We start from the raw sequence: 103,321 nt of genomic DNA, 5'->3' as shown, positions 1-103,321 counted from the left end.
TATTACTTAAATCTAAACATTTATGTCCAGTTTTAAGCTGTATGATTTTTTGGGACACTTACAAATAATAATTAAACAAATTAAAATCTCGAATAGAGACAACCCCAACAATAATAAATTTATCATATCATTTATCTAGAATTAATTTTAAAAAAACCGCAATATCAAATACTTAATTTTTCAATCAGATCATAGGTCGAATCCTGTTTCATAAAAAAATGGAATTCTTTTGCTACAAGTGTTTTGTCTGAATTATTGCGGAACATAATCGTACTTGAACCAGTATCTTTGATTTCAAAATAATTGGTATTTATCACACCTTTCACTCTTGCCTTTCCATTTTGAGCGATTTTTTTAGAATCGATCTCAAGTTCTGTACAGTCACAGCTAGAGGCCAAAGATAAAATCTCCAATAGTTTAGATCTATTATTCTGAATTTCGAACCCAAAATAAATGAGCGAATCTTTAGTTTGAGTTTCAACCTTTTTATCGATTACCAATACAGGGGCTGCATTAGAAAATATACAGGACTTTGAAAAGATTATTAAAGTGATACACAAAAATAATATATTGTACTTTTTCATCGTATTTTAATTTAAAAGTTTACGGATCACATCTTCAACTGATTCAATATCTCCCCTATATATAATTTTATCGTCTTTATCTATAAGTAAGGTGGTTGGAAAAACTTTAACCCCCAACTCCTTATAGGCGAGGCTATCTTTAAGAATCACTGTATTGAAAGTATATCCTATTTCAGGTAATTTCTTAAGTATATCTAGACGGTTTTCATTTTTAAAAGGGACATTAACGGCAAAAAAGTCTACTCTTCCGGAATATTTATCATTAAGTTTTTGCAAAACAGGAAACTTTTCAAAACAGGCCACACATCCGCTATTCCAAAAGTCAAGTATCAAAATCCTACCATTACCGTTTAAGATCTTTTCATTCTTTTTATTCGTTAACACCCGAATATCATTTACAATCTCCGCTTTTTTTAGTTGTTTTGAAAAATTACCATAATCTACATAATTGAACCAGTATGGGTAAAGTGTTAGGGAAGCAATTGAAACCGCAAGTAAATAAATAGATAAAATTATATATCTGAATACTGTCTTCTTCTCGCTATAACTCAGAAAGGCAACTACCAATGAAATTATATAGAAGAGCATTTCCGGAAATGTTATCAGACTGGAAGAAAAATTGGTGATTCTCAAAGGTACGTTTAGAATCAATATCCCAAAAACAGTGGCTAAAAAAACCTTGGTTTTATCCAAGGTTTTTTGAGTCTGCATACAGATATAATAAAAAAGATAATATATCGCACATCCGATAATTGTACTACTTTCTATTCCCAAAAGATATCTGATCAAACCTAAGAGAAACAGCAGCAAAAAGGAAATAGTTGCTATGATAAAAAATTTCTTCATCATATTATCAAGAGTTAATTGGGTTCGCAACGTCCATTGCAGGTCTCAGCAAATGCCACTCCACAAAATCTAATGGTTTTACATGATACACTTTTACAATATTCATTGGCATTCCATACACCACCACACAAAGTTGCAACAGAATTTGAAGTTTTACAATTACACGAGACACCACCACCTCCTGACTCAGAAGCACTGACGCATGGACCGCCCGGATAAGCTCTTAGATAGCCGGAAGCACAGAAACACCCCGCGGTGCAAGGAGTAATTGGAGGAGTCGGATTATCCAATGTACCTTCTGATCCACAAATTGAGTATTCTTCATTTACATCACAAGATGTTGAAGCTTTTGAACCCGACACCGCTTTTGTTTTTACATTTATAGGAGCGAACATTTTCTTTATTTCGCTTGGACTATGATATGAAGCAAAAATCATTTTGATTTCATTAAAAGTAAAATTTGCATTTGCTTTTACAAGCCATTTTGGAAGAAATGTTCCCACAAAATAATCTTTTTTATCAGAGGAGGTATAAATTTCCGGCGACAGGTTTTCAAGGAGTTCGTTTGCAAGATTTACTTGAATCTTATTCAGATTCAGTAAGGAAATGGTTTGACTGATCTTATTATAAACATAAGAGTACTTTTCGTTGTTACTGATGAGGTCTCCAAAGGAAATCGCATTGAATGTAATATTACCGGATGCAAGCAATTGCTTTACCGCAGGTGTTATTTCCACCTTTTGAGTATCCATACTATGGTTGCCTCCGTGATCTTTAGAACATGAAAAGAAGAGGAGAATAAATAACACTTTAAAAAGTATCAAACAGTTTAACTTTTTCACAATAATCATAATTTAGATATAAAACACTTATATAAAACAACTTGCGACTTTGTCATACATAACTAAAATTGGGATAATTACTCTGCTGTTCTTGAGATAAATTTTAGGTCAATCGTAAACCCATTATTCTTCCAATACTCCTAAATTAAAAGATTAATGTATTCGAAAATTGTGAAAATTATTAAAAAACATATTAAAAATCATCTTTTTTATACTTTTTCTTCAAGACTGTTAGAAATTTAAACTGAATTGATCGAAACTAAGGAAACAATTAATCTAGGGATTTATAATAATACCTGATGTGATATTTCAATTTTACTCTTGTTATAAAATGAAATAAACAATGAAATAATAATGAAATTTAAATTGATACTGTTATCTGACTTACTCTTTCTCCCAAAACTCAGGGAGGTAGCCTTACCTGTTTTTCAGACAAATTAAAAATGTTAAATTGCTATCCTTACCACCGACTTTATTAAAAGCAATTCTTAATTAATAATAAATCATGCAGAAAACGATTAAAATATCATCCAAAGCTTTCGAAGATAAAACAAAAATAGAGTTGGCGATTTGCCATAGGTCATTTACCAAACGCCTCTTCTGTGATTGATCACCCATCTGTACATTCCCAAAATATTGAACTTGCCCATGGAGTCAAAACCACCCCATTTTTTCACATCGTTGGAAAATTTCACATTGCGGTACAACTCGTCCCAGCTCTACCCTTGCCTCACCAGGTCAAGAACCTGCTTATGCAGAATGACCATATATTCCTTTTCCGCCTTGATATCGGCAAGAGTTGCAGGTGTATAATGCCCCCACATCAATATATTTTTATTTCAGCATTCAAAAGCAGATCGCAGCCTGAGCCAATGCGGGATCTATTATATCGCACCTTATTTGTTAATCAGACAAGTTCGCGGTGAAGGGCTGGTAATGTACCATTGGTGTGGCGATAATGATTCCCCATTAATTGCACCAGCGTCTTTTCAAAGGGAGCAGCCGGAACATTAAAAACATCCGGAAGGATATCCTTATTTTTATATTGTTCCAGGTCTACACACGCTGCACCTTTTAGGATATTCTGGGCTATTTTCAAATCAAAAGTGAACATAGCCAATAGCAGAAACTTTGCTAAAGATATTTACTCATACACTGATTTTCTTGTGATCACGAAAATTCAATGGAACCTTTATTATCAGATTAAACTACTATAAATGAGAAGCTAATAGTGAGTTATCAAAATTGATTTTCCAACCTGTCTTCAAAACTAGTTTCCCTTGATCCGATATCAGTTGGTATACTGATTATTTTGGGCATCCTGAATCTGATAACGAGAGCTGAAACAATGGTCAAGCTGCCGATAATAAAGATGGCATATTCTATTCCCATCAAGTCAGCAACCACACCAGAAATTACAGCCCCAAAAGCATACTCCATATCCCTCCATAACCTGAAAGTTCCTATACTTTCAGCACGCTGTACCGGCGATGTTGCCGCTGCAATCGTCGAAAGAAATGTGGGATAAACCAAAGCTGTACCCAAACCTAATAATCCGGAAAGAACTAAAAGTGCATAAAACTGACTGGTAAACGGAATAATAAGGATGGCTACTCCCTGAAGGAGCATACCCCAAAACAGCATTGCTTTTTTTGAATAATGGTCGGACATTTTCCCGGTAAACAATTGACCGATCCCCCAAACTGTTGGATAAGCTGCTGTAATAATCCCTATATTTTCGGTATTAAAATGAAGCGATAGCAAAGCTATCGGCAATAACCCCCAGATCATACCATCATTCAGGTTATTAACCAGCCCCGCTTGAGTCACCGAACTTAATGTTTTGTTTTTAAAAGTAGTTTCGACAAAAACATTGTTCAGCTTTTTTGTATATGATGTTACCTTTTCCTTCTGAACAAAGATATTGGTATCTTTTACCCAGATCAAGGAAAGAAGAAGGCCTACAATAGAGATGAAAATTCCGATGTAGAACGGATAATGCATAACTCCATACTGGTGTGCTACATATCCCGTGAAAAATGCCACCAACCCAACAGCAAAATATCCCGCAAATTCATTTAAGCCCATCGCCAGTCCACGGTTTTTTTCGCCGACCAAATCTATCTTCATAATCACGGCGCTGCTCCAGGTTAATCCCTGACTGATTCCCAACAAAACATTGGCAAATAATACCCAATTCCAGTCGGTTGCGTTAATCAGGATTAGCGGGACTGGTATGGCTATAAGCCATCCCAGCAGCAATAATTTCTTTCTCCCAAATTTATTGGCCAGCTTACCGGTATAATAATTAGCAATAGCCTTTGTAATTCCGAATGCTGCAATAAAAGAAAGAATGGCTGCCTTCGATTCAATACCAAATTTTACTTCGGCAAACCGGGGGAAAATACTACGCTCCATACCAATCATGCCACCCACAAAGGCATTTACAATGATCAGAATGACAAATTGTTTCCAGTTTTCCTTTAATCCCTGTTGGATGTTATTTTTCACTACCTTGCCCATACCTCTTCCTTTTCTAATTTCTTTATCTTTCTTTAAAATTTCTCTGGATTTACTACCTGGCTCACGTTTTTAAAGGAACCGCCATTGATGACGTTATTCAGTCCGCCCTGTTCCAAGATATGTTTTGCCTGGCGACTTCGGTTACCGCTTCTACAAAACACGACTATGGCCTTCTTGCTCCTGAATTTTGACAGTTGATTTGGCATTCCGCTGAGGGGAATATTTACAGCCCCTTTTACACTTCCCATTGAAAATTCACCGGGTGTACGTACATCGACTAGAAAAGCTCCGTTTCGGATTGCTTCTTTTAGAGGACCGTTATCGGCCGGTCCAAATATATTTTTGAATAACTTAAACATTGTATAATTATTTTTTGATGATGGAATTGAAATTATTTAAGCATTTTCTCTGGCATACGAATTGGGTCCTAGGGACATGCGTCTGTGCAATGGCACTGAAACCGCCTTCCACTTCTGTAAAATTCCGATACCCTCTTGCCTGTAAAATACTGGCGGCAATTACACTTCGATACCCACCGGCACAATGCAGATAGAAATGCTCCTTGGGATCGATATCCCTCACCCAGTCATTGATATAGGCCAAAGGTTTGCTATAAGCGTCTTGCACATGTTCAGAAGCATATTCGGATTCTTTACGGACATCAATCACTTTGATTTTGTCGGCTTTCGCTTCCAGCTCAAACTGCTGAGCCGTGATACGGTTTACAGTATCGATTTCTTTTCCTGCTTTTATCCAGCTTTCCAATCCACCTTCCAAATGTCCCAATACATTGTCAAATCCAACACGGCTTAAACGGGTGACCGCTTCCTCTTCATTGGTCGGATCCGTCACCAATAAAATCGGTTGTGTTACATCAACGATCATGGAACCTACCCACGGAGCAAAATCACCATTTAACCCAATATTAATAGATTGCGGAATAAACCCCTTAGCAAATTCCCCGTTATTACGTGTATCCAAAATCAATGCGCCCGAAGCTTCGGCGATGATCTCAAACTCTTCCGCCGAAAGAGCTTTCATACCTTGTTTCAGCACATCATCAAAACTGTCATAGCCTTTTTTATTCATAGATACGTTCATTCCAAAATAAGCAGGCGGTGGAAGCAGTCCATCTGTAACCACCTTGGTAAAGGATTCCTTATCGGGTTGGTTAAGTGCGTAATTTACTTTCTTTTGGTTCCCAAGCGTATCTACCGTTTCTTTCATCATATTCTTACCACAGGCGGAGCCCGCTCCGTGAGCCGGATACACCGTGATGTCATCAGCTAAGGGTAGAATCTTTGTATAAAGACTATCGTATAGCATTCCAGCTAATTGATCCTGTGTCAGGTTTGTTGATTTTTGAGCCAAATCTGGTCTTCCTACATCACCCAGAAAAAGGGTATCTCCGCTAAATAGGGCCGTTTCTTTTCCGTTTTCGTCAATCAGTAGGTACGATGTGCTTTCCAGAGTATGTCCCGGTGTATGCAGTACTTTTATTCTTGCTTTTCCAATCTCGAAAATCTGGTTGTCTTCGGCAATAATCGCCTCAAATTCTGTATTTGCTGTAGGTCCGAAAACAATCCGAGCATGGGTCTTCCGGCTCAGGTCAACATGTCAACTTACAAAATCGGCATGAAAGTGTGTTTCAAAAATATATTTCAATTGTACACCATCTTTCTTCAGCCTTTCTACATAGGGCTGTGTTTCACGCAATGGGTCAATAATTGCTGCCTGACCGTTAGAAGTGATGTAATAAGCACCTTGTGCCAAACACCCGGTATAAATCTGTTCTACTGTCATTGTCTTATAATTTAATTGTTTATGATATTGCAAATTTCCTATTTTCATTTTACTTGAACGGTCACTTATGTTACACAAGCGACTTTTATTAAAGGATCGTTTCTTTAACGATAATATAAATGCCCACCGCTAATACAAAGCAACCGAATGCGGGCTTGCGTTTCTTGCCGTCAATTTTCGACGCTAGGGAACCTCCGTTTACGATTCGCGTTCAAGAATCTAGTATAAGACAGTTACCTGTTACAATTTCCTTGCATTGCATAATGTCGTTTTTTCACTAAAATGAAAGCAATTTTTATTAAATTTGAATGTATACGTTAACAATAATGTTAAGCCAACCGGAAATATTACAACATTTGGAATCTCTTCATCAGTTGAATGATGATGAACGTCTCGAATTGTCGAAAATATGCAAGCCGTTGTTTCTTCCAAAAAAGACAAAACTTGTGAAAACGGACGATCGTTTTGATGCTGTTTTTGTACTCACGACAGGTCTGTTACGTTGGTATTTCTACTCGGATGATGGAACCGAAAATAATGTTTTTTTTTCTTCGGAAGCAGATCATGCCGTTATTGTCGGGATTCCCGAATATTACGCGGATCAAAAGGAAACAAAATATACCATCGAAGCTACGGTAGACACCCAGTTACTGCTGTTTCCAAAAGACCGATTTGAAGAGTTAGCCTTTCTGCACAAAGGGATTTTCCAGTTCTATATCAAATCATTAAAAATTATCATTGATACATTACGTATACGTACCGAACAATTGTGCAGTGACTCCCCGAGTGCCCGCTATGAAGTTTTCCTGGAAAACCGTTCGTACGTCACCAGAAACACAAATCGTAAGCATATCGCTAATTTCTTGGGAATTACACCAAATTCTTTATCCCGATTAACAGCCCGTATACAAAAAAAACGCCCACCAAAAAACTAACTTAAGAATACTTTTTTAGCCTGTATTCGTTCTAATTTTGCTTCGTCAAAAAAGCTGTGAAACAGCCATTTGCACAGATAGTATGATTTAAAACGAAAACAAAATGAACAAATTTATTGTAAGAATAGGAGTCTTAAGCTTATTCGCACTTTTAGAAGTTAATGCAGCACATGCCCAATCTCAGGACGCAGAAAAGGTTGGCCTGTACATGACCCAAGAAATGTCATTTTTAAATATGACAGCAACGCAAGCCGAACAGGTCTATCAAATAAACCTTCAGGCGGCCAATGCTGTAGAAAACTTACGCCAAAACAGTAACGCTCAACAAATAGGCGATACTGAGAACATGGAAAGTTTTACAGATATCCTAAAACAAAGGAACCTAGCTGTACAGGAAATTCTATCACCGGTACAATTTCAACTCTTTAAGGAAAACAAAATAATAAGAGCAGCTACTTTTAGAACTATTGTCATGGCTAAAATGTTGGATTTAGCCCAAGATCAGCTCGATCCGATTTTTGAAATCAATCAAACAGTAGTAAAAAATGTAAGAAAGGACTTAGACTTATACTTTTCTACGGATAATAATAGAGGTAAAAAAAATGCACAACGTAGACTGCATAAAGCGCTAAAGAAAACGGACAAAGCATTTGAGAAAGTCTTAAGTCCGCAACAAACCGCGATTTACCATGAAAATGTTGATCTTTTGCGAAATGTACTTCGCGAAGAATATGGAACTAAAGACTCGTTTTAAATCATGTTTTCATGATGCTCGGCTTTATCTTAATTGATATTGCCGAGATTTTTATCACCAAATTTATTTTATCATGCAAAAATTATTCGCAACAATATACTTATTGCTGTTGTGCAGCGTTTCGCATGCCGCTACAGGCGGTACCGAAGACAGGATCGCAGATGTCGCATCATGGCTGATCATATTCATCTTACCGATCGCAGGAATATTTCTATTTTGGAAAGTGCACATTTATCCTGAAAAAGTAGCGGAGAAAAAAAATCATCCACAGCTGAATGCCATAAAAAGCATGTGTTTACTTTCATTGATATTCGGCGGCCTTCTCTGGCCAGTCGCTTTGATATGGGCAAACTACGACTACAAAAAAGATAAAACACCTGCTCCAGATTTAAGTGAATCAGACTCGTCCTCAGATGAAGAAAGCTTGGCTATCGAGGAAAAGAAATAAATTCTATAAGAAATACAGAATCATCTAGAACAAAAAATTATGTTAGAATTACTAATAGGAATATATGCTGGTATTTGCTGGCTGCTCATCAAAAAACTAAAACTAATCCCTTGGAATTTCAATACGCAGGTTGTTGTATACTCCTTACCTATTTTTGGGTCTATTGCGCTGATATTGAGCCTCAACTATTTTTGTCCCATTACATCGGATGTAAAGGTAGGAAACCGCAGTGTCGATATTACAACCCAAACCTTAGGGAAAGTGAAAAAGGTATATGTAAAAACAAATCAGGAGGTAAAAAAAGGAGACACACTGTTTACCATAGATCCGGTGCCATACGAGCAAGAGATAAAATCCTTAGAAGCGCAACTTAGCAATATGAAATCTACCGTTTCCTCCTATACTTCGGATATCGATGCTTCACGCAAAAATATACTGAGTTTACAATCTCAGCTTGATCTGAGCAATAAAAGAATAAAGCAATATCAGGAACTCGTCGCTGCTGGTGCTGCCAATAGGTTTGACCTGGAACAAGCCCTCGCCACTTCGCAGGATCTGCAATCGCGAATTAGCGCTGCTCAAGCTCAAAAATCATCATTTGAAGCCAAATATCATTCGACACATAATGGCGAAAATGCGTCTATTGCGGAACTGAGAGCTAAATTGGATCAGGCAAAATGGAATCTTTCCCAAACAGTAGTTTTAGCGCCTACCGATGGTCTGATTCCGAATGTACAGCTGAATGAAGGAGCCATGATGGCGCCGTTCAAATCTGCTTTCGTACTGATCCAGAAACAACAATCTATTATCGCCTTCTTCTCTCAAAATGAGTTGGAAACGGTAAAAAGTGGAAATGAGGTCGAGCTTGCTTTAAAAACAGCTCCGGGGAAAGTGGTCAAAGCCAAATTGGAATATGTGGTTGATGCAACCAGTCAGGGTATCATGAACAATGCCGGTGGAATGCTTGGTGGTAATGCCACAACATCAGGAATTCCGGAGACAGCGCGACTAGTGCCCGAAACGGATGGAAAGCTTATTGCAAAATTTGTATTGGACGAAAACGAGCAATCCTTAACTGTCGGTGCAAGAGGAACGGCTGTCATTTATTCCGACCACATCAAACCCTTGCATCTTATCCGGAAAGTAATGGTGCGTGTGAGCAGTAAAATCAATTACTTAATTCCAAAACTGCATTAATATGATAAAGAAAATAAGTGTGGGCGCCCTGCTCCTACTCAACTTGACTTCATGTATCGGGTACAAAAATGCAACACCTAAGAAGATTGAAGAATTAAAAAATACAAGCGCGATTAAGGCGAATGTTGAAATATCTGATAAATGGATTCAGGAACAAGGTAAGCACCAACCTGCTTTTTCCTACGCGTGGATGGAGGAACTACTCACTCCAGAGTTGGAAGAGTTAGTCAAAGAGGGGCTTACCCATAATGCGGATATTATCATCTCCAAAGAAAAACTGAATCAAGTTGAATTAGCCATGGATATCGCCGGAAGTAGCCTTTATCCAAGTGTTAATGCATTAGCAAATACAGGTAACAACCTTGTTAGTGGAAGCCACATGGGCAAGTTGCAATTAAAAGCCAACTGGGAACTTGATCTTTGGGGAAAAAACAAATCTGCGGAAATGGCGAGTGTAAGCGAATACTTTTCAGCGACGTATCAACAAAAAATGTTGGAACAGTCCATTGCCGCGATGATTGCTAAAGCATATTACCTAAATATTGCAGGCCAGTACCAAGAGCAAAAAATCAACGAGTATATTACGAAAACGGAAGACTTAAAAAGGATTTTAACTGTTCAAAATAAAGTCGGAACAGCAAACGCACTTGATTTGTCCAATATTGAAAGCGAGTCCATTCTCTTGAACTCCTACCTAGAGAAAATTAAAAATGCGAATTCGCAATCAAGAAGAAGTTTGGAAATGCTTTGTGGAAAATATCCCGAGGGTTTGATAAAAGTTAGTGCGAAATTTTCGGCTTTACAGCTGGATATCCCGACAAATTTTCCACTCAGTGTTTTGGAAAAGAGAGCTGATATTATGGCCAAGCAATTTCAAATAGAATCCAGCTTCTATGAGATTCAGGAAGCAAAAGCCGCACGGCTACCTGCTATTAACATCGGTGCTGGTTTTGGGGCTGCTGGTACCAATGTTGATGGAATAAGCAATCTATTTTCCAATCCATTGATAAAAGTGGGTGCTGGCTTAACAACGCCAATTTTCAACGGGGGGAAACTAAAAAAGAATGTTGAAGTAAAAACTTCACAACAAAAACAAGCCGTTGAAGAATATGCAAAATCAGTCCTATTGGCTTTCAACGAGGTGGAATCTGCTTTGGCAAATTTAGGTTCAATTGAGAAGCAAGAGGTTTTCCAGCAACAGGCAATTTCCTCGTTGGAAAAAAATATAGATTTAACAAAAAAACAGATTAATGTCGGTAGCAGCAATAGTTTCATCCTGCTTCAAAAACAAAGAGATCTTGTAAAAAGGGAAATGAACAATATCGATCTCCATCTCCAACAGCGCATTGAAAGGATCAACCTTTATATGGCCCTGGGAGCAAATGGTCTTGCCCATTTTTAAATAACTCAAGTTCTAACAGAAAAGCTAATCAAAAGATTAGCTTTTCTGTTTCCTCTCATTCCACGGATTTTATCATAATCGTTATTCTTCAATCGTATTGATATCCAGCTGCCCATAATTTCACAAATTATTCTGTGTATATTAACAAATAACAACTATCTTCATGTAAAAGCTACCCATAATCTGTACCTCGTCACAGAACTGGCGATGCTGAGATTAAAAATTAAGCTACATTAAATTGAAAGTGAGCACCTTTGCTTACAGGGGGTCACGACGTGTTACGTTAACGAGTAATTCACGTTGATGTAACTAATTTTAATGAGAACAAAAAGATGAAAAAAACTGTATTAACCATTACCTTAAATCCTTCGGTAGATAAAAGTACCAAGGTTCAAAACATTGTTCCCGAAAAGAAATTGCGCTGTGATACTCCAAAGTATGAAGCCGGTGGCGGTGGAATTAATGTTAGTCGTGCACTCAAACGCCTTGGCATGTCTTCAAATACACTTTTTACCTCTGGCGGAAAAACAGGCTATATGTTGGAGGTACTTTTAAAGCAGGAAGAACTCGATATTATACCAATCCCTATAGGATGTGAAACAAGGGAGAACTTTATGGCTGTAGATACGACCAATAACCAGCAATACCGATTTGGATTTCCAGGTGAAGCCTTTACAGCCGAAGAAAAGGAAAACATCCTGGCTATTGTTGACCAATTAAATCCGGTACCCGACTTTGTGGTCATCAGCGGCAGTCTCCCAGGCGATGTCTCAGCGGACTTTATCGGATTACTTATCAATAAATATAAAGCTATAGGGAGTAAAGTGATCGTAGATACTTCGGGGGATGCACTTAAAGTTGCGCTGGAAGAAGGGGTATATCTACTGAAACCAAATGCGGGTGAATTAGCCGCTCTTGTCGGAAAAGAGGAACTATCTAGTACGGATCTGGATTATGCCGCACGGCAAATAATTACGCAGGGCCAAGCTGTCCTCGTTGTCGTCTCTCTGGGCGCACGGGGAGCGGTACTGTACACCGCAGCCGAAAAAATTCAGATGGTTCCACCGCTTGTGAAAATACGTAGTACAGTAGGTGCTGGAGACAGTATGGTAGCGGGTATGGTATCCATTCTGGCTCTAGAAGGCACAATCGAAGAAGTACTTCGCATGGGAATAGCTTGCGGATCGGCAACCACCATGGCCGAGGGAACTGCCCTCTTTCAAAAGAAAGATGTGGACAGACTATATGACGAGGTCAGAAAGCTATAAGCACATGGATTCGAAATGCATGGCTTAATTCTTAGAATACCTGCTCAACTGCAACAATCCGGTATTGGGCAATGCGTTATGAGCCAAGCCTTAAGGAGCTTTTTAACCCAACTTTATTGTATTTATGCATATCAAAAAAATTCAGAACCACAATCTTTTCGCTTATAGAAGATTACGCCGGGCAATCGGCTATCTCGGTATCTTTCTACCTATTATCCTGGTTTTGCTATCCCTTTTTAAGTTTTTCGGCACCAGCATTCAACCATCTATCAGCCATTACTATTTTTCAAATCTACGGGAGATTTTTACGGGTGTTTTATGTGCTGTTGGCCTATTTCTAATCTGCTATAAGGGCAATGGAAATAAAGTCATCTGGAAAAATGATAATCTGCTTACTAATCTCGCCGGGTTTATGGCAATCGGAGTTGCATTTATACCAACGGATCCAATTGGCTCCAGTTGTACACAATGTACGTTGGTTTCTATTGGTTTAAAAGAACTGCATTCTGGATTTGCGGCCGTACTTTTTCTCACGTTTGCCTTTCTTTCCATCCATGTATTTACCATTGGTCAGGAACAAAACAAAGAGATTCCTATTAGTGTGATAAATGAAAATAACATTTACCGATTTTGTGGCTATGGTATTATCGTTTGTATCGCTTTGATCCCGTTTAAGCTCTTTGAATATGCGACCTTTGTATTTGAAGCAATAGCGCTTTTCTTATTTGGCAGTTCCTGGCTTATTAAAGGCCGCGCTTTGGGAGATAAAGGATCTATTGGCAGAAAACTGTACCGTGAACAGAATGTAACGGACACTGAAGAAATGTGGTCAGAATAGGAAGATCTAGGATTTCGGATGATCTATGGGGTTAACCTGCTTTTCCTCGGTTGTCAGTGGGGCTGGCGGAATCTCCGTCACATTGCGTTCGATCTCCTGGGTCTCCACATGTACAGCAAATTGAGCCGGTTCTATCGGAATTCCCATTACCGTTGCGTATTCTCTTGTATAGATTGCTCCAAAATATAAAATTGCAGCGGTATAATACACCCAGAGCAAGATTAGGACAAACGATCCTGCAGCACCATATGTGTCTTGGGTCGCTGAGTGTTCCAGATATATTCCGATGAGATAACGACCAAAAACAAATAAAATCGCTGTAAATAAGGCGCCTGCACGTACAGTGCGCCACTGAATATTGACATCAGGCAGCACTTTAAAGATAACGCTGAAAAGGATGAAAATAATGCCAAATGACAGTGCAAAATTGATCCCGTTAACCAACATCACTGTCATGTCAGGAAAATAGCGTTGTAACTGCCCAGTTAGTGCCAGAATTATACCGTTAATGATTAGGGTGACGACCAGTAAAAAACCTAATCCAATGACTAAAGAAGAAGATAGCAGGCGATCCTGTATTATCTTTAACCAGCCTTTTTTTGGCTTGGCGCGGACATGCCATATCTTATTGATCGAATTTTGGATATCCCCAAAGACTGTTGTCGCCCCTAAGATCAATGTAATACTACTGACGAGTAAGGCCATATTTGATTTACCAGATAATTCTAGATTTTGAATAACCTCCTGAATTTGTTTGGCGGCACTATTCCCCACTAGCCCGCGTAGTTCCATAAAGACCTTCCCTTCAATGGCATCTTCCCCATAAAATATACCCGCCAATGCAATGATCAATACCAATATGGGGCCAATCGAAAAAACAGTATAGTAAGATAGTGAAGCACTGTATTTCATTGAATCTTCGTTCAAAAACCCCGCAACTGAGCTCTTCAAAATTCGCCAGTAAGTCTTTATACTATTTCGACTCTTGGTTCTAATATCCATAATAATCATTCTTTGTTCGTATGAATAAACCACTTACGAACGGAGAATGTTTTGGATTTGCAAACAAACAGATGCCCCACTGGCGCTGGCCAATTATTCATGCGAATAATCCCGAATGGTACCTTGGAGAATTAATTGATTCGGGCGAGCAACTTTCAAGCTGAAATCCATATCTGAAGCAATCGCCTTCGACATTAAAATCGGAGTGATCTTTAAAGCATCCGGCCAATCCGCAAGATGAATTGCAATATGTGAAAGACTATTGGTTTTCGTGTATTTCGTCGGCAACTTATCTATCGTTGAAGCCGTTGACAGAATATTGAATTGACCATCATTTTTCTGGAACCACTGATAAAATAACTTATTGGGAAGAAATTTAGATAAATGCTCATCCCCACGAATACCAAATTGAACATTTGGAACTTTACTTTCATAGGCTGTTTTTTCCTCAACTGTTTCGAAATCATCATTAACGGCAAAATTGATAATGGTATCTGTCTGAACAACCTTATTTTTTAAAATTTCGACATCAACATAATCACCCTTCGCATGGGCGATAATCGAATCTGCTGAAACCGGAAAATCAATAAGCATATCTCTTAAGGCTGTCTTTAACCTTTCGTTTGGAAAATTGATCCAACCTTTGCTGATGTAATCTTCGTTTACCAACTCGCGGACAAGATATTCCTGCGGAAAATTCCAGGTATCGGATTGGAGTTCACCAGCGATCTCAATACGGCTACCTTTCAATTCAAATTCGATAAAATTTTTGGAAGAAATATCGCTATAACGCAATGATTTGCGGGTTAACTCGCTCGGATGATTGATAAAACGCTCAATAGAGACTCGCTCTGTATCCGACTGGATCAACTGAATCATTTCATCTTTCTTTTTATCAAGATTAAAACCCAGGCCAACCAACACGGTATTACCCTTCCAAACAAATGCAATTTTATTTGTATCCTGATAAGCATAATTTACTCCAGGAGCAGTATTACTTTCAATAGAATCAACTTCCAACCCCTCTTTTAAGAATGTCAGAAATTGTTTCTCATCTTTCAAATCAAAAAAAGCATAAAAGTTTCTCGCTGAATCTTCCAGTGAAAAAAGAAATACATTGGCCTTGATATCTATTCCATTATCCCTTAATTTACTCAATTTGTTGGCAAAGTCCTGCCCTCTTTTTGGCGCTGTTTGCCATTTATTGAAGAATTGGTTCAATAGGATATCGTCAAGGGAGATGGTTAATAATGCCTTACTCTTTTTATGGACTTCGGAATTATACGATTGCTGCTGTCGAATGATATAAATTCCCCACCCTACGATCGCCAATCCTACCAGGAGGCCTAAAGTCCAAATTATTCCTTTTTTAATCATGATCAGTTACATCAATTGGGTTGTCTATTTTAGATTGTTCCTCCGGCACGATACCATCGAGCAATTGGTTGATCACAAACTGTAAGCCGCTGTTTGCATTTGCAGGTAACTCAAGTTGCAGATCAGTTTCCAGTCTATCGCCAACAATTCCTTTCGAACTCAAACTAAAATTACCATAATTATTCAATTCTGCCAGTGTAGTACGCCAGCTATTGTCCAATACAAGATTCAGATCTTTTGTCAGCGCGGGTATTTTCTTTGTCTGGAACGCCGCAGAAAATTTACTTCCTTTCATTAGCTTAGCAAAAGACTTGTTGGGCCTGACCGTGTATTTATCCATGTATAAAATTTTATTTAACTCCAGGCTATCGTTGCTGATCATCACCAGATCTTCCCTGAACATCAGATATAAAGGAAAATCTTTGCCATTGCCTTGTTTGATTTTATAGATCCCCCCCGCAAAGCTTGCGTCGGATTTTGATACTGCAACATCCAGTGCCTTTTTGATCATCCTTTGATCTTCGGATGTAAACATCCAGATAAAAGACACGACCTTCTCTTCCTTGGTTTTATTGACTTCCTTTACGTCATAATTATCGTCATAGTCGTAATCAACATAGTCGATCTTCAGATTAGTGATTCCATTGATAACAACCAAGTTATCGCCAGGCATAATTTTGGCAACAGCTTTTTCATCCAGCGCAATTTCAAGACCGAGCGCCATAAGTTCAAGCACCTCATTCTCTTTTCCAAAATATTTTTTCAGGTTTTTAGAAACAAATGCGGGCATTTCTTTTAGGTAGGCTTCAGTATTTATATTTACATTAAAATAGCCCAGTGTTTCCTCCGTTAGATACTTTGCAAACTTTGGGTTTGGCTTCCTTGCATATAATTGCTTGGTCAGTTTCACCAGGTCTTTGCCTAGGGTTACACTCGTTTTAAGCGTAATCTTATTTCTCTGTTGTGTCAGGTCGAAGAACATGTCCTTATAATCATTTTCCAACGAGAAACTACTTGTATGATAATACGCATCTGCCATGGAACGTAGGGAACGAAGTCCGTCATAAAGGCCTTCGACTTTGGGTAGCCATACGCGCGCAATATCTACATTCTTTAGAAAACGGGCTTGCTCGCCCACAGGTATATTTGGATAGTTACCGCTCAATAGCTGTTCCTGCTCGTGCAGCAACCATTTTTCCAATAACATATTCTTAATGGAATCGTTACGTCGATTCACTTTCTCAAAAGCAACATCAAGAGAATCGTAGTTAATATGATCCTTATAAACACTAGTATCGGTTGCTGTCGCACTTGCATAGACGTCCAAAGGCTCCTGCTCCTCCTGCTGCACTTCAGTTTTTAATGAGTCAAAGTCAAACGCCTCCCACTCCATCGTTGTGGAATCCATTAGCACAGAATCCGTACAATTAGCAACGGCCTCTGCCTCATCTGCAGCCTCAGTTGCAGCCCCGCTCGCGGCAGCTACAGCTTCCGCAGCATAGTCTATATTTTCGATTCCATATAATGCGGCAATGGAATCTTTCTCAAAATAGGCTGTGCCAACTTCACCTTTTAATAATCTGAATTCCTTTGTATTCCAGGCAAGCAATTGTCCATCTGCTGTTTTGAACCGCTTATAACCATTTATGGCAGGAAGTGGAGTACCCTGCATATGCAGCAATTTTTCAAAGCGACTGACAGTGTTGATCGGAACAATCATCTCTCCATATAGCAAGCTGTCCCGATCATTTCTGTAGTATATCGCCATTCCCTTCGAATCCACTCCCATCTGCTGGAAATCCATTTGCAGGTCGCTACTTTTCCTTTCGAAATATTTAAAAAAACCGAGCCGATCCAACATCTTATTCAATGTAGAAGCTTCTGCGTACTCAACAACCTTCGCCAGATTGATAGCCGCTATCGTATTTGATCCTTCGGGGATTTTAGTATCGAAAACCTGTGCGTGCACCGAACCACCACCCAAGGACAGCATAACACCAAAACAAAGGGGTAGCATTTTTTTTCCGGTACAGCGAAAAAAATTAGCTGACATAGCCATATACATTTGATTCTTTCTCTTATTCATCTATAGCATCAAAAGTATCAAATACAATAGGGTATTCTCATCCCTGAATTCAGGTAATTCGTGGATTTCATCTATAACTCGCGTATCAGACCATATTCTATGGCAGATTTGACAGCCGCGGTCACACTCTTTGTCTGAAATTTTTCCATTAAATTTTTCCGATGACTCTCCACCGTATGGGAACTAATAAACAGGCTATCAGCGATCTGATTGGTCGTCATACCTTTAGCTACAAAGGTCAGGATCTCCTTTTCACGACGTGTAAGTTTAGGAACTTGCTTAAGTCCTGCGTCTGTCTTCTTGTTGAGTATCGCCTGAGTTTTCGTACAGATATACCGTTTACCAACCAGCACATCGGCTATGGCTGCAATAATCTCAGCGCCGGTGGCATTTTTTTGAAGATAGGCATCTGCCCCTTCACTCAGAATGCTATTGATCACAGCCAGTTCGTTATGCACACTAAAAGCTACTATTCTCATTTCCGGATATGCTTCTTTTAATCCTTTGACCAAATCTATACCATTTGCATCAGGAAGATTGATATCCAGTAACAATACATGCGGTGCATCAGCAACAATATTCTTAAATAAGTCCTCAGCACTCGCATACATGCCCACAACCTCAAAATCCTCGTGAGCATTGATAATATTTTTTAAGCCCTCCAACAACAGAGGATGATCATCCGTAATCGCTATCTTTATCATCTGACATTATAATTAAACAACGGGCATTTCAATTTCTATGGTAGTACCTTCGCCAAGGACAGATATAACCTTCATATCACCATGGAGAAAAGAAAGCCTCGACTGTATATTGTGCATACCCGCTGAATGTTGTAAATCTATTTTTTCGGTATCAAATCCCTTGCCATCATCTTCGATCGTGATATGTAAACGCTCCTTATGCGCGGAAAGTTGTATAAAAATATTACTTGCGGCAGCATGCTTCAACGCATTGTTCACCAGTTCCTGAATGATCCTGTACAGGGAAATCTGATGTTCTACACTTAATTTCGCTTCAAATTGAATGAATTCACACTCTACCTGGCAATTCGATTGGCTCATCCGGGCCACATAGTCCTTTAACGCTACCTCTAGACCATATTTGACAATTAAATCCGGCATCAGGTTGTGTGCAAGTCGACGCAGTTCGTCTACTGCATCATCCAACAGTTCGATACTCCGTGTAATGCCATTCTTAACAGAAGACTGCTCACTACTGCCTTCCGCAATCGATGATAGACCGAGTTTTGTACTCGACAACAATCCGCCTAGCCCATCGTGTAAATCCCTAGCCAGACGGGTCCGCTCCTTCTCTTCCCCTGCCAACATCGCCGTCAGGTTTTTAATCGCGTGTTGCTGGTTATTTTTTTCGATTTCAAGTCCATGCAGGTGCTCCTTTTGCTTTAGTGTCTTAGAACGTTGCCAGTAGGCGTAAAACAATAAGATAACAGCTATTAAACAACTAATAAATAACCAGATATAGATCGAATTCATACGTGATTTAAAGGCAATATCTTGCTTGGAAACATCAAGCTCCTGCAATCGTTGCTCATTCTCCAAGCGGCTTAATTGCAAGTCCTGTTCCTTTTTGTCACGCTCAAGCTGAAGCACTTTCAACTGTTGGGTACGGTTTAGTTCGTTCAATTTGAGATTTTCAACCAATTGATTCTGCCGGTCATTTAGCGCTTTCATCAATTTGATCTGCTGTTCCTTTTTCTCTCCCTCTAAACGAAGACGCATTAATTTCTGGTTTTGTAGCTCCCGTTCATATTTGATTTCAAGTTGTTTGGTTTTATCCAATTTATCCGAGTTGAATGCCTCTTCGAAAACATTGATATAGCTTTTTTGGTATTGAAATGCCTCTTCGTATTTTCCTTCTTCAACACTGACTTCAGCCAATCTACTATACAAACTTAGTCCCATCTGATAATCGTAATGGGGTTCACGTTGCAGGTTGTAGAGTGCTTGTTGAAGGTATTTTTTCCCCTGATCGCGATGACCACTTTTAAAAGCTTCGTCAGCCAATACACCATAGGCAGGAATAGAAATGGCATATTGTCCCGTTTCCTGTGCAATTTCTAAGGCTTGTTGGGCAAATGAAACCGCTTTTTTCGCTCCGTTTTCCGGATAAAACTCATGGTACAAGTTGGCAAGATTCACCGAAACATAGGCCATATCCGTTGGGTTAACAAGATCTTTTTTATTCGTTTGGGCTATTCGATATGCCGCAAGATAATGATCTTCGGCTTTCTTCAAAAGTAGCTGATCAGTTCGGTTTGACCGATATTCTTCCTCAAACAGATAACCGGCTTGCATATAGGCATCAAATAAACTCGCTATGTTTCGGCCAGCTTTAGCTGTCTCCAATAACAGGCTTGTATATTTTTCCTGAAATTCATAGTTGCGTTGGTTGGCGTAGATGGAAGTCAATTCTTTATATATAGCCAGTTTACGTGCAATATTTGCATCCGTCTGGGGTGCCTTTTCTAAAAAAGAAATCGCCTTGTGAAACTGTCCAACCGCCTGATCCTCCTTATTCTGTCTTGTCATAATCCAGCCATCACAATAATGAACATAGCCCTTGGTACCATTATCGTTGACTAAGGGTAAAACGGATTTTGCATGCTCAAGATAAAAACGTGATTTTTCAAAAAGATGATCGTTATAGCTATTCATTGCTGCGATACAGTTTAAATAGGCATAGTACTGCTTATCCGGATAATTTTTAGCCAATTGGATATTATCATTGAGCAACTGGCTCGCTAAAGCTTTCTCATTGTTAAAATACAATGCCTGGGCATATTTTCCGGTCAGTACAAAACGCTCCTTACTTCCTAAGGGAAGATTATAGTATGATTTCTGTAGCTCCTGCAACTGTTCCTGAGCATATAGCTGAAAACAAGAGAATAGAAAAACTAAGCATATAAAAAAGGTTTTTGAAAAAATGCGAATACACCTCATAAAGTCTATTAATTCCCATTAGTGGATCAGTCAAAACTAGATAAATTTACCCTTATAAACAATTATAATTAGCGGCAAAATACCCTCGGACTCGGTTACGATGCTGAATTGGTCGCGATTCAATACCAACAACTTTCCAAATACAATACCTTTCCGGCAAAGTAAAAGGCAAAAAGTGTAGCTTTGTATGAAAGCGTCATTTGATCAGCAAATAGTCTATAAAGATGAAATACATATACTTGTTTCTTGCTATTGCAGCAGAAATTTTCGCCACAACTTTCCTGAAAAAATCTGAAGGTTTTACCCTATGGAAGCCTACCCTTATCTGCATCATTGGCTACGTTATTGCGTTTTATTTCCTGAGCATAACATTGAAATATCTTCCTGTCGGAATATCCTATGCAATCTGGTCTGGAGTTGGCATTGTTGCCATTACTTTGATAGGCATGATTTTGTTTAAACAGACTCCGGATACAGCAGCAGTGATCGGAATGATATTGATTGTCGCTGGAGTTATTATTATCAATGTCTTTTCAAAAATGGGTGCACATTAGCTGATCTAAAAACTAAATGTGTATTTTTGCATCTTACATAAACAAAAGGATACGTGTCGTTAGAGAAACTAAAACTAAGCAAAAGATTGACTGCTACAATGACCGAGCTCGGTTATTTGGCTCCAAAAGAGATTCAGAGTAGATGTATTTCCAGAATTCTTGGTGGACAGGATGTGATTGCGATCGCTCCTGAAGGGGCTGGCAAAACCACAACTTATGTGTTATCGACCTTGATGAAATTGAAATTTACGGACGATGAAGCACCTAAGTTTTTAATATTGGCTCCGAATGAAGAACGCATCGATGAGATTGTTGAAAAATTTCACCAACTAAGCAAAAATAGAGATCTTCGTATCATCGGATTACGAGCCGGCGGTAGTATGGAAGAAGAAATAGAAGAATTAGTTGCTGGAAAGGACATTGTCGTTGCAACGCCAAACCGTGCACGTGCCATCTATCTCAAATTAGCACTCAATCTAAACCGTATCCAAACCTTGATTATTGATGATGCCGAAGAGATCATCAAACAGGGAATGCAAACCCCTGTACGAGAACTAGCTGAAAGTTGTGGCAAGGTCCAACACCTTGTCTTCAGCACCGTTGAGCATCAGAAACTGTATGACATGATTGATACCCATCTCAATGAAGATTATGCATTGGTCGAGGTCGACGAACTGGAAAACGAAGCCATTGATACATTGGATCTTTTGCGCTATCAGCTTCCCAATTTTACCACAAAAATCAATCTGCTAAATTATCTGCTACAGGATAAAGAGGTTTTCCAAAAAGTGATTGTTTTTGTAAATTCAAAACTTACGGCACAAAAGCTGGCTACGAGTTTATTTAAACAGACCAAAGAAGAAATCGCCATTCTAAATCCGCTGTTTTACGATGATTTTGGCTACGAAACGACAGCAGATTTTATCGAAAATGAGCAAACCCGCGTACTAATCATTGCCCGAGAAAACTCCGATGCTGTTGATATCGTAAATATTCCCTTTATTTTCCAATTTGAACTGCCGAATGAGAAAGAAGAGTTTTTGAGCTATATCATCAAAAATGACGATAATGAGGAAACAATCGTCTTAACATTTTCCACCGACCTGGAACTCCCAATGGTCAGAAAAATAGAACAGGCTGTGGGTAAAAGAATGGATCTATTGGATTTACCTGAAGATCTTCAGATCTACAATCCTATAAATGATAAAAAGAAAAAGTCTATCAAGGAAGAACAGCAGGAAGATGGTTCCCGTGGAGGGGCATTTCATCAAAAAAAGGAAAGTAATGCCAAAACTTTTAATTATGGTGGCGGCGAAAAAGCAAAAATGAAGATGAAATTGAAAAAGAAATAAATAAAATGGGAAGTCCACAGACCTTCCCATTTTTATTTCAACACCCTTTTTAATAGGTTAATATAAGCATTTGCAATATGTTCCATTCCTTGATCATTGGGATGGGCATAATCTACTGTTGAGTTGAGGTCCAGTCCTAAGTCTTCGCTAGACAGCATAAAAATCTGCTTATGGCCCAGTGACTTTAATTTCTCGTAAGTTGCCTTCAACATCTTGCTGCTTTGGAGATATTCTTTATTTTTGTCTTCGTTAAATACCGTACTGATATTTCCGGAACTATGCTGCGTTAATATAACAGGTGTTGTCGGATGTTCTTTTCGTAAAAATGTAACGGCATGGACCAGCAGGGAATCCAATTGTTTTTCACTGAGAGACTTAGTTATTGCAAGATTAGGAATACAGTCCAAAATATAACAAGCCACGTCCACCTGATTCATCAGCGTTAAAATAGGCTGCTCGAGACGACCATTACCTGAAAAACATAAATTCATCATTTCGTTATTAACAGCCCTCCCGACTTGGCTTGTCCAAGCAAGGCCTGGACGACTGGTACACGCCCCCTGTCCAATGGAAGTGCCGTACACCACAACAGGTTTCAAAGTAGCTGTATGGGTATAGGTTAACTTAGCATCCTTCGGAAGGCCAATCTTCAACCATTTAACCGTATTATAAAGAGGTAGATACAAACGATATTTGAAGTTATTATTCTCCCCTATATTCCGCCACGTATAAGAAATCGTGTCTGAAAAATCATAATTACCATAAGCCCATTTCCAGACTTTATTCGTTGAGTCATAAGCATAAAGATCAAGACCGCTCACACCTGTAGTGGGCATATGGGGCATATTTAATCCACCGGCCACCTGATATTGAACTGTGATTTCTGGGGCTGAGGTTTGAAAATCAATGTAAAGTCCAGCAGAATTTTTACCGAGCTCCCAGACGGGTTTACGGACCTGATTTTTGAGCTCATCCGGAAGTCGACTAAATCCTGTAAGCTGCTGATTATCGACACGGCCTTCGATATGCTTATCGTCAAGAGGCGAAAACCAGGTATAATTTTGCTGTGCTTTAATAATCGATGAAAATGAGAACAGCATAAGCACCAGAAAAGAAACTTTTGAAAACATGGAATAATTTAGATTTTGAATTGATTAAAAAAGGAGCCGATTGGCTCCTTTCTATTGCGATTTATTGATTATACTATAAAATAGCTTGTCTAACACGTACTAATTTTTCCATCAGGCCTTCAAGCAAATCCAGATGTAGCATATTTGCACCATCTGATTTTGCGTTTGCCGGATCAGGATGGGTTTCGATAAATAAACCATCAGCCCCCACAGCAATCGCAGCTTTGGCAATTGTCTCTATTAGTGCAGGTTTTCCTCCAGTTACCCCTGACGTTTGATTCGGCTGTTGAAGTGAATGTGTACAATCCATCACTGTAGGTACATTAAAAGAACGCATTTCAGGAATTCCCCTATAATCAACGATCAGGTCCTGATAACCGAACGTATTCCCACGATCTGTTAAAAATACCTTTTCGTTACCAGACTCCACAATCTTATCAACAGCAAACTTCATGGATCCGGCACTTAAAAATTGTCCTTTTTTTACATTGACGACTTTATTGGTTTTTGCTGCCGCGACCAATAAATCCGTTTGTCTACATAAAAATGCTGGAATCTGAAGAACATCGACATAAGCCGCAGCCATATCTGCCTCATGACTTTCATGGATATCCGTTACCGTAGGAACACCAAAGGTCTTCCCTACTTTCTCCAAAATTTTCAATGCTTTTTCATCTCCGATACCCATAAAAGAATCCAAACGAGACCGATTGGCTTTACGATAGGAGCCTTTAAAAATATAAGGGATATTGAGCTTATCTGTAATCGTAACAATTTTTTCAGCAATCCGCAAAGCGATTTCTTCTCCCTCAATTGCACATGGCCCTGCCATTAAAAAGAAATTCTGCGATGTTCCATTCTTTATTTCAGGAATGTATTTATTGATCATATGAAATATATAAATTTTTTAATTACCCAATTCCGATAAAAATTTGATACGCATCAGTTGAAGGTCTTCAAAAGTATAATCGTCGCCGCCTAATTCTTTAAGCGCATCTTCGATAGAATCAGTTTCAGCTGTTTTAAAGTAATCGTATACTTCGTCCTGACGGTCTTCATCAATAATTTCGTCAATAAAATAATTGATATTTATCTTGGTACCTGCATTGACGATCGTTTCAATTTCCTTCAATATTTCCTCGTAGGTAATCCCCTTTGCTGCTGCAATATCATCCAGTGCGATCTTGCGGTCAATATTTTGGATGATGGCTACCTTTAGAGCAGATTTATTTGCTGTGCTTTTGATAACCAGATCCACCGGTCGGTCAATTTCATTTTCCTCTACATAGTCTTTGATCAATGCAATAAAGGAGGCACCAAATTTAATCGCCTTACCATTCCCTACCCCTTGGATCTGTTTTAATTCGTCAATATTGACCGGATAGTGTGTACACATTTCCTCTAAAGAAGGGTCTTGGAAGATGACAAACGGGGGCAATGATTTACTCTTAGCAATCTTTTTACGCAAATCTTTGAGCATGCCGAGCAGCGTCGTATCAAGAGCTCCAGTGCCATGGCCAGCGTCTTCTCCATTAGCAGTCTCAGCACTTTCAATAGGATGATTTAAAACAAACTTTAACTGATACGGATTATCCAAATAACGCAGACCAATATCCGTTAATTTCAGTAAACCATAGTGGTCAATATCTTTTTCAATGAAATTATCCAATACCGCCTGTCTTAACAAAGATTTCCAATAAAGGACACCTTTCTCTTTTCCAGAACCAAACAACGGGTGCTCGTCATGTTTATAGGAAGACACGGGTTGATTATTCTGCCCGATCATCACGTTAATGACATGATGGTCATCAAATTTCTCCCCCTGTTCTTTAATAAAGCCCAATACATTTTTTAGGGATTCCTCGGCTTCAAAATATTCTTTTTCCGAACGACAGTTGTCGCACATATTACTACAGCCTTGTTCATCAAAATTTTCACCGAAATAATGAAGGATCTGTTTACGGCGGCAGACAGCTGACTCGGAATAATCAATGACTTCTTTGAGTATCTGTGTACCGATTTCACGTTCGGCCACAGGTTTATCTTTCATGAATTTAGTCAGCTTTTCAACATCTTTCTCCGAATAGAAAGCCAGACAATAACCATCTCCACCATCACGACCGGCACGACCAGTCTCCTGATAGTAGCCCTCCATAGATTTTGGAATATCATGATGGATAACATAACGGACATCCGGTTTGTCAATTCCCATTCCAAAAGCGATTGTCGCAACGATCACTTCGACATCCTCCATCAAAAATTTATCCTGCGTATCGGCCCTTGTTTTAGCGTCAAGGCCCGCATGGTATGGAAGCGCTTTAATGCCGTTCAGATTTAACACCTCGCTTATTTCTTCTACTTTCTTCCTACTCAAGCAATAGACGATACCGGTTTTTCCTGATTTTGTTTTGATAAACCGCACAATTTCTTTGACCACATCTTTTTTGGGACGTACTTCATAATATAAATTGCTCCGATTGAATGATGATTTGAATAACACCGCATCATTCATCTGTAAGTTTTTACGGATATCAGATTGCACTTTAGGAGTCGCCGTTGCTGTCAACGCAATAATCGGAATATTAGCGCCAATCTCATTGATCACCTGACGTATTTTGCGATACTCTGGTCTAAAATCATGCCCCCATTCTGAAATACAATGTGCTTCGTCCACAGCGACAAAAGACACCGTAATCTGATGTAAAAACTCCACATTATCTTGCTTAGCAAGTGATTCTGGAGCTACATACAGCAACTTGGTCTTTCCTGCAAGCACATCCTCCTTGACCCGGGTGATTTCACTCTTGTTTAGTGAGGAGTTCAAAAAATGAGCGATACTATCTTCGCCGCCGAACGCGCGAAGCTGATCTACTTGATTTTTCATTAAAGCAATCAACGGGGAAATTACAATTGCGGTCCCCTCACTCATGAGTGCTGGCAGTTGATAACAAATTGATTTCCCTCCCCCGGTTGGCATGATAACAAAGGTATCCTTCTTTTGAAGAATACTAGTTATAATAGCCTCTTGATCCCCTTTAAAAGTATCAAAACCAAAAAAATCCTGTAAATTGTCGAAAAGTGATTTTTCTATTTCCATTGCGCCTTGGGCAAAAATAAGATAGATAATGAAGAAATAATCCTGAAAAATAATCTATTTTTGCAATCTATTCTAATACATAAAAGTAAGAGTATTTTTTGTGAAAAACAACTACGAAATAAAAAATATAGCTATCCAGGCTATTCAAGAAGAAGCCAATGCAGTAGCTGCTCTGGCCCAATATATTGATGATGATTTTGTTACCGTTGTAAATAAAATTCTACATCTTCAAGGGCGCGTCATCGTCACAGGTATCGGAAAAAGTGCCATTATCGCACAAAAGATTGTTGCAACATTAAATTCCACCGGGACGCCGTCCATCTTTATGCATGCTGCCGATGCTATTCACGGCGACTTAGGTATTATCCAACAACATGACCTGATTATTGCCATATCCAAAAGCGGGAATACGCCAGAAATCAAAGTACTGGTTCCTTTTCTGAAACAAACGAAAAATACCCTAGTGGCTATGGTGGGCAACACGGCTTCCTACCTGGCCAAAAATGCAGATTATATCCTGAACACTACTGTTGAGAAAGAGGCCTGTCCAAATAATTTGGCACCAACATCCAGTACCACTGCACAATTGGCCATGGGCGATGCGCTGGCCGTTGTATTACAGGAATGTCGTGATTTTACAGATCAGGATTTTGCTAAATACCATCCCGGTGGCGCCTTAGGTAAAAAACTCTATTTAAAAGTTGCAGATCTTTCGGATCAAAATGGTAAACCGAGCGTACAATTGGATGCCAACATCAGAGATATTATCATTACTATCACCCACTTCAGACTGGGGGCTGTCGCTGTCTTAAATGGCACAGAAATTCACGGTATTATTACCGATGGGGATATCCGCCGCATGCTCGAAAAACATACGGACCTGGCAATGATCCACGCTGCTGATATTATGGGTCAATCACCAAAGGTCATCGACAAAAATGAACTTGCGGCCAATGCCCTCCATATTATGCGGGAAAACAACATCAATCAGTTATTGGTATCCGAAAAAGGGAACTACGATGGCGTTATCCATATACAGGATCTGCTTAAAGAGGGTATAATCTAACTGTAATAAAGTTGTTAGATGCAGAATAAATTGGCAATAAACAGTACATTTGGCATATCAGTTGTACTAGTTTAATCACAAAGTAATATCTTAGAAGTATGAAAAAGTATATAACAATTTTAGCAGTGATCATTTCCTTTATCGGTTTTTCATCTATGCAAGCCGGGCAAGGAGAATTTAAATTTGAGAAAGAAACACATGATTTCGGAAAAATTCCAGCTGGAACTCCTGTATCCTATAATTTTAAATTTTCAAACACCGGCAGCGAGCCCATTATCATTTCGAATGTAGTACCTACCTGTGGTTGTTCGGTGGCCGAATTCACCAAAACTCCGATCAAACCAGGAGAAACAGGAACAATCAAGGTTACGTATAATGCGGCAGCCAAGGCACCATTTACAAAAAGTTTCACGGTACAGTCTAATACAAAAACCCCTGTAAAGACACTTTATATTAAAGGGATTGTGGAATAAAAATCCGACAGATAAAACGAAAAAAGCCACATCCTGATGTGGCTTTTTTCGTTTTATTTTGGTTAGCTTTGCACAACTAATTTTAAAAAAACTATAATGCCAGTAATATCAGAAAAAGGGCTAAATATGCCTGCCTCACCAATCAGAAAACTGACGCCTTATGCTGATCAAGCAAAAAAAGATGGTAAAAAAATATACCACTTAAATATCGGGCAACCAGATATCCAGACACCTGAAATTATGCTTAATGCTTTGAAAAATATTGATTTCAAAGTATGGGCTTATACGCCTTCTGAAGGTACTGCCTCCTACCGAAAAAAATTAGCCGAATACTATAACAAGCTAAATTACAATATTGAACCTACCGATATCCTCGTGACGAATGGTGGTTCAGAGGCAATCACAATCACCATGCAGGCTTGCTTAAATGAAGGGGAAGAGGTCATTATCCCGGAGCCGTTTTATGCAAACTACAATGGTTTTGCCTGTTCATCTGATATTGTGATCAAACCGATCATGTCTTATATTGAAAGTGGATTTGCGTTACCTTCTATTGCTGAATTTGAGAAAGTAATTACCGAGAAAACCAAAGCCATCTGTATCTGTAATCCCAACAATCCGACGGGCTATCTTTATTCCAGGGAGGAACTAGAGGCTTTACGGGAACTTTGTCTGAAATATGACCTCTACCTGTTCTCTGATGAGGCTTATCGCGAATTCTGCTATGATGGCCGCGAATTTATTTCCCCAATGCATCTGGAAGGCCTCGAAAATAATGTTGTTATCTTTGATACAGTTTCAAAACGTTATTCCGCATGTGGTGCACGTATCGGCTGTATAATCACTAAAAATAAAGAATTATATCAGACTGCATTGAAATTTGCTCAGGCGCGTTTAAGTCCATCACTGGAAGGACAGATTGCTGGCGAAGCTGCAGTCGATACCCCGGACAGCTATTTTGAAGCCGTGTCCAAAGAATATACGGCCAGAAGAGATACATTGGTCAGCGGATTAAATGCAATTGATGGCGTATACTCTCCTAATCCCGGGGGTGCATTTTATGTGGTTGCTAAATTACCGATCGACAATGCGGATAAATTCTGTCAATGGATGCTGGAAGAGTTTTCTTATAACAACGAAACCGTCATGATGGCTCCGGCGACTGGTTTCTACAGTACAGAAGGTGCGGGAACAAATGAAGTCCGCCTAGCTTATGTACTGAATCAGGATGATCTTAAAAACGCATTAGTCTGTCTGGAGAAAGCGCTGGCAGTTTATCCCGGAAGAACAAATTAATAAGCACAGCCCAAAGGCCAATCGAAGCCAGTCTCTGAAAAAGAGACTGGCTTCTTTGCTTTTTAGCAGTATCCCAAAGCCTGTTTTCGACCGAATTTAAAAAAGTCAAAACAAAGTTTCGAGCGACATTGTTCTTATTACAGTATAACTAAAGATATTGCATATGGATAAATTGAAGAAATTCCAATTGATGGAAAAGATAGCGAGAGAGATGGAAGATGTCAGAAATAGCCAACAGGCTGTTTTAGAAAAGATAGGCAAAATCGAAGTTGATAATATCGAACTCGGTGATAAGAATATCGAACAGACTATTCCCGAAATCTATCAACGAACAGCGGATAATTCAGACGCTATTAAAGCGCTACTGGAATCTTTTCAAGAACAGACAGCAGAGTTTGGAGAGAAAAACAATGTAGACAAGCTGCTGGAGCAACAGCAAATCAATAGTATCAAATAGCTGTAGCCAAAAATACAAAAGATGCCGATTTTTCCATCGGCAACTTTTGTTATATCGTATTTATGCTTCTATTCTTAAGGCTTTAACTTTGAGATATTCCTCTTCGACAAAATGCAGTTGCTGTTCGGGGGTTAAATTGGAGTTATCCAAAACGATAGCGTCCTCAGCCTGACGCAGCGGACTCTCGGCACGGGTACTATCAATGTGATCGCGATTGGCCAGATTTTCCACCACCTCTTCTAGTGTGACGTCCTCCCCTTTTTCAGTTAATTCCAGGTATCTTCTGGCTGCCCTAACTTTAGGATCTGCGGTCATAAAGATTTTCAGATCGGCATCCGGAAAAACGGTGGTGCCAATATCCCGGCCATCCATAATAATATTTCTCCGGCGACCCAATTTTTGCTGTTGCGCCACCATTGCTGTTCGCACCGCTTTAATTGCACTTACCTCACTGACCTTATCAGAAATGTACATCTGACGGATTTCTTCTGAAATATCTTCATCGTTGAGGTGAATCTCCGTTTTGACGGCATTTGGAATAAAGTCAATATGGATGTCCTTTAAAGCTCTTTCGATCGCTTCCTGATCATCTAAGGCAATATGATGACGAATAAAATAGAGCGTGACAGCCCGATACATCGCACCGCTATCAATAAAGGCAAATTTTAACTTTTTAGCCAGCGCTTTGGCAAGCGTACTTTTTCCACAGGAGGAAAAGCCATCTATGGCGATAATAAAATTGTGTCTTGTACTCATTATTCATTTCCTCCTATGATCACACCGGGCTTATTCACCAAGGGAACCTTAGTTAGGTTTCCATCCACGATGCTTTCTGGTAAAAAGATATATTTTTTATCGTATATTGTATTATCGATATAAAAGCTCAACCAGTATTCGTTGGTTAGACCAAAGACCTGTTCATCGATGGCTTCAACGCGATCAAATGATTTTGCTTCGATGTTTCCGATAAAATGCCGTAAAGTGGTAGTTGTCACCTGTCTTCCATCTTTTTCACCATAGCCTTTTGAACTGATCAGCACATTCTGTATTGCGATATTCTTATCGTTAATAACATACACCGTCCAATTCTTTGTCTCCACGGTCTCGCCTTCCAAAACCACGGCAATCATGATATCTTTTACTATATTTTCTGGCAAATCTGCTTTCATCCCTATTTAGACTTTGTCGTTTTTTTAGTTGTAGCCTTCTTTGCTGTTGTTTTTTTAGCAACTGTTTTCTTCTCGGCGGTTTTGGCTTTAACGGCTTTACCTTTCGGCGCATCTGCTTCAGCCCATTTCAACACATCGGCATAGCTGATTTTTTCGATCTCCGTTCCTTTCGGAATTTTTAAGTTCTGCTTGCCAAAACGAATAAATGGTCCCCAACGTCCCTGTTCGATCTGTGCATCTGGATTTTCATCGAATACACGGATCACTTTTTCAATGTCTTTCTGACGTTTTTCCTGAATAATCTGAATGCACTCCTCTTCGGTTACATCCAGCGGATCGACTCCTTTTGGCAAGGAATAAAACGCTGAGTTATGACGGATATAAGGCCCAAATCGACCAACGGCAACAGTCATTTCCTTATCTTCAAAAACACCAACTTTTTTCGGCAATTTGAATAACTCCATCGCATCGTCAAAAGTGATTGTCTCGATCATCTGTCCTTTACGCAAAGATGCAAATCGAGGTTTTTCTTCATCATCCGGTGAGCCGATCTGTACCAAGGGGCCAAATTTTCCTATACGTACCGAAACAGGTTTGCCTGAAACTGGATCTACACCTAGCTCACGCTCATTATTGGCCCGATCAGCATTTTCCAACGTATCTTCTACCTCTGAGTGGAATGGCCCATAGAAATCATGCAACATTTTTGTCCATTCGGTCAATCCATGTGCGATATCGTCAAACTCTTTCTCAACATTTGCCGTAAAGTGAAAGTCTACAATACCATTGAAATGCTCTACAAGGAAATCATTGACCACAATACCGATATCAGTTGGGAACATTTTCCCTTTTTCTGCTCCCGTAATTTCTGTTTTCGTTATTGCTTTCAGTTCAGCATGCTCAAGGGTCAGCACGCGATAGTTACGTGACTTTCCCTCCCGTTCTTCTTTCACCACATAGCCACGATTTTGGATCGTAGAAATTGTTGGCGCATAAGTCGAAGGTCTACCGATGCCCAGTTCCTCTAATTTCTTCACCAATGCAGCCTCCGTATAACGTGCTGGTGGACGTGTAAAACGTTCCGTCGCAGACATACTCTTTAATACCAGTTGTAAACCTACAGTCAATGGTGGAAGAATGGCATTATCACTGTCCTCATCGAATGTTGTCTCCTGATCATCGTCCACAGACTCCATATAAACTTTCAGAAAACCATCAAATTTCATAACCTCTCCCGAAGCATTCAAATCTTCCGTACGGGTGGAAATCGAAATTTTCGCGAGAGTACGTTCAAATTCCGCTTCACTCATCTGAGATGCAATTGCCCGCTTCCAGATCAGTTCATACAATCGTTTTTCAGCAGAATCGCCTTCGATGGTATGTTCAGAAAAATAAGTCGGACGTATGGCCTCGTGCGCTTCCTGCGCGCCCGAAGTTTTGGTTTTATATCTCCTTACTTTATGGTACTTGTTACCATAAGCTGATTTAATTTCCTTTTCAGCAGCCTCTATTGCTGTATCACTCAGATTGACAGAATCGGTACGCATATAGGTAATACGTCCTGATTCGTAGAGACGCTGGGCAACTTGCATGGTACGAGCGACGGAGAATCCCAGCTTTCTACTGGCCTCCTGTTGTAAGGTAGACGTTGTAAATGGTGCTGCAGGCGATCGTTTCGATGGCTTCGTCTCCAGATTTTTAACGGTGAACAAAGCCGCCTTACAATCCTCCAAAAATTGAGTCGCTTCTGCTTCAGTTGCAAAGCGTTGCGGAAGCTCGGCTTTAAAACTATCTTTGATCTTGCCTGTATGAAAGAAAGCAACAATCTTAAATGCCGCCTCTGGTTCAAATTTATTAATCTCCCGCTCCCGGTCAACAATCAACCGCACAGCAACAGATTGCACACGACCCGCAGATAAAGAAGGCTTTACCTTTTTCCATAAAACAGGTGATAACTCAAAGCCCACCAATCTGTCCAATACACGTCTGGCCTGTTGTGCGTTAACAAGATTATAATCTATTTTACGGGGATTCTCGATGGCTTTTAATATTGCAGGCTTCGTGATCTCATGAAACACAATACGTTTTGTACTTGCATCCTTCAGTCCCAATGTCTCAAATAAATGCCAAGAAATAGCTTCTCCCTCACGGTCCTCATCGGATGCGAGCCACACAGTTTCTGCTGCCTTAGCTAATTTTTTCAGCTCGCTTACGACCGCTTTTTTATCTGATGGAACTTCATACTTCTGTTCGAAATTATTCGCCGTATTAATTGCATCATCGGTTTTCACCAGGTCACGGATATGCCCGTAACTTGACTTGACCAAAAAATCACTACCTAAATATCCTTCTATCGTTTTTGCTTTCGCTGGAGACTCAACTATCAATAAATTTTTCGCCATCTAATTTGAGATTTGTGCAAATAAAGGGAATTCTAAAAGGAATGACAATAATTTCTTGCAAAAAAGACAAAAAAAATAGATTTCGCCTTAATATATATGTGTTTTATCCTATAACATTAACCCTATTGTCCTATTTTAAATCAGCCTGTAATCGACCTTAAAAAGGAATTTGTCTATAAAAAATGTTGATAATTATTTAAAACTTCGTTTTTCTTCATATCCGCAATTTCAACAATTCATTTTAGTTTGTTCTATTTCGAAAACAATTACCAAATGCCGTATAATTCAAGCATCCGAAACCTTCAGCGTAAAAAAAGTAAAATAGGTTATGTATATTCGCTTATTCAAAAAAGGGCAATTCGCCCTTAATTTTGGTTTAATATAATAAATAATGAAAAGAAGTCTTGTTAGAACAGTCTTTTTTGGTATAATATTACCATTTGCGTCTTGCTCAGTTATGAAAGATTCAACAAAAACAACCAACAGCTTTCCTAAAATCAGTTTGGAAGCCCATCGCGGTGGACGTGGTCTATACCCCGAAGAGTCTATTGCAGCGATGAAAAATGCGATTGATCTGCAGCAGGTAACAACACTAGAAATGGACTGTCAAATTACGAAAGACCGAAAGGTTGTTGTCTTTCATGACCATTATCTCAACCCCAAATTTGTACTAAAACCAGATGGCACCGAGATCCCCGAAAAAGATAAATCATTGAAAATATTTGCAACGGACTATAAAGACCTGATCAAATACGATATCGGTTCCAAATTTTATAAGGAGTTTCCCGATCAAAAAAAACAGGTTACACGCATTGCGAAACTCGCTGACCTCATCGATAGTACAGAAGCCTACGCCCTCCAAAAGAGAACGGCGCCTATGTTTTATAATATTGAGGTGAAAAGCAGTGTGGACAAAGATGGGATAGCTCATCCCCGGGTAGAAGAATTTGTTGATTTAATGGTACAGGTTATCACAGAAAAAAGAATTGCAGCACGTACCGTGGTTCAATCTTTTGATATCCGGGCAGTCAAGTACCTTAACAAAGCCTATCCACAACTTAAAGTGTCTTATCTGATTGATGCCAATTACACGAAAAATGCAGAAGAAACAATAGCAACACTCGGTTTCGCCCCCTTTATCATTAGCCCACACTATAAATTGGTGACAAGCGACTTTGTCAAGCAATACCACAAAGCAAATGTGAAGGTGATCCCCTGGACGGTAAATAACAAAGCAGAAATAGAGCAATTAAAGGCGTTAAAGGTAGATGGAATTATCAGTGATTACCCGAATCTGTTCTAAGGCTTTAACTTTTTCAATACCCTAAACCATTCTTCGCTCCCGCTGTTGGTTTAAACCAAAGGACCAAAATAGAGTAGCTTACGCTATGCGCTACTCTATTTTGGTCTTACTCTTAAGGGCTTTATCAATATACTCGCGCCCTTTTTGAACTAAAAACTCTGCCCGATGATAGTCCCATAGATTACAGATATTATAAGGAATATCTACAACAACATCCGGACGATAGAGGTCAATAATCATACGGCTCATTTTTCTACGCATCACATAATAGGAAGCTTGTAGAATATCTAAAGAATTTGAGGTTTTTGTATCCAGTTTTTTGATCACTGAATACTGTTTATCCGGTTTTGATTCCAAATTAACCGCAATAATTAAATTCTCTTTTCTGGTGACATGGTTGATGGGCAGTGGATTGAGTACACCGCCATCTACATAGACGTGGGTATCTTCTTCGACTGCTGTAAAGACGGCCGGTATCGCAATAGAAGCCCGGATCGCGTCATACATACTTCCAAAGTCCAGTACAACTTCTTTTTCATAATTAAGATCCGTAGCAACAGCTTTGAATAAAATCGGGAACGTTTCGATATTCGCATCGGGAATCACCGATTTCAACGCATTAAAGACTTTGATCCCTTTCATCATTCCCAGGCCTTTCCAACTGAAATCCATCATATTGAAGACTGATTTCTTTGTGAGATTATGCATCCAATCCTCCAACACATCCATCTTTCCCTGCGCATAAATTCCACCGACCAATGCGCCAATGGAACAACCGACAATTTCATCTATCTCAAAGCCCATTTCCTCCAGCTTACGAATAACGCCGATATGTACTAATCCTCTCGCCCCACCACCTCCTAGGACAAGTGTTACTTTACGGTTCAAAAAATCTTTCTCTGACATATACTTAGACCTGCAATATAATGATGTTGACATTGCCCCAACAATGTTATCCGATATTCACCGTTATAATATGTATTTTTGATTACAATATACGGAGTAAAATAAGAAATATGAAAATAGAAATCTGGTCGGACATCATTTGTCCATTTTGTTATATTGGCTTGACAAAGCTTGAATCAGCATTACAGGAATATGAGCGTGAAATACAGGCGGAAATTACATGGAAATCCTATCAGCTCAACCCTGATTTTCCCGAAGATGCGCCAGGGATGCCGACATACGACTATCTTGTCCGGACAAAAGGAATGAGCATGGACGATGTCGTAGCGATGACAGGACAACTCAGTGCACAGGCAAAAGAACTCGGCATTACCCTAAATTTTGATAAGGCAATTGTTGTAAATACCAAAAAGGCACATCGCCTTCTTCATTTTGCCCAGGCAAATGACAAAGGAACGGCACTCAAAAAATCGTTACTCAAAGCCCATTTTACCGACGGCTTGAATGTCAACGATAACGCCACCCTTATTGAGTTAGCTACACTGGAAGGTTTGGATGAACAAAAGGTTCAGGAACTTTTGGATACCGATCAATATGCTTATGAAGTCAGTCAGGACATACAGGAAGGTGTCAACCTTGGCCTTCGCGGTGTGCCCTTCTTTGTATTTGACCGGAAATATGCAATTCCCGGTGCGCAACCCATGGAGGTTTTTCACAATACGATCAAAGAGTGTTTGGCGAGCCAAGCTACCCCTTTACAGCAAAGAGGTGAAGAAGGGGCTTCCTGCGATCCTGAAACAGGAAAATGTGAGTAAAGAAAGAAAAAAGTTTTAGTTTAATTTACTATTTTCGCAAGCTTATAACGACAAACAAATTTGGTATAAATGCAGTTAACCAAACTAGAAATAAAAGGATTTAAGAGTTTCGGAGATAAGATCACGATCAACTTCAATGACGGTGTCACCGCAATCGTTGGACCAAACGGATGCGGAAAATCCAATGTAGTGGATGCAATACGCTGGGTGCTTGGTGAACAAAGTACAAAGATGTTACGCTCTGACAAAATGGAGAATATCATTTTCAACGGAACCAAAAATAGAAAACCAGCGAATCTTGCCGAAGTATCCTTAACCTTCAACAACAACAATAATATCCTCCCAACGGAATTTTCTACCGTTACGGTAACACGTAAATTATTCCGAAACGGAGATAGCGAATATCGTCTGAACGATGTAAAGTGCCGTTTAAAAGATATCACAGATTTATTTTTGGATACTGGAGTAGGTGCGGATAGCTATTCCATCATTGAGTTGAAGATGATTGATGAGATCATCAATAATAAAGACAATTCGCGTCGGAATCTTTTTGAAGAAGCCTCTGGAATCTCAAAATATAAAGTACGTAAAAAACAGACGCTGGCCAAACTACGCGATACCGAAGCTGATCTCAGCCGCGTAGACGACCTTCTCTATGAGATCACAAAAAATCTCAAATCCTTAGAAAATCAGGCTAAAAAAGCGGAGAAATACACCCTGCTCAAACAGGAATACCGTCAAAGTAGCATTGATCTCGCATATTACAGAATCGCTGATTTTTCGACAGAACTTGACCGACTTCAAACACAGGAGTCCAAAGTCCAGAAAGATGCCTCAAATTCCCAGCAATTAATCCTGAAAGCAGAAACAGAATTGCAGTCATTGCGTCAGATAAACCTGGAACAGGAGAAAAATCTTTCCGTGCAGCAAAAGGCAACCCAGGAATTTGTCAACAAAATCCGTGGGTATGAATCGGAAAAGAAGATCAAAAATGAAAAGGTAAAAAATCTTCAGGATAAAGAAAACAGATTAAATCTGGATATCAATACGGACAAACAACAACTTAATCATGTCCTCTATACCATAAAAAGGTTGAACGAGGAGTTGTTTGATGAACAAAATAAACTGGATTCATTCAAAGACAATCTGGAATCCAATAAATCTGAGGTGGATGCCTTACGCGGTCAGCAACAATCTGCAAAAGGTAAACTGGATATCTTTAACAAAAGTAATGCTGAACTTCAGGCTAAGATTTATAAACTCGAAAAGGATCTTGCTGTTTTTAATATCCAAAAGGAGGCCCTTCTTCAGGAGGCTGTACGCAATAGTGTGGATACCGAAGCAAAAGAGACCGAATTGGTTCAATTTGATAGCGCTGTAGCGGAATTGGAAGGTCGTGTGGAGGCTCAGCAGTTGCAATATGATTCAGCCCATCAGCTTGAAGAAGAACTGCAGGCGCAAATTCTCGCATGTCAAACCAATCTGGAGGAATTTAAAGCACAGCTTGCGAAAGACCTCAGGTTAGTTGATGCTAAACAGAATGAATATAACCTAACAAAATCCCTTATTGACAACTTAGAAGGTTTCCCGGATTCTATTCGGTTTTTAAAGAAAAATGCAGGCTGGAAAAAACAACCGCCTCTTTTCTCCGATGTGCTATTCTGTCAGGAAGACTATCGCGTTGCAATTGAAAATTACCTGGAACCGATCATGAACCATTATGTTGTCGAAACACAACAGGATGCCGTTCAGGCCATTCAATTGCTAAGTGATGCCGCAAAAGGTCGTGCCAATTTCTTTGTTCTTGAAGCTATTGATACTGCTGTTACACAACCCCTTCCTCCCCGGGATAATCTCATGTGCGCATTGGATGTGATCACAGTAGACGATAAATATAAAGCACTTTGTACCCTACTCCTTCAACATGTCTATATTTTAAAGCAGGAAAGCGAAAAGGAAATGGAGCAAAAGCTTCCCGAAACCGGACAGGTTATCTTGCAAAAGAACGGTCGCTACGCCAAACATCATCTGGGGTTATCGGGCGGGTCCGTTGGATTATTCGAAGGAAAACGTATCGGTAGAGCAAAAAATCTGGAAGTTCTTTCGCAGGAGATTAAGACGCTCAATCAGGAGATTGCAAAACTTGAAGACAAAATAACTGCTGAAACAGCCCGTTTAGAGGCTCTGCGTGGCAATTCGCAAAAGGAACTTATTGATGAACTACGCTTTCAACTGAACAGACTCAACAACGAGCTGATTACGGTGAAAACCAAACAAGAGCAATACCAGGCTTTCATCAGTAATTCTCAGCTACGTAAAAAAGACATTCAGGAAAAAATTGCGACGATCGAGGCAGATCTTATTCTTGCCGAACCTCAGCTACATGAATTACGTATTCAAAAAGATCAGAGTGTAGCCGAACTATCGGAATTACAGGATCAATTTCATGAAATTTCAGAAATCTTGAATGAAAAATCCATTGCCTATAACCAGGAAAATATCAGTTATCATCAGCAATTAAATAAAGTCTCCAATATTAGCAAAGATCTTGAATTCAGAGAGACTCAAAAAGATGATTATGAAATTCGTATCGAACGAAACAGCCTTGAACTTGTAGAGGTACAGGAAGCACTACGGACGACCATTCCTTTTGAGGACGAAGAAGACGCGGATCTTATTGCGATGTATGAGCAAAAAATTGCATTGGAAGATGGCTTAAAGGAATTGGAAGAAAAATATTACGCAGACAAACAACAAATCAATAATCTTGAGGATTCTCTTACACAGCAACGCCGCTCAAAAGAACAGAGTGATTTTCTTGTCACTGAAATTAAAGACAAAAAAACAGCCTTACAAATTGATCTAAATGCGTTGAAAGAACGACTTTCTGTTGAGTTTAATATCGAATTGAAGGATCTTATTGAACGTGAGGATGTACCAGAAATTGCAGAGGACCAATCTACTTTGACCGCAAAATGTAGCAAACTCAAAAAGCAGCTTGATGAATTTGGAACAATCAATTTAATGGCTAAAGAAGCCTTTGATGAGATGAATGAACGTTATGATTTTATCAATAAGGAAAAAGCGGACCTGATCGAAGCAAAAGGTTCTTTAATGGCCACCATCAAAGAGATCGACGATACCGCTAAAGTGCAATTTATGTTTACCTTCAATGCAGTAAGGGATAATTTCATCAAGGTGTTCCGCTCTTTGTTTAATGAAGAGGATAGCTGTGACCTTGTCCTAACTGATCCGGGCAATCCGCTGGATTCGGATATTGATATCATTGCTCAGCCAAAGGGAAAACGTCCGTTGTCAATCAACCAGCTTTCAGGTGGGGAGAAAACCTTGACTTCTACGGCATTGTTATTTTCGCTGTATCTGTCAAAACCAGCACCTTTCTGTATTTTCGATGAAGTGGATGCACCTTTAGATGATACCAATATTGACAAATTCAATAACATCATCCGTGATTTCTCCAAAAACTCTCAGTTTATCGTTGTATCACACAACAAAAAAACCATTGCCAGTACAGATATTATCTATGGTGTGACTATGGTCGAACAAGGGGTCTCGCGTGTTGTTGCAGTAGATTTAAGGGAAGTAGCCTAAAATTAAATATTACACATAAAAAAAGTCCTGCGGTCAAAATCGCAGGACTTTTTTTATGTGCAGGGAATACTACTCCCTAAACAATGCTTTTATTGTACATAAATAAGCATTAGGATAAATAAATTTAATTTCTTAATTTCTAACCATTATCAAGAATTAAACAATGAAATTATTAGCAACACTATTGGTCTGTGCGGTCCTACAGTCATGCCATGTAAACAATCTTCGCAAAAAAGATCAACACGCATTATATATAAATACAATTGTTCCCGCCCGTACATTCTTAGAGATTTCAACGGAGGATAGCGGGACGTTTTCTGTAGACGCCATAAATAAATCCAGTGACAATATTGTATTGACGACCGAAACCAGTGAAGTTATGATGAAAAAAAACAACACCTATTCCCTGACTATCGGTGAGAAGAAAAACTTACGCATCAAGAATATATCCGGGCAGGAAATCGGTATAAAGCTAAAAGTGTATAATCACTCCTCCAAAGTGATTCAGCAGTTAAATAAGCTATAACACACCGCGACTCGGAAGCCAGAAGCTCGGATATTTTCCATGTCCGAGCTTCTGGCATTTATCAATCAAATAAAAAGCCCAGAGTGGGGAACTCTGAGCTTTCGTTAGCCATATATTAACCTATTTTATGAAAAGTATTTGATTTTAAAACGTCGCTTGTTTGAATTAATTATATGATTACTACCTCTTTAACATTTTTTAACATTTAATAACCTATGCTATATTCCCCTCCTTCTTCCATGAACTCTTATATCATTAGTGATCTAACATCTACTTTGGCTGTATTGATACAGTGATGACTAAAAACAAAAAAGCCCGAAGTTGAGAACTCCGGGCTAACCTAACCAATTATTAACCTAAATTTATGAAAAGTCCAATCTTAATCAAAGCATCCTTTTACATTGATTTTCTTTATAACGTATCCCTCTCGATCAATATTACATGTACCCCTCCGATTTATTTCAATTTTGACATTTTTTAACAATTCAATAAGTAACTTTAGGTGAATAAATCCTATAAAATCAACGATTATGGCAGAATATGATTTAAAAGAACTTCAGAAAATCCGTCAAAACAAAGATGTTCTTGACTATTTAGAGCAACACGGAATTTTGGAGATCAAAAAATTTAACGATATCTATGACTATGAAACAGAGCTTTATGATCTCCAGGTTACCTTACTCAAATTACAATACGATATTATCGAAAAAGGAAAGCGTGTAGTCATTCTCTTCGAAGGAAGGGATGCTGCCGGCAAAGGAGGAACGATTGGTCGGGTAACCGAATATCTAAATCCCAAAAAGGTACGTGTTGTCGCTTTGCCCAAACCTACAGTGGAAGAGAATGGGCAATGGTATTTTCAACGGTATATCAAGCATCTGCCCAATGCGGGCGAAATGGTTATTTTCGATCGTAGTTACTATAATCGCGCGGTCGTAGAACCTGTATTTGATTTTTGCACAAAGGAACAGCATGAATTATTCATGCAGCAGGTACCGGAATTTGAAAAGCAATTGATTGATGACGGGATTATCCTCATCAAAATTTTTCTGAGTATCAGTAAAGAAGAGCAGGCTGAACGATTGAAGGAGCGACAGGAAGACATTCTAAAACGCTGGAAAATTGGCGTGCTGGATCAACAGGCGCAGGAAAAATGGGATGTTTATACCGGATATATCGAGAATCTTTTTAAAAAGACCGGTACTAAAAAATCACCATGGTATGAAATCGATAAAGACAATAAAAAGAAAGCGCGCTTAGCCGCTTTTCGGATAATTATCAATGCAATTGCTGGAAACGAAATGGAGAAATTGGATTCTTTTGTGAACAAACACGATTAATCTCTCAATCATAAAAATGCCCCCGAAAAGAAGAGGTCTTTTGGGGGCATCATATACTATCCCTTGTCAGACTTTTAAACAAGTATGGAAGTTTCTAACCTTGGGCCAGCCATCTGTACCGATGCCGGCATAGAATGATCGAACTTTTCAAAATTCTCGATAAACAATTTTGCCAAGCGTTTAGCTTGTATATCGTATGCTTCTTCATTGTTCCATAATCCTCGTGCGTTTAGAATCTGCTCCGGAACATATTCACCACAGCTTGTTGGATAATCTAATCCAAAAATCTCATGTTTACTAAAGTGAGCCTCCAATAGAGAGCCATCCATCGCAGCACGGATTAGCGCTCTTGTATAATTCAGCTTTATACGTCGACCGATTCCATAGGGACCAGCTATCCAACCTGTATTTACCAACCATACTTTGATATTGGGATTTTGCTCCAGCTTGGCTCTGAGTAGGGCAGCATACTTCGCTGGATGCAAAGGCAAGAATGCTTGACCAAAACATGTCGAGAAGGCTGCCGTAGGCTCCTTTACCCCGACTTCGGTACCAGCTACTTTTGCTGTATAACCACTCACAAAATGATAAACAGCCTGATCTATGGTCAACAAGGAGATCGGCGGCAATACACCAAAAGCATCCGCAGTCAGAAAGAAAATATTTTCAGGTACATTGCCTATTCCTGTCATCTCCGCGTTTTCCATAAAATCTATTGGGTAGGAAACCCTCGTATTCTCTGTTTTACTGATATCGTCGTAATCTGGCCGATCAAACTCGTCCAGAACAACATTTTCGAGCAATGAGCCGAAACGAATGGCATGGTAGATCTCGGGTTCTTTTTCCTCCGTAAGTCCCACACATTTTGCATAGCAACCACCTTCAAAGTTAAAAATCCCCTTTTCGCTCCATCCATGTTCATCATCACCGATCAGCTTTCGATTTTTATCTGCCGATAGTGTTGTTTTGCCCGTTCCTGAAAGCCCAAAAAATAAGGCCGTTTTGCCGTCTTTGGAGGTATTGGCCGAACAGTGCATAGATAATACATCGTGTTCGAATGGTAAAATAAAATTCAAGATTGAAAAAATACTTTTCTTGATTTCACCTGTATATCCCGTCCCCGCAATCAGTACCATTTTTTTTGTAAAATCAATGGCTACAAAATTTTCGTTACGAATACCGTAATGTTGTGGATCCTGGATCAACAATGTCGGTGCGGCTAGTATGGACCATTGCGGTTGAGCATCACCATCAGCTACCGATCTCAAAAATAGGTTATTGGCAAAAATACTCTGATAAGCGGTTTCTGTGATCACACGAATAGACAATTGATACGCCGGGTCTGCCCCTGCCGCACAGTCCCGAACATAAATTGTTCTGTTACTCAGGTGCGCAGCAACCTTTGAAAATAATGCATCAAAATTGGCCGGAGTCATCGGTTGATTGATTTCACCCCACCATACAGCATCTTTGGTTAGGGAATCCTCAACCAAAAAGCGGTCTTTGGGGGATCTTCCAGTAAATTTTCCTGTATCAGCGGCTAATGCTCCGGTATCAGACAGTCTTCCTTCCTGATTCGCTAATGCATGTTCAACCAACTCTGAAACAGGTAATTGATAAAATACATTTCCTGTATGATCAATTTTCAAATATTTCAAATCAGGCGCGTTTCCAATGTTACCCTTTTTCATATTTTTTGTTTGTTTTAAAATGTGCCCAAAGTTAAAGGCAAATTTCGCTAAAAACAAAACTTAATTATCTAAAAATCAGGCTTATTGTATAAAAAACACAGAATCAAAAATCTAATTATCAGCCACTTATAGAGATAAAATAAATTGAAATTTTTAGCATATTTTTTTAGCACCATATCCGCTTGTACAGTCGATATATTTTATATTTTTCGTAAATTGTTCCAAGCTTTACAAATATTAATAAGATGAAATTACATGCGATAGAAACAGGTTTTTTTAAATTGGATGGTGGCGCTATGTTTGGCGTGGTTCCCAAGAGTATCTGGAACAAAACAAATCCTGCTGATTCCAACAATATGTGCACATGGGGTAATCGCTTGCTTCTTATTGAAGAAGGGAAGAGATTAATGTTGGTGGATACAGGACTTGGCGATAAGCAAAATGAAAAATTTTTCAGTCATTATTATTTACACGGTGATGCTACACTCGATAAATCGCTTAAAAATGCTGGTTTTGACCGAAACGATATTACAGATGTCATCCTAACACATTTACACTTTGACCACTGTGGAGGAGCTATTGTCCGTGAAGGAGAAAAATTATCTCCTGCTTTTAAAAATGCAGATTTTTGGAGTAATAGTGAGCATTGGACCTGGGCGACAGCTCCAAATCCGAGAGAGAAAGCATCATTTCTAAAAGAGAATATTCTGCCCATTCAAGAAAGTGGTCGATTGAAATTCGTTGAGGATAGCGCGGATCCCTTTGGCAAGGAAATTAAAATCCGTTATGCGAATGGTCATACCGAAGCAATGATGCTGCCACAGATACAATACAAAGGAAAAACGATACTCTATATGGCGGATCTACTGCCCTCTGTTGGTCATATTCCCATTCCTTATGTGATGAGCTATGATGTGAGACCCTTAGTCACGATGGAAGAACGTGTTAATTATTGGAATGAAATCGTCGAAAATGAATACATCCTCTTTTTTGAGCATGACCCGATTAACGAATGCTGTACTTTACAACATACAGAAAAAGGAATTCGGGTAAAAGATATATTTAAATTAACCGATATTTAGGCAACATCGATGGAGTAAACTCCCCTGCGCCTACAGCTGGCAACAACATAAGAGAGGGGCTATCACAAATAGCCCCTCCCTTATGTTGTTATAGATTGGAATCCTTAAAATCTAAAACCAAGGGCCCAATAGTTTTCAAAAAACCAGATTTGTTGTGTGGCTTTGTCAACCCCTCTTCTACCCGTTGTACGGATATTATATAAATCTGTCCAGCCTGTTTTGAAGTTTCCTTGCAGGTAAAGTCCTTTATAAAAACGATAGTGTAAACCGACTTTTGCAGAAGCGCCATATCCGGCAATATTCCAGAAGTGATTCCCCCCTTCACCAAAAAGATGTACATCAGAACGTGGTACTAAAAGCCCGACGTCTATGCCTGATTCCATGGTTAGTACCTGTTGACCTTTGCGATTGTTGATGATATCGTCGTATCGTTCCAAACCTACCGAAGCAAAATTGTAGCCATCCGTGTGCTCAAAAGTTAACATCGCAGAATCCACGGTAATCATTTCACCATTGTATTGTCCCGCGCGATTTCCAGTTGGTATACCTGGATTCGAAATCTCGTCACCGATATAACCTGTGATTTTCACCTGTTGTGGAATATCCATCACATATTTCATGTGATCCCAGCCCAAAGAGATGGAATAATTATCTTTGATATAATATCCGAAATGTAGATTAAACTGAGGAATAGTCAAACGGCCTGGATCGAAATAGGTCGAACCAAATTTTGTCGGACGATCAGCCGCTTTTACATCATGGAGGATAAAATCATAGTTTGGACCTGTAAAATGTATATCAGATTTCGCGTAAGATGAAAAGTTATACCCCCAAAAGAAGAAAAATTTCCCTTTGTTACTTTCTGTCCTTAAATTCTTGGGTTTAAAAATGCTTTTTCCTATTTCTGGATTTTCCTGTGCAAATAAACTCGAAACACCTAATGCAAGTGCTCCAATCGTCAAAAATATTTTTCTCATATCGGCGCTAAAAACGTTGGGCAAAAGTACCTTCATTCTATTTTAGAACCAAATAAATTGCATGGAAATTAGTAAAATATGACGAAGATCACAGAAAAGTTTTTAAGTTGGGACTATGCAAAAAACGCTGCTTTCGGATGAAAGCAGCGTTATAAGCTAAATTTTATAGAATCAATTTATTTTCCCTGATTCTTACGGATGATATTCAAAGCACCACCTGCTTTGAACCATTCAATCTGTTGCGCATTGTAAGTATGATTTGCCAAGATCTCTTCCTGTGTTCCATCCGCATGATGCAAGACAAGAGTCAAAGGCTTACCAGGAGCAAACTCTGTCAGGCCAAGGATATCAATGGTATCGTTTTCCTGAATTTTGTTATAGTCGTCCTTGTTCGCAAAGGTTAAGCCCAACATCCCTTGTTTTTTCAGGTTTGTTTCGTGGATACGGGCAAAAGATTTAACCAATACCGCACGAACTCCCAAATGACGAGGTTCCATTGCCGCATGCTCACGGGAAGATCCTTCACCATAGTTCTCATCCCCGACAACAATTGAGCCGATACCATGTGCTTTGTAATCCCGTTGCGTTGCCGGAACAGGACCGTATTCACCTGTCAATTGATTCTTCACGTTATCGGTTTTCTCATTAAAGAAATTAACCGCACCGATCAGCATATTATTGGAGATATTATCCAGGTGGCCACGGTATTTCAACCAAGGGCCAGCCATAGAAATATGGTCTGTCGTACATTTACCTTTTGCCTTGATCAATAGTTTCAAACCTTTTAGGTCTGTACCCTCCCAAGGAGCGAAAGGTTCCAGTAATTGAAGACGATCTGATGTTGGAGCTACATCAACAACTACAGCACTACCGTCTACCGCGGGAGCTTGATATCCCGGGTCGTCCACCGCAAATCCTTTTGTTGGTAATTCATCCCCTACCGGTGGATCCAGCTTCACTTGCTCTCCTTTATTGTTCGTTAGCGTATCCGTAACCGGATTAAAACCCAAATCACCAGAAATTGCAATTGCCGCAACCAGTTCCGGCGAAGCAACAAATGCATAAGTATTTGGATTACCATCCGCACGTTTTGCAAAGTTACGGTTGAACGAGTGGACAATCGTGTTTTTCTCTTGTTTATCTGCGCCAACGCGATCCCACATACCAATACATGGGCCACAAGCATTGGTGAAGATCGTTGCATTAAGATCTTCGAATGTTTTTAACAAACCATCACGATCTGCTGTAAAACGAACCTGCTCAGAACCAGGATTAATACCAAATTCAGCTTTGGTGATCAGCCCTTTATCAACAGCTTGTTTTGCAATGGATGCCGCACGCGACAAATCTTCATACGAAGAGTTTGTACAAGATCCGATCAGTCCCCACTCTACTTTCAAAGGCCAACCATTCTTGGTTGCCTCTTCGCGCATACGTGAAACCGGCGTATATAGATCTGGCGTAAATGGCCCGTTCAGCGAAGGCTCCAATTCCGAAAGATTAATTTCGATCAATTGATCGAAATATTGCTCCGGATTAGCATAGACTTCAGCATCAGCTGTCAAGTGCTGTTTAATGGCATTTGCGGCATCCGCAACCTCAGCACGACCTGTCGCACGAAGGTAACGCTCCATCGACGCGTCATAACCAAATGTTGAGGTAGTCGCGCCTATTTCAGCCCCCATATTACAGATTGTTCCTTTTCCTGTACAAGATAGAGACTCCGCACCTTCGCCAAAATATTCAACGATTGCGCCGGTTCCACCCTTTACCGTCAAGATTCCTGCAACTTTTAAGATAACATCTTTTGCTGCGGCCCAACCGCTCAATTTACCAGTCAATTTAACACCGATTAATTTCGGGAATTTTAATTCCCAAGGTAAACCAGCCATCACATCACAGGCATCCGCACCACCTACACCGATAGCAACCATACCCAAACCACCAGCATTCACCGTATGTGAATCGGTACCGATCATCATACCGCCGGGGAAAGCATAGTTCTCCAATACAACCTGGTGGATAATACCTGCACCTGGTTTCCAGAAACCGATACCATATTTATTTGAAACAGAGCTCAAGAAGTTAAATACTTCCGAACTTTCGTTTTTAGCGCGGGCTAAATCTTTATCTGCTCCTTCTTTCGCCTGGATCAGGTGATCACAGTGAACAGTAGAAGGAACCGCTACCTTTGGACGTCCTGCCTGCATAAATTGCAATAAAGCCATTTGCGCAGTTGCATCTTGCATCGCTACACGGTCAGGAGCAAAGTCAACGTAAGAAACGCCACGTTTGTACTCTTCTGTCGCATTGCCATCCCAAAGGTGGGCATATAAAATTTTCTCAGATAAAGTCAAAGGTTTATTCACCACCTGACGGGCCGCTGCAATGCGTTCGTCATAACGGCTATACACCTTTTTAATCATATCTACATCAAAAGCCATATCTCTCTTATTTATGTTATTTAATTAAGTTACTGAAACCCTGGTAGCTTTTATTTTGTCGGAATAGGCGCAAATTTAGTTAAGTTAATGCCCTCGACAGCAGCTTTATATTCTTCTATATTAGGGATACGACCTAAAATAGCGGAAAGTACGACAACAGGTGTAGATGCCAATAAAGATTCACCCTTTTTACCATCTCTATCCTCTACGACACGGCCCTGGAACAAACGTGTAGAAGTAGCCATTACTGTATCACCCTTCGCAGCTTTCTCTTGGTTACCCATACACAGGTTACAACCAGGACGTTCTAGGTACATGATATTTTCATATTCTGTACGTGCAGTGCTTTTTGGCAATGCATCACTGAATTCAAATCCCGAATATTTTTGCAAGAATTCCCAGTCGCCCTCAGCTTTCAACTCATCAATAATATTATACGTTGGAGCTGCAACAACCAATGGCGCCTCAAAAGTAACAACACCTTTTTGCTGCTCGATATTCCGCAACATTTTTGAAACGATTTTTAAATCGTCCTTATGCACCATACATGAACCCACGAAACCTAAATCTACCTTTTTGTTTCCACCGTAATAAGAAAGATCACGGATGGTGTCGTGTGTATAACGTTTAGAAACGTCGGCGTTATTTACATCTGGATCCGCAATCATTGGTTCTTCGATCAGATCCAAGTCAACGACAACCTCAGCATAGTATTTCGCATTGTTATCTGGCGTCAATGCAGGTTTAGTGCCAGATCTGATTTCTTCAATACGCTTGTTCGCTTTATCGATCAAACCTTGTAAAACCTTGTTTTTATTTTCCATCCCCTTATCAATCATGATTTGGATACGGTTTTTAGCGATTTCTAACGATTCGATTAAGGTCTCGTCTTGAGAAATACAGATTGACGCTTTTGCTTTCATCTCTGCAGTCCAGTCCGTAAAAGTAAAAGCCTGATCGGCAAGCAATGTACCAATATGAACCTCAATGATTCTACCTTGGAAAACGTTTTCTCCAGCGAATTGCTGCAACATCTGCGCTTGGGTAGCATGTACAACATCACGGAAATCCATGTGTTCCTTCATGCTGCCTTTAAAAGTAACTTTTACAGATTCAGGAATTGGCATCGAAGCCTCACCTGTAGCCAATGCCAATGCAACAGTACCCGAGTCAGCGCCAAAAGCCACACCTTTAGACATACGTGTATGCGAGTCACCACCAATAATGATTGCCCATTCGTCAATCGTAATATCGTTTAATACTTTATGGATAACATCGGTCATGGAGTGATAAACGCCTTTTGGATCGCGAGCAGTAATCAAACCAAAATCGTTCATAAATTTCATCAATTTCGGAATGTTCGCTTGTGCTTTCTTATCCCAAACAGATGCTGTATGACAACCTGATTGGTAGGCACCATCAACTGTCGGTGAGATTACTGTCGCAGCCATAGCTTCCAACTCCTGTGCAGTCATTAAACCTGTCGTATCTTGAGAACCGACAATATTTACTTTGACACGAACGTCAGAACCGGCATGCAATACTTTGCCAGGTGTTACACCTACTGCATTTTTGTTGAAGATTTTTTCTACAGCAGTTAAACCCTGACCTTCAATCGTGATTTCTTTCGAAGGCGCAAATACAGTCGGTGCCTGGATACCTAATGTTTGTGCTGCGAAAGTTTGGATTTTTTTACCAAATACGATAGCATAAGAACCACCTGCTTTGATAAATTCCATTTTCTGTGGAGTCAAAGCCTTTGAAATATCAATTAGCTCCTGCGCTCCATTATATAATTTCTTTGTTTTTGTATTGATGGTCAAAACAGTACCTGTAGCGACAGAATAAACTTCCTCCAAAACAGGCTCGTCTTTTTCATTGCGAACAACGTTTCCATTTTCATCTACCTTCTTCACCCAGTTTTTAAGATCGATACCGATACCACCGGTAACATCTACTGTCGTCAAGAAAATTGGTGAGATACCGTTCGTACCACCTACAATCGGAGCAATGTTTACAAAAGGAACATAAGGACTTGCCTGTTTACCTGTCCATAAAGCCACATTGTTCACCCCTGACATCCGTGAAGACCCCACTCCCATTGTACCTCGCTCAGCGATCAACATCACGCTTTTACCAGGGTGTTGTGCCTGTAATTCTTTGATTTGTTGCTGTGCTTCTGGCGTGATCATACATTTACCATGCAATTCACGGTCAGAACGTGAATGCGCCTGATTACCCGGAGATAATAAATCCGTAGAGATGTCACCTACACCGGCGATAAAAGTAACCACCTGAATTTCTTCCGCTACTTCAGGAAGTTTCGTAAAGAATTCAGCTTTCGCATAGCTTTCCAAAATATCTTTTGCAACAGCGTTTCCTTGCTCAAAGGCTTCCTTCAAACGAGCTGTATCTGCATCATATAAGAAAACCTGAGTTTTAAGTACCTCTGCAGCTTGATTGGCGATTGCAAGGTCAGTACCTAGCGCTAAGTCCAATAGCACCTTGATCGAAGGTCCACCCTTCATATGAGACAATAGCTCAAAAGCAAAAGCAGGAGTAATCTCAGCAACAACTGATTCACCCAAAATAATTTCCTTTAAGAACTGCGCCTTAACACCAGCCGCGGGTGTTGTTCCGGGCAAAGTATTATAAATAAACAATCTTAAAGATTCCGCTCTATTTTCATTGTTTAAATCTTTAATCTGAGCGATTACTTCACTTAGTAATTCTGCTCCGTCAATAGGCTTAGGATGTAATCCCTGGCCTTCTCGCTCTACAACCTCTTGTACGTAATCGTTGTAAATACTCATAGATATCAATCTTTCTATTTTAAGGATAGTTCAGAAGATATATTTTTTACCTTCTTCCACTACCGTGTCTGTAATATAATTAAGCTAATAAAATAACTCCTATAGACCCGCTACAATACATTATAAATTAGCCCGTTCAGTTCGTGTATTCAAGTCGATTTTTTTACCGTAAATCAACTATTATGACTAAATACAAAAATAGTGAAAATCCAACTTTAAACGCATGCATTCCATTTATTTAAATCAATTTGGAATTGTTCTAAACAGCACTTAAGCCATCCGCTCGTTTTTTCCTGAATTTGTTTTTCTTCCCGTTATCTGCCATAAAAAAAGAGGTGATTTATTTTACTAAATCACCTCTGCATATCTCTATATTTTTGCTATAGCAATATCTATATCTTTTAATGTTTTTACAGTCTCCAACGGATCTGCAGCATTGAACACAAAAGAACCTGCAACCAGCACATCAGCACCTGCTTTCAAGAGGTGTGCAGCATTTGCTGTGGTAACTCCACCGTCGATTTCGATCAACAAGCCATCATTGACACCCTGAGCCATTGCACGGAGTTCCTGTACTTTTGCATAGGTATTCGGGATAAACTTTTGCCCACCGAATCCTGGATTGACAGACATCAGACACACAAGGTCCAGATCAGCCAAAACATCTTTCAAAAGAGCAACTGGTGTATGTGGGTTCAACGCCACCCCCGCTTTACAGCCCAATTCTTTTATCGCCGCCAATGTACGGTGCAAGTGTGTGCAAGCCTCATAGTGTACGGTAATTATTTCCGCTCCCGAATCTTTACACACCTGCAAATAGCGGTCAGGATCAACAATCATCAAGTGTACATCCAATGGTTTTGTAGCATGTTTCGCAATAGCCTGCATAACCGGAAACCCAAATGAAATATTCGGCACAAAAACGCCGTCCATAATATCGATATGAAACCAATCAGCCTCACTATTGTTTACCATGATGATATCATCGTATAATTTCGCGAAGTCTGCAGCAAGAACGGATGGTGCAATGAGATGTGATTTTGTTGACATGTTGTGTTTTTTTTGCAAAGATAACAAGTATTTTCCGTTCAGCACAACATTCTCCGCATTTAACATGATTCAAATAGCAGCTAGCAGAACCCACAAAAAATAAATTATAACTACATTTGTATATTAACTTTATATAATAAAACATCGTTCGCAGTGGGAAGATTAAAAATAAAATATAAAAGAGAATTAAACACGACGGAAAATCTCATCCGAAAAATTGGACTTATATTGATCACTATCGTGCTGATCTGTATCTTTCTTCCCAAACAACCGCGATTCCGCTATGAATTTCAAAAGGGTAAGGTCTGGAACCATGAAAATCTTATTTCGCCCTACAATTTTGCGATCCTGAAGACGCAGGAAGAGCTCAATGCAGATAAAAAGGGAATTTTGAATACCATCCAGCCTATTTATAACGCCAATACGACAACAAGTAAGGAGCAGATTGATCAGTTCAACACCGACTTGTCCGAAAAATGGCAAAGCAGCAAGCTGGATACAACACATGAAAATATAAACGATTATCGTAGTGCCGGAAATGCCATATTAAACCACCTCTATGGAAAAGGGATCCTCTCATTGAATAATCGGTTTCAAAACCGCAACAACGAGAAATCACCAGCTTCAAAGCATTACAATTTTACGTTAATCCAAGATAAAGTCGCCACACAGAAAAACACGGCTGACTGTTATACGATCGAAAGCTCTTACGAATACATGGATAATTTAATGCCCAAATTGACCAAAATCAAACAGAAGAGCTGGCTACAGGAAACATTAAAAAACTATATCACCATTAATTACATTTATAATGACCAGCAGACCGAAGCGCTGGAACAAAATGCCATCGCCAATATATCTGCTACCCGAGGTGTTGTCCAAAAAGGTGAACTGATTGCTGAAAAAGAAAAGATTATATCCAATGAGACCTATCAAAAACTTGAGTCGCTACGCAAAGTATATGAGGACGAGGGTAAAATCAGCGGAAATCAAAACTATGTCACGCTTGGACAGTTTCTGATTATTTCACTCGCCCTTTCCATCCTTATGGTATTTCTCTTTCTGTTTCGTAAGGATATCTATTTTAACAATCGACTATTAATGATCATCATGATTGTGATCATAGGGATGCTTGCTGTACTATCCTGGGCCATCAAGATCAAAATTCCAAATCTATACTATATTCCTTTTTGTGCGGTTCCTATTATCATTCGCATCTTATTTGATACGCGGGTCGCCCTAAATATCCACCTGTTAATGGTTCTCCTAGCGGGACTATTTGTACCAAACAGTTTTGAGTTTGTCTTTTTGCAATTTATGGCAGGCATTGTTGCGATCTATAGCATCAAAACACTGGTAAAACGTGAACAACTGTTTGTCTCTTCGGCGATTATTCTGGCAACATATTGGATTGCCTACATCGGCTTGGTCATCACAAGAAATGGCTCCATTGACACCATTTATTGGTCAGACCTACTACCCTTTCTAGTTAGTGTGCTGATTACTTTGCTGGCCTATCCGATGATCTACGCTTTCGAAAAACTTTTTGGAATAGTATCTGATCTAACCCTGATGGAACTCACCAATAGTAACTCCAAATTACTGCGGGAACTTTCTTTTAAAGCACCCGGCACATTTCAGCACTCCTTACAGGTCGCCAATCTGGCTGAGGCAGCAATTTATAAAATTGGCGGTAATCCCCTATTGGTCCGTGCAGGAGCATTATACCACGATATCGGTAAATTGACAAATCCACAATTTTTTATTGAAAACCAAAAAACCGAAAAAAACCCGCATGATGAACTTTCTCCGGAGCAAAGTGCGCAGATTATTATCTCACACGTTATTAAAGGTGTAGATGTCGCTAAGAAACATCAGCTTCCGGAGGTTATCCTTGACTTTATCCGAACACACCATGGTACCACAAGGGTGGACTACTTTTACAATTTATTTGTTAAAAACAACCCGGACAAACTCGTGGATGAATCTTTATTCACTTACCCCGGACCGATTCCTTTCTCTAAGGAAACAGCTGTCCTAATGATGGCCGATTCTGTAGAAGCGGCGTCCAGAGCTTTAAAAGAACCCTCAGAAGAATCCATCAATAACCTGGTAGATAAAATAATTGAACACAAATTGATGCGCGGACAGTTCAATAATAGTAATATCACATTAAAAGATATCACCGAATCCGCCGTTATTTTCAAGGCTATGCTCAAAAGTATCTACCATGTTCGGGTGGATTATGATTTGAGTAAAAAAACAATGTAATTTTAATTGCCAAACAACAAATTGAAATTCAAATGCTTATTGTAACGTTACGTTTTTTTTGCATTTTTTTTGATATTTAGGCTTTGCAGATTCAAATAATTGCCTTATGTTTGCAATGTCAAAACACGGAAGGGTGCCTGAGTGGCCGAAAGGAACAGTTTGCTAAACTGTCGTACTGGAAACGGTACCGCGGGTTCGAATCCCGCCTCTTCCGCCAAGACTGCAAAAAAGCTCAACGCAAGTTGAGCTTTTTTTGTTTATGGGGCAAAAGCAGCACCAAGTTTGCGAACCGCCAGCTTGACCACTATTTTTTATACTCACTCAGCCCGAGACGCTGCGAACTGGTATTTCCTGGTTGAGCGATATAATCTGGCAATTTAGGCTTTTTGGGATCGTTATCCGGCTTACAATCATCCCCCCTCAATTTACAGATGGAGTAAAAGAAAAAATCCCCAACCATCTTGAAATGATTCTTCAACCATTCACTTTGACCTTTCTTGTCAATTGGATTCAACGCCACTTCTAATCCTTTGTTAATCCGTTCATTTATGGCTGCTTCATTAATATATTTGTCTAAATCCGAGGGTGGATTTTTATCCAAATTAAAGTCTTCGTTGATTTTTTTTAGATCATCGTATCGGCTTTTCCATTTTTCGACATCCTTATAGGCATTCTGCAGTTCATCCAAGGAAAGATTACTTTTATCTTTTATCATCTGATCCAAGTTAAATTCCTTCGCTCCTTTCAATATATCATGGACAAAGTCCATTCCCAGATCGACATACTTTCCATCCCAGGGATAAGTCGTCGCTTCCTTTCCAGGCCCCGCCACGGTATAACTTTCAATCTGCTGCACCTTTCCGGTATAATCACCTAATTGAATGGGTTTACCAGTATCCTTATAATTGACTTTGACTTGATAGCCATCGTTGGCATAGCTTGAAATTCTATTTTGGGCATCATAGGAAACTTCGGCATGCACTGGTCTGTATAAACTTACCGCCGATGTTGAATAGCTTTGTGGATCAACTCTTATAAAATATCCTGAATTTAGATATGACCACTTCCCCTCATCTATGGAAATACTCCCAACACCTAGCGGTGATGCGCCAGTTTTTACAGCGATATCTTCCAATTTATCGAAACTCATCTGGGTAGACTGCATTTCCTGCCGCAATGATGCATACGTATTCATCAAGCTCTTGACTTCGGGAGGGAGATTGCTTTCCACCATATCCTTCACATTGATTTCCAACAAGGCTATATCCTTTATGGAAAGTAGAGGCTTTACCCTGAGCTGAAAGTCTGTTGGATAAGAAGAGAATTTGGTCCCTGCCTCTATTCCCCAGATTAAAGTCTGAACGTCTGACTGTGTTATTTCAGAATGCTCAACGGATTTTTCTAAAATGGAAACAATCAGTTTTTTTTGAGCACCTTCAAAATTGGCCAATTGATAACCGGCACCCTTCGATGGGCCATAAGTACCTGCATGAAGACAATAGGACCGCAATGTTGTTCTATAATAACCCGGTGTTAATGAAAATGTAGTGATGGTATCAGCTGTGCGTGCTTCCAACACATCGTTCATCCAGTAGAAGCCATTCAAGGTGTCTTTTAGCGCGGTTGAAACTGCTTTACCGGGCTCCCATGAAAGGGATTTTGATAGGCTTTTTGCTCCTTGTTTGACTTTATTGAATAGACCGCCCAGATCTTGAGCAAAACTAAAGCTAGCCGAAAACAAGCTAACAGCTATAATTATACTGAATCTTCTTATCATAATTAGTATCTGATTTCAGTAGCGAATATAAGTATTTTAGCATAGATTATTTTACGTCAAGCCAACGATTAATCTTAAGCCAGCAACGATTCGTGAAGAATTTATATTCAGTAAAACCGAGTTTTAAAAACTTATGTACGGGCAATATCACTGTATTTCTCTACATTGTTGGGGATAACATCACGATTGATAACATAACCTAGAATAACCCAAAAATATATAAAACAAGCATCTCCAAAAAATTGGGTGATATTCAGTATACAAGATAGTAAACTCCACTTCCAATTGGAACGGAGTTTACTAATTATAAGTGCTATAAATGTAAAGTAATAATATCAGTAATATATTCAACTTGACATCGATCTTATTGAAATCATCTTGGCTAGTTTTTGTTTTATCTTTTTCTTACAAAATGATTTTGAACGATTGAATTTAGAAAGATCTTTGTATCTACAGCTTCAAACTTTAGCATTTCGGAAAGATCTCCGAACAGGGGAACTCCTCTCCCCAGTAGATAAGGAATCACGGTAATGATGATCTCATCAATCCGGTCTTCCTTTAAAAAGCCCTGAATGGTTTTTCCCCCATCAATATACAATTTATGGTATCCTTTTCCATTAATTTCAGCCAGCACATCGTTTAGGCTGCCCTTGACAAGAGAAGCTTTATCCCTGAATTTTGCAGGGATCTCCGTCATACTGTCGCTTAATACAAATACATGCTTATCATAATACCATTCATCAAAACCACAAACAACTTCAAAAGTATTGCGGCCCATGACCAGCGCATCAATCTGCGCTATAAATTCCTTATAGCCCATATCATCCTTTCCTGGGTTCGGTATGGAAAGCAACCAATCGATTTCTCCGTTCCTATCGGCAATATATCCATCCAGACTTGCGGCAATGAAAACTTTGTTTTTCTGAATCATTTTAATGTATTTAAAGTTGTGCTACAAAACTAAACCCTTCGACACATTTAAAATTGTACAGAATTTACCTTATTCCAAATTTTGAAAATTCTTTTGGCGTATATCCACTGAATTTTTTAAACACGCGAATAAAATGAGACTGGTCATAGAATCCGGCGTTCAGCCCAATATCGGTCAATCTTTCCGAAGAATTACCCTGAAGCAGCATTACTGCTTTATTCACTTTGTAGAGATTCAGATATTCATTGGGAGTCAAAACATAATATTTCTTGAACTTTTGAATGAAACTTTTCTGTGAAATCGGCAGTAGTCTACTGAAATCATTTAGCATCCCCCTTCCTGCCATTTCAGCAGACAGATAAGCTTCGAACCTCATCAGGTGAGGGTCGATAAATACAGTTTCAAATATTTTTAACAAGCAGTTTTCGGCTCGAACAAAATCAGGATTTTCGGTAACAAAAAGAGAGTCAAATAAAACCGCAGCTACTTCTTCTAAAGATGAGCTTCCTAACTTTTGAAGCAGTATTCCGTAGCAAAACGGCTTTAAAATTAGCCCTATGCATGCGTAAGTTCCATTTACATTGGTCACAAAAGGTCTATTTTTTAAACCAGATAGCAGCTGAAGTCCCGTACGACCTTCTATCCTCTCGGTATTGATACCTTTTATATCATACTCATCGCCATAACTGAAAATAAGTTCGGTAAAGAGAGCCGCATGATGAACAAAATCCATGGTAAGATCAGGCGACTTTCCTACCCAGATATAATCCACAAATTTGCTGAGCGGATATTTTGGTCGGTAAGCTATTTCTTCTATCATTTCTATTTTTTTGCTAGCCACCTGCAGTGGTTCTTATCGGAGCAGATAAATATACAGTATATTTTCTCTCCATCGATCGCGGAGTAGCCTTTGCAGTTTGTAATCATGTTCAGATTCCGCATTAAAAATCACGGCACATTAATGTCTTTCCTTAAAATTTCCTTGGCTCGCGATTCGTGTTCAATGAGCCGCGTGATGTCTTCTTTAGCTAACGATGAGATGGCCGGGACAAACATCACCTTAGGATAATTAAGATATCGACTATAGAGAATCTGAGCTCTTTCCATATGAAAATCTGATGTAATTACGATTAACAAATCGGGCTTCTTTTGCCATACAAGCTCCTTTACCAGTTGAAAATCTGTTATGGTATTAGTCGAAAGTATCCCCTCTTCGAGCGCCTGCTCGGGTACTCCCCGCTCCATCAAGAATTGATACGCGTAAAAGTAATGTGGCTTTTCTGTTATATTGAAATGCGCTCCGAAGCCACCAGTACATAGTATTTTAAAACCAGGATTGGCTAAATGTAAATTGAAGGCGCAATTCAACCTGTCTTGAGCCATCGTGGTTAAATTGCCCTGCGCATCGTTTGGCGCACCGAGAACCAAAATAATATTATTCATACCATAATCTACAAAATTCGGCTCTATCTACCAAAAAATAGGTAAAGCTTTGTTGTGTGCTAGTTTGGCATAAAAAATAGTTCTACCAATAGTTGAAGCATATTAATTTAATTACGTATATATCCGCATTTTGCATTTGCTGAAAGCGTAAATTAATTCTCAATTTTTAGGTGGAAAAAAGAACGACTTGGGATTCATCTTAAAATAAATCCATACCGCTTTCGCCATTTTCGTAAGCTCTTTTGAAGACAGGTTTCTCGAACGGAATGCCAGAACCAACGACAGCCCAAAGCTCACCAAAAAATTAAAAAGTCCGATAATCCCTATCCCCAAAATTCCCCATACCCAGATATCCGTGGATAACTCCATCTGATGTCCAAAAAGACCGAGAGCCAAATTACCACTTGCAAAAGTGATATGCCGAATATCCAAATTTAAGCCGAGAAACATGCCTATGGAAGCTGTTGACCCCATAAAAACACCAAACCAAAGATTTGATACGATGCCGGCCCATTTCTTTTCATAAAAGGCAGCGATTTTATCAGTCTTTGTTTTTCCGAACAGTTTCTTCAACAAGGGGTGCTCCTGAATCCTGTAGTAAACCGAATTATGTTTATCGCGATTTGAAATACTGCCGGCAATAATCCCCGACAGAAATAAAAATACTCCGGCAATGGAAGCGTGCAAGATGACCGGAGTCTTGGTGGGATTTAAATCATCGACCAAATGCAACCATTTGGCACTTGCAATATTCACACCTGTGAGTTGCTGTATCCCCCAGACCAACAATAGGCTGACAGGAAAAGCCATAATCACATTCCCCACAAAAGCGATAAACTGCGAGCGAAATAAACGTGCAAAAAATTGCGCAAACACCCAATATCGGTGCCTGTCAGCACCTTGATCTGCCGTCCCTTGCTCGATAGCGCTCACCAGCGATGAGGCGGTCATCGCCGGCTGCTTGGTCGCTAAGGTAGCTCCAAAAAGATAAATAACCGTAAAGCCAATCGCGTAATTCAGGCTATATAAAAATGCATGTCCGAATTCACTCGTCCCTACTTTTCCCAATAATAATTTCACAATACACATCGCTCCAACAATTACTCCCCCTCCACAGGCCGAGCGAAACATCTTCCAATATTCCTGATTGGTTGACGTAATATAATGCTCCCCTGTCTGTGCAGTATGATGCGTAATTTCGTAAGCCAGTAATTGGGTACTCTGCCCTATTAATTTACGGATATTGCTTTTTCTCGAATTATAACCGATAAGCGTTTTCGCCAGATGAATCGTCTGCTCTACTTTTTGGGATTCCATATCAATCACCAAAAAAGAGAGCATCTCTTTGATACGCTCCAGCTGCTGACGGATGCGCAATAAGGACTGATTCACCTTAATGGAAATACCAAAACGGTGCGAATTGCCAAATGCGGTTTCGATATAAGCCTCACATTGTCGATGAAGCACGAGCAACTGTTTATACGAAAGATCTTCTGAACTGATGTATTTCGTTTCCGATTGCAAAATACGGTCATTTAACTCCGTAAACTCCCGCATAATTGCGATAAAGGGACTATCGAAATTCTGGAACTCCGGCACCATTTTATTGACATCAGTTTCCATTGCCCGGCCGGTAATACGTTGCACTAACAGCTCGATCCCATACAGGATCTCAATCATTTCAAAACCCGTTTCATCATCATAGATGGAATTAAACGCACATAGTTGAAATAGTTCATATAATTGCTCCATTGAAATAGTGGCTATCCAATCCGCATCTTTGGGGGAATAAAATACCTGGTTCAGCAAATATTGTAAAGTTGATTTTGCCGGTTGATAAGGCAAATAGCGTTCTGTTATCCGCTTCCTGAGCTCATAGATAAAATCTGCATAACTGATAATGCCCGTGTCAGACACCAGTTGGTCAAAATCTCTTTGTCTGAGAATCCGTTTAAGGTAGCGAATAAATTGATTTCTGCAATCCGCTGACTCCTGTAAAAAATCAAGAAAAAACTGGATATCTACCTGATAGAACAACTGCACTCTTTTTGGTCGAATTATCGCAACAATTAAAACCAAAAGTTCAATTTCTACATATTCGGGACTATCCAATTGATTCCTGTAGCGATCAAATAGCGCACTTACTTGCTGTTTTTGATCTATTTTTTCTTTCATAAATTCCTATTATTCGCCTACAATCGCCTTTATTAGCCCTATAAGTTTTCACGTCTTAAGATACCACATTTAAGACAAAATTGTTTTGAAATCATAAAATCTATTCCCGCTGACCTACTATCCTATTAGGTTTACTAGGGATTAAATCCCTGGCAAGAAAATACCTGAAACCAGTGATAATCCTACACAAAAATTCTTCTATTTTTGCAACAGTGAACAGGATAAAGATGAAAACAATAAATTTCACACTGGCATATTTAAGCTTATTTCCCTTGCTTCTGAAAGCGCAGGATAACATTTCCTTTGATGATGACTTTAATCTCTGGAATATACAGAAAGGGCAAACAGCTGCTATTTTTGTTGAAAAAGCCTATATCCGCTCCGCCCCCGGCCTGCAAGCTAAACCAATAGACTCTTTAGGTCTCGGGACGACGGTTACGATGACAAGCGCCCCACTCAAAGGCAGTACCATCAAGAACTTCTACGCCCCATGGTACCAGATTAGCTACATGAAGGATGGTCAACCTAAAAAAGGTTTTATCTGGCTTGGCTTATTGGCTCTTGGCAAACAGGTTGATCGGGAAGGTTTCCAATACCTCTATGGTTTTGAACGTTTTATCAAACCGCCAAATGAGGAACAAGAGGATTACTTTTTAACCAAAGTAAAAGTACTGAATCCACAGGACTCCTTGATCGCCAGCCAATCCTACACATTTGCATTTAGCGGACAGCTAAGTGCGCAGAGCAAACTTTTGCCGAGCATGGGATTAACTCGTGTAAAACAGATCTTACGCATGGAATTTATTTCTGGCGCCTGCGGAGTTCCCAGCGAATATCATTATGTTGCCTGGACCGGCCAGAAACTAATCAACCTACCCAGCAGGTATTCTGTCTCCGATGCAGGAGTCTTCTATTACGACGAGAAACTCCTGTTCCCTACAGAACACAAAAAAAACAACCAATTGATCTATAAGTATATCGAAGAAGGGGAAACCGAAAACGACAATATCGACAACCCCAAATACCGCATTTCCAAAAGAGAAGAGCATTTTCAATGGGATGGTGATAAATTTGTCAAACTCACGTTACCCAAATAATTTTTAATAAATTCAACCGATTGGAACAACACACAAAGAATTAAAGAATTAAAGAATGGAAGATAAAAATATATACGATTTATTCTACAGTGGACAGCTTGATCTATTTATCATTGAAGGTGAAAATCAATTAAAACAAGATGACCAGGATGTCCCCCTTTGGACACATCTCGCAGTTGCCTATCACGACCAGGTATTTTACGAAGGACACGAAGCTATTTTTGATATCATACAGGAGAAGATGATCCCTTATTTTCAAAAAGCACTTCTGATAGATCCGGAAAATGAAACAACGCTCTATCACATGTTAAATTATGTCCTCGATAATCAGACCAGATTGGAACAGATCAATCGTCCAAGGAAACACATCAATGCAGACAACAAAGAGGAGTTTATCGGCTATGCAAAAAAGTTGATCGCTATACCGAAAATGGCTCCCTATGGTTACGGATTTCTAGCAGATATTTATGAAAGTCTCCAGGATGACACTGCCCTACTGCCTTTATTGGATGAAGGCATTGCTTACTTTCGTGAAGCATTCAAGGACAACCGCGAAGCTGCCGATCAGAATTTCTCCATATTCTGGATAAAAAAAATATATCTCCTAGACCGGACCAAACAGATTTCGGGAGCTGACCTAACGACTTTAATCAGCGAGCAATTTGATCGCTTCATCAGTGGCAGCGAGATGCAGTATGTGGACCTTGCGGAGATCTCCTATGAAAACAAGAATATCGATCTGGCCCTAAAGGTATTGTTAAAGCTTATCAGAGGAGAAAATTCAGCTGCACATATCCACAGGGAACTGGTCAAATGGCACAGCCGCTTTGAAGATCTTATCGCTGACGGTTATGAAAACCCAGAGGTATTCTATTACCAGCTTATCATCGAACGTAATTATTCCGAAGAAATCGGCATCCCCTTAGACTATTACTATTTACATGCGTTAAAACTCATTGATCAATACCCTGACTTATATGCCGGTTATCATTTTGCGGCCGCATACCTGTATGATGAAGGACAATATGAAGCAGCCTTACCTTACCTCCGACAATTGGGCGAAAGACAGTGGAATGCAACTTCTTGGCGTCGTCTCGTTGAATGTACCTACTTAACAACAGGCGAAGTACATAAGCATGTTCCAACTTTTGATGACTTGCCACGCGATCTCTATAACGAAGGGGTCAATTTAGCTGACTTTGTCGATAGTCTGGAAACCCTATCATCCGAAGAAACGCTGGCCATGCGGCAGCTTTACCTTGCCGTTTACCGCCAGGCTTATGATGCCTTCGCTGCTTATTTCGAACAGGGGAAATATGAAAGTGATTATTTCGGTGGCAGCCACAATCGTGCAATGAATTGCAATAACCTGGCAATTGCATTAAAGAATGTGGATCTCCTCGAAGAGAGTTATCAAATCGCAACTGAAGGGCTAAACTACTCAGACTTTGAAGAACTACATCAGACGCGAACAGACGCATTGTCGAAATTGGAGGATTATGAACGTTTAAAAGACGCCCTCATAGTATATTTCGACACCTACCAAGTCACTTTGAGCGACCTCAATGAAATACGTGATGAAATAATAGAAGAACAATCTGCTGAGGATGAATCAGATCTGGTATTCCCAAGTTGCTATCAGATGTTTGTGTATCAGCTTGAAGCAAATTATCATCTGGGACTTTCCTCCGATATACAGGGCGAAGCACAATATCTTCTGGAGCACATCTATCAGTTCTACATCAATCATCCTACCTTGAACGACTATCATTATCGGGATTTTGAAGCGGCTAAAAACGGTGTAGAAAATATAATTTATGCTATTCTTGAGCCCTATGAACGCGATTACCGTATTCAGTATTATAACGATATGGCCCAAAAATATCCGCATGAAGCACAGCCACAATATATCCTCATGCAGCTTTACAATGAGATTTCTGACTATAGCGCTATCATTACAGCTGCAAAGGCCTACCTCAAAAACAAAAAAGAATTTATTATCAATGACTTTGATAAAGCAAAGACTTTATATATGATTATCAAAGGGCACTATTTCCTCTCCGAATTTAGATCGGGTGCAGAAGTATTTCAACGTCATGATGCTTGGGTCGCCACCGTCATGGATCCCGAAGATTATGTACTTTGGATAAAATTCGGAACCATGTTGCTTGCTGAACAGGAAAACCTGGCCGAAGTCAACCGCAATGTAATGGTCTTTAACAGCATCTATGCGCAACATGAATGGGGCTATGATGACGATTGTGAATCTATAAAGTTGGCTGAAGCACTTGTTAATTACAAAACGGGAAACCTAAAAAAAGCACACAGTTTACTCAATGAAGTACTGGCTTATTCAGACCATAGCGCACTGGCAGACGAATATAAAAGAACCTGGAAGAAACCGGGTTTCTTATCAAACTTTAAGTTCTAGCGACGCGCCAACTTAAAGAATATAAGAAGCGTAGTAAACATATCAGACTGTTTACTACGCTTCTATGTAATATACCCTGCTCATGCATACCCAGGTTCTTCGCCCATAAGACGTGTTTTCCATACTGCTGCCACGATCACTTCAAAGTCAACACCTGAATAAGAGACAGCCATCCCAATGGCAGATTTAATACTTATCCAAAAAAAGCTATATTTGAATTGTGGTAGCACTAAAATATCTCATCGGACTAATTCTTTTTATTGGCTTATGGGCCAATCCGGCCATGGTATTTCCCTGCCATCAAAGCAAAGCAAATACCTGCTCGATAGACAGTCCGGAACATGCGAACAAAAAACAGGATTGTTGCCATAAAGCGAAGAAAAAACCGTTATGTCAACACCGCAAGCAATGCCGGGATTGTAGTTGTCATTGCGCCGCAGCGACAAGTATACTGGCGGTCTCCACCCTTCCCGTTCAGCTACCAAAAATTTCCTTTTCAATCTTAAAAAAATTATATCGTGGTTTGTTGCCCGTCTATCTTTCAGAGGGCTATTTCTACCCTTGGGTGCCCCCTAAAATAGCTTAAATAGAAAATGGAGCTTCATTAAAAATGAGTTCCCCATCGATAAAAAAGAATTAAGAACCTGTCCATGCCGATCAAGTAGACCGATCGCATTCCGCAGGAATCCATAAATGTATTTCAAAAAAATAAAACAAATGAAACTACTCAAAAATATTATAGCAATTTGCCTTTTATCCAGCAGCCTATACGGCTACGGACAAAATACCGCCATGACAACACAAACTGTCAAAGTCAGTGGCAACTGTGGTATGTGTAAAAAAACAATAGAAAAAGCCGGAAATTCAGCGGATTCCAAAGTAGATTGGAACGAGGATAACCAAACAGCAAAGGTGTCTTTTAATGCCGAAAAAACCTCTTTGGATGCAGTCCTGAAAAACATTGCACTGGCAGGTTATGACAATGAAAAATACCTAGCTCCCGCAACGACTTACGCCGAGCTACATGGATGTTGTCAATACGACCGGACATTGAGCGCTCCACCAGCAAACCCTGAAAATAAAGAAGAAAGCATTGAGAATTCATCTGTTGCTAAGGCGGGCAACTTTCAGCCCATTTATGATCAGTATTTCATATTGAAAGACGCTCTTATCGCCGCTGATCATCAGGCTGTCACTGCTGGCGCCGCGAAACTGTCAAACCTGCTATCTACGTTAAAATCGACATCTCTGACAACGACTGAGCAACAGGTATGGAAAACACAGGCAAATTCGCTGGCACAACACAGCAAGGCGCTTCAGGACGCAAAGGATCTTGCAAAACAACGTTTGGTATTTGTATCGCTTTCCGAGGAGGTTTATAAACTGGCAAAAAGCTCCAAACCAGCTCTTCCCGTTTATCAACAAAAATGTCCCATGTTTAACGGTGGCAAAGGAGCTACTTGGTTAAGTCTCATTAAGGAGGTCAAAAATCCATATTATGGTGCTCAAATGTTAACATGTGGAAGTACAATTCAAACCATACAATAAACGATACCAAACGTACTACAATAGGTTCGTCTGCGCTGCAGACGAACCTATTTTTTGACGATCCGCTTTTATTTAGCGCTATCTTTTCAGGACGATTTCACTTTATTCCCCAATCCCTGAATAATTGTCAGAAAGGACCTTCGGTCGATTTCGCGCCGCCACATTTCCCACATTTGAGCCTGCCGCCCTGGAAAGGGACTGTAAATAACAGAAATAAAAACTGAAGTTTTAAAGGGATAAACGTTAAAATACATCTTTTTTTATTGATTCAAAATAGTATATTAGGAGGAGTATCGCGCTGATTATCCAAAAGGTGATAGTAACGATATGGTGATCAAATAAGATGAGATTAATCCATGGAAAAAGTAATTATTACAGGTGGAACGGGTGCTATTGGCCTTCATTTGACCAAGTTATTGGTCGCCAACTTCTATGAAGTGATCATCTTCACTAGGGACCCAAAGGCTTTCCCAGCCCAACCAAATGTGCGTTATGTTCATTGGGATCCCAAAAAACAGGTCATCGATACAAGATCGATCCAGGAAGCGGATTATATCATCAATTTAGCTGGCGCCAATCTCAATGGATCACGATGGACCAAGGCCTATCAACAAGAAATTATATCAAGCCGTGTAGAAAGCGGACTGCTGCTTTACCAGACATTAAAACAGGTTCCAAACCAGGTTAAAACTGTTATATCAGCATCAGCAACCGGCTGGTATGGTGCCGACGACAGCTATCAGAAAAAACCCTTCGAAGAGGGAGATCCTCAAGGTGGCGATTTTTTATCCTGGGTTTGCAATCTTTGGGAAGACAGTGTAAAACCAATTGAAACGCTCGGGAAAAGGCTTGTTGTCTTCCGATTCGGCGTGGTGATCAGCAAAGATCAGGGCTTATTAAAAGAAATCAATCAGCTGCTTCGCTTTCGGCTAAGCCCTATTTTGGGCTCGGGTAAACAGATGCTAAGCTGGATCCACATGGAGGACCTCGCCCGCATGCTCCTATTTGCTATACAAAACAATGCCCTGGCAGGCGTTTATAATGCGTGCTCCTCCGATCCGATGCCACTTGGCCAGTTCACCAAGCGGATTGCCAAACGCAAGTACGGCATCGGTTACATTCCTTTTCCGGTACCTGCATTCCTGATCAAACTGCTCTTTGGAAAAAAAGGACAGGAAATGGTGCTCAACGGAACCTGGGTCAGTAACAAAAAGATACTGCAAGAAAAATTTCCTTTTAAATACCCCACTCTGGACAATAATTGTATAGATAATTTACACATCGGTTAATTGTTAATTCGCGTTAATTCCAGGCCTTTTCGGGACAAAATCCGTATATTTGCGGCTTATGAAGATTTTTAGATATGGCGCAAAGGGCTCCGAAAAGGCGGGAGTCATTTTAAATGAAAAGAAATATGATGTTTCGGAAGGAAATTTTCAATATAACCGTGATTTTTTTGCAAATACGGCAAATTTGGAAGAACTTCAAGCATATGTTGAACAAAATTACCACAACTTAAAAGAGATCGACGCGGACGAGCGCATCGGCACTCCTCTAGAAGCTCCTTCCAAAATTCTCTGTGTAGGACTCAACTTCGATGATCACGTTAAGGAGACCAAGTTGCAACAAGCGGCAGAACCCATTGTGTTCATGAAATCTGTTTCCGCTTTTAATGGACCTTTCGATGGTATTACGTTACCTAAAAATTCAGTGAAATCCGATTGGGAAACCGAGCTTGCTATCGTTATCGGTAAAAAAGCATCCTATGTTAGTGAAGAGGAAGCATTGGATTATGTTTTTGGCTATGTGCTGCATAATGACGTCACCGAACGCGAGTTTCAGATTGAAAGAGGTGGTACCTGGGATAAAGGTAAAGGCTGCGACACTTTCGCTCCAATTGGCCCGTTCATTGCCACAAAAGATGAGATTCAAGATGTCGATAATATGCGAATTTGGCTTAAATTAAATGGCGAACTTATGCAGGACGGTAACACCAGCGATTTCATCTATCGTGTGCCTAAGCTAATATCGTATCTAAGCCAGTTCATGTCCTTACTTCCGGGTGATATCATCTCAACAGGTTCACCGGCAGGTTCTGGGATGGGAAAATCTCCACAGCGCTTCCTTCGCGATGGCGATATTATTGAATACGGTATAGAAGGTCTTGGATCTGGGAAACAAGTGATATCTGCTCACCCCTTGTCTTAATATCCTATCGGACCGATCTTTCCTGTCTTTATTTATTGTGTCCGGAAAGATCGGTTCAACTGCTATTTTTTCGTCATTTCATTGTAATATATCAACCGCATTTGTGTACATTTATATCGACATCCACTTTGTTAACATAAATGCATAAATCCCTATAGGGTCAATGATTCAACTAAACAACATATCTAAATCATTCGAGGTTAAATCCAAACGGATAGACGCATTGAAGAGTCTCTCCCTATCTATCGCCAAAGGCGAAATATTTGGTGTTATAGGGGCTTCAGGAGCCGGAAAAAGTACGCTGATTCGTTGCGTCAATCTACTGGAAAGACCTGACACCGGTCAAGTCATTATTGAAAATGAGGACCTGATGTCCATGTCATCCAAGGATTTAATGATGAAACGAAGAAATATCGGCATGATTTTCCAACATTTTAATCTGTTGTCGTCCCTAACGGTGTTTGAAAATATAGCTTTTCCATTGCAACTGGAAGGCAGATCAAAGGCATTTATCCGCGAAAAAGTTTCAGCATTACTCAGCCTAGTGGGACTGGAAGATAAGGCAGAGAACTATCCAGCGAATTTATCCGGCGGACAAAAACAACGGGTGGCAATCGCTCGTGCACTGGCAAATGATCCCCATATCCTACTTTGTGACGAGGCTACCAGTGCACTGGACCCAGCTACGACGAAATCTATACTCAGTTTATTAAAAAAAATAAACAAGCAACTGGGACTCACCATCCTATTGATTACCCATGAAATGGATGTGATCAAAAGGATATGCGATCAAGTAGCCGTATTGGATCAGGGGCTTTTGATTGAGAGCGGATCTGTTGAAACCATTTTCGCCAACCCACAGCAAGAGACCACCAAAAACTTTATCCAATCTTCTTTGCAGATTGATATCCCCCTAAGTTTTCAGGAAAGATTAAAAGATAAGGGTAATCCACTTGTCGAGATTTATATGGCTTCAAATGGAGATTCTATTCCATTTATACAACAACTGGAACAACACTATCAGGTCAAAACAAATATTATAACCGCACAGATCGATTACGTTGGAGAAATGAAGTTTGGCGTTATACTGGCCGAATTATCAGGTGACAGCGAACATATAATAGCTGGCCTCTCCTATTTAAAAGAACAGCATCCGCAAACTAAAATATTAGGTTATGTCTGATCAAGTACTGAATTTACTATTATCAGGAACGCTTGAAACGTTAATGATGACTTTCCTATCAGGCTTCTTTGGCTTTGTCATTGGACTGCCACTGGGCATCTACCTATTCCTGACCAGGAAACATCAGCTGTTGGAAAACAAAACGATGCACCAGATTGTTTCGTTGCTAGTAAACGTGTTCCGATCTATTCCATTCATTATTCTTATTGTATGGATGATTCCATTTACACGTCAGCTCGTAGGAACATCTATAGGCATGTCCGCAGCATTGGTTCCTTTGAGCATTGGCGCAGCTCCATTTATCGCACGTTTGGTGGAAAACAGCTTATTGGAAATTCCCCATGGATTAATTGAAGCCGCGAGGGCAATGGGCGCAAGCACCCGGCAGGTAATCTTTAAAGTATTGCTTCCTGAAGCCTTACCTTCGCTGGTCAACAATGCGACAATAACGTTAATTACTCTTGTAGGCTATTCGGCTATGGGTGGCGCTGTGGGAGCGGGCGGTCTGGGACAGATTGGTTACCAATACGGCTATGTCGGTTATGACACCTTTATCATGAACGCAGTCCTAATTTTATTAATTTTAATTGTATTCCTGTTGCAATATACAGGCGATTACATATCAAAAAAAGTGAACCATCGCTAGCATGAATTGTATCATATGAAACCGCCAAAGGCAGCGTGAATACCTTAATCTAAAAATAATTGATGAACAAATAATTTAGACAGATGAAAAAACTGAACTACGCATTTGCAATCTTAGCCTTTAGTTTAACGACTATTGTAGCTTGTAATAACAGGGAAAAGAAGGAAAATACCCTTAAAGTCGGTGTGGTGACAGGGCCTGAAAAGGAACTTGCGGAGACGGCTAAGAAAGTTGCAAAAGAAAAGTTCAATCTGGACGTGGAACTCGTTGCTTTCAATGATTACGTCGTCCCCAATGAAGCCCTGAACCAAGGTGATATCGATGTCAATGTCTTCCAGCATCAACCCTATCTTCAAGAGCAATCCAAACAGCGCGGTTTTACCAACTTAACTATTGTGGGAAATACATTTGTATTTCCGATTGTTGCGTATTCCAAAAAGATCAAAACCATTACAGAGCTTCAACCCGGAGCCAGCATTGCCATTCCAAATGACCCAACAAACGGTGGCCGGTCACTTCTACTTCTTCAGCGTGAGGGAATCATCGGTTTAAAGGAAAATGTTGGTATACAGCCCAAAGTCACAGACATTGTAAGCAATCCGAAACAGATTAAAATTATCGAAATGGAAGCCCCGCAGCTCCCTCGCGTGCTTGATGACCCTCAGGTAGCCATTGCCATTATCAATAATAGCTTTGCTTCACAGGCCGGATTGGACCCTGAAAAACAGGGTTTATTTACAGAAGATAAAGAATCACCTTATGTCAACTTAATTGTTGCCCGGGCAGATAATAAAAATGACGAAAAAGTACAGCATTTTATACAGTCCTATCAATCTCCTGAAGTCGAAGCAACAGCGAAGAAGGTCTTTAAAAACGGCGCCATAAAAGGCTGGTAAGCTCCAACAACATGATAATAGCAACTGATTCATGTCCCTGCGGCTCCGGTTCAACTTTTGGCGAATGCTGTTTACAGATCCACGATAGCCATGCGAAGGCCGCAACAGCTGAAATGCTTATGCGGGCACGTTATAGCGCATTTGCGGTAGGAAACATTGACTTTTTATACAACACATTTCACCCGACAACACGCAGATTTCAAAATAAGCACACGATTCAGCAATGGGCTGTGGAAAATAAGTGGATGCAGTTAAATATCCTGAAAACAACTTTTTCAACAGTGGAATTTGAAGCCCATTATTTGGACGCAGCAATGGAAGTGCAGATTCATCACGAAAAATCTACTTTTAAACAACAGGGCAACCTTTGGTATTATGCAGATGGGCGGTAGTCAGCTTCGATCAATCAGCAAAACCTTCATGTACTTATAAGTACCAACACGATGAAAACCAACTGAAGGCTCTTGCTGACCACTAGAAAACAGACATTGTCAAAAAAAAGCGGCTCCAACACATAACGCATTGGAGCCGCTTTTTTATAAGTTGATTGGTATATCAATTAAACCAATTCTTCGGTATCTTCCCGGTAAGGTGCTTCTTCATCAAATTCCCCCTCCCACTTCGCGACAACAACCGTTGCGAGACAATTACCTACAACATTGACAGAAGTACGCGCCATATCCATCAATTCGTCTATCCCCAGAATGGCGGCAATCACAAAGGTCGGTAGACCAAACTGATCCGCAGTTGCTATTAGGATAATTAATGAAGCACGGGGCACAGCAGCAACGCCCTTAGAGGTAATCATCAGGGTAAAAGCAATCATCAACTGTTGTCCAAATGACAAATGAATACCTGCTGCCTGTGCGACGAAAATTGAGGCCAACGATAAATAAAGGGAGGTTCCATCCAGATTAAAGCTATAACCCGTTGGGATCACAAATGAGACGATCTTACGCGGTACGCCAAACCGTTCCATTGCACTCATGGCTTTTGGCAGAGCAGCATCCGAGCTTGTTGTCGCAAAAGCAATAGATACCGGCTCTTTGATTGCGTTGATAAAACGTTTGACCGGAATCCTTAAATAAAGTGCAACAGGAAGTAAGACCAGCGTCAAAAAGCAAAACAAAGCAAAATACAATGTCGCCAATAGCATAAATAAGTTTTTCAGAATATCAACACCGAGATGTCCAACCGTGTAGGCCATCGCTGCACCCACCCCAACCGGAGCAAAATACATAATGATGTTCGTAAACTTAAACATCGTCTCCGACATACTTTCCGTAAAATCCACCAAAGGCTTCCGTTTCTTCTCATCAACCATCGCAAGGCCAATTCCGAATAATACCGAAAACACAACAATTTGTAACACCTGATTGTCGGCGACAGACTTTACGATATTCTCCGGAAAAAGATCGCGGATAAATGCCGTAAACTTATAAACTGGATGTACATTATCCGGCAGGGACTTCAGTACATGCTGATCCACACTCTCTTTAGGAGCCGGCAGCTCTTCATGCGGCATATGCGCAACATCCACTCCTACACCTGCACGGGTGAGGTTGATCGCACCCAAACCGATAAAAATCGCGCAGGTCGTCGCACAGAAGAAATACAACATGGACTTCCAAGCCATACGCCCCACCTGTTTCAAATCAGAGTGGCCCGCAATACCATAAACTAGTGTAGCAAAAAGAATAGGCCCAACAATTGTTTTTACCAGTTTGATGAAGCCCTTGCTCAATGGTTGCAAAGAAATTGCCAGATTGGGAAAATCCAATCCCACAAAAATACCCAGGATCATACAGGTCAGGATCCAGGTAGTCAAATTTTTCTTAAAAAGCGCATTCACAACCAAAACCGTGGCAACTATCCAACGGACAGCCATTAGAAATTCATGCGAAAAGCCCACAACTTTAAATTCGTACAATACAGCAATGATACAAGCTAATGTAACTGTGATGAGGGTGATTAACCCAATTTTGGTTTTTAACATTTAAAAGATTTTAATGGTCAAAAGAACAAAAATAAAAAAATACTATGCTTTTGCAAATATTATTATTTAAATAGCCCAACTTTCGCAACAAAATACCGATTTTAACAAAAGCTCCCGTGCAAAAAAAAAGCAGGATAATTTCTTACCCTGCTCTATATTTTAACGGAATGAAAAAATTATTCCGCGTGTAACCAAGCTTTTTTCGCTAATAGCTCATCATTGGATTCCCGTACATCTTCGTCATCCACACAACAATCTACCGGACAAACAGCAGCACATTGTGGTTCATCATGAAAACCCACACATTCTGTACATTTATCCGAAACAATATAATAAACTTCATTTGAAATTGCTTCCTGTGCTTCATTTGCGTCAAGCGTAACGCCGTCACCAAAATCTATAACACCATCCAAAGCAGTACCATCTGAGAATTTCCAAGTTACACCAGCATCGTATATTGCATTATTTGGGCATTCCGGTTCGCAAGCACCACAGTTAATGCATTCGTCTGTAATTTTAATCGCCATTTATAACCTCACAATTATGATAAATAAACTATTTTTGCATTATCAATATGAAAACAAAGTCTGATTGTACAATAAGGCTAGTTGATTCACGTTGATTAATGTTAACAGCACAAATATAACACAAATTTGTGTATTCATCTTTTAAAAATTTAATATTTTGACAAAGCAACAACGAATAAATGCGTTTGTAAAACTGGGTGAACTGTTGAAGGTGCAACCTGAAGATCTTACTCAGATCATTCAACTGGCACAGCATAAAAACCCCTGGTATACCCGCCAAAATGTTGAAAGAGCCTTACATGCAATTTCATCCAACTTAACGGCGGAAAAACTGAATCATTGGCTACACAACTACCCGGATATCGAATCAACTAAAACAGTAGGATTAATCCTTGCCGGAAATATACCTCTTGTCGGATTTCATGACATCCTTTGTGTCCTAATCAGTGGATTCAAAGCGAAAATTAAACTATCCTCAGATGATGCCGGTTTAACGACTTATGTGCTCAATCGTCTAAAACAACTAGAACCTGACTTTGCGGCAGCGTTTGAAATCGTCGATAAACTCAAAGACTTCGACCTCGTGATTGCAACGGGTTCAAACAATACGGCCCGTTATTTCGACTATTATTTTGGATCCAAACCACATATTATCCGCCGCAATAGAAATAGTGTAGCAGTCATTACAGGACAGGAATCCCCTGCCCAACTGGAAGCCCTGGGTCACGATATCTTCGACTATTTCGGCCTTGGCTGCCGCTCGGTTTCCAAGCTTTTCATTCCAAAAGAGTATGCAGTAGCGCATTTTTTTGAAGGAATAGCGGCTTATAAAGACGTATCCGAACACTTTAAATACAATAATAATTACGACTACAATAAATCCATCTATCTGATCAACGGCGATAAGCATTTTGACAATGGATTTCTGCTGCTCAAACAGGATCCGCGTCTGGCCTCCCCGCTATCCGTGGTTTATTATGAGGAATACGGCTCCCTTGAAGATGTCGAACAGGAACTAAAGCAGCAAGCTGAACAGATCCAGTGTGTCGTCTCGGAAGTCCCACTCAACATACAGTCCCCGGTTTTTCATTTTGGTGAAAGTCAATGCCCGGCCTTGGACGATTATGCAGATGGTATAAATACGCTGGATTTTTTATTTGCAAACCCGTAAGCTTCCGTTAAATTCGTAGTAAAGAAATTGCATTAAAAATACTAACTTTGAAATCATGTATATCATTAAAGTAAAAGGTGTCGCCAAAATTCCCGACTATGTGCAGCTGCGAGATGATGCCTTCACCTTGTTGGCATATTTTAGAGTGGATCGACCTGACAAATCCCTAGACAAGATCGGATTGGGAGAAAAGGCGGAATATATCATGCAATTGGTGAGAGAAATGCCTTTTGGTCAAATTAAAAAATTAGAGTTTTAACGCCCATGATTGAAAATAAAGTAATTACATTAAAGAACGTTGATATCTTTCAACAGAAACATTTAGTTTTATCCAATGTCAATTTAAGCATCGGTAAGGGAGAATTTCTCTACCTTATCGGACAGTCTGGCAGTGGAAAAAGTAGTTTATTAAAAATCATCTATGGCGATTTATATATCGGCAACGGAGAGGGAATGATCGCCGGATTTGATCTCAAAAAACTTCATGAAAATGATGTGCCCTATTTACGCCGGAAATTGGGTATTGTCTTTCAGGACTTTCATTTACTCTCAGACCGGACGATAGAAAAAAATCTGGAGTTTGCGCTGAAAGCCACAGGTTGGAAAGATAAAAAAATGATCGATGGACGCATCTTGGACGTATTGGAGAAAGTTGGACTTCGTTCAAAACTAAAGAAAATGCCCCATGAACTTTCCGGTGGTGAGCAACAGCGGATCGTTATTGCCCGTGCGCTACTGAATAACCCAGAGATTATCCTTGCGGATGAGCCTACCGGAAACCTGGACCCAGCTACTTCAGAGGAAATTGTCCTTTTACTCCGTGACATCGCCAATTCCGGAACAGCAATTTTAATGGCCACCCACGATTATACCATTATCCGTAATATGCCTTCCCGAATTATTAAAACTGGAGATGGCATCCTACAGGACAATGTCAGCATCTAAGTGAAAAACTGACAACTAAAAAGACATTTTTGCAAATTCCGACAAATTGTTAGGTTATTTTATTAAAATCTGACAAGCTGTCGGAATTTTATTGTTTGGCAAAAACTTTGAGAAAAGAAGATATAGAAAATTTTTGAATCTATTTTAGCATTGAAGATATGAATGAGCAAGATAATTATTACGATGAGAGTCAAGATCAAGTAGAAACGAATTCTTCTGATCAACAAGAGCAGCCTTCCGATAATCCGGTAGAATTATCTGCCGAAGAAAAGTTGGCAGCAGAATTGGCAGAGGCTAAGGATAAATATATTCGTCTTTCTGCTGAATTTGACAATTATAGAAAACGTACAAGTAAAGAACGTGTTGAATTGATTCAATCCGCAGGGAAAGATGTGATCAGTAAATTATTACCTACCTTAGACGATTTTGACCGGGCATTAAATGCAATGGAAACTGCTACAGACGTAGAATCCGTTAAAACAGGAATGGAGATTGTCAACAACAAATTAAGACAGACATTATCTCAACTCGGATTAAAAGAAATGGAAACTGTGGGTCAGGCATTTGATCCTGAATTACAGGAAGCGATTACATCTATTCCAGCTCCTACAGCAGATTTAAAAAATAAAGTAGTGGATGTCATTGAAAAAGGATACTACCTGGGTGACAAAGTGATCCGTCACGCAAAAGTAGTTATAGGTCAATAATATTAAGACGATGTCAAAAAGAGATTATTACGATATACTTGGTGTCGCGCGTTCAGCGGACGAGAAGGAGATTAAATCAGCCTATCGCAAATTAGCGATTAAGTATCACCCGGACAAAAACCCCGGTGATCATGAAGCTGAGGAAAAATTTAAGGAGGCTGCTGAGGCATACGATATCTTGAGCAATCCACAGAAACGTCAACGTTATGACCAGTTTGGCCATGCCGGCAATTCCGCAAGCGGAGGCTACGGTGGTGGCGGCGGCATGAATATGGAAGACATATTTAGCCAATTTGGTGATATTTTTGGTGGCGGACACCCTTTCGAGAGTTTCTTCGGTGGTGGTGGCGGTCAGCGCGGTGGGCGCCGTGTCGCACGTGGAAGCAACTTGCGTATTAAAGTTAAATTGACTCTTGAAGAAATTGCCAAAGGTGTTGAGAAGAAAGTAAAAGTTAACAAACAGGTTTCCTGCCACAGCTGCGATGGCTCAGGTGCAAAAGATAAATCCTCTTTCCATACCTGTAAAACCTGTGGTGGCTCTGGATCCGTACGTAGAGTAACGAATACGATTCTTGGACAAATGCAAACCACCAGCACCTGCCCTACCTGTAATGGTGAAGGTGTTGAAATCACAGCAAAATGTACGACCTGTAGAGGTGAAGGATTAGAACGTGGCGAAGAAACTATCGCAATCAATATCCCAGCGGGCGTAAGCGAAGGCATGCAGCTCTCCATGAGCGGAAAAGGAAATGCCGCACCTCGCGGCGGTGTTCCCGGAGATCTTATTATATTAATCGAAGAAGTACCGCACGAAAGCCTAAAACGCGATGGCCTGAATGTGATCTATGATCTATACATTAATTTTGTCGATGCCACGTTAGGTACCAGTGTCGAAGTTCCGACAATTGATGGAAAAGCTAAAATAAAAATCGAACCCGGAACTCAGGGCGGTAAAATATTACGTCTGAAAGGAAAAGGTATTCCTGAAGTCAATTCTTACCATAAAGGTGATCAACTTGTGTATGTGAATATATGGACGCCAAAAGTTGTATCCAACGAAGAAAAAGAATTGTTGAATAAACTGAAAGAATCACCAAACTTTAAACCACAACCCGGTAAAAGTGAAAAATCATTCTTTGAACGTATCAAAGAATACTTCGAATAAATTCGAATCAACCGATAGCAAAAGCGCCATTGATCAAATTGATCAATGGCGCTTTTTTTTGCTTTCTTACGGAAAACTGACAAATAAAAACAAAAAGTCAATTCAATATAGAAATTCAAAAAACAAACCGCTGTTTATTAAAAAATAACAAAATTTAATTAATTGAACCACTTTAATTTACGAGTTCAGCAAAATATCCAGACAATACAGTGACAATAAAATCAACTAATTTTACGACATTTGACTAAAGAATTAAAAAAGTCAGAAAGTAATTACTGGCTTATTGAAACAAACTATTAAAATAAAAACACATGAAAAAAGTTTTACTTACATTAGCTGCCGTAGCTGGTTTGACAGTCGCTTCACAAGCGCAAGAATTTGGTTTCAAAAAAACTGACTTCATTGTTGAAGGTAATCTTTCAGCAAATACTTCAAATGATAAAACGGAACATGTAAAAACAAACTCATTTAACTTCAACCCTTCTGTTGGTTACTTTGTTACGGATAAAATTGCCGTAGGTTTAGATTTCAACATTGGAAATGATAAAACAACAAAGAACGTTGATCAAGCAAATGAGTCTTATGTAAAAGGCAATAGCTTTGGTGTAGGTGCATACGGACGTTATTACTTCCTTGAATTAGGATCACGTTTCAAAACTTACGCTCAATTAGGTGCTGGCTATGCGCAAGAGGATGGAAAAATCAATGACGGCGTTAAAACAACTGATATCGCTAAAACAAAAGCTTTTGGTGCTAACGCTGGTTTAGGTATCAATTACTTTGTAACACCTAAAATCGCTATCAACTTTGGTTTGACTGATTTATTGTCATTCAAAACTTCAAAACTTGACGTTGACGGAGCAAAATCATCTAACGAATTTAACGCAAACATCAATAGCTTCAACAACTTCTTTGATACTGCTAAATTTGGTTTAACATTCAAATTCTAGTTTATAACACTAGAATATCCAATACAAAGAAAAGGCGATAAGATACTTATCGCCTTTTCTTTGTATACGAGCTGCTTAATTATATCGCTTTACAATACGCAGTTTATGCGAATATTTATTCAATTCCCGGTTAAAGATACCTTCGTTGTCCATTCGATCAATACGTACTTTAGCGGATGCATGGATAATGGTATCCCGATCCAGCATAATGCCTACATGTGTAATCCGTCCTTCAGCATTGTCAAAATAAGCTAAATCGCCTGTCCTAATCTCCGAAACAAAATCAACGGTATCGCCGATTTCCGCCTGCTGATAGGCATCTCTTGGCAGGTTGATCCCAAAGCAACTATAGATTAACTGAGAAAAACCTGAACAGTCAATTCCCCATTGTGAACGCCCGCCCCATAAATAAGGCGTATCCTTATAGCTCATTGCAAGCTGAGCCACCTCCGTCTCAAAATCAGCCCTGGAAAAGGCATTGACACTCCCTTGATAAGTCAGCGCCAGCTCACCTAAAGTAACCCTATTGGCTTCATTTAAATAAAGTTTTGTGCCGTGACAGAGATGCAGCCGACTTTCCCCGTTAAAAAGCAATCCACCCTCCCTTCCGACGATATCGGGTTTCCCCGCAAAATACTGCGCTATATCCGCCGCGTCTACGGCCATAAACTGACCATTCTGAATCCATCCCAAATAGTCCGTCTCCAACATCCTGATCGCTGTCCAGTCAGGCTGAGCGTCCAGAATTTCAAATAATTCACCAAATAACACCTGGGAAACCATCTCACTCCGATGTGCCTGCTCCGAACGCAAAGGAACCAGCGCAAGTGTACAAATACCATATTTCATTGGCCAAATAAAACAAAACTGTCAGATCTGTGATTATATATTATAAAACGAAGATAAATTAATTATAGTAGATATGGAGAATACAAATTTAAAATTCAAAAGAATACTCGTTGCTGTCGATGATGCTCCATGTTCTGAGAAAGCTATTCTATATGCCCGAGAATTGGCGCAGGTATTCCGTGCTTCCGTTGCCCTGGTCACTGTGATCCCGCCTACCTCACCGACAAATTTCGGGGCGGATCCCCTATTGGGCCAGCAGCCTATTATCGTACCCGAAGTATCTGAAATGGAACAGGAAAACGCACAAAAATACCTGGAAAAATTAAGCCGGGAATTTGTCGGCTCGGAAGAAGTCTATCTTTTCAATCGAATCGGATCCGTTAAAGAAGAAATTCTTACGGCTTCTCATGAATGGTCAGCCGATCTGATTATCATGGGATCCAACGGCCGGAGTGGATTTGATCATTTTATTTCAGGTTCCGTATCTGAATCCGTTATTCGCAAAGCGACCTGCCCTGTACTAGTCATTCCAAGTAAATGTGATTAAATCTAAAGGAGCCTATCGCCTGGAGTTATCTGTAGACAAAAAAGAGCCTATTCTTAAAAAAGAATAGGCTCCTGTATACTTATTGGATCACTCGACTTATTTTTTGATCAGGCGGGCAACGAACATACTATCTGCCCGCTCTGTATAACCGTCCAAAAGACGCATACTCTCCAGTTCAAAGCCCAAATTACTTAAAATATAATCAACCACATCCTCATTTTCGGCTTTAAACACCGAGCAGGTAATATAAATCAGTGGTTTCCCTACTTTCACATATCCCGCAACATGTCCCGCAATTGTTTTCTGCAAAGCACTAAATTCCGCAATCTTGGCCGTTTTAAATTCCCGGATCATCTCTGGTGTACGCCCCCAGGTACCTGAACCCGTACAAGGTGCATCCAGCAATACGCCGTCAAATTTCTCATTTCCTAGGATTGGATAAGGATCCTTTGTCAGATCCAATATTTTCTTGCGGTAATGTTTGATACCGGCATGATCAAATCGCTCATCCAGGTTACGGAGGATACTCATCCGCAGATCAGACACCAATAAATCAACAGAAGGGCATGCATCCATTAATAAAAGAGATTTACCACCAGATGCTGCACAGGCGTCCCACCACGACTCTTTTTCCTCAGGCTTCATAAACTCAAGCGTCCGCTGCGAGGATAAATCCTGCACCTCAATGAGCCCGTCCAATGCTGAAAGCCGCTGTAATGAAGTCCCATTGGGCAAAGAGATTGTCTGATCGCCCAATTCACTATAGGGAATCTGGTTTTCATCCAAAATGGCGCGTACCACCTTATTTTTACCGCGTTTTACCCGAATATACAAATGTGGCTGAACCAATTGACTCTTCAGAAACAGCTTGGTATCTAGCTGCGCAGAAAAATAGGCTGTAAAAGGAAATAAGTCTTCTACTTTCAGCAAGCCCTCAGCTTCCAGAAAAGCAATCTTTTCGTCCAAAGATAAACCCATTCTACTACTATACTCCGGTTCCAGCAGTTCAACCAAAGGGCTCTCTTTTTCACATAAAAACTCAGCAAGCACCAATCTGCGTTGCTGCGACAACTGTGACGCAGCTTGGCCCAAACGGAAATAATTGTAGCACAAACGGGAAGTAGACCGACGGTCCGAAGACCCCATCTGTTTATTCTCCTTAAAAAAAGTCGTTAAATAGCGTGAAAATGGTTGATCCCCTTCAAATCCATCCATCGCCCGCTCAAAATTACGTATTTGTTGGTAAACACGCTTTTCACTCAATTCAGCCATTCAAAGATTATTTTCTTTCAAATTTCTTGTTGTGATAAACAATAATCCCCAGCGCTCGATTTGCATAGCCCCACTTCGGATAGAACTCAAACTTATAATCGCTATTGAGTCCCGAGAATTTTTCCTGGGTTATATGGCTTACGTAATCCACACCATACTTATGCAGTAGACGGCCAAAATAAACAGCGGCATCATAGCCCTTATAGGAGAACTCAGAAGGATCTACTTTATACAGCGATTTGTAATGTGATATAAACTTTCTTGTATCGCTATCGGAATCATCGGCCAAGCTTGACGAAGTAACCGTTAAGCTATAAAAATCCATATTTTCAAAGTTTTCAAAAGAAAGTTTTGAAAGATTCGGATGACCATATAACTTAAATTGGTTACCGGGATTTAAAAAACGCTCATCCATCGCATCCAACAAACCCTTTATCAGGTTCTTATTTGCAGTTCCGGATACGATATGGTTTGTTCCTGTCAATACGAGACTATTCTTAAGTTCATTGATACTCACAACCGTTTTTACCTTTGCCTGGGCATTCGCTTTTGTGATTCCACTGGCAAAATTGACCAAAAACTGTTTGCTTTCATCGTCTCCGGCATCATAGATCAAAATCTGATCACCATTATAATATTGATCGGCGACATATTTGGCCATTGTTTCGGAATGCGTCCGTATCGATGGTGTCATAGACACTAGGTTGGGCACACTGAATTCCGAGGCCATCGTCGCTGCCAAGGGAGACACTTGAAGAACGTTCTTGTTCGCAAAGGTCTGCGCAAAACTTCTGATTTCCCGCGGGTAAACAGGACCGACAACAAGTGCTGCATCTTTAACTGCCGCAGCTGTTCCCAAAGACGCGTTATAGGCTACATTATCGCGTGAGTCGATGACCTGCAAATCAAACAGCATTCCATCTTTGGCGATCTTGTCCAGACCTATCTGAAAACCTTGGTAAAAATCCAATGCCAGAGCAGAACGCCCGACATCCTCAGCAGTCACCGTTTTGGCAATACCATTTAATTCAAAAGGCAAGAGCAGGGCAATTTTATTGTTCTTAACCAAATGGCCATTTATAGTCTGCACATCGCCTACTTTGACAACAGGCTTATCTTTCTCCTTGTTTGGTTTGGTGACAGCAGTTTGCTGTTCGCCCCCGCTAGAAGAGGGCGAACGCAATACCGTGCTTTTTTTGGTTGTACAGCTTGCCAGGCATAATGCCACAAGCGCTGCAACCCATATTTTATTCCCACTCAATCGTAGCGGGTGGTTTTGAACTGATATCATATACAACTCTGTTTATTCCTTTCACATGGTTGATAATTTCATTTGAAATTTTTGCCAACAGGTCATATGGTAGATGAATCCAATCTGCAGTCATGCCATCAAGAGATCCTACAGCTCTTAAGCTCACAACATGCTCGTAAGTACGCTCGTCGCCCATTACCCCTACCGAACGCACAGGTAAAAAGATCGTACCAGCTTGCCATACTTTATCATACCATCCGGATTCTTTCAGGTTATTGATAAAGATTGCATCCGCTTCCTGAACGATTCTTACTTTTTCGGCTGTAATATCACCCAAAATACGAATGGCCAAACCCGGTCCTGGAAATGGATGTCTTCCTAATATCGCCTGATCTACCTCTAATGCTTTCCCAACTCTTCTGACTTCATCTTTAAATAAAGTCTTCAATGGTTCAACAACTTTCAGTTTCATAAAATCAGGCAGACCGCCGACATTATGGTGTGATTTTATTGTCGCTGAAGGGCCTTTGACCGAAACCGATTCGATGATATCCGGGTAGATTGTACCCTGACCCAACCATTTCGCTTCGATACCTTCTGGCAATTCTTTTTGGATTTCCTTTGCCGCCTCATCAAATACATCGATAAAGGAATTACCGATGATCTTGCGCTTCTCCTCAGGCTCTGAAACTCCTGCCAAACGACCGTAGAAAAGGTCCTTTGCATTAATTCCTTTAATATTTAAACCCATATTTTTGTAAGAATCCAATACCTGCTCGTATTCATCTTTACGGAGCAAGCCATGATCTACAAAAATACAGTGTAAGTTCTGTCCGATAGCATGGTGCAATAAAACTGCAGCAACAGTAGAATCCACACCTCCAGATAACGCCATAATCACGTGGTCATCCCCCAACTGTTCTTTCAGTGACGCGACTGTAGTCTCTACAAATGCATCTGGGGTCCAATCCTGCGCACATCCGCAGATACCCACGACGAAGTTTTTCAACAAAATAGCCCCATCGGTACTATGGGTTACTTCGGGATGGAACTGTATACCATAGGTACGTGTACCTTTGACCTGATATGCCGCTACACGTACTTTATCTGTGCTGGCAATGATCTCAAAATTGTCGGGCACCTCTTTGATGGTGTCACCATGAGACATCCATACCTGAGATTGTACCGGTACACCTGCCAATAAATCATTTTCACTATTGACAAATTGCAGATTTGCACGACCATACTCACGGATTTCAGATGGCAATACATTTCCGCCCGATTGCTGCGCAATATATTGGGCACCGTAACACACTCCTAAAAGTGGGAAACGCTCCTGGATAGCGACAAAATCAATTTGAGGTGCATCCTCTTGTCGAACGGAAAACGGACTTCCTGAGAATATAACACCTTTCACAGATTCATCAAAATCTGGCAATTTATTAAACGGGTGTATCTCACAATACACATTTAGTTCTCTGACACGTCTTGCAATTAATTGCGTGTACTGAGACCCGAAGTCTAGAATGATAATTTTTTCTGGCATGCTGCAAAGGTAAGTATTACGAATGAATTATTAAATGTCAAATCAGGAAATAATGCCTGCTTTTAACAGTTCAGCTTCCATTTCTTTTTGTAGTTTTAGGGCCTCCTCACGCGCGCGCTCCGCAAAGTCAGGTCCTTTTGAAGCATAAATAATCCCTCTTGTGCTATTGACCAGGAGTCCACAGTCTTTATTCATGCCATATTTGCAGACATCTTCCAATGAGCCACCCTGTGCACCGACCCCCGGCACCAATAGAAAATGTTCGGGTGCATGTTCACGGATTTTAATAAAACCTTCCCCTCTCGTCGCGCCGACCACATACATTAGATTTTCGGTATTGCCCCAGGTGTTTACTTTGTCTATAACCTGTTCAAATAATTGAAGACCATCTCGGTTTTCAAAATTCTGAAAATCTAAACTCCCTTCATTGGATGTCAGTGCCAATACGATGGCCCATTTATCCTTGAACTCCAAAAAGGGTGTAACAGAGTCTTTCCCCATGTAGGGCGCGATGGTAATACTGTCGAAACCCAAACCTGAATTTGACTCATCAAAAAATGCCATCGCATACCGGCCTGAGGTATTTCCGATATCACCACGTTTGGCATCCGCTATACTGAAACAATCTTTTGGCAATGCTGCCCAGGTTTTTTGAAGCGACTGCCATCCTTTTAGACCATAACATTCATAGAAGGCAATATTTGGTTTATAAGCGACGCATAAATCAGCTGTAGCATCAATAATTGCTTTATTGAAACTATAGATCGGATCCTCATCATCCAACAGATGCTCTGGAATCTTAGTAAGGTCTGTGTCCAATCCGACACATAAAAACGAACGTTTCTCTTTAATTTGATGAATAAGTTCTGCTCTGGTCATGCTAATGTATAGATCGTAATTATTTATTGATTAAATCTTGAATAAAGGTTGTCACTTCCGGGCTGGAATAATCTGCCATGCCTTCGTGCCGTGTCGCAAGCTTGCCCTCCTTGTCCAAAATAACGGTACTTGGGATAGACTCCGAAAGCCATTCTTTTGGAATATCACTGTTTGGATAACTAATCGGTAGCGTCAGCTTTTCATTTTTGACAAAAGCTGCAGCCTTCTCCTTATCGCCCTCGATCTCCACAATCAGAAATACAACATGCGGATTATCCTTAAATTTATCGTAAAGCACATTGATGGAGGGCATCTCGGCCCGGCATGGCCCGCACCAAGTTGCCCAAAAGTTGATAAAAACCACCTTACCTTTTAGATCCGCTATCCCTATTGTTTCTCCCGAATGATTTACAAAAGAAACAGCCGCACCGACATCCTTTTCATCCGCAGGGAGCGGGTCAGCGACCGGTTGTGGTGCTTCCAATTTCGGTTTAAACAAACCGATTTTCATCAGTTGCTGCTGAAAATAACTTCTGCTTGTCGGCCATATCAATAAACCGATGAGCAGCACAAAGACAACATTGCCGATGATCTTTTTTGTTTTTGGATTCATAAAAAGAAATGCAGTTGATTAAGCATCAAATTTATCCAGCAGCTTCAGCAAAGTCGCAAAGTCTTTTGGATAAGGTGCCTCAAACACCATTTGCTCACCATTTAGTTCAAACTCCACATGTTTTGCATGTAGGGCAAAACGTTTCATGATCGGTTGCTCCTCCTCATCCTTGGATAAGGTATAGCCCCTTTTCTTTATTTGTGACAGATAAACAGGTTTCCCACGGTACATGCTATCCCCTACAATGGCCGCATGCTGTGTGGCCAGGTGGATACGGATCTGGTGCATCCGTCCAGTGATCGGTTTACACTCCACTAAGGTGTAATTCTTATAGTATTTAAGCGAATTAAAGATGGTTTCGGCAGGCTTACCATTGGCACGGTCAATAGAAACGTTTTTATTCCCCTGATTCAAGATCGGCAAATCAACGACAAGATCCTGAAAAGTATGTGTACCGCCAATGATTGCGTGATAGATCTTATTGACTCTACGTTTTTCGAATGCGATCGAAATCGAACGATAGGTCTCCGGATTTTTCGCAATCAACAAAATACCGGAGGTCTCTTTATCCAGACGATGGCAGACCTGAGCGTCAGCATGATATTTCTTTGCCAAACGGAGAATGTTGATCTCTCCCCCCTCCCTTTCATCCAAAGAAGCAACAAAAGGTGGTTTATTTATAACAATCAAATTTTCATCTTCATGGATGATTAATTCTGAAAATTTGGGGAATTTAAATAGACGGGTTTCATTCTGTATCATTTTACAAAAATACAAAACACAAGGCAGAATATTGGCCAATGTATGATAAAAACCTTACTTTTGGGCATATAATATAAGTCAAGATGTCTGTAAACAAAGAAATAAAACGAGTAAGCACAGCGATGCTACAAGCCATGAAAGACCGTAAAGAGAAGATTTCTATGCTGACGAGCTATGATTACTCCATGGCCAAAATGGTGGACAACGCCGGTGTGGATGTTATTCTGATCGGAGATTCCGCTGCGAATGTATTTGCCGGCTATGAAACTACCCTGCCGATTACCCTCGACAATATGATCTACCATGCGGCGGCTGTTGCCAGAGGCACCGAAAGGGCTATGGTCCTGGCAGACCTTCCTTTTGGTAGCTACCAAGGTTCTGCCAACGAAGCCTACAATGCTGCCGTACGTATGATGAAAGAATCCGGCGCCCATGCGTTGAAATTGGAAGGTGGCTTAGAAATCATCGACAACATCAAAAAAATTATTTCTGGCGGAATTCCCGTTTGTGGACATTTGGGCCTGACCCCACAATCCATCAATAAATTCGGAAATTTTGGTGTCCGTGCCAAAGAGGAACAAGAAGCGGCCAAACTTATGGAAGATGCATTGGCTCTTCAGGAGGCTGGTTGTTTTGCCATTGTACTGGAAAAAATTCCTGCGGCTTTGGCAAAAGCCGTGACTGAAAAATTGGCCATTCCGACCATAGGGATCGGCGCTGGTGCTGATTGTGATGGACAGGTGCTTGTAATCAATGATATGCTGGGCATGAATGCAGACTTTAAGCCCAAATTTATGCGGCACTTTGCCAACCTACATGAGCAGATCACTACCGCAGTAAGCAATTACGTTGCTGAAGTCAAGGCAGTGCAATATCCAAATTCGGAAGAACAATATTAATAAGCGCTATGAAATTATTGATCATAGGGATAATTATCCTTATCGCTTACCTGATGATTCGAAAAAAGTTCAATTTTTTCGAATCATCAGACACGGATGCCAAAAGCTTAAAATCGGGCTTTCAATTGATAGAAGCACCGGCCGCTCTCATTCGATCTACCTTAAAAAAAACAATCTCCAATGTCGTTATTGGCTTGGTACTTATTCTCATTACCATATTGCTTTTTGTAAAAATTAAAATCGTATTGTTTCTCCTCCCAATAGCCTTTTTTTTAATTGGTTACTTCTTCCTGTTTAACAATCACTTCAGCAAAATAAAGAGCCAACAGATTTGGTTTAATGCCAAAACCAACGAGGTTTTTGTGGAACAACTGCGAGCAGAAAACTATGCTTTCAATATATTCCAGGATGTGCTGGCTGTACAAAAGATCGAATCTATTCAGACAACAAGAGGCCTGCTCTATGGTTACTATCGAATAAAACTAAAAGATCAGCTTTTGGAAATCCCCTATTTACTGGCTGAAAATAAACCTGCCAATAATCTTTTTTTTGAGACACTCGTACAAAACTTCAAAATTGAAACCCAGAAAAGAATTTTTCCAATCATTTAGTACTTAATGTATTGGAGTTACAAAAGAAAATAGTATATTTAGGTTACTTAAGAATACATTGTTAAAACCAAAATATTTTATACTATGGGAAAAGGTGATATCAAAACCAGAAGAGGAAAAATATCAAATGGTTCTTTTGGAAAAAGAAGGCCGCATTTATCGAAAGCATCCATCAAACCAAAAGTGGATGATGCAGCTCCAAAAGCAGTTGAACCAAAAGCAACTAAAGCGAAAAAATAATACGTATAAAGCTAGAATAGGTTTCTAGCTTTTTTTATAGCATGTAGTCCCATTAACTTACATGCGGTAGATTCGTTGCCAGCTATTGCTGTTCTGTATTGTAAAATCCTTTTGACAACCGGTATCATCATGAGAATAAAGCTATCTTTATCCTCCAGATCAAAAAACCAGATAAGGACTATACCGCATGAATAAAAAAACGACCCTCTACATTCTTTTAGCCTGTGCTGTTATTGGAGGTGGATATTTTCTCATAAATCCCAAAAAAGACAAAAATGAAGCCGATAAATCTGCTGTCAAAAAAGATGTTCCTGTTGCTGCGCAGGCAATTATAGCAAGATCATCTGTAGCCGATCGGTCCATTAATTTGTCCGGCAGTATCGATGCCGAAGAAAAGGTGGAGATCAGAAGCGAAGTCAGTGGTCGAATTACAAAAATCTACTTTATTGAAGGACAACGTATCCAACAGGGGCAACCTTTGATCAAGATTGATGATATTGAATTGCAAGCGCAACTCAAACAGGCGCAGACAACGAATCAGCTGAATGCAGAAAACGAACGTCGCGCAAAATTATTGCTCCAGAAAGGAGCAATCAGTCAAGAGGAATTTGATATCGCCAGTGCGGCATTAAAGACTGCACAGGCGCAGATCCAGCTGATTCAGGCCCAGATCTCCAAAACAACCGTACGTGCACCGTTTAGTGGCATGATTGGCCTAAGAAATATTTCAGTTGGTGCTATCGTCTCATCCAATACGCTGATCGCAAATTTGGTTAAGGACAATTTCGTTAAGATTACCTTTGCTATTCCGGAAAAATACAGCAGTGTAGTCAAACTTAACACGCCCATTGAGTTCAGTGTTGCCAATGACCCGGCAGTTATCAAAGCTAATATTTATGCCATAGAGCCTGAGGTCTCCCTGAATACCCGCACCCTGACTGTCCGTGCACGCGCAGCAAACGAACAGGGGCAGCTTCGTGTAGGTTCCTTTGTCAATGTCATCCTGCCGATAGAAGTCGAAAATAATGCCATTGCTATTCCCACGGAAGCAATCGTTCCGGTCCAGGATGGAAAAAAAGTCTTTATACTAAAGAATGGACTCGCAAAAGAAACTAAAGTTGAAACCGGCGCCCGTACCGATAAGGAGATTGTTATCCTATCTGGCATAAGTGCCGGAGATACCGTATTGACAACAGGTGTTCTTGCCTTAAAAGATGGAGTAAAGGTTAAAGTATCATTAGCTAACTAACTGTAAATGAATTTATCTGCTATTTTTATTAAGCGCCCTGTGCTCACCATTGTCGTCAATATAACGATTATTCTATTTGGCTACATTGGCTTTAGCTTTCTGGGTGTTCGCGAATACCCCTCCATTGACCCGGCCATCGTATCGGTACGTACCAACTACGCTGGTGCCAACCCTGATATTATTGAATCGCAGATCACCGAACCGTTGGAGAAAGCGATCAACTCCATTGATGGTATCCGTAATATCTCATCCTCCAGCAATCAGGGATCCAGCAATATCACCATTGAATTCGATTTAAAGAAAAATCTGGAGGAAGCTGCCAATGACGTTCGGGACAAAGTATCCCAGGCAGTCAGAAGCCTGCCCCAGGATATTGACGCCCCACCGGTAGTCTCAAAAGCGGATGCGGATTCTGATCCGATCATTACCCTGACCCTACAGAGCGAAACCAGGGATAAGCTTTCCCTGAGTGACTATGCTGAGAATGTTATTTCCGAAAGACTGCAGACCATCCCGGGGGTCAGCAGTACGCAAATATATGGTCAAAAACGTTACGCCATGCGCCTATGGCTCAACCCGGACCGCATGGCGGCCTACGGCATCACCGCTTCCGATATCCGTACAGCATTAAGTAACCAAAATGTTGAATTACCTTCCGGTAAAATTGTTGGCAATACCACTGAATTAACCGTAAAAACCGTAGGAAACCTTTCCACGCCCGAAGAGTTTAACAATATTGTCCTAAAAGCCGATAGCACGCGCTTGGTTAAATTTATAGACATTGGCCGTGCAGAAATTGATGCCGAAAATCTGGAGACCAAGATGGTCAGTAATGGCAAACAACTGGTCGGTGTCGCCATTATTCCGCAACCGGGGACAAACTACCTGGATATCGCGAACAATTTTTACAAAATGCTTGATCAGATGAAAGAGGATATCCCTCAGGATATCAGCATCAATATCGCATCTGACAACACCAAGTTCATTAAGAAATCGGTTGTTGAGGTTGCTGAGACCTTACTGATATCCATTATTCTGGTGACGCTTATCATTTACTTCTTCTTTAGAGACTGGGGAATTGCCCTACGGCCATTATTGGATATCCCCGTTTCACTTATCGCAACTTTTTTTATTATGTACATTTTTGGTTTTTCGATCAATGTACTGACCCTACTTGCGATTGTATTGGCGACAGGGCTTGTGGTCGATGATGGAATTGTCGTTACCGAAAATATCTTCAAAAAAGTTGAGGAAGGCATGTCCCCTATTGAAGCTGCACTGAAAGGCTCCAAAGAGATCTTCTTTGCAGTTATCTCCATTTCCGTTACCCTCGCCGCGGTTTTCTTACCCGTCATATTTCTTGAAGGTTTCGTCGGACGGTTGTTTCGGGAATTCGGGGTGGTCATCGCGTCAGCCGTACTGGTGTCAGCCTTTGTTTCACTGACGTTGACCCCGATGCTGAATGCTTACCTGATTAAAGGCGGTGGTCACAAAAAGACCCGCTTTTATGAATGGACAGAACCAATGTTTGTGAAAATGAACAAAGGCTACGCCAATGCGCTGGATAAATTCATGAAATTAAAATGGATAAGCTTTCCGATCTTATTGATCTGTTTTGCCATCATCGCAGTAATCTTCTCTTCGATCAAGAAAGAAACTGCTCCCTATGATGACCGCAGCGCCATCATGGTCAATGTCACCGGTCCCGAGGGTGCTACCTATGAATACATGGACCGTTATATGCAGGAACTGGACAAACTGGTTTACGATTCGATTCCCGAAAACAAAATCAGTTTAAATATTACCTCCCCTGGTTTCGGACCTAGTTCGGTCAACTCCGGACGTATCCGGATGACACTTGTCGATCCCGAAGAGCGTACAAGGTCACAAGATGATGTGGCGAAGGAGCTGACCAAATGGACAAAAAAATACGATGGTGTACGTGTCAATGTATCACAGACGCCGACCATTTCCATGAATCGTCGCGGCGGCCTACCGATACAGTACATTATCCAGGCTCAAAATTTTGAAAAGCTTCAGGAGAAGATTCCTGAATTTATGAACGAAGTAAATAGTGATCCTACATTTTCAACAACAGATATCAATCTGAAGTTTAACAAACCCGAACTTCATGTCGAGATAGACCGCTTAAAAGCCTTAAGCATGGGTGTATCTGTGCTCGACGTATCCCAATCCCTCCAGCTGTTGTTAAGTGGTCAGCGCTTTGCTTATTTCATGCGTGATGGCAAACAATATCAGGTGATCGGACAGGTCGAAAACGATCGACGGGCAACACCGACAGATCTGACCTCCATTTATGTGCGCAACAATATCGGACAGCTCATACAGCTGGATAACCTCGTCAATGTCAGCGAAGAAAGTAGCCCACCACAACTCTACCACAATAATCGGTATATGTCGGCGACAGTCTCCGCAGGCCTGGCTCCGGGCATGAGTATGAGCGATGGTATAGCCGCAATGGACCGTATCAAGGAAAAAGTATTGGACCAAAGCTTTACCACTGACCTCAGTGGTGAATCCCGCGATTTCATCGAAAGTAGTTCCAATACCCTCTTTGCTTTTGGTCTCGCTTTATTACTGATTTATCTCATACTAGCGGCTCAGTTTGAGAGCTTCCTGGATCCATTTATTATCATCCTGACGGTACCGATGGCAGTTGCCGGTGCACTGATCAGTTTATGGCTATTTGATCAGACCTGGAATATATTCAGCCAGATCGGAACCATTATGCTGATCGGTCTGGTGACGAAAAATGGTATCCTAATCGTTGAATTTGCCAACCAGATGCGGGAGGAAGGGATGGAAAAATTTGAAGCGATCATGCATGCTGCCGAATCGCGTCTGCGCCCCATTTTAATGACCAGTCTGGCCATTGCCCTGGGCGCATTGCCTATTGCGATGTCATTGGGCGCGGCTTCCACAAGCCGTATCGGTATGGGGGTTGTCATCGTCGGTGGTACTATATTCTCACTGATCCTGACCTTATTTATTATCCCAGCAATTTATTACATGTGGTCCAGACCAAAGAAACACAGACCTGAATTTGACAACATTAAAAGCTACGAATAGATCAGACATGAAGAGAAATGTAATCCTAACACTGCTGTTTAGCGTCATCCTATTTCAGGCTCCTGCACAACAGATGTTGACGCTGGAAGAAGCGTTGGCAACCACTTTAAGCAACAATTTCAATATACTTTTGGCAAAAAATGACCACAAAATAGATAGCGAAAATACAAGTGCGGGCAGCGCCGGAATGCTTCCCGCCGTTACAGGTAGTTTCAGTCGGAGCAATTCCATCCAAAACTCCCGGCAGGTACGGGCCGACGGTCAAGTGCAGCAGATTTCAAATGCCAAAAACGATAACATGTCCTATGGGGTCAACCTCAACTGGACCGTCTTCGATGGATTCGGCATGTTTGCACGCCGCGATAGATTCAAAGAAATCCAGCGCCAGGGTGAAGCCGAAATCAAATTCGAGGTCATCAGTCAATTGAGTGAAGTTATAGCAACCTATTACAGCTTAGTGCAACAAAAGCGTTTATTGAATGCTTTAGACACCACCATTACCCTATCGCAATATCGCGTTACGCTGGCTGAAAATAGGCTGGAAATCGGAAAGGGATCCAAACTGGATTTACTGAATGCGAAAGTGGATCTAAACACCGACCAAACCAACCTGTTACGCCAACGCGAGAGCTTTCAAAATACAAAAACATACCTAAACCAGCTCATGACCCGCGATCTGGGCATAGATTTCCAGGTTGAGGACGAAATGAAACTGGATACTGACCTTAAACTGGGAGATCTGATCCAGATTGCCGACCAACAGAACCCGCAGATTCAATTGGCCCTTATCAATAAAAGAGTTGCCGAACTGAACCTCAAATCGATAAAAGCCGAGCGTTATCCCAAAATAGGCCTCAATACCGGCTACAACTGGAATGAATCTCACTCTTCATTGGGCTTCTCGACCGAAAACAAAAATAAAGGACTCAACTATGGTGTGACCGCCTCGGTGAATATCTTCAATGGATTTCTTCAAAACAGAAATGAACGGATCGCCAAATTCCAGGTACAGAATACCGAACTACAGATCCAACAACAAAAACAAAATATACAGGCGCAAGTCCGTACACTTTTTCAAACCTATATCACCAACATCGAACTGGCGCAGGTAGAAAAAAAGAATGAAGAACTCGCAAAAGAAAATCTAACTATCACCATGGATAAATTTCGGATCGGGACGATTACGACCCTCGAAGTCAGAACGGCGCAGCTAAATTATATCAATGCCATGACACGGAGTTATACCGCACAATACGATGCGAAAGTTTCAGAGATACGCCTGAAAGAGTTAACAGGTGAAACTTATTAGTTCGCAGCGTCTATTTTACCCTGAGTGGGCAGCGGACACGATGCTATTCGCGCGTTGAAACCGGGCAAGAAAAACATCGACAAAGTGTATGAAAATAATATAATGACCTTATGCAATGCTCATAAAAAAACTTTACGTTCTTATAAGCGCCAATAGTCATGGAATTCAACTGAAGGCTCTTTCTGAGCAATAGAAATAGATAATTCACAAAAAAGCTCCCTTTATATTAAGGGAGCTTTTTTATTAGGAGCCATGCTCATTAATAATCAATTGCAATAATAGACCTTAGTGGAATCAGTACACCACTCTTGATCTGGATATATCTATCGGTTAATGACCACACCGTGGTTTCGATACGCTTTGGTCCGGAATCTGTTTGAAAGGCTATTTCAGTCTTGGATTTAAATTCATTTCCCAAGCGAAGGGCCCCTTTTAATTTATCCATAAAACTTGCTGACTTATCTTCACTCGCAGGGATAAATTTAAATTGAGGAATTTCCTCTTTAGCTATTAGTTCTCCAACCATAATATTAGCATTTAATGTGTAAATTAATGTTTCGCGCTACACTAAATATAACGTGATATAACCAATCTTATTTTATTAAATAATGCCATTGGCTTATTTAAATCTACCTAATCCGATGATAATAATCAATTAAATAACTGAAAACTATCATTTATTTTACAATAAAAAAACGATTGGCAGTTTTCGCCTTTTTTGTCTGGTTAGGTTCAAAAACTGTGCAACAGTTCATATGATCGGAATATCTTAAAATTATGTCATTTCATTTTGAATTTGAGGCACAAATCAGTCATATTGCCTAATTTTGCATAAAACTAAACACAGATGGAAAAATCAGTCTTTGAGAAAAACTGGGAAATTTATTTCACGCAATGTTACTCTAATGGCCGTATCCGTTTCTCCGATTTGTCAAATATTCTTCAGCTTACCGCTGGGGAACATGCCACTCAAGTTGGTTTCGGTTTTAAGGAAATGGCCAAACATAATCAGACCTGGGTACTCAGTAGAATGCGTATTGAAATCAATAGGCTGCCCAAATGGATGGATATTGTTCAGGTAAAAACCTGGGTACAGGAACTTGAAGGGGCCCGTTCTACGCGTAATTTTGAAATTTCGGTCAATGGACAAGTCTATGTCACTGCCACGAGCTATTGGGCCGTCATCAATACGGTAAAAAGAAGTTCGGAAGATCTGGCTATTTCCACAGAGGATTTTACAACTTATCCTGACCGTCCCGCAACACAGCGACCGTTCTCAAAATTGAATATCTCCCAGCCTGTCAAAAATATAGATCAATATATTGTCAAGTTGTCCGACCTTGATATTGTCAATCATGCCAATAACGTCAAATACCTGGATTGGTGTATGGATAGGCTTCCCATCGAACTTGTACTGACCAATCAGATCAAATCCTTGGAGATGAACTATCTCCGGGAACTACGCCACAATGATACGGTAGACCTTAACGGCGATTCAACGGACAAGGGCTATTTTATGACTGTGACAAAACAGCAACGGATTCACTTTGCCCTGGAGGTGGAAACAAAATAAAAATCGAAATAAGACAAAAAAGGAGGCTTAAGCCTCCTTTTTTATTTTGCGCAGAACATAGTTACTATGCGAATGCTTTATCTCCTTTTTTGTAAGGGAAGTTTCCGTCATATTTTCCAGGGATTTTGACAAAACGCAAAGCTTTTGTACAACCCAATTCGGAGTTAAAGAAACCTGTCAACGTCAATTGTTTAAACATCGTGAACCAGTGCGGTGGATCAGTTTCTACGTAATTGTACAATTGATTTTGTTTTTCTTTATTTTTCTCGCGGATATCTTTTTGCTCCTCTTCCTGCTTTTTATTAAATTCGTTTGCTTCTTTATCCAAAGCTGCTGCTACCGCTGTACGATCTTCAGCAGAAAGTTCAAGGAAAGGTTTTCCTTTTACTTCTTTCGCTTTGGTATCCAAGCTTGCAAAACCTGTTAAAAATGCTTTCTGTTGCTTCTCCGTGTAACAGTCACGGACCATTACTGGAATAAAGCTTCCTACACCAGCTTCTTTCGCACCCGGAGTTGCAGTTTTAGGTAAAATAGCTTCCGCTAAATCGCCCAACAAATCGGTTGTTTTTGCCTCAAATAAAGCCGCTACATCCTTTGTGGCCGAGCGTGTACAGCCTTCCAGAAATAAATTGGCGCCGATAACGGTACCTCCTAAAATCAAGGCAACCCGTTGTAATGCTTCTCTTCTATTCATACTACTAAATATCTTAATTTTAGAAATTATATTTCATTTCCCAACCCTGTCTGTAATTACGTTTGACATATTGATTCACATAATCAAAATTCGTCACACGCATATTGTCATTATCCCATAACAATTTGAGGTTACGTCCCGGATATTTTCCGTCAATACGTAAATCAGCACCTCTGATTGCCAGGTTGGCCATCAATAAAGCTTCTGTCAAAGGACCTGCAATCTCAAACGGTGAGCTCACCTCTTTCTTGCCGTAACCCGCTTGACAAGCCTCTACCCACTGCGCATAGTGACCAGCTTCTTGTCCCGGTACGCGTGCATATTTCTGCGCTACCTGATCTTTTCTTGATGTTGGCAACAGACGTGCATTCTGACCGTAAGTGTCCGCAAGGATCTTACCTTTGGTACCTACGAGTAAAATACCGTTACCACCATCACCAAAGATTTCATTTGGACCCAATTCATCTGGACGTGCTGGTTGAATACCACCGTCCATCCAATGTAATGTTACCGGGCCATTTGTACGTGGAGTTTTAGGGAAAGTCAATGTCGCGTGACTTGACGGCGGACAGCTTTCTGGGAAATAACCACGTTTGAATTCATCCACATAAACAGAACCTACTGTTGCCTGCACATCCTGTACATAGGTCAGGCCTAAGGTGCTGAAAGGAACTTCCAACAAGTGACAGCCCATATCACCCAGTGCACCGGTACCATAATCCCACCAGCCGCGCCAGTTGAAAGGCACCAATTTATCCACATACTCTTTGTATGGCGCGGTACCTAACCAAAGGTCCCAATCCAATTCTTTCGGAATTTCGGCTTTGCCAGTCGGCCATGCAATACCTGAAGGCCATACCGGACGGTCAGTCCAACAGTATACCGTATGTACATCACCGATTAAACCGGCTTCGTACCATTCACGGACAAAACGTGGTCCATCATTAGATGCACCCTGATTTCCCATTTGGGTAACTACTTTATATTTCTTGGCCGCATGCGTCAGCGCTCTCGCTTCCCAGACATCATGAGTCAAAGGTTTCTGCACATAGACGTGCTTACCCAATTGCATCGCTGCCAAGGCCTGAATCGCATGTTGATGATCCGGAGTAGAAATAGAAACAGCTTCAATGCGTTTATGCTCTTTGTCCAACATCTCACGGTAATCTTTATAATATTTCGCTTTTGGGTAACGTTTCAATGCACCTGCTGCACGACGATCATCCACATCACATAAAAACGCTAAATCCGCTTTACCTGAATCATGAAAGGAGTTAATGTCGCTGAATCCTTTACCACCTACACCAATACCAGCTATTTGTAACTTATCACTAGGAGCGATGAAACCATTTCCCCCTAATACATGACGAGGAACGATCATAAAGGCTGCTGCAGCGGTTGCCGCAGTCTTTATAAAATCTCTTCTACTCGACTTATTTGAGTTATTTTCCATTATTATCAATCTTTAGCTATTAGATATTACCTTTTTTCAATTCACTAACCGCAAAATCGACCGCACGTGCAGTAAGTGCCATATAAGTAAGTGAAGGGTTAACACAACCAGCAGAAGTCATACAGGCACCGTCTGTCACAAATACATTCAGTGCATCCCAAACCTGATTATTGCCATTCAATACTGAAGTCTTTGGATCACGCCCCATACGCGCTGTTCCCATCTCATGGATACCCTGACCAAGACCATATACATTATCATAGGTATAAGTGTCTTTAACACCAATGCTATCCAGCATTTCCTTCATTTCATTTTGCATGTCAGCACGCATCTTCAATTCATTATCCTTGATTTCCGCATCAAATGATAATACAGGCAGTCCCCATTTATCTTTTTTGCTCTTATCAAGCGTAATTTTATTTTCATGGTACGGCAAAGTCTCTCCGAAGGCTGTAAAGCCCACAGTCCAGTCGCCAGCTTCACAGATGGCATCTTTCCATGCGCCACCGACTTCCATCTCCGCAACAGCACCCGACCAACGGCCTCTACCTGCAGCTCCTTGATAACCAAATCCACGAACATAGTCACGTTTTTTTGTATCCCCATCAACGTTTACAAAACGTGGTACATACAGCCCCGTTGGACGACGGCCAAAGACATAGCTATCCAGGTAGCCATCCACCTTACCACCGGCACCACAACGGAAATGGTGATCCATTAAATTGTGTCCAAGTTCACCGCTGCTACTTCCCAGACCACCTTCCCATACATCCGTAGCAGAGTTCATCAATACCCACGTTGAGTTTAGGGCCGATGCACACACAAAAATCACCTTCGCAAAGAATTCGTATGTTTTATTTGTTTCAGCATCGACAATTTCAACACCTTTCGCCTTTTTTGTGTTTTTATCGTAGATAATCTTTGTGACGATGGAAAACGGACGCAGTGTTAAATTATTTGTTTTCTTTGCTGCTGGTAACGTCGCGGATTGCGTACTGAAATAAGCTCCAAAGTTACAACCCAACCAACATTGATTTTGGTATTGACAGTTGACACGGCCCTCATGTGGCACCGTGATATTTGCTGTCCGGCCCATAATGAAATGACGCTGGCCACCATATTGTTTTTTCAATCGTTCAGCAAGATCCTTCTCCACAATATTCATTGGCATTGGTGGCATATAATCACCGTCCGGAAGCGAAGGAACACCGTCTCTATTTCCAGAGATACCAGCAAACTTTTCCGCATAGCTATACCATGGTGCGATATCTTTATAACGGATCGGCCAATCTACTCCATGACCGTCTTTCAAGTTAGCCTCGAAATCCAGGTCACCTAGGCGATAAGATTGTCTGCCCCACATTAATGATCTACCGCCCACATGATATCCACGGTACCAGTCAAAACGTTTTACCTCTGTATAAGGACTATCCTTCTCATTCACCCAAAAATCAAGATTCTTTTCATTCAATGGATAATCTCTGCGCAATACGGGATAGTCCTCAATCATCTGTTGGGTACGACCACCAGCATGAGGCCATTCCCATGGCATTTTGTTTGGCGCAGTATAATCCTTAATGTGTTCGATATTACGACCACGCTCTAGCATAATTGTTTTCAGTCCTTTTTCTGTCAATTCTTTCGCAGCCCATCCACCACTTATCCCAGAACCGATTACAATCGCGTCATAAGTATTTGTTGCCATCTCTCTTCTAATTATTTGTTTTTAAATAGTTATTTTTTTCTGTTTAGTGTGCTGCACCAGTATTATCCACTTTCTCGTCTTTAAAAAGAGCTAAAAAGATAAAAAATACCACTGCGGCAATAATTGCTGGAACGACCCAGGTATGATTCCAAAATCCGGCTAAATCTGTTGCCTTTAAATCTTTATATTTGTCACCTACGTAACTTGCTACCCAGAAGCCGATCAATTGACCGACACCGTATGTTGCCAATGTAATCAAGCCTTGTGCGGCAGATTTGTATTTAATACCCGCCTTACTGTCTGTATAGATCTGTCCCGAAACAAAGAAAAAGTCATAACAGATCCCGTGTAAAGCGATACCGATCAACAGCATGAAGGAAAGCTCACCGGCATTACCATAGGCAAACAACAGGTAACGGATTACCCAAGCCAGCATACCCACCAAGATTGTTTTCTTAAAGCCAAATTTTGTAAAGAAAATTGGCAGTGCTAATAAGAACAAAACCTCTGAGGCTTGTCCAATTGTCATTTTACCGGTTGGATTTTCTAAACCGATTTCCGTAAGGAACAGGTTCGCATTGGAATAATAAAACGCCAAAGGAATACAGATCAATACCGAGGAAATGAAAAAGATCAAGAAGTTTTTGTCTTTCAACAATTTGATCGCATCCAGACCAATAATTGATGCAAAGGAAGGTTTTTCACCTTCATCCAATTTAACCGGCGGTGTTTTTGGCAACGCGAAGGAGAATATACCCAATACCAAAGAAGCTACACCTGACATCAGGAATGTATTCTTCAGGGCACCATCAGATGCCGCGGCATCCCATTTGAAGATATAACTAATCGCCAAACCAGCGACAATCCAACCAATTGTTCCCCAGATCCGTATCGCTGAGAATTGTTTTTCTGGATTTGTTAATTGACGAAATGAAACCGAGCTTGCCAAAGCCAAGGTTGGCATATACAGTATCATATAAGCCAATACATAAGGATAAAAAGTAGACATATTGGCCGCACCATACATCTGGTACATTAATACGGCACCGACCAAATGCAAAACACCCAAAATACGTTCGGCATTAAAATAACGATCGGCAATCATTCCTACGATAAAAGGTGCGATGATCGCGCCCAATGACTGCGTCGAAAATACATTAGCCATCTCAAAATCCGTTGCTTGCAGATTCTTGCTCAAAAAAGTGCCTAATGTGACAAACCATCCCCCCCAAATAAAAAATTCAAGGAACATCATGAAGGATAGTTTAAATTTTATTGTTGATGAAATCATAAATAAATGGTGTTTTACAATACTACTAATTGGTTTTACCAGCTCAATTTAAGAAATTAAATCTAATTGTCAATAGTACACTATTAAAATATTACAAAAAGCTATCGACCTCCCGGTAAGCAGCCACCAATCTGTCTTCGCCCTCTTTTCCGGGCTTAGAATTACCGTGTTCCATTCCCATTATTCCCTTATATCCCTTACTATGAATATGTTTGAATACGTTTTTATAATTGATTTCGCCGGTAGTCGGTTCTTTACGTCCCGGATTATCCCCAATTTGAATGTAAGCGATTTCATCCCAGCAACGGTTCATATTGGCAATCAAATCGCCCTCGGTGCGTTGCATATGGTAGATATCGTACAGGATCTTACAGGAAGGACTATTGACAGCCTTACACATGGCATAGGTTTCATGCGTTTGCTGCAAAAATAATTCAGGCGTATCACTTAATGTCTCCAGCACCATGACCAAACCATGTGGTTCGAAGATCTCCGCTCCTCTACGCATTGCCTCAAGGATATTGCTGAATTGATTTCCCCAGGGCAATCTCCGCTCATAGAATCCGGGAACCACCGTAAGCCATTTTGCATTGCATCGTTTGGCCGCTTCCACGGACTTATGACAGGTCTCGACAAATTTATCCAAGAATTCCTTTTTACCTGTTGCCAGGGAAGGCATCCAGTTTTGTCCACCATCGACTACAAATACCCCCATGGTCATGCCCAATTTGGCCAATAGCTCCCCTACTTTCTTTTGCTCATCCAATGTACGACCCAAGTAACCATTATCTTCAATTCCCCGAAAACCTAAATCATACATATAACGGATTTCATCCAGGAAGTTGTCCCCTGCATGATTCTTGAACATCCCCTGATGTGGTGCATAATTTAGATTGAATGTCTTTCCTTTATCCTTCATATGGGTTGCATTTTGATTTGTTGAAGCAAACGTATGCCCGGATAATCCGGCTCCGGCGACCAAAAGGCCACTTTTAATAAAATCAGATCTTTTCATTTTGTTTATAGTTGATTAATTTTTAAATAATTTACCAAATCCATCTGAATAAATCGTCTGAATGGTCTGGTTTTTATTTTTATAAATAACAAAAACTTCCACGCCCTTTAATTTTTTGGCCTTCGCAAGGATTTCTGTGGGCTCCATCCCCATAAAATAGTTGTCCAAAGCATCTGCATCCATGGCGGTCCGCGTGTATACGCTAACACTTAATACACTAGTTGTATAAGGAAATCCGGTCACGGGATTGATGTGGTGCCCCAGCTTTTTGTCCTTGTATTTAATAAATTTTTCAAAACTGCCAGCAGTGGTTAATGCACCGCTATGGAGTTGGACAACCGCTGTCATGATCTCCTCCTGACCGCTTTGATCTGGCTGGACAATACCGATGGAAAAACCCTTTTGTCCCGGCGGAGTTCCCGAAGCTCTGATCTCACCCCCCACTTCTACCATATAATTGGAAATTCCCTTGTGTTCGAGGTAATCGGCCAGTACATCGACAGTATACCCTTGCGCAATACCGTTGACATCAATCTTAACACCCGGCTTTTCCTTTAACAGTTGCCTGCGATTGACCTTGAGATGCTGCATGCCGACCAATTGCTTTGCCTGATAGACTGTTGCCGAGTCCGGCACAATCTGGCTTTTTTTAACACCAAAGCCCCAAAGGTTGACCAGTGGGGCAATGGTAATATCGAATTGGCCTTTGGATAGTTTATTGTATCGGAATGAAGCTGCAATCACATGAGCCATATGCTCATCCATATCGATCCGCATCACACTGTCCTGATTGAACAGGGAAATTTTTGAACCCTTGCGATAAACCGACATCGATAGATCAATGACCTTTAAGATGCTATCAATCTCCGACCGCTTGACAAGACTATCTGCCGCGAAATAAGTAATGTGAAACTGCGTGCCTTGTGCTGGGCCCTCCAGACGAATCTTGCTTAACTCTTTTAAACCCGGTTGCGCCTGTAAACCAAGCAGCCCAATAATAAAAAAGAATAGACAGCAGAACACTCTTTTAAGCCCCATCACTGCACAGCTATTAAATATAAAGGCTTGTATTTTGACCCGGATTTGCTACCGCATAAAAACCTTCTGCATCAGGCAATAATTTCGGCTTAGCATCCCAAGCCAACACATCTGGTCCCAATTTGATGGTTGATTTTAATGCCTCATCCCATTTAATGACCTTACCGGTGTAACAAGCAATACGTCCGATAATACCCGTCAACGTACTGTAAGCGCCGTATTCGGCATTGTCAAACTTATACTCACCTTTGGAAAGCGCATCGAAAAATTCTTTATGCTCCTGTTGATACGGGTTAGGATTACCCTTCGCATCATGACGATAGATCTCTTTACCTTTCCAATCATATAATACAGCCTGGCCACCAGCTGAAAGGTACACTCGGCCCTTTGTCGCCTGAAACTGCTCATCAACACGATTTTGTATACCTTCAAAATGACGGCATTGACTATATACGACGCTGTTGTCCGCATAGGTCATTTCAAGTGCAAAATTATCATAGATTTCACCATATTCCTTACCGGTACGATGCGCCCGGCTTCCAGTCCCCTGGATCGAGACCGGATACGAACCTTTCACCCAGTTGGCAATATCGATATTGTGTACGTGCTGTTCTACGATATGGTCACCACATAACCAGTTGAAATAATACCAGTTACGCATCTGATATTCCATTTCTGTTTGCTCAGGTTTACGTGGGCGTACCCATACACCACCTGAATTCCAATACACCTGTCCTGAAGTCACATCACCAATTGCGCCATCGTGAATACGTTTGATCGCTTCGCGATAGTTGGTCTGATAGCGACGTTGCAACCCCACGACAACATTCAATTTCTTGCGTTTAGCTTCTGCCGCAGCGCGTATAACCTGTTGTACACCGGGAATATCAACAGCAACGGGTTTCTCCATAAAGACATGTTTTCCCTGACGGATTGCTTCTTCA

At 40.4% G+C, this 103,321-nt stretch carries 91 protein-coding genes and 1 tRNA gene (1 of these 92 running past the window's edge); 45 read left to right on the top strand and 47 right to left on the bottom strand.

The features are described 5' to 3' along the window. Window positions 1-164: 164 nt before the first annotated feature. The 8 genes from ACK8HY_RS05220 to ACK8HY_RS05185 form a co-directional block, all read right to left on the bottom strand. Window positions 165-584, bottom strand: coding sequence for a DUF1573 domain-containing protein (locus tag ACK8HY_RS05220; protein ID WP_416132958.1), 420 nt, complete (start codon window positions 582-584; stop codon window positions 165-167). A 6-nt stretch (window positions 585-590) separates the two neighbouring features. Continuing rightward, the gene (locus tag ACK8HY_RS05215; RefSeq protein ID WP_416132957.1) at window positions 591-1,433 is read right to left on the bottom strand and encodes a thioredoxin-like domain-containing protein; all 843 of its coding nucleotides are present in this window, start codon (window positions 1,431-1,433) and stop codon (window positions 591-593) included. A gap of 11 nt (window positions 1,434-1,444) precedes the next feature. Next, entirely contained in the window at window positions 1,445-2,272 is an 828-nt protein-coding gene (locus ACK8HY_RS05210; protein WP_416132956.1) for a hypothetical protein, read from the bottom strand. 907 nt (window positions 2,273-3,179) lie between these two features. Then, window positions 3,180-3,386: a hypothetical protein gene (locus ACK8HY_RS05205; protein ID WP_416132955.1), complete on the bottom strand. Its 207-nt coding sequence runs from the start codon at window positions 3,384-3,386 to the stop codon at window positions 3,180-3,182. 125 nt (window positions 3,387-3,511) lie between these two features. Further along, on the bottom strand, window positions 3,512-4,795 hold the full coding sequence (locus ACK8HY_RS05200) for an MFS transporter (RefSeq protein ID WP_416132954.1): 1,284 nt from the start codon (window positions 4,793-4,795) through the stop codon (window positions 3,512-3,514). Between the two features lie 32 nt (window positions 4,796-4,827). Further along, the gene (locus tag ACK8HY_RS05195; RefSeq protein WP_416132953.1) at window positions 4,828-5,154 is read right to left on the bottom strand and encodes a rhodanese-like domain-containing protein; all 327 of its coding nucleotides are present in this window, start codon (window positions 5,152-5,154) and stop codon (window positions 4,828-4,830) included. A 7-nt stretch (window positions 5,155-5,161) separates the two neighbouring features. After that, window positions 5,162-6,121 (bottom strand): rhodanese-like domain-containing protein, encoded by a 960-nt coding sequence (locus ACK8HY_RS05190; protein ID WP_416132952.1) that lies wholly within the window; start codon window positions 6,119-6,121, stop codon window positions 5,162-5,164. 291 nt (window positions 6,122-6,412) lie between these two features. After that, window positions 6,413-6,598 carry an MBL fold metallo-hydrolase gene (locus ACK8HY_RS05185; protein ID WP_416132951.1) on the bottom strand — a complete coding sequence of 62 codons (186 nt, stop codon included), beginning with the start codon at window positions 6,596-6,598 and terminating at the stop codon, window positions 6,413-6,415. Window positions 6,599-6,906: 308 nt separating this feature from the next. Between ACK8HY_RS05185 and ACK8HY_RS05180 the strand changes: the two genes are divergently transcribed. The 7 genes from ACK8HY_RS05180 (at window position 6,907) to ACK8HY_RS05150 (ending at window position 13,440) form a co-directional block, all read left to right on the top strand. Beyond that, the gene (locus ACK8HY_RS05180) at window positions 6,907-7,533 is read left to right on the top strand and encodes a Crp/Fnr family transcriptional regulator (RefSeq protein WP_416132950.1); all 627 of its coding nucleotides are present in this window, start codon (window positions 6,907-6,909) and stop codon (window positions 7,531-7,533) included. Window positions 7,534-7,636: 103 nt separating this feature from the next. Next, entirely contained in the window at window positions 7,637-8,287 is a 651-nt protein-coding gene (locus ACK8HY_RS05175) for a hypothetical protein (RefSeq protein ID WP_416132949.1), read from the top strand. Window positions 8,288-8,360: 73 nt separating this feature from the next. After that, the gene (locus ACK8HY_RS05170) at window positions 8,361-8,735 is read left to right on the top strand and encodes a DUF3302 domain-containing protein (protein WP_416132948.1); all 375 of its coding nucleotides are present in this window, start codon (window positions 8,361-8,363) and stop codon (window positions 8,733-8,735) included. A 39-nt stretch (window positions 8,736-8,774) separates the two neighbouring features. Beyond that, complete coding sequence (locus ACK8HY_RS05165) at window positions 8,775-9,932, top strand: HlyD family secretion protein (protein WP_416132947.1); 1,158 nt, start codon at window positions 8,775-8,777, stop codon at window positions 9,930-9,932. A 1-nt stretch (window position 9,933) separates the two neighbouring features. Beyond that, complete coding sequence (locus ACK8HY_RS05160; RefSeq protein ID WP_077434312.1) at window positions 9,934-11,334, top strand: TolC family protein; 1,401 nt, start codon at window positions 9,934-9,936, stop codon at window positions 11,332-11,334. A gap of 332 nt (window positions 11,335-11,666) precedes the next feature. Continuing rightward, on the top strand, window positions 11,667-12,602 hold the full coding sequence (locus ACK8HY_RS05155) for a 1-phosphofructokinase family hexose kinase (RefSeq protein WP_416132946.1): 936 nt from the start codon (window positions 11,667-11,669) through the stop codon (window positions 12,600-12,602). Window positions 12,603-12,726: 124 nt separating this feature from the next. Continuing rightward, window positions 12,727-13,440: a hypothetical protein gene (locus tag ACK8HY_RS05150; RefSeq protein WP_416132945.1), complete on the top strand. Its 714-nt coding sequence runs from the start codon at window positions 12,727-12,729 to the stop codon at window positions 13,438-13,440. 6 nt (window positions 13,441-13,446) lie between these two features. Here the strand turns inward: ACK8HY_RS05150 and ACK8HY_RS05145 are convergent, their stop codons facing one another. From ACK8HY_RS05145 to ACK8HY_RS05125, 5 genes are all read right to left on the bottom strand, one after another. Next, window positions 13,447-14,442, bottom strand: coding sequence for a YihY/virulence factor BrkB family protein (locus tag ACK8HY_RS05145; RefSeq protein ID WP_077435861.1), 996 nt, complete (start codon window positions 14,440-14,442; stop codon window positions 13,447-13,449). Between the two features lie 93 nt (window positions 14,443-14,535). Next, window positions 14,536-15,819, bottom strand: coding sequence for a hypothetical protein (locus ACK8HY_RS05140; protein WP_077434318.1), 1,284 nt, complete (start codon window positions 15,817-15,819; stop codon window positions 14,536-14,538). Then, the gene (locus ACK8HY_RS05135) at window positions 15,812-17,872 is read right to left on the bottom strand and encodes a hypothetical protein (RefSeq protein WP_139351034.1); all 2,061 of its coding nucleotides are present in this window, start codon (window positions 17,870-17,872) and stop codon (window positions 15,812-15,814) included. The genes ACK8HY_RS05140 and ACK8HY_RS05135 overlap by 8 nt, the downstream gene beginning before the upstream one ends. Window positions 17,873-17,976: 104 nt before the next feature. Further along, window positions 17,977-18,609 (bottom strand): response regulator, encoded by a 633-nt coding sequence (locus tag ACK8HY_RS05130; protein WP_077434322.1) that lies wholly within the window; start codon window positions 18,607-18,609, stop codon window positions 17,977-17,979. 12 nt (window positions 18,610-18,621) lie between these two features. Further along, window positions 18,622-20,781 (bottom strand): ATP-binding protein, encoded by a 2,160-nt coding sequence (locus ACK8HY_RS05125; protein ID WP_416132944.1) that lies wholly within the window; start codon window positions 20,779-20,781, stop codon window positions 18,622-18,624. A gap of 311 nt (window positions 20,782-21,092) precedes the next feature. Between ACK8HY_RS05125 and ACK8HY_RS05120 the strand changes: the two genes are divergently transcribed. Both ACK8HY_RS05120 and ACK8HY_RS05115 read left to right on the top strand, forming a co-directional pair. Then, a complete protein-coding gene (locus ACK8HY_RS05120) occupies window positions 21,093-21,422 on the top strand; it encodes a DMT family transporter (protein WP_416132943.1) in 330 nt (109 codons plus the stop codon). Window positions 21,423-21,475: 53 nt separating this feature from the next. Next, entirely contained in the window at window positions 21,476-22,774 is a 1,299-nt protein-coding gene (locus ACK8HY_RS05115) for a DEAD/DEAH box helicase (RefSeq protein WP_416132942.1), read from the top strand. Between the two features lie 32 nt (window positions 22,775-22,806). Here the strand turns inward: ACK8HY_RS05115 and ACK8HY_RS05110 are convergent, their stop codons facing one another. The 3 genes from ACK8HY_RS05110 to recQ form a co-directional block, all read right to left on the bottom strand. After that, on the bottom strand, window positions 22,807-23,904 hold the full coding sequence (locus ACK8HY_RS05110) for an SGNH/GDSL hydrolase family protein (RefSeq protein WP_416132941.1): 1,098 nt from the start codon (window positions 23,902-23,904) through the stop codon (window positions 22,807-22,809). A gap of 73 nt (window positions 23,905-23,977) precedes the next feature. After that, window positions 23,978-24,793: a 3-deoxy-8-phosphooctulonate synthase gene (gene kdsA, locus ACK8HY_RS05105; protein WP_343560656.1), complete on the bottom strand. Its 816-nt coding sequence runs from the start codon at window positions 24,791-24,793 to the stop codon at window positions 23,978-23,980. Window positions 24,794-24,811: 18 nt separating this feature from the next. Continuing rightward, the gene (gene recQ, locus ACK8HY_RS05100) at window positions 24,812-27,001 is read right to left on the bottom strand and encodes a DNA helicase RecQ (RefSeq protein WP_416132940.1); all 2,190 of its coding nucleotides are present in this window, start codon (window positions 26,999-27,001) and stop codon (window positions 24,812-24,814) included. A 100-nt stretch (window positions 27,002-27,101) separates the two neighbouring features. Here recQ and ACK8HY_RS05095 point away from each other — a divergent pair, with 100 nt between their 5' ends. The 4 genes from ACK8HY_RS05095 (at window position 27,102) to ACK8HY_RS05080 (ending at window position 30,293) form a co-directional block, all read left to right on the top strand. Next, window positions 27,102-28,067: a KpsF/GutQ family sugar-phosphate isomerase gene (locus tag ACK8HY_RS05095; RefSeq protein WP_416132939.1), complete on the top strand. Its 966-nt coding sequence runs from the start codon at window positions 27,102-27,104 to the stop codon at window positions 28,065-28,067. A 98-nt stretch (window positions 28,068-28,165) separates the two neighbouring features. Then, complete coding sequence (locus ACK8HY_RS05090; protein ID WP_077434338.1) at window positions 28,166-28,540, top strand: DUF1573 domain-containing protein; 375 nt, start codon at window positions 28,166-28,168, stop codon at window positions 28,538-28,540. 96 nt (window positions 28,541-28,636) lie between these two features. After that, a complete protein-coding gene (locus tag ACK8HY_RS05085; RefSeq protein ID WP_077434340.1) occupies window positions 28,637-29,836 on the top strand; it encodes a pyridoxal phosphate-dependent aminotransferase in 1,200 nt (399 codons plus the stop codon). Between the two features lie 163 nt (window positions 29,837-29,999). Then, window positions 30,000-30,293, top strand: a complete 294-nt coding sequence (locus ACK8HY_RS05080; protein ID WP_077434342.1) for a hypothetical protein — start codon at window positions 30,000-30,002, stop codon at window positions 30,291-30,293. Between the two features lie 60 nt (window positions 30,294-30,353). Here ACK8HY_RS05080 and cmk read toward each other — a convergent pair whose 3' ends face one another. Genes cmk through topA form a run of 3 tightly spaced genes read right to left on the bottom strand, consistent with a single transcriptional unit; the run spans window position 30,354 to window position 33,864 of the window. Continuing rightward, window positions 30,354-31,049: a (d)CMP kinase gene (gene cmk / locus ACK8HY_RS05075; protein WP_077434344.1), complete on the bottom strand. Its 696-nt coding sequence runs from the start codon at window positions 31,047-31,049 to the stop codon at window positions 30,354-30,356. Next, complete coding sequence (locus ACK8HY_RS05070; RefSeq protein ID WP_077434346.1) at window positions 31,049-31,462, bottom strand: hypothetical protein; 414 nt, start codon at window positions 31,460-31,462, stop codon at window positions 31,049-31,051. The genes cmk and ACK8HY_RS05070 overlap by 1 nt, the downstream gene beginning before the upstream one ends. A 2-nt stretch (window positions 31,463-31,464) precedes the next feature. Next, window positions 31,465-33,864 carry a type I DNA topoisomerase gene (gene topA, locus ACK8HY_RS05065; protein ID WP_077434348.1) on the bottom strand — a complete coding sequence of 800 codons (2,400 nt, stop codon included), beginning with the start codon at window positions 33,862-33,864 and terminating at the stop codon, window positions 31,465-31,467. A 457-nt stretch (window positions 33,865-34,321) separates the two neighbouring features. On the opposite strand from topA, the gene ACK8HY_RS05060 reads away from it, so the two are divergent. Next, window positions 34,322-35,167 (top strand): glycerophosphodiester phosphodiesterase family protein, encoded by an 846-nt coding sequence (locus tag ACK8HY_RS05060; protein ID WP_254846189.1) that lies wholly within the window; start codon window positions 34,322-34,324, stop codon window positions 35,165-35,167. 90 nt (window positions 35,168-35,257) lie between these two features. Here the strand turns inward: ACK8HY_RS05060 and ACK8HY_RS05055 are convergent, their stop codons facing one another. Next, window positions 35,258-36,073, bottom strand: a complete 816-nt coding sequence (locus ACK8HY_RS05055) for a patatin-like phospholipase family protein (protein ID WP_077434352.1) — start codon at window positions 36,071-36,073, stop codon at window positions 35,258-35,260. 110 nt (window positions 36,074-36,183) lie between these two features. Between ACK8HY_RS05055 and ACK8HY_RS05050 the strand changes: the two genes are divergently transcribed. The 4 genes from ACK8HY_RS05050 (at window position 36,184) to ppk2 (ending at window position 42,366) form a co-directional block, all read left to right on the top strand. Next, entirely contained in the window at window positions 36,184-36,888 is a 705-nt protein-coding gene (locus ACK8HY_RS05050) for a DsbA family oxidoreductase (protein ID WP_175991978.1), read from the top strand. 69 nt (window positions 36,889-36,957) lie between these two features. Beyond that, complete coding sequence (gene smc, locus ACK8HY_RS05045; RefSeq protein WP_077434356.1) at window positions 36,958-40,500, top strand: chromosome segregation protein SMC; 3,543 nt, start codon at window positions 36,958-36,960, stop codon at window positions 40,498-40,500. Window positions 40,501-40,663: 163 nt separating this feature from the next. Next, window positions 40,664-41,026, top strand: a complete 363-nt coding sequence (locus tag ACK8HY_RS05040; protein ID WP_077434358.1) for a hypothetical protein — start codon at window positions 40,664-40,666, stop codon at window positions 41,024-41,026. Window positions 41,027-41,556: 530 nt separating this feature from the next. Further along, window positions 41,557-42,366, top strand: a complete 810-nt coding sequence (ppk2, locus tag ACK8HY_RS05035) for a polyphosphate kinase 2 (RefSeq protein WP_077434360.1) — start codon at window positions 41,557-41,559, stop codon at window positions 42,364-42,366. Window positions 42,367-42,440: 74 nt separating this feature from the next. Here ppk2 and pckA read toward each other — a convergent pair whose 3' ends face one another. Beyond that, window positions 42,441-44,057 carry a phosphoenolpyruvate carboxykinase (ATP) gene (gene pckA / locus ACK8HY_RS05030; RefSeq protein ID WP_077435863.1) on the bottom strand — a complete coding sequence of 539 codons (1,617 nt, stop codon included), beginning with the start codon at window positions 44,055-44,057 and terminating at the stop codon, window positions 42,441-42,443. 245 nt (window positions 44,058-44,302) lie between these two features. Here pckA and ACK8HY_RS05025 point away from each other — a divergent pair, with 245 nt between their 5' ends. Beyond that, a complete protein-coding gene (locus tag ACK8HY_RS05025) occupies window positions 44,303-45,139 on the top strand; it encodes an MBL fold metallo-hydrolase (RefSeq protein WP_077434362.1) in 837 nt (278 codons plus the stop codon). Window positions 45,140-45,243: 104 nt separating this feature from the next. On the opposite strand, the gene ACK8HY_RS05020 is transcribed toward ACK8HY_RS05025, so the two are convergent. The 4 genes from ACK8HY_RS05020 to rpe form a co-directional block, all read right to left on the bottom strand. Then, on the bottom strand, window positions 45,244-46,116 hold the full coding sequence (locus ACK8HY_RS05020) for a hypothetical protein (protein ID WP_077435865.1): 873 nt from the start codon (window positions 46,114-46,116) through the stop codon (window positions 45,244-45,246). Window positions 46,117-46,292: 176 nt separating this feature from the next. After that, on the bottom strand, window positions 46,293-48,560 hold the full coding sequence (locus ACK8HY_RS05015) for an aconitate hydratase (RefSeq protein WP_077434364.1): 2,268 nt from the start codon (window positions 48,558-48,560) through the stop codon (window positions 46,293-46,295). A gap of 50 nt (window positions 48,561-48,610) precedes the next feature. After that, window positions 48,611-51,373: a bifunctional aconitate hydratase 2/2-methylisocitrate dehydratase gene (locus ACK8HY_RS05010; RefSeq protein ID WP_077434366.1), complete on the bottom strand. Its 2,763-nt coding sequence runs from the start codon at window positions 51,371-51,373 to the stop codon at window positions 48,611-48,613. A gap of 369 nt (window positions 51,374-51,742) precedes the next feature. After that, window positions 51,743-52,423, bottom strand: coding sequence for a ribulose-phosphate 3-epimerase (gene rpe / locus ACK8HY_RS05005; RefSeq protein WP_077435867.1), 681 nt, complete (start codon window positions 52,421-52,423; stop codon window positions 51,743-51,745). A 153-nt stretch (window positions 52,424-52,576) separates the two neighbouring features. Between rpe and ACK8HY_RS05000 the strand changes: the two genes are divergently transcribed. Together ACK8HY_RS05000 and ACK8HY_RS04995 are read left to right on the top strand one after the other, a co-directional pair. Then, window positions 52,577-54,694 carry an HD family phosphohydrolase gene (locus ACK8HY_RS05000; RefSeq protein WP_077434368.1) on the top strand — a complete coding sequence of 706 codons (2,118 nt, stop codon included), beginning with the start codon at window positions 52,577-52,579 and terminating at the stop codon, window positions 54,692-54,694. A 127-nt stretch (window positions 54,695-54,821) separates the two neighbouring features. Continuing rightward, window positions 54,822-54,911: transfer RNA gene (locus ACK8HY_RS04995), tRNA-Ser, on the top strand. An 87-nt stretch (window positions 54,912-54,998) separates the two neighbouring features. On the opposite strand, the gene ACK8HY_RS04990 is transcribed toward ACK8HY_RS04995, so the two are convergent. The 5 genes from ACK8HY_RS04990 to ACK8HY_RS04970 form a co-directional block, all read right to left on the bottom strand. Next, entirely contained in the window at window positions 54,999-56,471 is a 1,473-nt protein-coding gene (locus ACK8HY_RS04990; RefSeq protein ID WP_416132938.1) for a hypothetical protein, read from the bottom strand. A gap of 394 nt (window positions 56,472-56,865) precedes the next feature. Beyond that, window positions 56,866-57,402: a dihydrofolate reductase family protein gene (locus tag ACK8HY_RS04985; RefSeq protein ID WP_416132937.1), complete on the bottom strand. Its 537-nt coding sequence runs from the start codon at window positions 57,400-57,402 to the stop codon at window positions 56,866-56,868. Window positions 57,403-57,466: 64 nt separating this feature from the next. Beyond that, a complete protein-coding gene (locus ACK8HY_RS04980; RefSeq protein ID WP_416132936.1) occupies window positions 57,467-58,222 on the bottom strand; it encodes a helix-turn-helix domain-containing protein in 756 nt (251 codons plus the stop codon). Between the two features lie 128 nt (window positions 58,223-58,350). Next, window positions 58,351-58,845, bottom strand: a complete 495-nt coding sequence (locus ACK8HY_RS04975; protein WP_416132935.1) for a YdcF family protein — start codon at window positions 58,843-58,845, stop codon at window positions 58,351-58,353. A gap of 159 nt (window positions 58,846-59,004) precedes the next feature. Then, window positions 59,005-61,020: a hypothetical protein gene (locus ACK8HY_RS04970; RefSeq protein ID WP_416132934.1), complete on the bottom strand. Its 2,016-nt coding sequence runs from the start codon at window positions 61,018-61,020 to the stop codon at window positions 59,005-59,007. A 227-nt stretch (window positions 61,021-61,247) separates the two neighbouring features. Between ACK8HY_RS04970 and ACK8HY_RS04965 the strand changes: the two genes are divergently transcribed. The 10 genes from ACK8HY_RS04965 (at window position 61,248) to ACK8HY_RS04920 (ending at window position 71,421) form a co-directional block, all read left to right on the top strand. Next, complete coding sequence (locus tag ACK8HY_RS04965) at window positions 61,248-62,117, top strand: SH3 domain-containing protein (RefSeq protein ID WP_077434768.1); 870 nt, start codon at window positions 61,248-61,250, stop codon at window positions 62,115-62,117. Between the two features lie 55 nt (window positions 62,118-62,172). Then, window positions 62,173-64,548: a hypothetical protein gene (locus ACK8HY_RS04960; RefSeq protein WP_077434770.1), complete on the top strand. Its 2,376-nt coding sequence runs from the start codon at window positions 62,173-62,175 to the stop codon at window positions 64,546-64,548. 220 nt (window positions 64,549-64,768) lie between these two features. Further along, the gene (locus ACK8HY_RS04955) at window positions 64,769-65,134 is read left to right on the top strand and encodes a hypothetical protein (protein ID WP_139351061.1); all 366 of its coding nucleotides are present in this window, start codon (window positions 64,769-64,771) and stop codon (window positions 65,132-65,134) included. A 131-nt stretch (window positions 65,135-65,265) separates the two neighbouring features. Further along, the gene (locus tag ACK8HY_RS04950) at window positions 65,266-66,096 is read left to right on the top strand and encodes a DUF3347 domain-containing protein (RefSeq protein WP_175991997.1); all 831 of its coding nucleotides are present in this window, start codon (window positions 65,266-65,268) and stop codon (window positions 66,094-66,096) included. 356 nt (window positions 66,097-66,452) lie between these two features. Beyond that, entirely contained in the window at window positions 66,453-67,385 is a 933-nt protein-coding gene (locus tag ACK8HY_RS04945; RefSeq protein WP_416132933.1) for a TIGR01777 family oxidoreductase, read from the top strand. Between the two features lie 58 nt (window positions 67,386-67,443). Next, a complete protein-coding gene (locus ACK8HY_RS04940) occupies window positions 67,444-68,304 on the top strand; it encodes a fumarylacetoacetate hydrolase family protein (RefSeq protein ID WP_077434776.1) in 861 nt (286 codons plus the stop codon). Window positions 68,305-68,467: 163 nt separating this feature from the next. Continuing rightward, a complete protein-coding gene (locus tag ACK8HY_RS04935; RefSeq protein ID WP_077434778.1) occupies window positions 68,468-69,487 on the top strand; it encodes a methionine ABC transporter ATP-binding protein in 1,020 nt (339 codons plus the stop codon). After that, window positions 69,480-70,133 (top strand): methionine ABC transporter permease MetI, encoded by a 654-nt coding sequence (metI, locus tag ACK8HY_RS04930; RefSeq protein ID WP_077434780.1) that lies wholly within the window; start codon window positions 69,480-69,482, stop codon window positions 70,131-70,133. The genes ACK8HY_RS04935 and metI overlap by 8 nt, the downstream gene beginning before the upstream one ends. Before the next feature lie 83 nt (window positions 70,134-70,216). Beyond that, complete coding sequence (metQ, locus tag ACK8HY_RS04925; RefSeq protein WP_077434782.1) at window positions 70,217-71,029, top strand: methionine ABC transporter substrate-binding lipoprotein MetQ; 813 nt, start codon at window positions 70,217-70,219, stop codon at window positions 71,027-71,029. Between the two features lie 11 nt (window positions 71,030-71,040). Next, on the top strand, window positions 71,041-71,421 hold the full coding sequence (locus ACK8HY_RS04920; protein WP_077434784.1) for a YchJ family protein: 381 nt from the start codon (window positions 71,041-71,043) through the stop codon (window positions 71,419-71,421). Window positions 71,422-71,588: 167 nt separating this feature from the next. On the opposite strand, the gene ACK8HY_RS04915 is transcribed toward ACK8HY_RS04920, so the two are convergent. After that, complete coding sequence (locus ACK8HY_RS04915; protein ID WP_077434786.1) at window positions 71,589-73,025, bottom strand: dicarboxylate/amino acid:cation symporter; 1,437 nt, start codon at window positions 73,023-73,025, stop codon at window positions 71,589-71,591. Window positions 73,026-73,201: 176 nt separating this feature from the next. After that, on the bottom strand, window positions 73,202-73,552 hold the full coding sequence (locus ACK8HY_RS04910; RefSeq protein ID WP_077434788.1) for a 4Fe-4S dicluster domain-containing protein: 351 nt from the start codon (window positions 73,550-73,552) through the stop codon (window positions 73,202-73,204). 157 nt (window positions 73,553-73,709) lie between these two features. Here ACK8HY_RS04910 and ACK8HY_RS04905 point away from each other — a divergent pair, with 157 nt between their 5' ends. The 6 genes from ACK8HY_RS04905 (at window position 73,710) to ACK8HY_RS04880 (ending at window position 78,490) form a co-directional block, all read left to right on the top strand. Then, the gene (locus tag ACK8HY_RS04905; RefSeq protein WP_077434790.1) at window positions 73,710-74,723 is read left to right on the top strand and encodes an acyl-CoA reductase; all 1,014 of its coding nucleotides are present in this window, start codon (window positions 73,710-73,712) and stop codon (window positions 74,721-74,723) included. A gap of 55 nt (window positions 74,724-74,778) precedes the next feature. Next, complete coding sequence (locus tag ACK8HY_RS04900; RefSeq protein ID WP_046672891.1) at window positions 74,779-74,982, top strand: hypothetical protein; 204 nt, start codon at window positions 74,779-74,781, stop codon at window positions 74,980-74,982. 5 nt (window positions 74,983-74,987) lie between these two features. Continuing rightward, a complete protein-coding gene (locus ACK8HY_RS04895; RefSeq protein ID WP_077434792.1) occupies window positions 74,988-75,668 on the top strand; it encodes a cell division ATP-binding protein FtsE in 681 nt (226 codons plus the stop codon). Between the two features lie 158 nt (window positions 75,669-75,826). Next, the gene (locus ACK8HY_RS04890) at window positions 75,827-76,375 is read left to right on the top strand and encodes a nucleotide exchange factor GrpE (protein WP_077434794.1); all 549 of its coding nucleotides are present in this window, start codon (window positions 75,827-75,829) and stop codon (window positions 76,373-76,375) included. Window positions 76,376-76,385: 10 nt separating this feature from the next. Further along, window positions 76,386-77,540 carry a molecular chaperone DnaJ gene (gene dnaJ, locus ACK8HY_RS04885; RefSeq protein WP_077434796.1) on the top strand — a complete coding sequence of 385 codons (1,155 nt, stop codon included), beginning with the start codon at window positions 76,386-76,388 and terminating at the stop codon, window positions 77,538-77,540. Window positions 77,541-77,851: 311 nt separating this feature from the next. Beyond that, a complete protein-coding gene (locus ACK8HY_RS04880; protein WP_077434798.1) occupies window positions 77,852-78,490 on the top strand; it encodes an outer membrane beta-barrel protein in 639 nt (212 codons plus the stop codon). Between the two features lie 75 nt (window positions 78,491-78,565). Here the strand turns inward: ACK8HY_RS04880 and ACK8HY_RS04875 are convergent, their stop codons facing one another. Then, window positions 78,566-79,339: an NlpC/P60 family protein gene (locus ACK8HY_RS04875; RefSeq protein WP_416132932.1), complete on the bottom strand. Its 774-nt coding sequence runs from the start codon at window positions 79,337-79,339 to the stop codon at window positions 78,566-78,568. Window positions 79,340-79,412: 73 nt separating this feature from the next. On the opposite strand from ACK8HY_RS04875, the gene ACK8HY_RS04870 reads away from it, so the two are divergent. Beyond that, on the top strand, window positions 79,413-79,886 hold the full coding sequence (locus ACK8HY_RS04870) for a universal stress protein (protein WP_416132931.1): 474 nt from the start codon (window positions 79,413-79,415) through the stop codon (window positions 79,884-79,886). Between the two features lie 96 nt (window positions 79,887-79,982). On the opposite strand, the gene ACK8HY_RS04865 is transcribed toward ACK8HY_RS04870, so the two are convergent. Genes ACK8HY_RS04865 through ACK8HY_RS04840 form a run of 6 tightly spaced genes read right to left on the bottom strand, consistent with a single transcriptional unit; the run spans window position 79,983 to window position 86,210 of the window. Beyond that, window positions 79,983-81,158, bottom strand: coding sequence for an RsmB/NOP family class I SAM-dependent RNA methyltransferase (locus ACK8HY_RS04865; RefSeq protein ID WP_077434804.1), 1,176 nt, complete (start codon window positions 81,156-81,158; stop codon window positions 79,983-79,985). Between the two features lie 7 nt (window positions 81,159-81,165). Further along, window positions 81,166-82,449 carry a hypothetical protein gene (locus ACK8HY_RS04860; RefSeq protein ID WP_139351062.1) on the bottom strand — a complete coding sequence of 428 codons (1,284 nt, stop codon included), beginning with the start codon at window positions 82,447-82,449 and terminating at the stop codon, window positions 81,166-81,168. Next, window positions 82,406-83,956 (bottom strand): glutamine-hydrolyzing GMP synthase, encoded by a 1,551-nt coding sequence (gene guaA / locus ACK8HY_RS04855; RefSeq protein WP_077434808.1) that lies wholly within the window; start codon window positions 83,954-83,956, stop codon window positions 82,406-82,408. The genes ACK8HY_RS04860 and guaA overlap by 44 nt, the downstream gene beginning before the upstream one ends. A gap of 42 nt (window positions 83,957-83,998) precedes the next feature. Next, window positions 83,999-84,835 (bottom strand): orotidine-5'-phosphate decarboxylase, encoded by an 837-nt coding sequence (pyrF, locus tag ACK8HY_RS04850; protein ID WP_077434810.1) that lies wholly within the window; start codon window positions 84,833-84,835, stop codon window positions 83,999-84,001. Between the two features lie 19 nt (window positions 84,836-84,854). Next, entirely contained in the window at window positions 84,855-85,448 is a 594-nt protein-coding gene (locus tag ACK8HY_RS04845; protein ID WP_077434812.1) for a TlpA family protein disulfide reductase, read from the bottom strand. A gap of 18 nt (window positions 85,449-85,466) precedes the next feature. Then, on the bottom strand, window positions 85,467-86,210 hold the full coding sequence (locus ACK8HY_RS04840) for an RluA family pseudouridine synthase (protein WP_077434814.1): 744 nt from the start codon (window positions 86,208-86,210) through the stop codon (window positions 85,467-85,469). Window positions 86,211-86,293: 83 nt separating this feature from the next. On the opposite strand from ACK8HY_RS04840, the gene panB reads away from it, so the two are divergent. The 6 genes from panB to ACK8HY_RS04810 all read left to right on the top strand — a co-directional run bounded on the left by panB (window position 86,294) and on the right by ACK8HY_RS04810 (window position 93,608). Next, complete coding sequence (gene panB, locus ACK8HY_RS04835) at window positions 86,294-87,109, top strand: 3-methyl-2-oxobutanoate hydroxymethyltransferase (protein ID WP_077434816.1); 816 nt, start codon at window positions 86,294-86,296, stop codon at window positions 87,107-87,109. 8 nt (window positions 87,110-87,117) lie between these two features. Next, window positions 87,118-87,720 (top strand): hypothetical protein, encoded by a 603-nt coding sequence (locus ACK8HY_RS04830; protein WP_077434818.1) that lies wholly within the window; start codon window positions 87,118-87,120, stop codon window positions 87,718-87,720. Window positions 87,721-87,804: 84 nt separating this feature from the next. Continuing rightward, window positions 87,805-87,960, top strand: coding sequence for a 30S ribosomal protein THX (locus ACK8HY_RS04825; RefSeq protein WP_077434820.1), 156 nt, complete (start codon window positions 87,805-87,807; stop codon window positions 87,958-87,960). A 187-nt stretch (window positions 87,961-88,147) separates the two neighbouring features. Next, window positions 88,148-89,209, top strand: a complete 1,062-nt coding sequence (locus tag ACK8HY_RS04820) for an efflux RND transporter periplasmic adaptor subunit (protein ID WP_416132930.1) — start codon at window positions 88,148-88,150, stop codon at window positions 89,207-89,209. Between the two features lie 6 nt (window positions 89,210-89,215). Then, window positions 89,216-92,299 (top strand): efflux RND transporter permease subunit, encoded by a 3,084-nt coding sequence (locus tag ACK8HY_RS04815; protein WP_077434824.1) that lies wholly within the window; start codon window positions 89,216-89,218, stop codon window positions 92,297-92,299. A 7-nt stretch (window positions 92,300-92,306) separates the two neighbouring features. Then, window positions 92,307-93,608 carry a TolC family protein gene (locus ACK8HY_RS04810; protein ID WP_416132929.1) on the top strand — a complete coding sequence of 434 codons (1,302 nt, stop codon included), beginning with the start codon at window positions 92,307-92,309 and terminating at the stop codon, window positions 93,606-93,608. A 259-nt stretch (window positions 93,609-93,867) separates the two neighbouring features. On the opposite strand, the gene ACK8HY_RS04805 is transcribed toward ACK8HY_RS04810, so the two are convergent. Next, window positions 93,868-94,134 carry a hypothetical protein gene (locus ACK8HY_RS04805; RefSeq protein ID WP_175991998.1) on the bottom strand — a complete coding sequence of 89 codons (267 nt, stop codon included), beginning with the start codon at window positions 94,132-94,134 and terminating at the stop codon, window positions 93,868-93,870. A gap of 321 nt (window positions 94,135-94,455) precedes the next feature. On the opposite strand from ACK8HY_RS04805, the gene ACK8HY_RS04800 reads away from it, so the two are divergent. Next, window positions 94,456-95,181 carry an acyl-[acyl-carrier-protein] thioesterase gene (locus tag ACK8HY_RS04800; protein ID WP_416132928.1) on the top strand — a complete coding sequence of 242 codons (726 nt, stop codon included), beginning with the start codon at window positions 94,456-94,458 and terminating at the stop codon, window positions 95,179-95,181. A gap of 64 nt (window positions 95,182-95,245) precedes the next feature. Here the strand turns inward: ACK8HY_RS04800 and ACK8HY_RS04795 are convergent, their stop codons facing one another. From ACK8HY_RS04795 to ACK8HY_RS04765, 7 genes are all read right to left on the bottom strand, one after another. Then, window positions 95,246-95,875, bottom strand: coding sequence for a gluconate 2-dehydrogenase subunit 3 family protein (locus tag ACK8HY_RS04795; protein ID WP_077434832.1), 630 nt, complete (start codon window positions 95,873-95,875; stop codon window positions 95,246-95,248). 19 nt (window positions 95,876-95,894) lie between these two features. Next, window positions 95,895-97,328, bottom strand: a complete 1,434-nt coding sequence (locus tag ACK8HY_RS04790) for a Gfo/Idh/MocA family protein (RefSeq protein WP_416132927.1) — start codon at window positions 97,326-97,328, stop codon at window positions 95,895-95,897. Window positions 97,329-97,347: 19 nt separating this feature from the next. Next, window positions 97,348-99,033, bottom strand: coding sequence for a GMC oxidoreductase (locus tag ACK8HY_RS04785; protein WP_077434836.1), 1,686 nt, complete (start codon window positions 99,031-99,033; stop codon window positions 97,348-97,350). A 43-nt stretch (window positions 99,034-99,076) separates the two neighbouring features. Continuing rightward, entirely contained in the window at window positions 99,077-100,321 is a 1,245-nt protein-coding gene (locus tag ACK8HY_RS04780; protein WP_077435895.1) for an MFS transporter, read from the bottom strand. 94 nt (window positions 100,322-100,415) lie between these two features. Beyond that, window positions 100,416-101,339, bottom strand: coding sequence for a hydroxypyruvate isomerase family protein (locus ACK8HY_RS04775; RefSeq protein WP_077434838.1), 924 nt, complete (start codon window positions 101,337-101,339; stop codon window positions 100,416-100,418). A 15-nt stretch (window positions 101,340-101,354) separates the two neighbouring features. After that, the gene (locus ACK8HY_RS04770) at window positions 101,355-102,377 is read right to left on the bottom strand and encodes an FAD:protein FMN transferase (RefSeq protein WP_077434840.1); all 1,023 of its coding nucleotides are present in this window, start codon (window positions 102,375-102,377) and stop codon (window positions 101,355-101,357) included. Window positions 102,378-102,390: 13 nt separating this feature from the next. After that, a protein-coding gene (locus ACK8HY_RS04765; RefSeq protein ID WP_077434842.1) for a Gfo/Idh/MocA family oxidoreductase crosses the window boundary here: on the bottom strand, window positions 102,391-103,321 show its 3' portion. It continues 383 nt past the right edge of the window; only the last 931 of its 1,314 coding nucleotides appear in the window; its start codon lies off the right edge, out of view — the gene reads right to left on this strand; its stop codon occupies window positions 102,391-102,393.

It is taken from the genome of Sphingobacterium sp. NGMCC 1.201703 (genome assembly GCF_047784615.1).
Lineage (GTDB): Bacteria > Bacteroidota > Bacteroidia > Sphingobacteriales > Sphingobacteriaceae > Sphingobacterium.
This window is presented reverse-complemented; position numbering and strand designations above follow the sequence as displayed.

Excerpts from the sequence above, each read along its gene's own strand:
- ACK8HY_RS04950 (WP_175991997.1), top strand. The coding sequence starts at position 65,266 with ATGAAACTACTCAAAAATATTATAGCAATTTGCCTTTTATCCAGCAGC.
- ACK8HY_RS04940 (WP_077434776.1), top strand. The coding sequence starts at position 67,444 with ATGAAGATTTTTAGATATGGCGCAAAGGGCTCCGAAAAGGCGGGAGTC.
- ACK8HY_RS05220 (WP_416132958.1), bottom strand. The coding sequence starts at position 584 with ATGAAAAAGTACAATATATTATTTTTGTGTATCACTTTAATAATCTTT.
- smc (WP_077434356.1), top strand. The coding sequence starts at position 36,958 with ATGCAGTTAACCAAACTAGAAATAAAAGGATTTAAGAGTTTCGGAGAT.
- ACK8HY_RS04820 (WP_416132930.1), top strand. The coding sequence starts at position 88,148 with ATGAATAAAAAAACGACCCTCTACATTCTTTTAGCCTGTGCTGTTATT.
- ACK8HY_RS05160 (WP_077434312.1), top strand. The coding sequence starts at position 9,934 with ATGATAAAGAAAATAAGTGTGGGCGCCCTGCTCCTACTCAACTTGACT.
- ACK8HY_RS05080 (WP_077434342.1), top strand. The coding sequence starts at position 30,000 with ATGGATAAATTGAAGAAATTCCAATTGATGGAAAAGATAGCGAGAGAG.
- ppk2 (WP_077434360.1), top strand. The coding sequence starts at position 41,557 with ATGGCAGAATATGATTTAAAAGAACTTCAGAAAATCCGTCAAAACAAA.
- ACK8HY_RS05205 (WP_416132955.1), bottom strand. The coding sequence starts at position 3,386 with ATGTTCACTTTTGATTTGAAAATAGCCCAGAATATCCTAAAAGGTGCA.
- ACK8HY_RS05010 (WP_077434366.1), bottom strand. The coding sequence starts at position 51,373 with ATGAGTATTTACAACGATTACGTACAAGAGGTTGTAGAGCGAGAAGGC.
- ACK8HY_RS05190 (WP_416132952.1), bottom strand. The coding sequence starts at position 6,121 with ATGCTATACGATAGTCTTTATACAAAGATTCTACCCTTAGCTGATGAC.
- ACK8HY_RS05135 (WP_139351034.1), bottom strand. The coding sequence starts at position 17,872 with ATGTCAGCTAATTTTTTTCGCTGTACCGGAAAAAAAATGCTACCCCTT.
- ACK8HY_RS04915 (WP_077434786.1), bottom strand. The coding sequence starts at position 73,025 with ATGTTAAAAACCAAAATTGGGTTAATCACCCTCATCACAGTTACATTA.
- ACK8HY_RS04775 (WP_077434838.1), bottom strand. The coding sequence starts at position 101,339 with ATGAAAAGATCTGATTTTATTAAAAGTGGCCTTTTGGTCGCCGGAGCC.
- ACK8HY_RS05060 (WP_254846189.1), top strand. The coding sequence starts at position 34,322 with ATGAAAGATTCAACAAAAACAACCAACAGCTTTCCTAAAATCAGTTTG.
- ACK8HY_RS04945 (WP_416132933.1), top strand. The coding sequence starts at position 66,453 with ATGGAAAAAGTAATTATTACAGGTGGAACGGGTGCTATTGGCCTTCAT.
- ACK8HY_RS05140 (WP_077434318.1), bottom strand. The coding sequence starts at position 15,819 with ATGATTAAAAAAGGAATAATTTGGACTTTAGGCCTCCTGGTAGGATTG.
- ACK8HY_RS04890 (WP_077434794.1), top strand. The coding sequence starts at position 75,827 with ATGAATGAGCAAGATAATTATTACGATGAGAGTCAAGATCAAGTAGAA.
- kdsA (WP_343560656.1), bottom strand. The coding sequence starts at position 24,793 with ATGATCAATAAATACATTCCTGAAATAAAGAATGGAACATCGCAGAAT.
- ACK8HY_RS05040 (WP_077434358.1), top strand. The coding sequence starts at position 40,664 with ATGAAATTATTAGCAACACTATTGGTCTGTGCGGTCCTACAGTCATGC.
- ACK8HY_RS05145 (WP_077435861.1), bottom strand. The coding sequence starts at position 14,442 with ATGGATATTAGAACCAAGAGTCGAAATAGTATAAAGACTTACTGGCGA.
- ACK8HY_RS04805 (WP_175991998.1), bottom strand. The coding sequence starts at position 94,134 with ATGGTTGGAGAACTAATAGCTAAAGAGGAAATTCCTCAATTTAAATTT.
- ACK8HY_RS04920 (WP_077434784.1), top strand. The coding sequence starts at position 71,041 with ATGATAATAGCAACTGATTCATGTCCCTGCGGCTCCGGTTCAACTTTT.
- rpe (WP_077435867.1), bottom strand. The coding sequence starts at position 52,423 with ATGTCAACAAAATCACATCTCATTGCACCATCCGTTCTTGCTGCAGAC.
- ACK8HY_RS04845 (WP_077434812.1), bottom strand. The coding sequence starts at position 85,448 with ATGAATCCAAAAACAAAAAAGATCATCGGCAATGTTGTCTTTGTGCTG.
- ACK8HY_RS04865 (WP_077434804.1), bottom strand. The coding sequence starts at position 81,158 with ATGGCTGAATTGAGTGAAAAGCGTGTTTACCAACAAATACGTAATTTT.
- ACK8HY_RS05215 (WP_416132957.1), bottom strand. The coding sequence starts at position 1,433 with ATGATGAAGAAATTTTTTATCATAGCAACTATTTCCTTTTTGCTGCTG.
- metI (WP_077434780.1), top strand. The coding sequence starts at position 69,480 with ATGTCTGATCAAGTACTGAATTTACTATTATCAGGAACGCTTGAAACG.
- ACK8HY_RS04985 (WP_416132937.1), bottom strand. The coding sequence starts at position 57,402 with ATGATTCAGAAAAACAAAGTTTTCATTGCCGCAAGTCTGGATGGATAT.
- ACK8HY_RS05055 (WP_077434352.1), bottom strand. The coding sequence starts at position 36,073 with ATGTCAGAGAAAGATTTTTTGAACCGTAAAGTAACACTTGTCCTAGGA.
- ACK8HY_RS04910 (WP_077434788.1), bottom strand. The coding sequence starts at position 73,552 with ATGGCGATTAAAATTACAGACGAATGCATTAACTGTGGTGCTTGCGAA.
- pyrF (WP_077434810.1), bottom strand. The coding sequence starts at position 84,835 with ATGACCAGAGCAGAACTTATTCATCAAATTAAAGAGAAACGTTCGTTT.
- ACK8HY_RS04795 (WP_077434832.1), bottom strand. The coding sequence starts at position 95,875 with ATGAATAGAAGAGAAGCATTACAACGGGTTGCCTTGATTTTAGGAGGT.
- ACK8HY_RS05150 (WP_416132945.1), top strand. The coding sequence starts at position 12,727 with ATGCATATCAAAAAAATTCAGAACCACAATCTTTTCGCTTATAGAAGA.
- ACK8HY_RS04990 (WP_416132938.1), bottom strand. The coding sequence starts at position 56,471 with ATGATAAGAAGATTCAGTATAATTATAGCTGTTAGCTTGTTTTCGGCT.
- ACK8HY_RS04810 (WP_416132929.1), top strand. The coding sequence starts at position 92,307 with ATGAAGAGAAATGTAATCCTAACACTGCTGTTTAGCGTCATCCTATTT.
- ACK8HY_RS04870 (WP_416132931.1), top strand. The coding sequence starts at position 79,413 with ATGGAGAATACAAATTTAAAATTCAAAAGAATACTCGTTGCTGTCGAT.
- ACK8HY_RS04970 (WP_416132934.1), bottom strand. The coding sequence starts at position 61,020 with ATGAAAGAAAAAATAGATCAAAAACAGCAAGTAAGTGCGCTATTTGAT.
- ACK8HY_RS04770 (WP_077434840.1), bottom strand. The coding sequence starts at position 102,377 with ATGGGGCTTAAAAGAGTGTTCTGCTGTCTATTCTTTTTTATTATTGGG.
- ACK8HY_RS05015 (WP_077434364.1), bottom strand. The coding sequence starts at position 48,560 with ATGGCTTTTGATGTAGATATGATTAAAAAGGTGTATAGCCGTTATGAC.
- ACK8HY_RS05165 (WP_416132947.1), top strand. The coding sequence starts at position 8,775 with ATGTTAGAATTACTAATAGGAATATATGCTGGTATTTGCTGGCTGCTC.
- ACK8HY_RS05200 (WP_416132954.1), bottom strand. The coding sequence starts at position 4,795 with ATGGGCAAGGTAGTGAAAAATAACATCCAACAGGGATTAAAGGAAAAC.
- ACK8HY_RS05025 (WP_077434362.1), top strand. The coding sequence starts at position 44,303 with ATGAAATTACATGCGATAGAAACAGGTTTTTTTAAATTGGATGGTGGC.
- ACK8HY_RS04935 (WP_077434778.1), top strand. The coding sequence starts at position 68,468 with ATGATTCAACTAAACAACATATCTAAATCATTCGAGGTTAAATCCAAA.
- ACK8HY_RS05090 (WP_077434338.1), top strand. The coding sequence starts at position 28,166 with ATGAAAAAGTATATAACAATTTTAGCAGTGATCATTTCCTTTATCGGT.
- recQ (WP_416132940.1), bottom strand. The coding sequence starts at position 27,001 with ATGGAAATAGAAAAATCACTTTTCGACAATTTACAGGATTTTTTTGGT.
- ACK8HY_RS04895 (WP_077434792.1), top strand. The coding sequence starts at position 74,988 with ATGATTGAAAATAAAGTAATTACATTAAAGAACGTTGATATCTTTCAA.
- ACK8HY_RS05085 (WP_077434340.1), top strand. The coding sequence starts at position 28,637 with ATGCCAGTAATATCAGAAAAAGGGCTAAATATGCCTGCCTCACCAATC.
- guaA (WP_077434808.1), bottom strand. The coding sequence starts at position 83,956 with ATGCCAGAAAAAATTATCATTCTAGACTTCGGGTCTCAGTACACGCAA.
- ACK8HY_RS04830 (WP_077434818.1), top strand. The coding sequence starts at position 87,118 with ATGAAATTATTGATCATAGGGATAATTATCCTTATCGCTTACCTGATG.
- ACK8HY_RS05070 (WP_077434346.1), bottom strand. The coding sequence starts at position 31,462 with ATGAAAGCAGATTTGCCAGAAAATATAGTAAAAGATATCATGATTGCC.
- ACK8HY_RS05175 (WP_416132949.1), top strand. The coding sequence starts at position 7,637 with ATGAACAAATTTATTGTAAGAATAGGAGTCTTAAGCTTATTCGCACTT.
- ACK8HY_RS04975 (WP_416132935.1), bottom strand. The coding sequence starts at position 58,845 with ATGAATAATATTATTTTGGTTCTCGGTGCGCCAAACGATGCGCAGGGC.
- ACK8HY_RS04825 (WP_077434820.1), top strand. The coding sequence starts at position 87,805 with ATGGGAAAAGGTGATATCAAAACCAGAAGAGGAAAAATATCAAATGGT.
- pckA (WP_077435863.1), bottom strand. The coding sequence starts at position 44,057 with ATGAAAAAGGGTAACATTGGAAACGCGCCTGATTTGAAATATTTGAAA.
- ACK8HY_RS05110 (WP_416132941.1), bottom strand. The coding sequence starts at position 23,904 with ATGTTTTCAAAAGTTTCTTTTCTGGTGCTTATGCTGTTCTCATTTTCA.
- ACK8HY_RS05185 (WP_416132951.1), bottom strand. The coding sequence starts at position 6,598 with ATGACAGTAGAACAGATTTATACCGGGTGTTTGGCACAAGGTGCTTAT.
- ACK8HY_RS04880 (WP_077434798.1), top strand. The coding sequence starts at position 77,852 with ATGAAAAAAGTTTTACTTACATTAGCTGCCGTAGCTGGTTTGACAGTC.
- ACK8HY_RS04965 (WP_077434768.1), top strand. The coding sequence starts at position 61,248 with ATGAAAACAATAAATTTCACACTGGCATATTTAAGCTTATTTCCCTTG.
- ACK8HY_RS04840 (WP_077434814.1), bottom strand. The coding sequence starts at position 86,210 with ATGATACAGAATGAAACCCGTCTATTTAAATTCCCCAAATTTTCAGAA.
- ACK8HY_RS05050 (WP_175991978.1), top strand. The coding sequence starts at position 36,184 with ATGAAAATAGAAATCTGGTCGGACATCATTTGTCCATTTTGTTATATT.
- metQ (WP_077434782.1), top strand. The coding sequence starts at position 70,217 with ATGAAAAAACTGAACTACGCATTTGCAATCTTAGCCTTTAGTTTAACG.
- ACK8HY_RS04815 (WP_077434824.1), top strand. The coding sequence starts at position 89,216 with ATGAATTTATCTGCTATTTTTATTAAGCGCCCTGTGCTCACCATTGTC.
- dnaJ (WP_077434796.1), top strand. The coding sequence starts at position 76,386 with ATGTCAAAAAGAGATTATTACGATATACTTGGTGTCGCGCGTTCAGCG.
- cmk (WP_077434344.1), bottom strand. The coding sequence starts at position 31,049 with ATGAGTACAAGACACAATTTTATTATCGCCATAGATGGCTTTTCCTCC.
- ACK8HY_RS05170 (WP_416132948.1), top strand. The coding sequence starts at position 8,361 with ATGCAAAAATTATTCGCAACAATATACTTATTGCTGTTGTGCAGCGTT.
- ACK8HY_RS05195 (WP_416132953.1), bottom strand. The coding sequence starts at position 5,154 with ATGTTTAAGTTATTCAAAAATATATTTGGACCGGCCGATAACGGTCCT.
- panB (WP_077434816.1), top strand. The coding sequence starts at position 86,294 with ATGTCTGTAAACAAAGAAATAAAACGAGTAAGCACAGCGATGCTACAA.
- ACK8HY_RS04790 (WP_416132927.1), bottom strand. The coding sequence starts at position 97,328 with ATGGAAAATAACTCAAATAAGTCGAGTAGAAGAGATTTTATAAAGACT.
- ACK8HY_RS04785 (WP_077434836.1), bottom strand. The coding sequence starts at position 99,033 with ATGGCAACAAATACTTATGACGCGATTGTAATCGGTTCTGGGATAAGT.
- ACK8HY_RS05020 (WP_077435865.1), bottom strand. The coding sequence starts at position 46,116 with ATGAGAAAAATATTTTTGACGATTGGAGCACTTGCATTAGGTGTTTCG.
- ACK8HY_RS04980 (WP_416132936.1), bottom strand. The coding sequence starts at position 58,222 with ATGATAGAAGAAATAGCTTACCGACCAAAATATCCGCTCAGCAAATTT.
- ACK8HY_RS04960 (WP_077434770.1), top strand. The coding sequence starts at position 62,173 with ATGGAAGATAAAAATATATACGATTTATTCTACAGTGGACAGCTTGAT.
- ACK8HY_RS05130 (WP_077434322.1), bottom strand. The coding sequence starts at position 18,609 with ATGATAAAGATAGCGATTACGGATGATCATCCTCTGTTGTTGGAGGGC.
- ACK8HY_RS05180 (WP_416132950.1), top strand. The coding sequence starts at position 6,907 with ATGTATACGTTAACAATAATGTTAAGCCAACCGGAAATATTACAACAT.
- ACK8HY_RS05155 (WP_416132946.1), top strand. The coding sequence starts at position 11,667 with ATGAAAAAAACTGTATTAACCATTACCTTAAATCCTTCGGTAGATAAA.
- topA (WP_077434348.1), bottom strand. The coding sequence starts at position 33,864 with ATGGCGAAAAATTTATTGATAGTTGAGTCTCCAGCGAAAGCAAAAACG.
- ACK8HY_RS04900 (WP_046672891.1), top strand. The coding sequence starts at position 74,779 with ATGTATATCATTAAAGTAAAAGGTGTCGCCAAAATTCCCGACTATGTG.
- ACK8HY_RS04875 (WP_416132932.1), bottom strand. The coding sequence starts at position 79,339 with ATGAAATATGGTATTTGTACACTTGCGCTGGTTCCTTTGCGTTCGGAG.
- ACK8HY_RS04860 (WP_139351062.1), bottom strand. The coding sequence starts at position 82,449 with ATGATATCAGTTCAAAACCACCCGCTACGATTGAGTGGGAATAAAATA.
- ACK8HY_RS05120 (WP_416132943.1), top strand. The coding sequence starts at position 21,093 with ATGAAATACATATACTTGTTTCTTGCTATTGCAGCAGAAATTTTCGCC.
- ACK8HY_RS04800 (WP_416132928.1), top strand. The coding sequence starts at position 94,456 with ATGGAAAAATCAGTCTTTGAGAAAAACTGGGAAATTTATTTCACGCAA.